Source organism: Alphaproteobacteria bacterium, from assembly GCA_037200005.1.
GTDB lineage: Bacteria > Pseudomonadota > Alphaproteobacteria > UBA9219 > RFNS01 > JBBCGY01.
Genome location: JBBCGY010000001.1, coordinates 616,276 through 731,618 on the forward strand (window position 1 = coordinate 616,276; position 115,343 = coordinate 731,618).

90 protein-coding genes, 1 tRNA gene, 1 other RNA gene and 3 pseudogenes (2 of these 95 only partly in view) are annotated in these 115,343 nt (G+C 61.0%); 50 read left to right on the forward strand and 45 right to left on the reverse strand.

Annotated features, from left to right (window positions below; translation table 11 throughout):
* Positions 1-20,580: the 3' portion of a tail fiber domain-containing protein gene (locus tag WDO70_03235; protein ID MEJ0062223.1), read on the forward strand. 8,796 nt of this gene lie to the left of the window's left edge; the window shows 20,580 of its 29,376 coding nt (coding positions 8,797-29,376); the start codon falls outside the window, past its left edge; it ends in the stop codon at positions 20,578-20,580.
* Positions 20,581-20,626: 46 nt separating this feature from the next.
* Positions 20,627-22,321 carry a long-chain fatty acid--CoA ligase gene (locus tag WDO70_03240; protein MEJ0062224.1) on the forward strand — a complete coding sequence of 565 codons (1,695 nt, stop codon included), beginning with the start codon at positions 20,627-20,629 and terminating at the stop codon, positions 22,319-22,321.
* A gap of 1 nt (position 22,322) precedes the next feature.
* Here the strand turns inward: WDO70_03240 and WDO70_03245 are convergent, their stop codons facing one another.
* From WDO70_03245 to WDO70_03265, 5 genes are all read right to left on the reverse strand, one after another.
* Positions 22,323-22,562 carry a hypothetical protein gene (locus WDO70_03245; GenBank protein ID MEJ0062225.1) on the reverse strand — a complete coding sequence of 80 codons (240 nt, stop codon included), beginning with the start codon at positions 22,560-22,562 and terminating at the stop codon, positions 22,323-22,325.
* A gap of 32 nt (positions 22,563-22,594) precedes the next feature.
* A complete protein-coding gene (locus WDO70_03250; protein MEJ0062226.1) occupies positions 22,595-23,641 on the reverse strand; it encodes a WD40 repeat domain-containing protein in 1,047 nt (348 codons plus the stop codon).
* A gap of 30 nt (positions 23,642-23,671) precedes the next feature.
* Positions 23,672-23,923 (reverse strand): hypothetical protein, encoded by a 252-nt coding sequence (locus WDO70_03255; GenBank protein MEJ0062227.1) that lies wholly within the window; start codon positions 23,921-23,923, stop codon positions 23,672-23,674.
* Positions 23,924-24,143: 220 nt separating this feature from the next.
* Positions 24,144-25,238: a GTP-binding protein gene (locus WDO70_03260; GenBank protein MEJ0062228.1), complete on the reverse strand. Its 1,095-nt coding sequence runs from the start codon at positions 25,236-25,238 to the stop codon at positions 24,144-24,146.
* A 279-nt stretch (positions 25,239-25,517) separates the two neighbouring features.
* On the reverse strand, positions 25,518-25,751 hold the full coding sequence (locus tag WDO70_03265; protein MEJ0062229.1) for a hypothetical protein: 234 nt from the start codon (positions 25,749-25,751) through the stop codon (positions 25,518-25,520).
* A 10-nt stretch (positions 25,752-25,761) separates the two neighbouring features.
* Here WDO70_03265 and WDO70_03270 point away from each other — a divergent pair, with 10 nt between their 5' ends.
* Complete coding sequence (locus WDO70_03270; protein MEJ0062230.1) at positions 25,762-27,384, forward strand: thermonuclease family protein; 1,623 nt, start codon at positions 25,762-25,764, stop codon at positions 27,382-27,384.
* A gap of 30 nt (positions 27,385-27,414) precedes the next feature.
* Complete coding sequence (greB, locus tag WDO70_03275) at positions 27,415-27,978, forward strand: transcription elongation factor GreB (protein ID MEJ0062231.1); 564 nt, start codon at positions 27,415-27,417, stop codon at positions 27,976-27,978.
* 28 nt (positions 27,979-28,006) lie between these two features.
* On the opposite strand, the gene WDO70_03280 is transcribed toward greB, so the two are convergent.
* Entirely contained in the window at positions 28,007-29,014 is a 1,008-nt protein-coding gene (locus tag WDO70_03280; GenBank protein MEJ0062232.1) for a ribonuclease III domain-containing protein, read from the reverse strand.
* Positions 29,015-29,124: 110 nt separating this feature from the next.
* Positions 29,125-29,507, reverse strand: an RNA gene (rnpB, locus tag WDO70_03285) — RNase P RNA component class A.
* A 201-nt stretch (positions 29,508-29,708) separates the two neighbouring features.
* Here rnpB and WDO70_03290 point away from each other — a divergent pair.
* The gene (locus WDO70_03290) at positions 29,709-30,788 is read left to right on the forward strand and encodes an OmpA family protein (GenBank protein ID MEJ0062233.1); all 1,080 of its coding nucleotides are present in this window, start codon (positions 29,709-29,711) and stop codon (positions 30,786-30,788) included.
* Positions 30,789-30,875: 87 nt separating this feature from the next.
* Here WDO70_03290 and pip read toward each other — a convergent pair whose 3' ends face one another.
* On the reverse strand, positions 30,876-31,832 hold the full coding sequence (gene pip, locus WDO70_03295) for a prolyl aminopeptidase (protein MEJ0062234.1): 957 nt from the start codon (positions 31,830-31,832) through the stop codon (positions 30,876-30,878).
* A 160-nt stretch (positions 31,833-31,992) separates the two neighbouring features.
* Between pip and WDO70_03300 the strand changes: the two genes are divergently transcribed.
* From WDO70_03300 to trxA, 10 genes are all read left to right on the forward strand, one after another.
* Positions 31,993-32,427, forward strand: coding sequence for a response regulator (locus WDO70_03300; GenBank protein MEJ0062235.1), 435 nt, complete (start codon positions 31,993-31,995; stop codon positions 32,425-32,427).
* A gap of 8 nt (positions 32,428-32,435) precedes the next feature.
* On the forward strand, positions 32,436-33,806 hold the full coding sequence (locus WDO70_03305; protein MEJ0062236.1) for a PleD family two-component system response regulator: 1,371 nt from the start codon (positions 32,436-32,438) through the stop codon (positions 33,804-33,806).
* Positions 33,807-33,889: 83 nt separating this feature from the next.
* Complete coding sequence (locus tag WDO70_03310) at positions 33,890-34,180, forward strand: hypothetical protein (protein MEJ0062237.1); 291 nt, start codon at positions 33,890-33,892, stop codon at positions 34,178-34,180.
* Between the two features lie 5 nt (positions 34,181-34,185).
* The gene (locus tag WDO70_03315; protein MEJ0062238.1) at positions 34,186-35,781 is read left to right on the forward strand and encodes a peptide chain release factor 3; all 1,596 of its coding nucleotides are present in this window, start codon (positions 34,186-34,188) and stop codon (positions 35,779-35,781) included.
* Between the two features lie 110 nt (positions 35,782-35,891).
* Entirely contained in the window at positions 35,892-38,363 is a 2,472-nt protein-coding gene (locus WDO70_03320) for a PAS-domain containing protein (protein ID MEJ0062239.1), read from the forward strand.
* Positions 38,360-38,830, forward strand: a complete 471-nt coding sequence (gene tsaE / locus WDO70_03325; protein ID MEJ0062240.1) for a tRNA (adenosine(37)-N6)-threonylcarbamoyltransferase complex ATPase subunit type 1 TsaE — start codon at positions 38,360-38,362, stop codon at positions 38,828-38,830. The genes WDO70_03320 and tsaE overlap by 4 nt, the downstream gene beginning before the upstream one ends.
* A 335-nt stretch (positions 38,831-39,165) precedes the next feature.
* Positions 39,166-40,887 (forward strand): phosphotransferase, encoded by a 1,722-nt coding sequence (locus WDO70_03330; protein MEJ0062241.1) that lies wholly within the window; start codon positions 39,166-39,168, stop codon positions 40,885-40,887.
* On the forward strand, positions 40,869-43,838 hold the full coding sequence (gene addB, locus WDO70_03335) for a double-strand break repair protein AddB (protein ID MEJ0062242.1): 2,970 nt from the start codon (positions 40,869-40,871) through the stop codon (positions 43,836-43,838). Before WDO70_03330 ends, addB begins: the two co-directional genes overlap by 19 nt.
* Positions 43,835-47,230, forward strand: a complete 3,396-nt coding sequence (gene addA / locus WDO70_03340) for a double-strand break repair helicase AddA (GenBank protein MEJ0062243.1) — start codon at positions 43,835-43,837, stop codon at positions 47,228-47,230. Before addB ends, addA begins: the two co-directional genes overlap by 4 nt.
* Before the next feature lie 30 nt (positions 47,231-47,260).
* A complete protein-coding gene (trxA, locus tag WDO70_03345; GenBank protein ID MEJ0062244.1) occupies positions 47,261-47,599 on the forward strand; it encodes a thioredoxin TrxA in 339 nt (112 codons plus the stop codon).
* On the opposite strand, the gene WDO70_03350 is transcribed toward trxA, so the two are convergent.
* From WDO70_03350 to WDO70_03365, 4 genes are read right to left on the reverse strand one after another with little or no spacing between them, the layout of a single operon-like run.
* Entirely contained in the window at positions 47,596-48,339 is a 744-nt protein-coding gene (locus tag WDO70_03350) for an ABC transporter permease (protein ID MEJ0062245.1), read from the reverse strand. The genes trxA and WDO70_03350 overlap by 4 nt on opposite strands.
* Positions 48,336-49,100, reverse strand: coding sequence for an ATP-binding cassette domain-containing protein (locus WDO70_03355; protein ID MEJ0062246.1), 765 nt, complete (start codon positions 49,098-49,100; stop codon positions 48,336-48,338). The genes WDO70_03350 and WDO70_03355 overlap by 4 nt, the downstream gene beginning before the upstream one ends.
* A 17-nt stretch (positions 49,101-49,117) precedes the next feature.
* A complete protein-coding gene (locus WDO70_03360; protein MEJ0062247.1) occupies positions 49,118-50,098 on the reverse strand; it encodes an ABC transporter substrate-binding protein in 981 nt (326 codons plus the stop codon).
* A gap of 32 nt (positions 50,099-50,130) precedes the next feature.
* Positions 50,131-50,802: a hypothetical protein gene (locus WDO70_03365; protein ID MEJ0062248.1), complete on the reverse strand. Its 672-nt coding sequence runs from the start codon at positions 50,800-50,802 to the stop codon at positions 50,131-50,133.
* Positions 50,803-51,012: 210 nt separating this feature from the next.
* Here WDO70_03365 and WDO70_03370 point away from each other — a divergent pair, with 210 nt between their 5' ends.
* Complete coding sequence (locus tag WDO70_03370; GenBank protein MEJ0062249.1) at positions 51,013-51,345, forward strand: hypothetical protein; 333 nt, start codon at positions 51,013-51,015, stop codon at positions 51,343-51,345.
* A 3-nt stretch (positions 51,346-51,348) separates the two neighbouring features.
* On the opposite strand, the gene WDO70_03375 is transcribed toward WDO70_03370, so the two are convergent.
* Complete coding sequence (locus tag WDO70_03375) at positions 51,349-51,870, reverse strand: hypothetical protein (protein ID MEJ0062250.1); 522 nt, start codon at positions 51,868-51,870, stop codon at positions 51,349-51,351.
* A gap of 68 nt (positions 51,871-51,938) precedes the next feature.
* Positions 51,939-52,163 (reverse strand): alkylphosphonate utilization protein, encoded by a 225-nt coding sequence (locus tag WDO70_03380; protein MEJ0062251.1) that lies wholly within the window; start codon positions 52,161-52,163, stop codon positions 51,939-51,941.
* 132 nt (positions 52,164-52,295) lie between these two features.
* Between WDO70_03380 and WDO70_03385 the strand changes: the two genes are divergently transcribed.
* The gene (locus WDO70_03385; protein ID MEJ0062252.1) at positions 52,296-52,904 is read left to right on the forward strand and encodes a chalcone isomerase family protein; all 609 of its coding nucleotides are present in this window, start codon (positions 52,296-52,298) and stop codon (positions 52,902-52,904) included.
* 3 nt (positions 52,905-52,907) lie between these two features.
* Here the strand turns inward: WDO70_03385 and WDO70_03390 are convergent, their stop codons facing one another.
* From WDO70_03390 to WDO70_03400, 3 genes are read right to left on the reverse strand one after another with little or no spacing between them, the layout of a single operon-like run.
* Entirely contained in the window at positions 52,908-53,234 is a 327-nt protein-coding gene (locus tag WDO70_03390; protein ID MEJ0062253.1) for a YdbL family protein, read from the reverse strand.
* Positions 53,235-53,252: 18 nt separating this feature from the next.
* Positions 53,253-53,441 (reverse strand): YnbE family lipoprotein, encoded by a 189-nt coding sequence (locus tag WDO70_03395; GenBank protein ID MEJ0062254.1) that lies wholly within the window; start codon positions 53,439-53,441, stop codon positions 53,253-53,255.
* On the reverse strand, positions 53,428-54,462 hold the full coding sequence (locus WDO70_03400) for a YdbH domain-containing protein (GenBank protein MEJ0062255.1): 1,035 nt from the start codon (positions 54,460-54,462) through the stop codon (positions 53,428-53,430). The genes WDO70_03395 and WDO70_03400 overlap by 14 nt, the downstream gene beginning before the upstream one ends.
* A gap of 95 nt (positions 54,463-54,557) precedes the next feature.
* Here WDO70_03400 and WDO70_03405 point away from each other — a divergent pair, with 95 nt between their 5' ends.
* The 6 genes from WDO70_03405 (at position 54,558) to WDO70_03430 (ending at position 60,672) form a co-directional block, all read left to right on the forward strand.
* A complete protein-coding gene (locus tag WDO70_03405; protein ID MEJ0062256.1) occupies positions 54,558-55,640 on the forward strand; it encodes a phosphatidylserine/phosphatidylglycerophosphate/cardiolipin synthase family protein in 1,083 nt (360 codons plus the stop codon).
* Positions 55,640-56,383, forward strand: coding sequence for an endonuclease/exonuclease/phosphatase family protein (locus WDO70_03410; GenBank protein ID MEJ0062257.1), 744 nt, complete (start codon positions 55,640-55,642; stop codon positions 56,381-56,383). The genes WDO70_03405 and WDO70_03410 overlap by 1 nt, the downstream gene beginning before the upstream one ends.
* Positions 56,384-56,421: 38 nt before the next feature.
* Entirely contained in the window at positions 56,422-56,892 is a 471-nt protein-coding gene (gene queF, locus WDO70_03415; GenBank protein ID MEJ0062258.1) for a preQ(1) synthase, read from the forward strand.
* A gap of 113 nt (positions 56,893-57,005) precedes the next feature.
* Positions 57,006-58,448, forward strand: a complete 1,443-nt coding sequence (gene xylB / locus WDO70_03420; protein MEJ0062259.1) for a xylulokinase — start codon at positions 57,006-57,008, stop codon at positions 58,446-58,448.
* An 11-nt stretch (positions 58,449-58,459) separates the two neighbouring features.
* Positions 58,460-59,773 carry a xylose isomerase gene (gene xylA / locus WDO70_03425; protein ID MEJ0062260.1) on the forward strand — a complete coding sequence of 438 codons (1,314 nt, stop codon included), beginning with the start codon at positions 58,460-58,462 and terminating at the stop codon, positions 59,771-59,773.
* Positions 59,743-60,672, forward strand: coding sequence for an aldose 1-epimerase (locus WDO70_03430; GenBank protein MEJ0062261.1), 930 nt, complete (start codon positions 59,743-59,745; stop codon positions 60,670-60,672). The genes xylA and WDO70_03430 overlap by 31 nt, the downstream gene beginning before the upstream one ends.
* Positions 60,673-60,745: 73 nt before the next feature.
* Here WDO70_03430 and WDO70_03435 read toward each other — a convergent pair whose 3' ends face one another.
* The gene (locus WDO70_03435) at positions 60,746-61,078 is read right to left on the reverse strand and encodes a helix-turn-helix domain-containing protein (protein MEJ0062262.1); all 333 of its coding nucleotides are present in this window, start codon (positions 61,076-61,078) and stop codon (positions 60,746-60,748) included.
* A 141-nt stretch (positions 61,079-61,219) separates the two neighbouring features.
* Here WDO70_03435 and WDO70_03440 point away from each other — a divergent pair.
* From WDO70_03440 to WDO70_03450, 3 genes and pseudogenes are all read left to right on the forward strand, one after another.
* Positions 61,220-64,382: pseudogene (locus WDO70_03440) on the forward strand (efflux RND transporter permease subunit).
* A 13-nt stretch (positions 64,383-64,395) separates the two neighbouring features.
* The gene (locus WDO70_03445) at positions 64,396-65,586 is read left to right on the forward strand and encodes an efflux RND transporter periplasmic adaptor subunit (GenBank protein ID MEJ0062263.1); all 1,191 of its coding nucleotides are present in this window, start codon (positions 64,396-64,398) and stop codon (positions 65,584-65,586) included.
* Positions 65,583-67,034, forward strand: coding sequence for an efflux transporter outer membrane subunit (locus tag WDO70_03450; protein MEJ0062264.1), 1,452 nt, complete (start codon positions 65,583-65,585; stop codon positions 67,032-67,034). Before WDO70_03445 ends, WDO70_03450 begins: the two co-directional genes overlap by 4 nt.
* A 49-nt stretch (positions 67,035-67,083) precedes the next feature.
* On the opposite strand, the gene WDO70_03455 is transcribed toward WDO70_03450, so the two are convergent.
* The 6 genes from WDO70_03455 to WDO70_03480 all read right to left on the reverse strand — a co-directional run bounded on the left by WDO70_03455 (position 67,084) and on the right by WDO70_03480 (position 74,294).
* Positions 67,084-67,719 (reverse strand): acetyltransferase, encoded by a 636-nt coding sequence (locus tag WDO70_03455; protein ID MEJ0062265.1) that lies wholly within the window; start codon positions 67,717-67,719, stop codon positions 67,084-67,086.
* Entirely contained in the window at positions 67,719-69,356 is a 1,638-nt protein-coding gene (locus tag WDO70_03460; protein MEJ0062266.1) for a glycosyltransferase, read from the reverse strand. The genes WDO70_03455 and WDO70_03460 overlap by 1 nt, the downstream gene beginning before the upstream one ends.
* Positions 69,347-71,638, reverse strand: a complete 2,292-nt coding sequence (locus WDO70_03465; GenBank protein ID MEJ0062267.1) for a glycosytransferase — start codon at positions 71,636-71,638, stop codon at positions 69,347-69,349. Before WDO70_03465 ends, WDO70_03460 begins: the two co-directional genes overlap by 10 nt.
* Entirely contained in the window at positions 71,635-72,387 is a 753-nt protein-coding gene (locus WDO70_03470) for an ABC transporter ATP-binding protein (GenBank protein MEJ0062268.1), read from the reverse strand. The genes WDO70_03465 and WDO70_03470 overlap by 4 nt, the downstream gene beginning before the upstream one ends.
* Positions 72,384-72,935: an ABC transporter permease gene (locus tag WDO70_03475; GenBank protein MEJ0062269.1), complete on the reverse strand. Its 552-nt coding sequence runs from the start codon at positions 72,933-72,935 to the stop codon at positions 72,384-72,386. The genes WDO70_03470 and WDO70_03475 overlap by 4 nt, the downstream gene beginning before the upstream one ends.
* 228 nt (positions 72,936-73,163) lie before the next feature.
* Positions 73,164-74,294, reverse strand: a complete 1,131-nt coding sequence (locus tag WDO70_03480) for a DegT/DnrJ/EryC1/StrS family aminotransferase (protein ID MEJ0062270.1) — start codon at positions 74,292-74,294, stop codon at positions 73,164-73,166.
* A gap of 326 nt (positions 74,295-74,620) precedes the next feature.
* On the opposite strand from WDO70_03480, the gene WDO70_03485 reads away from it, so the two are divergent.
* Together WDO70_03485 and WDO70_03490 are read left to right on the forward strand one after the other, a co-directional pair.
* Positions 74,621-75,124, forward strand: coding sequence for a hypothetical protein (locus WDO70_03485; protein ID MEJ0062271.1), 504 nt, complete (start codon positions 74,621-74,623; stop codon positions 75,122-75,124).
* Between the two features lie 550 nt (positions 75,125-75,674).
* Positions 75,675-76,490: a hypothetical protein gene (locus tag WDO70_03490; protein ID MEJ0062272.1), complete on the forward strand. Its 816-nt coding sequence runs from the start codon at positions 75,675-75,677 to the stop codon at positions 76,488-76,490.
* A gap of 6 nt (positions 76,491-76,496) precedes the next feature.
* Here WDO70_03490 and WDO70_03495 read toward each other — a convergent pair whose 3' ends face one another.
* The 3 genes from WDO70_03495 to WDO70_03505 form a co-directional block, all read right to left on the reverse strand.
* Complete coding sequence (locus WDO70_03495; protein ID MEJ0062273.1) at positions 76,497-77,075, reverse strand: hypothetical protein; 579 nt, start codon at positions 77,073-77,075, stop codon at positions 76,497-76,499.
* Entirely contained in the window at positions 77,026-77,931 is a 906-nt protein-coding gene (locus WDO70_03500) for a hypothetical protein (protein ID MEJ0062274.1), read from the reverse strand. The genes WDO70_03495 and WDO70_03500 overlap by 50 nt, the downstream gene beginning before the upstream one ends.
* A 73-nt stretch (positions 77,932-78,004) precedes the next feature.
* A complete protein-coding gene (locus WDO70_03505; protein MEJ0062275.1) occupies positions 78,005-79,090 on the reverse strand; it encodes a hypothetical protein in 1,086 nt (361 codons plus the stop codon).
* Positions 79,091-79,660: 570 nt separating this feature from the next.
* Here WDO70_03505 and WDO70_03510 point away from each other — a divergent pair.
* The gene (locus tag WDO70_03510; protein ID MEJ0062276.1) at positions 79,661-80,548 is read left to right on the forward strand and encodes a class I SAM-dependent methyltransferase; all 888 of its coding nucleotides are present in this window, start codon (positions 79,661-79,663) and stop codon (positions 80,546-80,548) included.
* 1 nt (position 80,549) lies between these two features.
* On the forward strand, positions 80,550-81,107 hold the full coding sequence (locus WDO70_03515) for an alpha-ketoglutarate-dependent dioxygenase AlkB (protein ID MEJ0062277.1): 558 nt from the start codon (positions 80,550-80,552) through the stop codon (positions 81,105-81,107).
* 46 nt (positions 81,108-81,153) lie between these two features.
* On the opposite strand, the gene WDO70_03520 is transcribed toward WDO70_03515, so the two are convergent.
* The 5 genes from WDO70_03520 to WDO70_03540 all read right to left on the reverse strand — a co-directional run bounded on the left by WDO70_03520 (position 81,154) and on the right by WDO70_03540 (position 83,852).
* On the reverse strand, positions 81,154-82,173 hold the full coding sequence (locus tag WDO70_03520; protein MEJ0062278.1) for a hypothetical protein: 1,020 nt from the start codon (positions 82,171-82,173) through the stop codon (positions 81,154-81,156).
* 235 nt (positions 82,174-82,408) lie between these two features.
* Positions 82,409-82,485, reverse strand: a tRNA-Arg gene (locus tag WDO70_03525).
* Between the two features lie 46 nt (positions 82,486-82,531).
* Positions 82,532-83,197 carry a hypothetical protein gene (locus tag WDO70_03530; protein MEJ0062279.1) on the reverse strand — a complete coding sequence of 222 codons (666 nt, stop codon included), beginning with the start codon at positions 83,195-83,197 and terminating at the stop codon, positions 82,532-82,534.
* Positions 83,198-83,386: 189 nt separating this feature from the next.
* Complete coding sequence (locus tag WDO70_03535) at positions 83,387-83,572, reverse strand: Flp family type IVb pilin (GenBank protein MEJ0062280.1); 186 nt, start codon at positions 83,570-83,572, stop codon at positions 83,387-83,389.
* A 106-nt stretch (positions 83,573-83,678) separates the two neighbouring features.
* A complete protein-coding gene (locus WDO70_03540; protein ID MEJ0062281.1) occupies positions 83,679-83,852 on the reverse strand; it encodes a Flp family type IVb pilin in 174 nt (57 codons plus the stop codon).
* A 272-nt stretch (positions 83,853-84,124) separates the two neighbouring features.
* Here WDO70_03540 and smpB point away from each other — a divergent pair, with 272 nt between their 5' ends.
* Positions 84,125-84,619 carry an SsrA-binding protein SmpB gene (gene smpB, locus WDO70_03545; GenBank protein ID MEJ0062282.1) on the forward strand — a complete coding sequence of 165 codons (495 nt, stop codon included), beginning with the start codon at positions 84,125-84,127 and terminating at the stop codon, positions 84,617-84,619.
* Between the two features lie 301 nt (positions 84,620-84,920).
* On the opposite strand, the gene WDO70_03550 is transcribed toward smpB, so the two are convergent.
* Complete coding sequence (locus tag WDO70_03550) at positions 84,921-85,580, reverse strand: NYN domain-containing protein (protein MEJ0062283.1); 660 nt, start codon at positions 85,578-85,580, stop codon at positions 84,921-84,923.
* 294 nt (positions 85,581-85,874) lie between these two features.
* Between WDO70_03550 and rpoZ the strand changes: the two genes are divergently transcribed.
* The 10 genes and pseudogenes from rpoZ (at position 85,875) to WDO70_03600 (ending at position 95,672) form a co-directional block, all read left to right on the forward strand.
* Positions 85,875-86,294 (forward strand): DNA-directed RNA polymerase subunit omega, encoded by a 420-nt coding sequence (gene rpoZ, locus WDO70_03555; protein MEJ0062284.1) that lies wholly within the window; start codon positions 85,875-85,877, stop codon positions 86,292-86,294.
* Between the two features lie 89 nt (positions 86,295-86,383).
* Positions 86,384-87,814 (forward strand): hypothetical protein, encoded by a 1,431-nt coding sequence (locus WDO70_03560; protein ID MEJ0062285.1) that lies wholly within the window; start codon positions 86,384-86,386, stop codon positions 87,812-87,814.
* Between the two features lie 67 nt (positions 87,815-87,881).
* The gene (gene rfbG, locus WDO70_03565; GenBank protein ID MEJ0062286.1) at positions 87,882-89,030 is read left to right on the forward strand and encodes a CDP-glucose 4,6-dehydratase; all 1,149 of its coding nucleotides are present in this window, start codon (positions 87,882-87,884) and stop codon (positions 89,028-89,030) included.
* Between the two features lie 35 nt (positions 89,031-89,065).
* Positions 89,066-89,614, forward strand: coding sequence for a dTDP-4-dehydrorhamnose 3,5-epimerase family protein (locus tag WDO70_03570; protein MEJ0062287.1), 549 nt, complete (start codon positions 89,066-89,068; stop codon positions 89,612-89,614).
* Between the two features lie 10 nt (positions 89,615-89,624).
* Positions 89,625-90,548 (forward strand): NAD(P)-dependent oxidoreductase, encoded by a 924-nt coding sequence (locus tag WDO70_03575; protein ID MEJ0062288.1) that lies wholly within the window; start codon positions 89,625-89,627, stop codon positions 90,546-90,548.
* Between the two features lie 19 nt (positions 90,549-90,567).
* Positions 90,568-91,590 carry a glycosyltransferase family 2 protein gene (locus WDO70_03580; protein MEJ0062289.1) on the forward strand — a complete coding sequence of 341 codons (1,023 nt, stop codon included), beginning with the start codon at positions 90,568-90,570 and terminating at the stop codon, positions 91,588-91,590.
* A complete protein-coding gene (gene rfbF / locus WDO70_03585; protein ID MEJ0062290.1) occupies positions 91,587-92,360 on the forward strand; it encodes a glucose-1-phosphate cytidylyltransferase in 774 nt (257 codons plus the stop codon). The genes WDO70_03580 and rfbF overlap by 4 nt, the downstream gene beginning before the upstream one ends.
* Positions 92,361-92,651: 291 nt before the next feature.
* Positions 92,652-93,383, forward strand: a complete 732-nt coding sequence (locus tag WDO70_03590; GenBank protein ID MEJ0062291.1) for a lysylphosphatidylglycerol synthase transmembrane domain-containing protein — start codon at positions 92,652-92,654, stop codon at positions 93,381-93,383.
* Between the two features lie 21 nt (positions 93,384-93,404).
* A pseudogene (locus WDO70_03595) lies at positions 93,405-94,740 on the forward strand (NAD(P)/FAD-dependent oxidoreductase).
* Positions 94,737-95,672 (forward strand): 2-dehydropantoate 2-reductase, encoded by a 936-nt coding sequence (locus WDO70_03600; protein MEJ0062292.1) that lies wholly within the window; start codon positions 94,737-94,739, stop codon positions 95,670-95,672. Before WDO70_03595 ends, WDO70_03600 begins: the two are co-directional and overlap by 4 nt.
* On the opposite strand, the gene WDO70_03605 is transcribed toward WDO70_03600, so the two are convergent.
* Complete coding sequence (locus WDO70_03605) at positions 95,669-96,181, reverse strand: GNAT family N-acetyltransferase (GenBank protein MEJ0062293.1); 513 nt, start codon at positions 96,179-96,181, stop codon at positions 95,669-95,671. The two genes, WDO70_03600 and WDO70_03605, sit on opposite strands and share 4 nt — an antisense overlap.
* Before the next feature lie 168 nt (positions 96,182-96,349).
* Here WDO70_03605 and WDO70_03610 point away from each other — a divergent pair, with 168 nt between their 5' ends.
* The gene (locus tag WDO70_03610) at positions 96,350-98,512 is read left to right on the forward strand and encodes a bifunctional (p)ppGpp synthetase/guanosine-3',5'-bis(diphosphate) 3'-pyrophosphohydrolase (GenBank protein MEJ0062294.1); all 2,163 of its coding nucleotides are present in this window, start codon (positions 96,350-96,352) and stop codon (positions 98,510-98,512) included.
* On the opposite strand, the gene WDO70_03615 is transcribed toward WDO70_03610, so the two are convergent.
* From WDO70_03615 to WDO70_03625, 3 genes are all read right to left on the reverse strand, one after another.
* The gene (locus WDO70_03615) at positions 98,509-99,033 is read right to left on the reverse strand and encodes a carboxymuconolactone decarboxylase family protein (protein ID MEJ0062295.1); all 525 of its coding nucleotides are present in this window, start codon (positions 99,031-99,033) and stop codon (positions 98,509-98,511) included. The two genes, WDO70_03610 and WDO70_03615, sit on opposite strands and share 4 nt — an antisense overlap.
* An 89-nt stretch (positions 99,034-99,122) precedes the next feature.
* Positions 99,123-99,662: a peroxiredoxin gene (locus WDO70_03620; protein ID MEJ0062296.1), complete on the reverse strand. Its 540-nt coding sequence runs from the start codon at positions 99,660-99,662 to the stop codon at positions 99,123-99,125.
* Between the two features lie 151 nt (positions 99,663-99,813).
* Positions 99,814-100,305 (reverse strand): MarR family transcriptional regulator, encoded by a 492-nt coding sequence (locus tag WDO70_03625; protein MEJ0062297.1) that lies wholly within the window; start codon positions 100,303-100,305, stop codon positions 99,814-99,816.
* A 97-nt stretch (positions 100,306-100,402) separates the two neighbouring features.
* Here WDO70_03625 and WDO70_03630 point away from each other — a divergent pair, with 97 nt between their 5' ends.
* Positions 100,403-101,863, forward strand: a complete 1,461-nt coding sequence (locus tag WDO70_03630; GenBank protein MEJ0062298.1) for a tetratricopeptide repeat protein — start codon at positions 100,403-100,405, stop codon at positions 101,861-101,863.
* 3 nt (positions 101,864-101,866) lie between these two features.
* Positions 101,867-102,310: a hypothetical protein gene (locus WDO70_03635; protein ID MEJ0062299.1), complete on the forward strand. Its 444-nt coding sequence runs from the start codon at positions 101,867-101,869 to the stop codon at positions 102,308-102,310.
* Here WDO70_03635 and WDO70_03640 read toward each other — a convergent pair.
* Positions 102,307-102,690 carry a (2Fe-2S) ferredoxin domain-containing protein gene (locus WDO70_03640; GenBank protein MEJ0062300.1) on the reverse strand — a complete coding sequence of 128 codons (384 nt, stop codon included), beginning with the start codon at positions 102,688-102,690 and terminating at the stop codon, positions 102,307-102,309. The genes WDO70_03635 and WDO70_03640 overlap by 4 nt on opposite strands.
* On the opposite strand from WDO70_03640, the gene tsaD reads away from it, so the two are divergent.
* The 3 genes from tsaD to WDO70_03655 are packed head-to-tail and all read left to right on the forward strand — an operon-like array spanning position 102,689 to position 105,140.
* Positions 102,689-103,729, forward strand: coding sequence for a tRNA (adenosine(37)-N6)-threonylcarbamoyltransferase complex transferase subunit TsaD (tsaD, locus tag WDO70_03645; protein MEJ0062301.1), 1,041 nt, complete (start codon positions 102,689-102,691; stop codon positions 103,727-103,729). The two genes, WDO70_03640 and tsaD, sit on opposite strands and share 2 nt — an antisense overlap.
* On the forward strand, positions 103,726-104,727 hold the full coding sequence (locus tag WDO70_03650; GenBank protein ID MEJ0062302.1) for an NAD(P)H-dependent glycerol-3-phosphate dehydrogenase: 1,002 nt from the start codon (positions 103,726-103,728) through the stop codon (positions 104,725-104,727). The genes tsaD and WDO70_03650 overlap by 4 nt, the downstream gene beginning before the upstream one ends.
* 2 nt (positions 104,728-104,729) lie before the next feature.
* Positions 104,730-105,140, forward strand: coding sequence for an EVE domain-containing protein (locus tag WDO70_03655; protein ID MEJ0062303.1), 411 nt, complete (start codon positions 104,730-104,732; stop codon positions 105,138-105,140).
* On the opposite strand, the gene WDO70_03660 is transcribed toward WDO70_03655, so the two are convergent.
* From WDO70_03660 to WDO70_03690, 7 genes and pseudogenes are all read right to left on the reverse strand, one after another.
* Positions 105,137-106,477 carry a hypothetical protein gene (locus WDO70_03660; protein MEJ0062304.1) on the reverse strand — a complete coding sequence of 447 codons (1,341 nt, stop codon included), beginning with the start codon at positions 106,475-106,477 and terminating at the stop codon, positions 105,137-105,139. The genes WDO70_03655 and WDO70_03660 overlap by 4 nt on opposite strands.
* 42 nt (positions 106,478-106,519) lie before the next feature.
* Positions 106,520-107,998: a hypothetical protein gene (locus WDO70_03665; GenBank protein MEJ0062305.1), complete on the reverse strand. Its 1,479-nt coding sequence runs from the start codon at positions 107,996-107,998 to the stop codon at positions 106,520-106,522.
* Positions 107,991-108,986, reverse strand: a complete 996-nt coding sequence (locus tag WDO70_03670) for a DotH/IcmK family type IV secretion protein (protein ID MEJ0062306.1) — start codon at positions 108,984-108,986, stop codon at positions 107,991-107,993. The genes WDO70_03665 and WDO70_03670 overlap by 8 nt, the downstream gene beginning before the upstream one ends.
* A 306-nt stretch (positions 108,987-109,292) precedes the next feature.
* Positions 109,293-110,129: pseudogene (gene rsmA, locus WDO70_03675) on the reverse strand (16S rRNA (adenine(1518)-N(6)/adenine(1519)-N(6))-dimethyltransferase RsmA).
* Positions 110,104-111,369, reverse strand: coding sequence for a peptidylprolyl isomerase (locus WDO70_03680; GenBank protein MEJ0062307.1), 1,266 nt, complete (start codon positions 111,367-111,369; stop codon positions 110,104-110,106). The pseudogene rsmA and the gene WDO70_03680 overlap by 26 nt, the downstream one beginning before the upstream one ends.
* A 52-nt stretch (positions 111,370-111,421) precedes the next feature.
* Positions 111,422-112,513, reverse strand: coding sequence for an LptF/LptG family permease (locus tag WDO70_03685; GenBank protein MEJ0062308.1), 1,092 nt, complete (start codon positions 112,511-112,513; stop codon positions 111,422-111,424).
* A gap of 12 nt (positions 112,514-112,525) precedes the next feature.
* Complete coding sequence (locus tag WDO70_03690; protein MEJ0062309.1) at positions 112,526-113,662, reverse strand: ketoacyl-ACP synthase III; 1,137 nt, start codon at positions 113,660-113,662, stop codon at positions 112,526-112,528.
* Positions 113,663-113,781: 119 nt separating this feature from the next.
* Between WDO70_03690 and WDO70_03695 the strand changes: the two genes are divergently transcribed.
* The 3 genes in view from WDO70_03695 to WDO70_03705 are tightly spaced (at most 29 nt apart) and all read left to right on the forward strand, a layout consistent with a single transcriptional unit that may run on beyond the window.
* Positions 113,782-114,474, forward strand: a complete 693-nt coding sequence (locus WDO70_03695) for a NeuD/PglB/VioB family sugar acetyltransferase (protein ID MEJ0062310.1) — start codon at positions 113,782-113,784, stop codon at positions 114,472-114,474.
* A gap of 29 nt (positions 114,475-114,503) precedes the next feature.
* A complete protein-coding gene (locus tag WDO70_03700; GenBank protein ID MEJ0062311.1) occupies positions 114,504-114,737 on the forward strand; it encodes an acyl carrier protein in 234 nt (77 codons plus the stop codon).
* Positions 114,738-114,746: 9 nt separating this feature from the next.
* A protein-coding gene (locus WDO70_03705) for an SDR family oxidoreductase (GenBank protein ID MEJ0062312.1) crosses the window boundary here: on the forward strand, positions 114,747-115,343 show its 5' portion. 177 nt of this gene lie beyond the right edge of the window; only the first 597 of its 774 coding nucleotides appear in the window; the start codon lies at positions 114,747-114,749; the stop codon falls past the right edge of the window.

Sequence of the window (115,343 nt, forward strand, 5' to 3'; positions counted from 1 at the left end):
ACGGGATCCAATAACAATGCTTTCGGCCATGCAGCGCTCGGCTATAACCAGACAGGCAGCAATAATGTCGCGATTGGCGACGCGGCCCTATCTACGGCAACAGGTCTTTCCAGCACCGTCGCCGTCGGCTTCGAGGCTTTGAAACTGGCGCAAACGACGGCGACGGGCAACGTCGCGGTCGGGCATCAGGCGTCGAAGAATGTATCGACCGGCGCGAACAACACGACGTTCGGTTACCAGGCGGGCAATACGATCACGACGGGAGCGAACAACATCCTGATCGGCTCCGGCGTGACGACCCCCGCCGCCGGGACGAACAACTGGCTCAATATCGGCGGGATGATTTTCGGCAGCACACTGACGGGATCGCAGATTGCCATTGGCAGCAGCATTACGTCGATGGTGCCGGGGATCGCGCTCGACGTGCAGACGACCAACTCCATCCGCATTCCGGTCGGCAACAGCACCACCGATAGACCCGGCACCGGCGCGGCAGGCATGATCCGCTACAATAGTACGAGCGGCTGGCCGGAATATTATGACGGCAGCACATGGAAGGGCTTCGCGTCCGGCGGCAGTTCGTCGGTCACGCTCAATCTCGGCGGATCAGCGGCATCCACCAGCCCGCAGCGTACCGGCGAGGCGGGCACGGGTCTGTTCAGCGTCACGTCGGGCGGCAGCGGCCAGGTGAGCGTAGCGTCGTCCGGCGTTGAAGTGGGGCGGTTTGACGGCAGCGGTCTCAATCTTACCACCGCGACCGGGGCGCTAAAGATCAACAGCGTCAATGCGCTCAAGATGCCTGGAATCGCTAATCTGGCGCTGGGCGAAGCCGCCATGACTTCGATCACGGGCGGTGTCTCCAACGTCGCGGCCGGTTACTATGCGCTCTACAACACCACGACCGGCACGGAGAATATCGCCGTCGGCGTGGGCGCGCTCTATAACAGTGTCAATGGCCAGCATAATGTAGGCGTGGGCTTCGAGGCGCTTCGCGGCGGCACGGGCATGTCGGGGCAGTATAATGCTGCATTCGGTACCCAGGCGCTCTGGAGTCTGACGACGGGCGTGCAGAACACGGCCAATGGATATGTCGCGCTTTATAATACCACCACCGGCAACTACAACAGCGCCCTCGGCGTCGGCGCGATGTATAGCAATGTGAACGGAACCGGTAACGCGGCGGTCGGTTATGAAGCGCTTCGCGGCGCCACGGGCATGTCGGGGAATTATAATGCCGCGTTCGGCCATCAGGCGCTCTACAGCCTTACGACCGGCGGCAACAATTTCGCGGGTGGCTATCAGGCGCTCTACAATAATGCGACCGGCTCGAACAACATCGCTATCGGCACTGCGGCGCTCAATACGGCGACCGGCCTCTCCGAAACCGTCGCCATCGGCTTCGAGGCGCTCAAGCTGGCGCAGACGACAGCGACGGGTAACGTCGCGGTCGGCTATCAGGCGATGGCGGCCACTACGACGGGGATCCGCAACACTGCGTTGGGGTATCAGGCGCTGCAAGTGACGACGACCGGCACGCGAAACACGGCGATTGGCCACATGGCGCTGCAAGCCAACACAGGAGGCGAGCGCAATGTCGCCGTGGGTTATGACGCGCTTCAGTCCAATACAACCGGCATCGGCAATACGGGCATTGGTACCGATGCGCTTTTTCAGGCCACATCGGGCGATCACAATGTCGCTGTCGGACGGCTGGCGTTTCCTGCCATTAGTTTCAGCGGCAGCACCAATATCGGCATTGGCTACAATGTCGGTACGACCTTGCAGACCGGCAGCAATAATATCCTCATCGGTTCCGGCGTGACGACGCCCGCCGCAGGAACGAACAACTGGCTGAATATCGGCGGCATGATTTATGGCAGCACGCTGACGGGATCGCAGGTCGCCATCGGCAGCAGCATTACCTCGATGGTGCCGGGCATCGCGCTCGACGTGCAGACGACAAACTCCATCCGCATTCCGGTGGGCAACAGCACGACGGATCGTCCAGGCACCGGCGCGGCGGGCATGATCCGCTACAATAGTACGAGCGGCTGGCCGGAATATTATGACGGCAGCGCGTGGCAGAGTTTCTCCGCGGGCGGCACCGGCCCGTCGAGCATCAATCTGGGCGCATCAGCGGCGGCGGCGAATCCGCGCCGCAGCGGCGAGGCGGGCACGGGCCTGTTCAGCGTTACGTCAGGCGGCAGCGGGCAAGTCTCCATCGCCTCGCTCGGCGTCGAAGTGGCGCGGTTCTCGGCGACGGGCCTCAACCTGACGACCGCGACCGGCGCGCTGCAGATCAATTCGATGAACGGGCTGCGGCTGACGACGACCGGCAACCCCATCGTCGGCGACACAGCGATGTCCGCCACCCTCGCGCCGCTATCCGTTGGCATCGGCAAGAACGCGTTGGCGGCAGTGACGACGGAAGGCTATAACGTCGCTGTTGGGCATCAGGCGCTGGCGGCGAACACGTCCGGTCATGACAATAGCGCGCTCGGCGAGAGCGCGCTGCGCTCTACGACAACCGGTTTTTCCAACAGCGCAGTCGGCAACGAGGCGCTGCGCGATAATACGACCGGTCAATACAATAGCGCGTTCGGCGCGAGCGCCTTGCAGAGCAACACGACTGGAACCGTGAACAACGCCTTCGGCGAGAGCGCGCTTTATAGCACCACCACGGGCACCGAGAATAATGCTTTCGGCAATAGCGCGCTATACAGCAACACGATCGGCAGGTACAACAATGCCTTCGGCAATCAGGCGCTCTACAGCGCAACGACGGCGACCGGCAACAACGCCTTTGGTCATCAGGCGCTCTACAGCACGACGACCGGCGGCTACAACAACGCCTTCGGTGAAGGCGCGCTTTATAGCAATACCACCGGCACCAGAAACAGCGCCTTTGGCTTTCAGGCGCTGAACACCACGACCACCGGCACCGACAATAATGCTTTCGGCTATCAGGCGCTGAGCGCGAACACGACGGGACTGCGTAATCAGGCTATCGGCGGCTGGGCGCTTCGACTCAGTACGACCGGCAACGATAACATTGCCATCGGCGACGCCGCGCTGACCAATAATACCGTCGGCGGCTTCAACGTTGCTATCGGCACGAGTGCTCTTGCTACGGCGACGGGATTGAGCAGCACGACGGCCATTGGCTATCAGGCTCTCTCTTCGGCGCAGACGAGCGCTGGAGCCAATACCGCGGTGGGCTATCGGGTGCTGGTGTCGACGACGACCGGTGCCAATAACAACGCTTTTGGCTATGAGGCGCTGAGAGATAACACAAACGGCAATTATAATAATGCCTTCGGCCGGTGGGCGCTGAGCCAGAATACGACGGGCGCCAATAATTCCGCATTCGGCGACGGCACAATGGGGTCCAATACTGCCGGCGGGAACAATAGCGCTTTCGGTTCCGGGGCGCTGGCCGGGACGACGACCGGCAGTGAGAACAGCGCCTTCGGTTTTCAGGCCCTGAGAGATAATGGCACTGGCAACCAGAACAGTGCCTTCGGCACATGGGCCGCGAGTCAGACCACGACCGGCACGAACAATGTCGCCATGGGTTATGTCGCGTTTTCCGGCAACAAGGTCGGCCAGTATAACGTCGCCATCGGCTCGAACGCGCTCTACACGTCGACCGGACTCGATAACACTGTCGCCATCGGTTATCAGGCGCTGAATCTGGCGCAAACGACGGCGACGGGGAACACGGCGGTCGGGCATCAGGCGCTGGCGGCGGATACGACGGGCAACAACAATACGGCCATCGGCTATGCGGTGCTTGACGCCAATACCACCGGAATCAACAACACGGCGGTTGGCACGAACGCGATGGGCGCGACGACGACAGGAAGCTGGAACGCCGCGGTGGGGTCGAATGCGCTCGGTAGCAATACCGGCGGCTACGGCAATACCGCGGTCGGTGACGGCGCCGCATCCTTTAACACGACCGGGTTTTTCAATAATGCTTTCGGCGACGACGCGCTTAGGGCCAACACCGTCGGCACCCATAATATCGCCATCGGCAACGCCGCGCTCTATACCGCCACGGGGATGGTCGGCGGCGTCGCTATCGGCCATCACGCCCTCTACCTGGCGCAGACGACGGCGACGGGGAATGTGGCTGTCGGCCACAATGCCTCGGCGGCGATCTCGACCGGCGCGAACAATACCACGCTCGGCTATCAGGCAGGCAATACGATCACGACGGGCGCGAATAATATCCTGGTTGGCTCCGGCATCACGACTCCCGCCGCAGGAACGAATAACTGGCTGAATATCGGCGGGCTGATCTACGGCAGCACGCTGACGGGATCGCAGGTGGCGATTGGTTCCGGTCTCACCTCGATGGTGCCGGGCATCGCGCTCGACGTGCAGACGACGAACTCCATCCGCATTCCGGTCGGCAACAGCACGACGGATCGTCCCGGCACCGGCGCGGCGGGCATGATCCGCTACAATAGTACGAGCGGCTGGCCGGAATATTATGACGGCAGCACATGGAAGGGCTTCGCGTCGGGCGGCAGTTCGTCGGTTACCCTGACGCTCGGCGCTTCTGCGGCGGCGACCAGCCCGTCACGCAGCGGCGAGGTCAATACCGGCCTTTACAGCGCCAACAGCGGCGAAGTTTCGGCGGCGTCGCTCGGCACGCAGATCCTGCGGCTTTCCAGCACCAACTTCGCTTACGGCAGCAGCGCGCTCAACGGGATCACGACCGGCAGCAACAATTTCGCGGCCGGTCCCGGCGTACTCTATAGTACGACGACCGGCACGGACAATGTCGGCATCGGCAACAGCGCGCTCTATTATAATACGGTTGGGCAGCAGAATATCGGCATCGGCTATGCCGCCATGCGCGGCGCAAGCGGCATGACGGGGAGCAGCAATATCGGACTTGGCTCTCAGACGCTCTACAGCCTGACGACGGGCAGCAACAATGTCGCAGGCGGTTCCAGTTCACTCTACAGCACGACGACCGGCACGGACAATGTCGGCATCGGCAGCAGCGCGCTCTATTCCAATACGATTGGACAGCAGAATATCGGCATCGGCTATGCCGCTCTGCGCGGCGCAAGCGGCATGACGGGGAGCAGCAATATCGGACTTGGCTCTCAGACGCTCTACAGCCTGACGACGGGCAGCAACAATGTCGCAGGCGGTTCCGTGGCGCTCTACAGCACGACGACCGGCACGGACAATGTCGGCATCGGCAACAGCGCGCTCTATTCCAATACGATTGGACAGTATAATATCGGCATCGGCTATGCCGCTCTGCGCGGCGCAAGCGGCATGACGGGGAACAACAATATCGGCCTTGGCTATCAGACGCTCTACAGCCTGACGACGGGTACTAACAATTTCGCGGGCGGGACCAGCGCGCTCTACAACACCACCACCGGCGCGGATAACATCGCTATTGGCAACGGCGCACTCTATTACAATACAATCGGGCAGTATAATATCGCCCTGGGCAAGAGCGCGCTCTATACCGCGACAGGGCTGTCGAACACGGTTGCCATCGGGTATCAGGCGCTGAATCTGGCGCAGACGACGGCGACGGGTAACACGGCGGTGGGTTATAACGCTTCCTCGGCGGTATCGACCGGCGCGAACAACACGACGTTCGGTTACCAGGCGGGGAGCACGATCACGACCGGGGCGAATAATATCCTGGTCGGTTCCGGCGTGACGACTCCCGCCGCCGGGACGAACAACTGGCTGAATATCGGCGGGATGATTTTCGGCAGCACGCTGACGGGATCGCAGGTGGCGATCGGCAGCGGCATCACCTCGATGGTGCCGGGCATCGCGTTCGATCTGGGCAGCAACACTAACTCCATGCGCATTCCAATAGGCAACAGCACGACCGACCGGCCCGGCACGGGCGCGACCGGCATGATCCGCTACAACACGACCAGCGCCGTGGTCGAGTATTTCGACGGCAGCATCTGGCAAAGCTTCGCCAACACGTCGGGCAGCACGACCAGCATGGCGCTGGGCGGCAGCGTCGGCGCGCCCAACCCCTACCGCAGCGGCGAGGCGACTACCGGTCTGTTCAGCACCGCGACCGGAGGCGGCGGCCAGGTGAGCGTAGGGTCGGTCGGTGTCGAAGTGGCGCGGTTCTCGGCGACCGGACTCAACCTGACGACCGCGACCGGCGCGCTGCAGATCAACGGCGTGAATGCGCATCGCCAATTCGGCACGGCTAACATCGCCATCGGCGCCAGCGCGCTGAACGCCACCACCACCGGCACCGACAATATCGGCATGGGCAGCTCGGCGCTCGCCGCGAATACGGTCGGGCAATATAACGTCGGTATCGGCACCAGCGCGCTGGCGACGGCGACCGGCCTCTCCAGCGCCGTCGCGGTCGGCTATCAGGCGATGAATCTGGCGCAGACGACGGCGACGGGCAATGCGGCGGTCGGTTATCAGGCGTTGAAGAGTTTATCGATCGGTACATATAATAGCGCTTTCGGCCATCAGGCACTCTATACCAGCACCACTGGCGTTAGGAACAACGCCTTTGGCTTTCAGGCGCTCTACAACACGACCACCGGCACCGACAACAACGCTATCGGCTATCAGGCGCTCTATGGCAATACGGCCGGCGTGCGCAACCAGGCACTCGGCGGCTGGGCGCTCAAGCAGAACACCACCGGCACCGATAATATCGCTATCGGTGACGCCGCGCTGACCGCCAATACGGTAGGACAATATAACGTCGCCATCGGCACCAGCGCGCTGGCGACGGCGACCGGCCTCTCCAGCGCCGTCGCCATCGGCTATCAGGCGCTCAGAGTGGCGCAGACGGGTGCAACGGGGAGCGTTGCGGTCGGACCCTCTGCGCTCGCCAACACCACGACCGGCGCTTACAATAACGCGTTTGGCGGCCTGGCATTGGCGAGCAATATAACGGGCAGCTATAACGTCGCGATTGGCGAAAGCGCCTTGACGATGGCTACGGCGCTGGATGGCACCGTGGCCGTCGGTTATCATGCATTACAGTGGGCGCAGACGACGGCTACCGGCAATACGGCGGTTGGGTATAACGCTTCGGGTGCGCTGACCACCGGGACGAACAATACTGCAGTCGGTTATCAGGTGCTTGCGGCGACGACGACCGGCACGGATAATACAGCCATGGGCACGTCGGCGCTGGCGGCGAATACGGTCGGGCAATATAACGTCGCCATCGGCACCAGCGCGATGGCGACGGCGACGAGCGCGGTAAGCTCAACGGCGGTCGGGTATCAGGCGCTGCAGGCGACGACCACCAGCCATAATTCGGCTTTCGGTTATCAGGCGCTTAAGTCCAACACCACCGGCAATCTGAACTCGGCCTTCGGCGCTAGCGATGCGAGTTTCGGCGGCGCCGGTTCCGCGCTCACCGCCAATACTACCGGTAGCGTCAACAGCGCTTTCGGCGCCGGCGCGCTGGCGAGCGCGACGACGGCGAATTCCAATAATGCCTTCGGCGCCGGCGCTCTACAAAGGACGACAACGGGGTCGAACAACAACGCTTTCGGTTCGAGCGCCGTCAACGAAAGCGCGATGCAGCAAAACACCACGGGCAGCGGCAATAACGCTTTCGGCGGCGACTATGCCAATGTCAATGCGGCTTTGGGCGCCAACACGACAGGAAACTGGAACAGCGCCTTTGGCGACACGGCGCTGTCGCATGCGACGACGGCAAGCGACAATAACGCGTTTGGTTCCGGCGCGCTGCGGAATACGACGACAGGCCACGATAATGCGGGCTTCGGCAGCGTTGCCTTGCTGAGCAATTTGACCGGCAGTCTCAATGTCGCCATCGGCAATTATTCTCTAACCACGTCGACGGGACTCGATAACACGGTTGCCGTAGGTTATGAGGCGCTGAGAAATGCGCAGACCACGGCCACGGGCAATACGGCGGTCGGGTATCAGGCATCGAAGGCCGTATCGACCGGCAAGGCCAACACCACGCTCGGCTATACGGCAGGCACGGCGCTGACCACGGCGACGGGCAACACCGCGCTCGGTTATGGCGCGATGGCGACGGTGACGACGGGCTCGGGCAACGTGGCGATCGGTTCCGGGGCGATCGGCGCGACGGCGAGCGCGTTCGCCCCGGTCAATCTGACGGCGGTCGGCACGAACGCCTTGAACCTCGCGCGCACGACGGCGACGGGCAACGTCGCGGTGGGCTACAACGCCTCGACGGTGCTGACGACCGGCGCGAATAACACCACCGTCGGCTACACGGCGGGCACGGCGCTGACGAGCGGCGCGCAGAATATCGCCATCGGCTCGGGCGCGCTGACGACGATCACGACCGGCACCGACAACGTCGCCATCGGCGTGAACGCCATCGGCTCGACGGCGAGCGCGTTCGCGCCGACCAAGCTGGTTGCCATCGGCACGGACGCGTTGAGCCTGGCGCGGACGACGGCTACGGGCAACGTCGCGGTGGGCTATCAGGCGTTGAAGGTGACTTCGACCGGCAACGACAATACCGCCATGGGTTATCTGGCGCTGACGTCGAATACGGTTGGCCAGTGGAACACTGCCGTCGGCAGCAACGCTTTGGTGGCAACGACGACGGGCCTCAACAATACTGCCGTCGGCGCCTATACCATGATGTCGAACACGTCGGGCCACGACAATAACGCGGTCGGCAGCGGGTCCTTCAGCGCGCTTCAAAACAACACGACCGGTACAAACAACAACGCCTTCGGCAGTAATGCCCTTGGCAACAATACGACCGGCAATTTCAACAGCGCATTCGGTGATTCCGCGCTGTTGACGGCCACGGGCGCGTCAGGATTAACGGCGATGGGCTTCGAAGCGCTGAAATTGGCGCAGACGACGGCGACCGGGAACGTGGCGCTCGGGTATCAGGCGTCGGCGGCGGTATCGACCGGCGCGAATAATACGACGTTCGGTTACCAGGCGGGCAATACGATCACGACCGGCGCGAATAATATCCTGATCGGTTCCGGCGTGACGACGCCCGCGGCCGGAACGAATAACTGGCTGAATATCGGCGGGATGATCTATGGCAGCACGCTGACGGGATCGCAGGTGGCGATCGGTAGCAGCATCACCTCGATGGTCGCGGGGATCGCGCTCGATGTGCGGACGACCAATTCGATCCGCATCCCGGTGGGCAACAGCACGACGGACCGTCCGGGCACGGGCGCGCAAGGCATGATCCGTTACAACACGACCAGCGGCTGGCCGGAATATTACGACGGCAGCGCATGGCAGAGCTTTGCCTCGGGCGGCACCGGCCCGGCAAGCACCAATCTCGGCGGATCGGCGGCGGCGACCAGCCCGCAGCGCAGCGGCGAGGCCAATACCGGTTTGTTCAGCGTCACGTCGGGCGGCAGCGGGTTGGTCAGCGTCGCGTCGCTCGGCGTCGAAGTGGCGCGGTTCTCGGCGACGGGACTCAATCTGACGACCGCGACCGGCGCGCTGCAGATCAATAGCGTGAACGCGATCAAGATGCCCGCGACCGATAATCTGGTCGTCGGCAACACCGGCGCGACGGCGACGACCGGCAGCAACAACGTCGCGGTGGGCAAGAGCGCGCTGAACGCCACGACGACCGGCACCGATAATATCGGCATGGGCAAGAACGCGCTGGCGGCGAATACGGTCGGCCAATATAACGTCGCCGTCGGCACGGATGCTCTCTCCACGGCTACGGGCGCGACCGTCAGTATCGCCATCGGCTACGAGGCGCTGAAATTGGCGAAGACGGGAGCATACGGGAATACGGCGGTCGGACATCAGGCGCTGAAGAGCACGACGACGGGCACGATTAATACGGCGGTCGGTTTTCTGGCGCTGACCTCCATGACGACGGGCAGCTATAATACCGCGCTCGGCGATAATACGATGGTCAACAGTGTAGTCGGCGATGGAAACGTCGCGATCGGCGATTATGCGCTCTATAACAACCAGGTGAGTGGCAATGTCGCGATCGGCGTCGATGCTCTCTGGCAGAATACCACGGGCGGGCACAATACCGCCGTGGGAGCCAATGCGCTCCAGGGGAACAGCACCGGCGAGGGGAACAGCGCTTTTGGGGTGGGCGTGCTCTACAGCACCACGACCGGCAATCAGAATAGCGCCTTCGGCAGCAGCCGCATGGTCAATGGAGCGCTTGCCAGCAATAGCACCGGCAGCAGCAACAGCGCTTTCGGGGCCGGATATTGGGAGGCCGCCCTCGGCTCGAACACCACCGGCAACTACAATAGCGCGTTCGGCGACAGTGCGTTGGCGAAGGCGACGACAGCGGATAGCAACAGCGCGTTCGGCACGTTCGCCATGGTGAACACGACGACCGGCGCGCACAACAGCGCCTTCGGCTATAATGTGTTGCAAGCCAATTTAACCGGCAGCAATAACGTCGCGTTCGGCGAAAACGCGCTCTATACATCGGTCGGTCTCTCCAACACCGTCGCCATCGGCTTCGAAGCGCTGAAGCTGGCCCAGACGACGGCGACCGGGAATGTGGCGCTCGGGTACCAGGCCTCGGCGGCGGTATCGACGGGCGCGAACAATACGACGTTCGGTTACCAGGCCGGCAATACGATCACGACCGGCGCGAACAACATCCTCATCGGTTCCGGTGTGACGACGCCCGCGGCCGGAACGAACAACTGGCTGAATATCGGCGGGATGATCTATGGCAGCACGCTGACGGGATCGCAGGTGGCGATCGGCTCCGGCATCACCTCGATGGTCGCGGGCATCGCGCTTGATCTCGGCAGCAACACCAGCTCGATGCGCACGCCGGTCGGCAACACCGCGCAGCGTCCCGGCACCGGCGCGGCGGGCATGATCCGCTACAATACGCAGACCGGCGCGGGCGTAGTCGAGTATTTCGACGGCACGACGTGGCAGAGCTTCGCCAACACGTCGGGCAGCAGCAGCACGACGGCGCTTGGGGCGAGCGCGGGATCGCCCAGCCCTTACCGCAGCGGCGAGGCGACCACCGGTCTTTACAGCGCCAACAGCGGCGAAGTTTCGGCGGCGTCGCTCGGCACGCAGATGCTGCGGCTCTCGACCACCAACTTCGCTTACGGCAGCGGCGCGCTGAACGCGATCACGACCGGCAGTAACAATTTCGCGGGTGGCGCGAATGCGCTCTATAGCACGACGACCGGCGCGGATAATATCGCTCTGGGCAATACCGCAATGCTCTCGAACGTGAACGGGCAGCGAAATATCGCTATGGGGTCTAATACAATTCGCGGCGGCAGCGGCATGTCGGGCAGCGACAATATCGGACTCGGCGCCCAGGCACTTTACGCTCTTACGACGGGCGGCAATAATTTCGCCAGTGGCTACACGGCGCTCTATAGCACGACGACCGGCACGGATAATATCGCTATAGGCAATACCGCAATGCTCTCGAACGTGAATGGGCAGCGAAATATCGCTATGGGGTCTAATACAATTCGCGGCGGCAGCGGCATGTCGGGCAGCGACAATATCGGACTCGGCGCCCAGGCACTTTACGCTCTTACGACGGGCGGCAATAATTTCGCCAGTGGCTACACGGCGCTCTATAGCACGACGACCGGCACGGATAATATCGCTATAGGCAACAGCGCAATGCTCTCGAACGTGAATGGGCAGCGGAATATCGCCATGGGCTCTAATGCAATTCGCGGCGGCAGCGGCATGTCGGGTACCGACAATATCGGACTCGGCGCCCAGACGCTCTACAGCCTGACGACGGGTACTAACAATTTCGCGAGCGGCTATCAGGCGCTCTACAACACCACCACCGGCGCGGACAATATCGGCATCGGCTATCAGGCCCTGCTCGGCAACACGGTCGGGCAATATAATATCGCGCTGGGCAAGAGCGCGCTCCTCACCGCGACCGGTCTTGCGAATACCGTCGCCATCGGTTACGAGGCGCTGAAGCTGGCCCAGACGACGGCGACGGGCAACGTGGCGCTCGGGTACCAGGCCTCGGCGGCGGTATCGACGGGCGCGAACAATACGACGTTCGGCTATCAGGCCGGCAATACGATCACGACCGGCGCGAATAATATCCTGATCGGCTCCGGCATCACGACCCCCGCCGCCGGAACGAATAACTGGCTGAATATCGGCGGGATGATCTATGGCAGCACGCTGACGGGATCGCAGGTGGCGATTGGTTCCGGCCTTACCTCGATGGTCGCGGGCATCGCGCTCGATCTCGGCAGCAATACCAGCTCCATGCGCACGCCGGTCGGCAACACCGCGCAGCGGCCCGGCACCGGCGCGGCGGGCATGATCCGCTACAACACGCAGACCGGCGCGGGCGTGGTCGAGTATTTCGACGGCACCACATGGCAGAGCTTCGCCAACACGTCGGGCAGCAGCAGCACGACGGCGCTCGGCGGGTCGGCGGCAGCTCCAAGTCCCTACCGCAATGGCGAGGCGACGACGGGCCTGTTCTCGGCAACGACGACCGGCGGCGGGCAGGTGAGCATCGCTTCGGTGGGTGTCGAAGTGGCGCGGTTCTCGGCGACCGGACTCAACCTGACGACCGCGACCGGCGCGTTGCAGATCAACGGCGCGAATGCATTGCGGCAGTTCGGCACGCAGAATGTCGCCGTGGGTCCGCTTGCCCTGAATGCGACGACGACCGGCACGGAAAACACTGCCGTTGGCTATAGTACGCTCAAGAGCATGACGACGGGACAATGGAACACCGCCGTCGGCAGCGGTGCGATGCAGGCGACGACGACAGGCTATGACAATACGGCGGTCGGCGCCGGGGCGATGTATAACAATACCGGCGGCACCGATAATACCGTGGTCGGCGACGATGCGCTCGCCAGCAATACCATGGGCAGTAAAAATGTTGCCTTAGGCCAGGCCGCTCTGGCGACGGCGACCGGTATCTCCAACACCGTTGCCATCGGCTATCAGGCATTGGCCGCCAATCTCAGTGGACCCGGCAACACGGCGGTCGGTTATATGGCGCTCTCCACCTCGACCGGCGGCGGATACAATAACGCGTTCGGATCGAGTGCTCTGAAATCCAATACGACGGGCGCCTCCAACAGTGCATTCGGCGCCGATGCTTTCAGCATTGGCGCACTTGGCAGCAACACGACCGGCGGCTACAACAGCGCGTTCGGCGGCGGCTTCTACAAATCCGCGCTTGGCAGCAACACGACCGGCGCCTACAACAGCGCATTAGGCTCCGAGGCGGCCGGGAATATCATCGATGGCAACCATATTGTTGCTATCGGCGCGGGCGCTCTGGCGACGGCGACTGGCCTCTCCGACACCGTGGCCGTCGGCTACGAAGCGCTGAAGTTGGCGCAGACGACGGCGGTAGGCAACACGGCGGTGGGGTATCAGGCTTCGACGGCGGTATCGACCGGGACGGCTAACACCACGCTTGGCTATACGGCGGGCACGGCCCTGACGACGGCAACGGGCAACACGGCGCTGGGCTATGGCGCGATGGCGACGGTCACGACCGGCTCGGGCAACGTGGCGATCGGTTCCGGCGCGATCGGCGCGACGGCGAGCGCGTTTGCCCCGACTAACCTGACGGCGGTTGGCACGAATGCGCTGAGCCTCGCCCGCACGACGGCGACGGGCAACGTGGCGGTCGGGTACAATGCTTCGACGGCGATCACGACCGGCAATAACAACACCACGCTCGGCTACACGGCGGGCGCAGCGTTGACGAGCGGCGCAGGCAACGTCGCGCTGGGCAGCGGCGCGCTGGCGCCGATCACGACCGGCACGGACAACGTAGCTATCGGCAGGAACGCCATCGGTTCGACGGCGAGCGCGTTCGCACCGACACAGTTGGTCGCCATCGGTGCGGATGCCTTGAGCCTGGCGCGGACGACGGCGACGGGCAATACGGCTGTGGGTTATCAGGCATCGAAGGCGATTACCACCGGCTCGGGCAACACCACGTTCGGCTATCAGGCCGGAACGGCCATGACGACGGCGCAAACCAACGTAGCCATAGGCTACCAAGCGCTGAGCACGGTGACAACCGCGGTAGGCAGCACGGCCGTCGGGTATATGACACTCGCCAGCTCGACGGGCGACAACAATACCGCCGTCGGCTCTTGGTCATTGCGGTCGAACACCAACGGCTACAGCAATACCGCGGTCGGCGAGGCGACGCTCGGCAGTAATACTACCGGTGTTTATAACGTCGCCATAGGCGGCCCGGATATTGCTGGCGATTATTCGCCATTATACTCCAACACCACCGGCAATTATAATACGGCCGTCGGCACCCAGGCTCTCGGTCATGCCACGACAGCCTATAGCAACAGCGCCTTCGGCAGCACGGCGCTTATCAACACGACGACCGGTGTCGAGAACAGCGCCTTTGGCGCCGTCGCGATGACTAGCAATCTGACGGGCAGCAGCAATGTCGCATTCGGCGTCAAGGCGCTCTATACGTCGACCGGTCTCGATAATACCGTTGCCGTTGGTTTCGAGGCGTTAAATCTGGCGCAAACCACGGCGACCGGCAATACGGCGGTCGGATATCAGGCATCGAAGGCCGTATCGACCGGCAAGGCCAACACCACGCTCGGCTATACGGCAGGCACGGCGCTGACAACGGCGACGGGCAACATTGCGATAGGCTATACGGCATTATCCACGGTGACGACCGGCTCGGGCAACGTGGCAATCGGCAACAACACGATCAATCCGGCGAGCTCGGCTACCCCGCTTAACCTGACGGCGGTCGGCACGAACGCCTTGAGCCTCGCCCGCGCGACGGCGACGGGCAACGTGGCGATAGGCTACAACGCTTCGACGGGGATTACGACCGGCGCGAACAATACGACGCTGGGCTACACGGCGGGCGCGGCGCTGACGAGCGGCGCGCAGAATATCGCCATCGGCTCGGGCGCGCTGGCGCCGATCACGACCGGCACCGACAACGTCGCCATCGGCGTGAACGCCATCGGATCGACGGCGAGCGCGTTCGCGCCGACGCAGCTGGTTGCCATCGGCACGGATGCGCTGAGCCTGGCGCGGACGACGGCGACGGGCAACGTGGCGGTGGGCTATCAGGCGTCCAAGGCGATCACGACCGGCGCGAATAATACGACGTTCGGTTACCAGGCCGGCAATACGATCACGACCGGCGCGAACAACGTCCTGATCGGTTCCGGCGTGACGACCCCCGCCGCCGGAACGAACAACTGGCTGAATATCGGCGGGATGATCTATGGCAGCACGCTGACGGGATCGCAGGTGGCGATCGGCAGCGGCATCACCTCGATGGTCGCGGGCATCGCGCTTGATCTCGGCAGCAACACCAGCTCGATGCGCACGCCGGTCGGCAACACGGCGCAGCGTCCCGGCACCGGCGCGGCGGGCATGATCCGCTACAACACGCAGACCGGCGCGGGCGTGGTCGAGTATTTCGACGGCACCACATGGCAGAGCTTCGCCAACACGTCGGGCAGCAGCGTCACCACGACGCTCGGCGCGTCGGCTGCGGCCGCTAGCCCGAACCGCACCGGCGAGGCCAATACCGGCCTGTTCAGCGTAACGTCGGGCGGCAGCGGGCAGGTGAGCGTCGCCTCGCTCGGCACGGAAGTGGCCCGTTTCGACGGCAGCGGACTCAATCTTACCACCGCGACCGGCGCGTACCTGATCAACGGCGCGAACGCGCTGACGATTAAGGCTGGCGATAATCTGATCATCGGCAATACCGGCGCGACGGCGGTGACCGGCGGCCAAAATGTGGCGGCGGGCAAAGGCGCGCTTAACGCCACCGTCACCGGCAGCTATAACAGCGCCTTCGGCACCGATGCGCTATACAATAACCTGACCGGCGACAACAACGTTGCTGTAGGCCAGGCGGCGCTGTATAGCAGCACGACGGGTAGTATCGGCAACGTCGCAGTTGGCGCTAGCGCGCTTAAGAGCTTCCAAAGCGGCTCGGGCAATGTCGCGATCGGCACGACCGCGATGTTCGGCGCCACCGATGGATCGGATAACATCGCCCTCGGCCATGACTCGCTGTGGAGCAACCAGGGCAATGGCAATATCGCTTTCGGCCTAGAAGCTCTGCACGACACTACGACGGGCGATGGCAATATCGGCATCGGCGGTTCCGCGCTCCGGAGTAACGTGACCGGCGGCTACAATATCGCCCTCGGCAACACCGCGATGTTCAATGCCGACGGGGGCAGCCAGAATATCGCTCTCGGCCATGACTCGCTGTGGAACAACCAGGCTGACGAGAATATCGCTCTCGGCCAGAACGCGCTGCACGATACCACGACGGGCGGACACAATATCGGCATCGGCTCGTCGGCGCTTATCAATAATGTGAACGGCGATCACAATATCGGTCTTGGCCAAGAGGCGGTGCGGGGAGACGGCGACGGCATGTCAGGATCGGATAATGTCGGCATCGGCTATCAGACTCTCTACAGCGTGACAGAGGGCAGCGGAAATTTCGCCGGCGGTCTTGCGGCTCTCAACCGCACCACGACGGGCAGCATGAATGTCGCGCTCGGCTCGCAGGCCATGTATAATAACTTGACCGGAAGCTCTAACGTCGCGCTTGGCGAGAATGCAATGCGGGGCAGCGGCGACGGCATATCGGGGTCGAGTAATATCGGCATCGGTAGCGGGACGCTCCATGATCTGTTGGTCGGCACGGATAATATTGCTCTTGGTAATTCGGCGCTATGGCGCACAGGGACGGGCAGCATGAATGTCGCGCTCGGTTCGCTCGCCATGTATAATAACCTAACCGGCAACTCTAACGTTGCGCTCGGCGAGAATGCGATGCGGGGCAGCGGCGACGGCATATCGGGGTCGGGTAATGTCGCCATCGGCTATCAGACGCTCCACGATATAGAATCGGGCGAGCAAAATATCGCTCTCGGCGATTCGGCGCTCAGACGCACATGGACGGGCAGCATGAATGTCGCGCTCGGCTCGCAGGCCATGTATAACAACATAACCGGAAGCTCTAACATCGCGCTCGGCGAGAATGCGATGATGGGCGACGGCGGCGGGATGTCGGGCACCTATAATACGGCTCTTGGATATAGCTCTCTCCACGATCTGTCGACCGGCACCTACAACATCGCCCTCGGCTATCAGGCGGGCAATAGCATCACGACCGGCGAGAAGAATATCCTGATCGGCTATGACGTGGATACGCCCGCTGCCGGAACGAGCAACTGGCTGAATATCGGCGGCGTGATCTTCGGCGCGACGGCGACCGCGACGCCGCAGATCGCTATCGGCAGCGGCATCGCGTCGTTCACGGCGGGCGTGGCTCTGGACGTGCAGACGACGAATTCGATGCGGGTGCCGGTTGGCACGACGGGGCAGCGTCCCGGCACCGGCCTCGCAGGCATGATCCGCTACAACACCACGACCGCCGATGTCGGGCTGGAATATTCCGACGCGGGCGGCGTGTGGCATAATGTCGCCAGCGGCGGCGGTTCGCCGAGCGCGGACCTGGGAACCGGTCCGAGCGCGACCGCGCCGCAGCGCAGCGGCGAGGCGGGCACGGGCCTTTACAGCGCGAACAGCGGCGAGGTCAGCGTGGCGTCGCTCGGCACGCAGATCCTGCGGCTTTCCAGCACCAACTTCGCATATGGCGACGGCGCGTTGAATGCGGTGACATCAGGCATCAACAATTTCGCGGCGGGTTATCAGGCGCTCACCAGCACCACGACCGGCACCGACAATACCGGCATAGGCTATCAGCCGCTCTTCACTCTTACGACGGGCAGCCGCAATTTTGCGGCCGGCAATCAAGCGCAGCTCCAGAACTCGACAGGCGATGATAACACCGGCATCGGCTGGTATGCGCTCCGTAACAATACCACCGGGAACAGAAATATCGGTATCGGCCCTCAGGCGCTGCAAGGCGATCTCGGCGGCATGTCGGGCGACGATAATATCGGCCTCGGCTATCAGACTTTGATGAATTTGACAGAGGGCAGTAACAATTTCGCCGTCGGCGCTGGTGCACTGCTCTTCAATGTGAATGGCGATAGCAATATCGCGCTCGGCGAGCGCGCGGTGCGGGGTGACGTCGGCGGCATGTCGGGCAACGCCAATATCGGCCTCGGCTATGAGACGCTGGCAAACTTGACGGAAGGCTACGAGAATTTCGCCGTTGGCTATCATGCGCTTCTCAATACGACGACGGGCTACAAGAATATCGGCATCGGCACCGACGCGCTGTTCAGCAACGTGAATGGCGATCATAATATTGGGATCGGCGAGCGCGCGGTGGCAGGCGGCGGTGATGGTATATCGGGCGGCGCCAATATCGGCCTCGGCTACGAGACACTATATAAAGTGACAGAGGGTTCCGACAATTTCGCCGTCGGCTATCATGCGCTGATGAACACGACGACGGGCTACAAGAATATCGGCATCGGCGTCGACGCGCTGGTCAATAATGTGAATGGCGATCATAATATCGGACTCGGCGAGCGCGCGGTGATGGGCAATAATATATCGGGCGGCGCCAATATCGGCCTCGGCTATGAGACGCTGGCAAACTTGACGGGGGGCAACGAGAATTTCGCCGCCGGCTATCATGCGCTTCTCAATACCACAACGGGCTACAAGAATATCGGCATCGGCACCGAGGCGCTGGTCAACAATGTGAATGGCGATCATAATATCGGGATCGGCGAGAAAGCGGTGATGGGCAATAATATATCGGGCGGGCATAATATTGGCCTCGGTTATGAGACGCTGGCAAACTTGACGGAGGGCGGAGAGAATTTCGCCGCCGGTATTGGGGCGCTCAACCACACCACGACGGGCAACAGGAACGTCGCGCTCGGCAGGCTCGCCATGTACAACAACTTAACCGGCAGCTCTAACGTCGCGCTCGGCGAGGCTGCGATGCTGGGCAGCGGCGCCGGCATATCGGGAGGGAATAATGTCGCCATCGGCCGCGAGGCGCTCCATGACGTGGACGAGGGTGAAAACAATGTCGCTGTCGGCAACGCGGCGCTCAGCCGCACGACGACAGGCAGCAGGAACGTGGCGCTCGGTTATCTCGCCATGTACAATAATTTTACCGGCAGTGCTAACGTCGCGCTCGGCGAGGGGGCGATGGTGGGTAGCGGCGGTGGTATATCGGGAGGGAATAATGTCGCCATCGGCCGCGAGGCTCTCCATGATGTGGATGAGGGCGAATACAATGTCGCTGTCGGCAATGCGGCGCTCAGCCGCACGACGACGGGCAGCGGGAATGTCGCGCTCGGCAAGCTCGCCATGTACAACAACTTTACCGGCGCCAATAACATCGCGCTCGGCCAGAATGCGATGCTGGGCAGCGGCGGCGGCATGTCGGGAACGGATAATGTTGGCATTGGCCGAGAGGCGCTCAACAATCTGGCGTCGGGCGACCATAATTTCGCCGTCGGTTACCGCGCTATGTATAGCACTACGACCGGCGCGAATAATATCGCCCTCGGCTTCCAGGCCGGGTATAACGTCACGACCGGCCAGAATAATATCCTGATCGGCAACAGCACGGATACGCCCGCCGCCGGGACGAGCAACTGGCTGAATATTGGTGGGATGATCTTCGGCAGCACGACCACCGGATCGCAGGTCGTTGTCGGATCCGGCGTCACGTCGGTGGTCGCGGATATCGCGCTCGATGTGCAGGCGACGAATTCGCTGCGGGTTCCGGTCGGCACGACGGGGCAGCGTCCCGCCACCGGCCTCGCGGGCATGATCCGCTATAACACCACGACCGCCGATGTCGGGCTGGAATATTCCGACGCGGGCGGGACATGGCATAACGTCTCCGGCGGCGGGGGTGGTTCCAGCAATCTCGGCGCATCGGCTTCCGCCACCAGCCCGTCGCGCAGCGGCGAGGCCAATACCGGCCTGTTCAGCGTCACCAGCGGCGGCAGCGGCCAGGTCTCCATCGCTTCGCTCGGCAGCGAGGTCGCGCGCTTCGCCTCATCGACGGTCATCAATTTCCTCGGCTCGACTTCGACGGGGGCGGCGATCACCGTCGGCACCAACTCGACCAACGGCAACGGCGCGCTGCTGACGGCGGCGGGGGTCTGGACCAACGCTTCCGACGCCCGCCTGAAAGAGAATGTCCGGCCGATCCAGTACGGGCTGAACACCGTGATGCAGCTCAACCCGGTCGCCTATGAGATGAAAGGCACGCATGACAAGCAGGTCGGCTTCATCGCGCAGCAGGTCGAGCCGGTCATCCCCGAACTCGTCGTCAAGAACAGCGACGGCCGATATGGCCTGTCCTATGGCAACATGACCGCCGTGACGGTCAAGGCGATCCAGGAACTCAAGGCCGAGAACGATAATCTGCGGCATCAGGTAGCGATGCTGCAGGCGCAGATGGACGGCGGCGCGGGCGGTTCCGGTAAGCTGGGCGACGCGGGCGGCGATGATGGCATCAAGCGCGCGAGCTTCTTCGGCGGCGACGCGGCGCTGTTCTACGGCTTCGGCGGACTGCTGTTCGTCGGCATCGCCGGGGTCGGATTCATGGTCATTCGCCTGCGCCGCGAGTTGCGGGCGATGAAGAAGGCGGCGTAAAACGGCGTTACCCGTATTCGGGAACGGCGCCAAGATTTGGTAATGTATGACCCCGGTTTCCTATCCCTGGCTCACAAAATATCCGCCCGACGTCGACTGGGCGGCGGCGCTGGAGCCGATGCCGGTGACGCGGCTGCTCGACGACGCGGCGGCGAAATACGGCGCGCGGCCCTGCCTCGATTTTCTCGATAAAAAATATAGTTATGCCGAGGTGGCGAAGCTGGTGGATCGCGCGGCGGCGGGATTGCAGAAGCTGGGCGTGGAGAAGGGCGCTCGCGTCGGGCTGTTCCTGCCCAACACGCCCTATTACGTCATCATGTATTTCGCGGTTCTCAAGATCGGCGGCGTGGTCGTCAATTTCAACCCGCTTTACGCCGACCGCGAAATCGAAAAGCAGATCAACGACAGCGGCTGCGCCGTCATGGTCACGCTCGATCTCGATATCATGTATGGCAAGCTTGCGAAAATGTTCGATCGCACATGCCTCAAGCGCATTGTCGTCTGCCGCATGGCCGGTATCCTGCCGCTGCTCAAGGCGCTGCTGTTTCCCATCGTCAAGTGCAAGGAAGTGGCGGACGTGCCTCGCGACGAACGGCATGTCCCGTTTCATCAATTGATCGCCAATAACGGCCATCCCGCGCCGGTCGCCATCGATCCGCGGCGCGATCTCGCGGTGCTGCAATATACCGGCGGCACCACCGGCATTCCCAAGGGGGCGGCGCTGACCCACGCCAATCTTACGATCAACACGCGGCAATCATGCTTGTGGTTTCCCGGATTCCGGCTGGGCGAGGAAAAAATGCTGGCCGTGCTGCCGTTCTTCCATGTCTTCGCGCTGACCGCGGTGCTGAATGTCGGCATCGCCATCGGCGCCGAGATCATCATGCTGCCGCGCTTCGAGCTTCAGCAGGCGGTCAAGACCATCCATCGCAAGCGGCCTACTTTATTCCCGGCCGTGCCGACGATCTACACCGCGATCAACCGCCTTAAGGGCCTTGGCAAATATAATTTGTCCTCGATCCGCTTCTGCATTTCCGGCGGTGCGGGCCTGCCGGTCGAGGTCAAGCGCGAATTCGAGAAATTGACCGGCTGCATTCTCGTCGAAGGCTATGGGCTGAGCGAAACCTCGCCCGTCGCGACCGCCAACCCCATCGCGGGAGAAAACAAGGAAGGCTCGATTGGGTTACCGCTGCCGGGCACGATCGTCGAAATCGTCAGCCTGGAGGATCGCAAAACCGTGCTGCCGGTGGGAGAGCGCGGCGAGCTATGCATTCGCGGGCCGCAGGTGATGGCATATTATTGGCATAACGAGGAAGAAACCGCGCTGGTGATGGAGCAGACGCCGGATGGGCCGCGCCTGCATACCGGCGATGTCGGTTATATGGATGACGAGGGCTATACCTATATCGTCGACCGTATCAAGGATATGATCAGCTGCAGCGGATTCAAGGTCTACCCGCGCCATGTCGAAGAGGCGATTTATCAGCATGACTGCGTCGAGGAATGCATCGTCGCCGGAATTCCCGACGCCTATCGCGGCCAGACGGTCAAGGCCTATATCAAGCTGCGCGAAGGGCGGAGCCTGACCCGGGACGACCTGCTCGATTTCCTCAAGGATAAAATTTCGGCCATAGAAATGCCCAAGCATGTCGAGTTCCGAGACAAGCCGCTGCCCAAGACGCTGATCGGCAAACTGTCGCGGAAATTATTGCTGGAAGAAGAAGCGGCGAAGCAGGCTTGAGCTATTTGTTGTCAAGCATGGCTTCATCCCGGGCAGTTTCCGAAGCCGCCCGGTTCCGCACGGTTTCGATCAATCCCGCGATCCAGCAGCCGGGGCCGCCGCGCATCAGGATGATGGCGGCGGGAAACAACAGCAGCGACGGCCACAGCATGTCGAACCAGTAAATCCCGCCCGCTATCGCCGCCGCGGCCAGCGCGCCGCGCAGCAGATGTTCGGTAATGGAGGCGCTGCATCGCTTCATGGATATCAATCTATCCATTGATCGTGAAGAATTCATTGCTTCACCGCGTTCGCCACGCTGTCGATCGTGAACAGCATCAGATAGCCGCTTTCGAGCGCGGCGAAAAGGCAGGTGCCCGCGCTGTTCCAGGCAAGGCCGGTGACGGCGCTGCCTTGTTCGGCGACGGGGGGATGAATCATGACGGCAGGGCGTCCGTCCGTCGGCGCGAGCTCGATCATGCCGTCCTGAGAGCCGATGGCGACGATATCGTCTTTCGGATGCGGCGCGACCTCGCTGGCCAGCATGCCGCGATCCGTGCCGATCGCGATCGGCGCTTTGCCCCATGGCCCGCCGCCGAAGAACGGCCAGCCTATCGCCTGCGCCGCACCCGAAGTGAACAGATATCTGCCGCGCGGCGAGAAACGCATGGCGCTGATTTTTCCGGCATAGCCCTGCATTCGCATTTCATTCATGTCGGCAAGCCGCCAGCCATGCAGCGCGCTTTCCTGCATCGCGGTCATGACAATTTTGCCGTCGGGATGCCAGGCGACCGCGAGATGCGAGCCTTTCCAGGGCAGGACGACCGGCTTTTGTTCCTTGGCGTTCGTCCACCAGAGACTGACGCCGTTCAGGTGACTCGCCGCCAGGCGCTTGCCGTTGGGGCTGAACGCCATGCCGCCGATGCTGCCGGGATGCAAGAGCGGTGCGCCGAGCGGCTGGCCGCCGCCGTCGAGAAGCTGGATGTTTTTTCCATAGGCCGCGGCGATAATGCCGCCATCGGGATCGGCGGCGGCATGGTCGATCCATTTGCCTTTTTGCCGGAAGAGATTTTTCGGCTCGCTGTCGTTGCCGACGCGCACGACGCTGCCGTCGTCGCCGCCGGAAATAAAATCATCGCCGCAGGCGGCGAGACTCAGGCTGATGCCGTCATGAGCATGGATCAATGAAGGTTCCTGCGGCCCATCATCCGCCGCCAGAAGCGCAAGCCTGCCGTCGCCCAGCGCGGCGGCAAGCCTCGTGCCGGAGGCGTTCGCCGTCAGCGCGTTGACGCGGACGCCGAGATTCCATTGCTGCGCTATAGCGGAGGGGGGATTATGCATGGCGCAGGGGCCGAGTTCGCGAATACCGGATTATGGCGCCAGATGGCAAAAGCCGCGCCGCAATCCCTCGATCATCGTTCCCTTAAGGCGGCCTCCGAAGCATTCGGAATCCCAATCATGAATGACCTCTTCGCTTCCGTCGCCGTACCGGCACGTTACCTTGGTGGCCTGGCCGGTTTCGAGAGCCGCTATTTGCCGTTCAACGGGCTGGTTGTTTAACTGGCGGATATTATCCGCATTTTCGGTATGGCGGTAAGCGCCATAACCAACCAGTGCCGCCACGGTCCCGACGACGGCTAGAGGACGTACCGCCTTCTTTGCGGCAGCGCGAAAGAGCGCATTCTTTAATGTTTTTGAAACGGAAGAGAGTGATGGAGTTTCAATATGGTTCGACATGGAGATATCCTTGATTTATATGGAATGACCGCGCCGAGCCTAGCCGGAAAACCGGAAAAATAAAAGAACGAATTGGCCCGGCTTATTGGCGGTGGCGCAGCCGCTTCTATGCGGCGCAACCCGCGAATCCGCTGCGCAGAGCGGCTTCGTCGAGTTCGCGGCCGATGAAGACCATGCGGCTGGATTTTTTCTCGCCTTCGCGCCATGGCCCGAGCGGGCTGCCGTCGAGCATCATATGTACGCCCTGCATCGCCATGCGGTTGGGATTGTCCTTGAAATGCAGGATGCCTTTATAGCGCAAAAGATCGGGCCCTTTGGAGGCGCGCAGCTCGCCCATCCATTCGTCGAACTTCGCCGCGTCGAGCGGCTTGTCTTCGTTCAGGGAAAGACTGGCGATCTTGCTGTCATGGATCGGATTCGCGTCGTGCTCATGATCGTGATGATGATCGTGCCCGCAATGTTCGTCGTGCACATGGCCATGCGCACAATGCTCGTCATGCACATGGTCGTGGCCGCAATGTTCGTCATGCACGTGATCGTGATCATGATGATGGCCGGATTCGAGAAATTCCGGCATCCGGGCGAGAATGCGCTCGAGGTCGAAGCTTCCCTGGTCGAGAATTTGATCGAGCGGCACCTGGCACCGTTCGGTGCGGATGATCTTGGCAAAGGCGTTGATCCTGCGGATCGCGCTTTCGACGGCTTGGAGCTCGCCGGGCGTCACCAGATCGGTCTTGTTGAGCAAAACGATGTCGGCGAAGGCGATTTGCTCTTCCGCTTCCTGGCTGTCCTTGAGCCGCAGCGGCAGATGGCGCGCGTCGGCGACCGCCACGATGCTGTCGAGCGCGGCGCGCGCGGCGACGTCCGGATCGGCGAAAAAGGTTTGTGCGACGGGCGCGGGAGCGGCAAGACCGGTGGTTTCCAGCAGAATGCCGTCGAATTTCTGCGAACGCTTCATCAGACCGCCGAGAACGCGGATCAAATCGCCGCGCACGGTGCAGCAGACGCAGCCGTTATTCATCTCGAAGATTTCCTCGTCGCTGTCGACGATCAGATCGTTGTCGATGCCGATTTCCCCGAACTCATTGACGATGACGGCGTATTTCTTGCCGTGCTGCTCAGAAAGGATGCGGTTGAGGAGCGTCGTCTTCCCCGCGCCGAGATAGCCGGTCAGAACGGTAACGGGTGTTTTCGCCTGCATATTTCTATCCTTGCTGGTACCTGTCGCGCGGCCGCGCTTATGCAGCCCTTATAGGTTTATCCTGCAAATGCCGCCATGGTTAATATGGTGATGCGATACAGGATTTTAATAGCTCGCCACCGGAAAATCGCGTATTTTGCAAAAAACCATAGGGATCATAACGTGAAATACGCCGTTCGTAAAATCCTGCTTTTGCCGGTCGCGTTACTCTGGATCGCGCCTGCTTTTGCCTTCGTCGATGACGCGCCGTTGCCGAAAAGCGCGCCGCGCATCAAGGTTTTACAGCAGAAGCTTGACGAAGAGGAAGCCCGCGGTAACCGCGTCGTTACCGGAACCGCGAGAATCATCGATGCGGAAAGAATCAAAATCGGCGATACCGAGGTCCGGCTGTTCGGCATCATCATGCCCCAGTTCGGCGCGCCCTATGGCATCGAGGCCCGCGCGGCGCTGGAGCGCGGCATGGCCGGCGGCGGCGTAAGCTGCCAAGTGATGGAGCGCGACCGGAATTTCCATTTACCTCGCCATATGCGGCACCGACAAAACCAGCGATATCGGCCTTTCCCTGTTGCAGCAGGGCGTAGCGACCGTTGCCCGGGGCACGGTGCAGCAGACCGATTACGCCGGCCCTTATCTGGCGGCCGAGAGCAAGGCCAAGGAGCAAAAGGTAGGCATGTGGGCGCCCCCAGCCCCGGCCGCCGAGGCCGAGAAGCCCGCTATGGCCGCTTCTGCCGCCACTGCGTCGGCATCCGCCGCCCAGCCGCCCGCCGAAACGCCGAAAACTTCGGTCGCGAATGTCCCGGCAGCCGCGCCGCCCAAGTCCGAGGTTGCCGCCGCCGACAAAGTCGGCAAAAATGATGTGTCCGACAAAGTCGGCAAAGATGACGCCGCCGACAAGGGAAGCAAAGATGTCGCCAGAGAGGCCAAGGATTCTCATATCAAGGACGGCAAGGACAAGAATGTTCCCGCCGCCGAAGAAGAAGTCATCGCCGATTCGTATATATCCGCCAACGCCGCCGTTTCGCCTCAGGAGCAGAACATGATGATCAGCTTGATGTGGTTTGCCGCTCTGGTTCCGGCCATGGCGATAATTTTGTTCGCGCTGGGGCAGATCGCGCTGCGCCGTTATGAGTATCGCAAGGAACGGCAGATTCTCGCGGCGGCGCTGCGCGGCGAGCTTATGGCCGCCAGGGCGATCTGCGCCACGCGGGCGGACATGATGGGCCAGGATTCCGATCCGGCGGCGGCGAGCGCCAAGATGGCGGCCATGTGGCCGCGCCTGCGCTCGGCGGTCTATCAGGCGCATGTCGGGCGCATCGGCCTGCTCGGCGCCGATCTTGCGCGGAAGCTGACCTCGCTCTACGGCCAGTTTTCCGATTACGCGCAATATCACGCGCCGCGCGCGGAAGGGCAGGGACAAAGAGGCGACGCCGCCAATATGCGGGAAACCTTGTTCACGCTCATCGATCATATCGAGGAAACGCTCGGCAATCTGCAACGCGTGGAAGTGACCGGCGTGGTGCCCCCGATGCTGCAGGGGGCGCGGCGCGTGGGCGCGGCGGCATTCCGCAGGGCGATCATTCCCACCGACAAGGAAATGGAACGCCTGGAATATGTCGAGGTCGAGATCGTCGAGGAGCCGGCGCAGGCGGAAGCGAAATCCGAGCCTGAAAAGCCTCAGCCGGAAAAGCTTCAGAATGCCGGGACGGCTGTTCCTCCCGCCGGACAAACCGCCGCATCGGAAAGCCTGAAATCGCCGGATGGCGCTTCGGACGGAAAAGCAATCGAGGACCAAAAATCGCCGAGCGAAAAGACGGACGAAAAAATCGCCAGCGCCACGGCGGCGCTCGCCAGCGTCATCGAAGACGGCGAAGCTTTGAAGGACGCTTTGAAGACTGGGATCGAGACCGCCGCAAAGGATGAGTCCAAGGCCGAGGGCAAAAACGCCGATATCGTAACGTCCCTGAAGCAGTCCGAGTTGAAGCTGGAAGAAAAAATCAAAGCCGATGCCGTATCGGAAAAATCGGACGCCCCGGTTAAATCAAAATCCGAGGCCAAGCCCGATGCCAAGACGGTTTCCGAGCCGGAGCCGAAGCCGGAATATTACGATTTCCGCAGCCAGGCGGTGAACATCGCCAAGACGGGTTAGCTCGCGGGCGCACCCGCAGAGTGCAGAAAAATGAGCAAAGCCTTCACGAAAGAAAGCGACGCGGGCGACGATGCGGCGGAGCTTGACGAGCCCGACGCGCTTCCCGCCGGCCGCAAGAATTACATGACGCCGCGCGGCTTCGCGGCGATGCAGGACGAATTGCGAATCCTGCTGCGCGAAGAACGTCCGAAGATCGTCGAAATCGTCTCATGGGCGGCGGGCAATGGCGACCGTTCGGAAAACGGCGATTATATATACGGCAAGAAAAGGCTGCGCGAGATCGACCGGCGCGTCCGGCATCTCACCAAAAGGCTGGAGAGCGCCGAGGTCGTCGATCCCCGGATGCAGAAAAACCGCGACCGGGTATTTTTCGGCGCGACCGTAAGCTATGCGCGCGAAAACGGGGAGGAGCGCACGGTCACGCTGACCGGCATGGACGAAGCCGATCTGGCGGCGGGAAAAATCAGCTGGATTTCTCCCGTGGCGCAAGCCCTGCTGAAACGCGGCGTCGGCGATATGGCGACGTTCCGCACCCCCGCGGGCGAAGAGGCCGTCGAAATCCTGTCGATTGAATATGAAGCGGCGGAAGATTGAGTTCGACCGCACTTCCGCAAGAGACGCGTCAGGTCGGCTGGTGCTTGAGAGCCGTTGCCGCGCTTGCCGAGGCGTCAGCGGCGGGGCGTGTTATCTCGGGTGCAGCGGGAGCTATGCTGTTCAATATCGGTTGCCACATGCGGCGGACGCAAGCGTAGGCTTTTTCGGGATCGCTCCGGTAAAGCTGCGCGGCCATCATTGCGAGAAATTTTTGTGTATTGGAGGGATCGTCGGCGATGGCGTCGATTTTTTCCATAAGAGGGTCGTCCGGATCATACGTGCCGGAGCCGATCCTCTTGACCCTTAGCCCGATCTGACTCATGGCGCCTGGGCTTGTGAGGCGTTTTATTTTTTCGTGAAGCTCTGGGGTGGATGCTGCGGGGAAAAGATCGATCAATTTGTCGGTCAACGCAAATGCTATGATTCTTTCACCCAGGAATTCCGATTTCATATATTGGAGGGCCGCCCACCGCTCCCGCGTTATGCCCTGCGATTCAGCCCAGGCAGCCATTAATTCCTCATGATCGGGCAGCCGGGGCAGAGGGCTGTCCTGATTCTTGAATTCCTGCCAATGCATGCGCAGAAAGACCTTGGCCGCGCCCATACCGCCATCGCGATAGAGCGCGCCGATCAAGGCTTCGGCCGCGTCGGCGAACACATGATAGCTGCCGACGTCGGTGTCTGGAGCGTACTGGGATGGGTGGATGTGGTTTCCCACGCTCATCAAGCTGTCGAGCTCAAGATCCAGGGCGATACATTTAAGACGGTAATTGGAGATACAATGCTTGTACTGCTTTTCGAATTTGACGGATGAAAGCCATGGCGAAGTTTCGATTGTCTCGGATGCGACTGCCAGATTGAGAACCCTGTCGCCCAGGAATTCCAACTTCTGGAAAGCCGTACCGTTTTGCCGTGCGCGGTGATGGGAGGAATGAACCAGCGCATCCGCCAAAAGCTGGTGGTCGGCGAAGCGATGGCGGTGATGGACGCCAGCGCTTCGATCTTGTCCTTCGGAAAGACCATCGTCTTCAGCCATAACGGCCTCATATCCATTCGCAATATTATCGGTGCGGCGAAATATCAGCCGCTCCGTCGATCATTGATAATTGGTATCATCTTGAAAAGCAAATAGGTTTATTCCGTAAATTCGTCAGATGGCCTGTAAGCCGGGTTCTGTCCCCGCGCGTCCTGCGCGGGGATAACCATTCATCTGGGACGGCCGTTGCCGGACGCCTCGTGCAGCCTACCCGAGCGGTAATGCGGGAAACATCTGCGGCTTGCGCCGCAAACCGCTCCTATTCGGCCTTGCTTCCGGTGGGGTTTTCCATGCCGCCTCCGTTGCCGGAGGCGCGGTGCGCTCTTACCGCACCATTTCACCCCTTACCTGCCGTTTTAAGGCGGCAGGCGGTTAGATTTCTGTGGCACTATCCGTGGGTCCGCCCCAGCCGGACGTTATCCGGCACCGTTTCCCGTGAAGCCCGGACTTTCCTCCCCGCCGGTTAAGGCAGAGCGGTTATCCGGCCATCTGACGGACACACGCTATCATGTAAATTTACCATAAGCAAAGCCACAATCGTTGCAGAATCGGCACAGTTGGCAAGTTTCCAGATTTTTGGCTGTCCGAAGCGCGGGAATAATATTACTTTTATGCGCAACCGGTGCTATATCCCACACCAGCCCCGACACCGGTTTTTCTATTACTTCAATTATATCTCCAGGGAGTCCACACTATGACCAGTTTGCGCGTTTTCGGCCTTACGGTTTCGGCGCTCGCGCTTCTCGCGGCGCCTGCTCATGCCGCCGCCAAATACATCCATGAAGGCCCCTATGTCGGCCTCGGCGCGGGCGTGACCATTCCGATGGAAGACGAAATCGAGTCGAAGACCGGCTTGCCGCCGCACAAGCTCAGCTTCGATCCCGGCCCCGCAGTTCATGGCCAGGCCGGTTATGCGTGGGGCAACGGCCTGCGCACCGAACTGGAACTCGGCTACAGCATGGCCGATTTCGACAAGAGCACCAATCCCTTCGGCAATCCCGCTTTGGGCGCTTCGGGCGACTACAGCGTGTTCAACGCCATGGCGAATTTGTTCTATGACATGGACATCAACTGGTTCCTTACGCCCTATGTCGGCCTTGGCGTCGGCTATGGCCATATCTGGGGCAACGGTCTGACCGTCGCAGGCAGCCCGACGACTTCCGTCGGCGCGACCGATGGCGACGCCGGAAATTTCGCCTATCAGGCGATTGGCGGTTTCTCGTATGAATTCGCCGGACATTGGGCCGCGACGCTCGATTACCGCTATCTTTCGACGCTCAATGTCGATTTCGGCAACATGAAGTCGGAATACAGCTCGCACAATATCCTGGCCGGGATCCGCTATCATTTCGATGCGCCCACGCCGCCAGCCCCGCCGCCGGCTCCGGCTCCCGTAGCCCCGGTTCCCGTCGCTCAGCCGATAGCTCCGGCAATCGCGAACACGTACATGGTGTTCTTCGATTTCGACAAATCGACGCTGACGCCGGAAGCCAAGAACATCCTGGCCTCGGTCGCCGCCGACTATAAGAAGGGCAAGCATGTCAGCGTCAACGTGACCGGCCATGCCGATCGCGCGGGCAAGGACACCTATAACCAGAAGCTTTCCGAGCGCCGCGCCAAGTCGGTGAAGGCCGAGCTGATCCGTCTCGGCTTGCCGACCGGCGGCATCGCGACCAAGGGGCTGGGTGAAACCACGCCGCTGGTGCAGACCGCCGATGGCGTTCGCGAAGCTCAGAACCGCCGCGCCGAAATCGTTCTCGACGCCGGTCAATAATTCGCCGCGAAAAACGGTATAATAATATCAGCCCCTCTTTCCGCGATAGCGGGAAGAGGGGTTTTTATTTTTATAGGGGGGCGTTTTCTATTCCCGGATATTCTTGAACCGTTCCGTCGCGGCGACCAAGGCGCGGCGGATGCCGGGCTCCAAGGCTGAATGACCCGCGTCGGGAATAATACGAAAATCGGCCTCCGGCCAGGCGCGATGCAGATCATGGGCGGTCGCCGCAGGGCATATGACGTCATAGCGGCCCTGCACGATCACGCCGGGAATTTTCCTGATTTTGCTGATGCCGTCCAGCAGCTTCGCAGGCGGCGCAAATTGATTATGCGCGAAATAATGCGCTTCGATGCGGGCGATGGCGAGATCATGGGGGTCGTCGGTTCCGCCGCGCTGCGCAGCGGTTTCGTCGGGCATCAGGCAGGCGCAGGCGCGTTCGTAGCGCGCCCATATCCGCGCCGCCGGGTGATGCGCCGCCGGATCGGGATGGTTGAGCAGTTCAAGATAGGCCGCGAGAAGATCATGCCGCCGCGCCGGCGGAATATGAGCCGCGAATTTCTCCCATTGATCGGGAAAAATATTGCGGATGCCGTAAAGAAACCAATCGATCTCGGCGGGCCGCATCAAAAATATGCCGCGCAGAATCAGCCCCAGGCAACGGTCGGGATGGGCCTGGGCGTAAGCAAGGGCCAGCGTGCTGCCCCATGAGCCGCCGAACAGGTGCCAGCGCGCGACGCCTCGATGCGCGCGCAGCTTTTCCATGTCGCCGACCAGAAGCTCCGTGGTATTTTGCCGCGTCTCGGCCAGCGGTCGCGAGCGTCCCGCGCCGCGCTGATCGAACAGGATAATCCGGAAAGCCTGGGGATCGAAAAAGCGCCGGTGCCCTTCGCGCGCGCCCGCGCCGGGACCGCCATGCAAAAATACCACCGGGACGCCTCGCGGATTGCCGCATTCCTCCCAATACAGGGTATGCAGATCATCGACGGGCAAAAAGCCCGTGGCATAGGGGGCGAGCGGGGGAAACAAATCTCGGCTGGTCATAAGCGATGGCTTTTACCACGGACGGAACGGGTAAGGCACTATAATATAATGGTTTTGCGGCGCGCCCGGCAGGCAGCCGCCGGGCCAGACTCTAACTAATTCTTAACCGCCCTGCGCGATGTTAGGAAAGTACCCAATAACAGAAAATTTTCCTGATTCCATGGCAGAACACGGCGATCAAAATTCCGGGCAAAGCTTCGGAGAAAATTCCGGCGCGGCAACTGACGCGCCCCCAAAATGCATCCTGATTGTCGAGGACAACGAGCTTAATATCAAGCTGTTCCGCGACCTTCTGCAGGCGCATGGCTATCAGACCATGCAGACCAAGGACGGGCTCGAGGCGCTGCAAATGGCGCGGGCCAGAAGGCCCGATCTCATCCTGATGGATATCCAATTGCCGGAAGTCTCCGGCCTCGAAGTTACGCGCTGGCTCAAGCAGGACGACGAGCTCAAGTCGATTCCGGTCATCGCGCTTACGGCCTTCGCCATGCGGGGCGACGAGGAAAAAATCCTTGCCGGCGGATGCGACGGCTATCTTCCCAAGCCGATTTCGGTCGGCAAATTGCTCGCCACCGTCAAGCAGTTTCTGTCATAGGCTAGAGCATGTCGGGACGCATCCTGGTCGTCGATGACAATCCGCTGAATGTCAAGCTGCTCGCCGCGCGCCTGACCCGCGAATACTACGCCGTCGTGACGGCGGGCTGCGGCGCGGACGCGCTCGCGCTCGCCTTCAAGGAGCCGCCGGACCTTGTTCTGCTCGATGTCATGATGCCGGATATCGACGGCTATGAAGTCTGCCGCCGGCTGCGCGCCGACGCCCGCACCCGCCATGTGCCGGTGATTATGGTCACGGCGCTTTCGGATATCGAAGACCGCATTAAAGGGCTCGAAGCGGGCGGCCAGGATTTTTTGACCAAGCCGATCCAGGACACCGCACTGCTCGCCAGGGTGCGGTCGCTGCTTCGGCTCAAGATGGTCATGGATGAGTGGCGCTTGCGCCAGAATACCAGCAACAGTTTGGGGGTGGAGGCGGGGAAATTCGACGAAGACGTCGATATAAGCGCGCCAAGCGTGCTGGCCGTCATCGACGACATGCTCGAACTCGATCAGGTGCGCGCGGCGCTTGCGCCGCTTGGCGCGCATCTGACTCAGGTCGCCACGACGGCCGAAGCCGCCAAGGAGGCGGCGCTTAAACAGAACTACGATCTCGCGATCTGCTCGCTGACCTTGCGCCAGGATGACGGGCTTCGCATCTGCCCCGAATTGCGGGGGCAGGAGAAAACCCGCTATCTGCCTATCCTTTTGCTCGGAGATCAGGCCGACCAGGAGCGCGTGGCGCGCGGCCTCGATCTCGGCGCCAACGATTACCTGCTGCGCCCGATCGAAAGCGTGGAGCTGGCGGCGCGGGTCGGCAATCAGGTGCGCTTCCGGCGCTCCTATGAGCGGCTGAAGCAGAGTTATGAGCAAAGCCTGTCCCTTGCGCTGACCGATCCGCTGACCGGCGTGTTTAACCGGCGCTATTTCGATTATCACTTGCCGCAGCTTCTGCGGCGCTGTTTCGAAGTCAACAAAACCCTGGGGCTGCTCGTGATCGACGCGGATCATTTCAAAAGCGTCAATGACCGTTTCGGCCACGACGCCGGCGACAAAGTGCTGCAAGAGCTGGCGCTGCGGCTGCTTAACAATCTCCGGCCTTCGGATTTCGTGGCCCGTTACGGGGGCGAGGAATTCGTCGTCGTGCTTCCCGAGACCGATTCTCCCACGGCGCAGAGCATCGGCGAGAGATTATGCGAGGCCGTCGGGAAGGTTCCTTTTGTTTTGCCCGACCCGCATGGCGAGCAGATCGTCACGATCAGCATCGGCGGGGCGATCATGCGCGCCAACGAAACGCCCGCCGATCTGTTCAAGCGCGCCGACCGGGCGGCCTATGGCGCCAAGCAGGCGGGGCGCGACCGGGTGGTCTTCTCGCCATGAATTTTTCATGCTATAAAACGCGCATGATCATTTGTCTGCCAGCACTCGTTCTTTTGCTCTGGGCCCCGGCGGCGCAGGCTCAAATGCCTCTGCCGCCGCCGGCAGACGGCTATTACGATACCTATGGCCGCGATCCGGATGAAGGAAGGAGGCCGGAGGCCGACATGGTCAGCAAGCATGAGGCCGACCTCACGCGCCCGTATGTGCCGAGCGACAATGGCCATCCCGAATTCATGATGCCGCCCGACGCGCCTCCGCCCTTGCGGTCCGATATGATCGAAAAGTCGAACGACTATTACGGCGACGACATGGTGCCCCCGGTTCGCGAGGGGAAGAAGCCGCCGATGTATAAGCATTTTGAAGAACCGAAATAGCCACGATGACCAGCGGCCTTTCGCCTATCATCGCCCGGCGGCGCACGTTCGCCATCATCGCGCATCCCGACGCGGGCAAGACCACGCTGACTGAAAAACTGCTGCTGTTCGGCGGCGCGATCCAGCTGGCGGGTGCGGTCAAAGCGCGCGGCGAGCAGCGCCGGGCGCGCTCCGACTGGATGAAGGTCGAGCGCGAGCGCGGCATTTCCGTCTCCGCCTCGGTCATGAGCTTCGATTACGCCGATTGCAGCTTCAACCTCGTCGATACGCCAGGCCACGAGGATTTTTCCGAGGATACCTATCGCACGCTGACCGCCGTCGATAGCGCGGTCATGGTAATCGACGCCGCCAAGGGCATCGAGACCCAGACGCGAAAACTGTTCGAGGTCTGCCGGTTGCGCGACGTGCCGATCATGACTTTCGTCAACAAGATGGACCGCGAGGCGCGCGATCCGTTCGATCTGATGAGCGAGATCGAGCAGACTCTGGCGCTCGACGTCACGCCCGCGAGCTGGCCGATCGGCATGGGGCGCGATTTTCGCGGCTGCTACGACCTGATCAACGACCGGCTGATCCTGATGTCCCGCAGCAGCGGCAGCCGCGTCGACGAAGGCATCGCCTGCCACGGCCTGAACGATCCCAAGATCGACGAATTGCTCGGCGCCGAGATCGCGCGGAAACTGCGCGACGACGTGGAAATGGCGCGCGGCTTATGCAAGCCGTTCGACCGGGAAAGCTATCTCGAAGGCCATATGACGCCGGTTTATTTCGGCTCGGCGGTCAATAATTTCGGCGTGCGCGAGCTTTTGGGCGGACTTGCCGCCTATGCGCCGCCGCCGCGCCCGCAGCCCGCCGACAAGCGCACCGTGGCGCCTGACGAAGCGAAGCTCACCGGTTTTGTGTTCAAGGTGCAGGCCAATATGGACCCGCAGCACCGCGACCGGATCGCTTTCGTGCGGCTGTGTTCCGGCCATTTCAAGCGCGGCATGAAGCTGACGCATGTGCGCGCGGGCAAGCAGATGGCGGTCAACAACGCCGTGCTGTTCCTGGCGCGGGAGCGCGAACTCGCCGAGGACGCCTATGCGGGCGACATTATCGGCATTCCCAATCATGGCGCGCTGCGTATCGGCGACAGTCTGACGGAAGGCGAGGCGCTGCGTTTCACCGGCGTGCCGAGCTTCGCGCCGGAACTGATGCAGCGGGCGCATATCGGCGATCCGCTGAAGATGAAGCATCTGCGCCGCGCGCTGGAGCATTTCGCCGAGGAGGGCGCGAGCCAGGTCTTCAAGCCGATGACCGGCGCCGAATGGGTGGTGGGCGTCGTCGGGCCTTTGCAGTTCGAGGTGCTGGCGGCGCGCATCGCCGCTGAATACGGGCTTCCGGCGCGGTTCGAGAGCGCCGGAGTCGAGGCCGCGCGCTGGGTCGGCGCGGACGATCCGGTTTTGCTCAAGGATTTCGCCGAGAAACAGCGCGGCAGCCTCGCCGAAGACCATGACGGCGCGTTGGTCTTCCTGGCGCGCAATGCCTGGCATCTCAACAAAACGGTCGAGGAAAATCCCGGCATCCGCTTCGCCAAGACGCGAGAGCAGTTTACGGCCTAAAACAGGCCCTTGGACATGGAAATAGTCGCGTATGGCCGCCCTATTAACCAAACCATAACTAAACCGTCGTTATTTGGATGATCCGCTTTTTATAAGCTATTGTATCTCCTATGATGCCTTTCGTTTCCCATCATATCGCCCGGCTTGGGGTCATGGCGCTGGTGCTCGCGATCCTGGTTGCGATCGGCGCGGCTGCCGGCGCGTGGGGCGCCACCGCGGCGGCGATTTTCGCCCTTCTGACGACCGGGGGAGTGACGTTTCTTCTGCTTTTCCTGCATCGCGATTTTAGCCGCCAAAAAACCGCTGTCGCCGTCGCGCGGGATACATTAAGCCGCCATGACGCGATTTTCTCCACCCTCGACGCCGGCTGGTGCCTGTTCGATGCCGATGGCCTGCTGCTGGCGTCGCAGGGATTCGAGACGCTGGTGCCGGGACGGCAATTAAAGCATTTCGACGATCTGGTCGCGGCCATCGATCATACCGGCAGCCTAGTCGAGCAGTTCCGCAAGCTGCAGCAGACCGGACGCGGCTTCGAGTTGACCCTATGCACGATGGACGATCACAAGACTTTCATCCTGCGCGGGCGCCGCCATCCGGAGCAGGGCGCGGGGGCGCTTTACAATATCATCCATATGCGCGACGTCACCGCCGCCGCCGTCGCGGAAAATGCCGCGGAGACGCGCCAGCGGGCGGAAGCCGCGCGCACCGAAGCTTTGCATAGCGCTCTTGACGCGCTGGATTTCCCGCTCTGGATTCGCGACAGAGAACTGCGTCTTTCCTGGTGCAACGCGGCTTACGCCCGATGGTGCGACGCGCCGCGCGACGCCGTGCTGGCGAAGCAGATCGAACTGATGCCGCAACAAGGTGCGCGCGGCGGCGGCAGGGATCTTGCCATGCGCGCGGCGGTCGCTCCCGCCGCCGTTCGGGAACGGCGGCATATGGTGGTCGACGGCGCGCGGCACCTTATCGAATGCGCCGAGCGCCGGACCGGCGATGCGGCGGGCGATTTTCATATGCTCGGCGCGGCGCAGGATGTGACGGCTGTCGAGGAGAAGGAAGGCGAACTCGCGCGGCATGTCGCCGCCCAGCACGAGGTTCTGGAGAGTCTGGGCACGCCGATCGTGATCTATGACGCCGATCAGCGCTTGGCCTTTTATAACCGCGCCTATGTCCGGCTGTGGGACATCGACGAGAGTTTTCTGGCGCTCAAGCCGACTTTCGGAGAAATCCTGGAGGATTTGCGCGCCCGCCGCCGCATGCCGGAGCAAGTCGATTTCCCGCGCTATAAGCGCGACCGGATGTCGCTCTTCACGTCGCTGATCGAGCCGCGCGAGGACATGCTGCATCTGCCCGACGGCATGACGCTGCGCGTCGTGGCGGTGCCGCATCCGCTGGGTGGCCTCATGTTCATGCATGAAGACGTGACCGACAAGCTGGCGCTCGAATCATCGTATAACACGCTGATCGCCGTGCAGCGCGAGACGCTCGACAATCTTGCCGAGGGCATCGCCGTGTTCGGCGCCGACGGCAGGCTGAAACTGTTCAATCCCGCCTTCGAGCGCATCTGGCAGCTGTTGCCGGAAGAGCTTCGCGACGAGCCGCATGTCAACGAGCTGGTCGAGAAGATGAAGAAGATGGCCAGCGCCGAGCGCTGGGCGGAGTTCCGCCGCGACATGATCGGCTTCGCGTTGGAGCGCGCGCCGCGCAGCGGACGGATGCAGCGCGCCGACGAAACGATCATCGCCTTCAACACCGTGCCGCTGCCCGACGGCGCCATGCTCAACAGCTTCATCGACGTGACGGATTCGACCCGCGTGGAACAGGCGCTGCGCGCCAGCAACGCGGCGCTCGCCGCGGCGGACCGGCTGAAATCGGAATTCGTCGCCAACGTCTCCTATCAGCTTCGTACGCCGCTCAACACCATCATGGGTTTCGCCGAGATTCTCGCGAACCAGTATTTCGGTACGCTCAACGAGCGGCAGCTCGAATACGCCAAGACCATGATGGAATCGAGTAAGCGGCTCAAGCTGCTGATCGACGACGTGATCGATCTCGCCATCATCGACGCCGGACGCATGACGCTGACCCGCCGCCGCTCCGAGATCGTGCCGCTGCTTCAGTCGGTCGCCGGAATGCTGGGCGAATGGGCGCGGCAGCAGTCCTTGGAGCTCGTCATCGACGCCGAGCCGGGTATCGGCTATTTCGACGTGGACGAGAAGCGCATCAAGCAGGTTCTCTTTAATCTCGTCAGCAACGCCATTCAATACACCCCGCCGGGCGGGCGCATCACCCTCATGGCGCGGCGCGACGGCGTCCGCATCGATCTCAGCGTCGCCGATACCGGCATCGGCATTCCGCAGCAGGATCAGGACCGCATCTGGCTCAAATTCGAGCGCAGCAACGCCCAGGCGCGGCAAAGCGGGGTCGGGCTTGGCCTTTCGCTGGTCAGGAATTTCATCGAGTTGCATGGCGGCGAAGTCAGGATCGAAAGCCAAATTAATCAAGGCACCAAGGTCAGCTGCATGATTCCGATTCATGCGCCTGTGTCCTCCCAGGCCGCCGTGGCGCAGGCCGGTGAATGACGGCGGCGGCGATATGGCGCGCGCACCGGCCGCTGCCTGACATCCAGGCGACGGAGGCGCTGGGCGAGACGCTGGCGCGTCACTTGCTTCCAGGGGACGTCATCGGCTTGTCCGGCGAATTAGGCGCGGGAAAATCCGTGCTGGCCAGGGCCGTCATTCGCGCTTTGGCGGGCGCAGACGAGATCATACCCAGCCCCAGTTTCACCCTGGCTCAGCACTACCAATCCCCCTGGGGCGTGATCACGCATTTCGATTTATACCGCCTGACGAATCCCGGAGAAATTTTCGAGCTTGGTTTTGAAGATGCCGGAGACGGCATTACTCTTGTCGAATGGCCGGAGCGGGCCGGGCCTTATCTGCCGCCTGCCATGCTGACGATTCACCTTCATGAGACGGACGAAACCGGTCGCGGCGCGGTCATTTCCGGCGCGGCCTTCTGGGGCGAGAGGCTTGGCGGGATTTTGTAGTCTTATATCCCTAGCCATCGGCGCAGACGCAGGAGGGCCAGAGGGAGGCGTTTCGGCGCTTTCTTTGGGAGAGCGTATTTCGGCGTGGCCAGAATTTGTTTCTCCCGTATCTGGGCGCTTCTAAGGGCTCTCGCCTTGGCTATTTCCAGAGTATTCTCGGCCATGATCCGACCCTCAAAAATCGATTCTCAAAATATCTCCTATTATGAGGGCATAATTATTTAGAACTAAATAAAGCGATAAATTTCCCTGTATTTGGCAAACATTCTATTTACCAAATTAGAGGCGAAGGCGGCAGTAGCGGAGCCGGACGCGATCCGCTATCTTCACGGATCATGAACCAAAACATAGCTGCTTTTCTCGCTGAACATGGTTGGCCGGAAGCCCAGGCGCGGCCTTTTCCCGCCGATTGGTCGGCGCGGCGTTACGCGCGCTTGACCCGCGCCGGACAGGAGCTTGCAAGCGCGGTTTTGATGCAGGCCGAGCCGAATGCGGATTTTTTTGGCTTTATCCGCGTCGCAGGAATTTTGCGGGGTCTCGGCGCTTCGGCGCCGGAGATTTATGCCGCCGATACCGCGCAGGGGTTTCTTCTGCTGGAAGATTTCGGCGAACGTAATTTCGGGCGCATGATCGACGGCGGCGCGGACGCCGTGCCTTTGCTGCGGCGCGGGGTAGAGGCGCTGGCGGAAGTGCAGCGGCGCTTCGCGGTTCCCGAAAACGCCGGAGATTTGCCGCGCTACGATACCGCGCGCTTCATCGATCTTTTGTCGCCGCTGATCGAGAATTTCCCCCATGCCGATCCCGCCGCCGCGCGCGCCGCTCTGGCCGAAGCATGGACGAAGATTCTCGCGCCTGTCGGGGCGCAGCCGCAAAGCCTGATGCTGCGTGATTTCATCGCCGACAATCTGATGGATTTGCCGTCCCGCGCGGGATGGAAATCGGTCGGCTTGCTCGATTTCGAGCTGGCGGGCATCGGTCCTATCGCTTATGACGTCGCGTCCCTGACCGAACAGGTGCGCCGCGATCTTCCCGAGGAAGCGCGGAACAAGATTGTCGCGCATTATCTTGCGCTCCGTCCGGAACTGGACAAGGAAGAATTCATGGCCTCGGTCGCGGTCATGAGCGCCCAGCGCCATGCGAGGATTTTCGCCCGCTTGTACAAGATGAACAAGCCGGAATTTCTCGAACGCTCGCATAGCCATTTGCGCCGGCTGCTGGCGCTGCCGGAACTCGCCCCGGCGCGCGGCTGGTTCAAAAATTTTCTGCCGGATTATTTTCCGCCGCTCGCGCCGAAATTTGCGACGCCCTCCAAAAAGCAAATTCCCCATACTGCCATCGTGCTGGCGGCGGGCTATGGCAGGAGAATGATGCCCCTGACGGCGACGACGCCGAAGCCTCTGCTGACGGTCGGCGGCAAGGCCATGCTCGATCACGCCATCGACCGGCTGCGGCAGGCGGGGGTAGAGCGCATCGTCGTCAATGCAGGTTATCTTGGCGAGCAGATCGCCGAACATCTGGCGCGCCGCGATCCCGATATCATCGTTTCGCGAGAGGCCGAACCGCTGGAAACCGGCGGCGGCGTGAAGCACGCGCTGCCATATCTCGGCAGCGATCCGGTCTATGTCGTCAACGCCGATCTGCCGTGGCAGGATTCGGCGCTGCCCGCGCTCGAAAATCTGCGGCTGTATTGGGACGCCGCCAAGCAGGATATCCTGCTGCTGGTCATGCAAAAGGAGCGCGCGCTCGGCTTCGGCGGGCCAGGATTGGAAGTCCGGGGCGATTTCGATGTCATGCCGGACGGCCAATTGCGGCGGCATCATCATGAGCCTCCCTACAGCCATGTTTTTATCGGCGCGCAGATCGTGAAGCCGCAGCTTTATCAGGCGGTGGAAGCCGAGATTTTCTCCAACAATATCCTGTTCGACCGCGCCGAGGCGTCGGGGCGGCTCCACGGCTGCGTTCATGACGGCGGCTGCTATCACGTCGGCACGCCGGAGGATTTGCGCCGGGCCAATGAGTTGCTGAGTTCGGGACAAGGATGGGTCCTGAAACCTTGACCGGGATTTTTACCATTCCTTCCGGAGCGGATTTCGCGGCCAGCCTGGCGGGCGGGCTGCTGGCGGATTCGCAGGCGCGGCGCGTTCCGCTGGCCGATTATCTTATCCTGCTGCCGACCCGCAGGGCGGGACGCACGCTGCGCGAGGCGTTCATCGCGGAAAATAACGGCGCGGCCATGCTGCTGCCGCGCTTGCAGCCGCTCGGCGATCTCGATCCCGAAGAGCTCACATTCGCCGAAACGGCGGCGAATATCGGCGGCCAGGATATTCCGCCCGCCGTCGCGCCGCTGCGCCGTCAGTTTCTTTTGGCGGGAGAGCTGCGGCGTCACGACGCCGCGCTTTCCGCCGACGGCGCATGGCTGCTCGCGGGATCGCTCGCCGCGCTGCTTGACGAAGCGCAGACGCATGGGCTCGATTTCGCGGGCTTGGATAAAATCGTGCCGGACGAGCTTGCGGAACATTGGCAGGACGTGCTGCGCTTTCTACATGTCGTGACCGAGCGCTGGCCCGCGATGCTGGCGGCGACGGGCATGATCGACCCCGTCGTGCGGCGCAATCTTTTGCTCGAACGGCAGGCGGCGCTGTGGGAGGCGCATCCGCCGGATTTTCCGGTGATCGCGGCGGGATCGACCGGGTCTATTCCCGCCACGGCTGAACTGTTGCGCGTCGTCGCGCATATGCCGCCGGGCGCGGTCGTTCTCCCCGGCCTCGATGTGGAATGCGATGCCGAAAGCTGGGATGCCGTAACGGCGGCGCATCCGCAGCACGGCATGAAATCGTTGCTCGAAAAAATCAGCGTCGAAAGGCGGCATGTCGAAATATGGTCCGGCGGCAGTATCCATAACGCGGCGCGCGCCGGGTTGTTGCAGGCCGCGCTCGCGCCCGCCGAAAGTTCATCAAGCTGGCGGCAGTCCGGCCACAAACCAATATCTTCCGATGCGTTCGGCGGACTGGCGTTATGCGAATGCGAAACCACCGAGGAAGAGGCACGCACGATCGCGCTGATGCTGCGTGCGGCTTTGGAGACGCCGAAGCGCACCGCGGCGCTGGTGACGCGCGACCGCCTTCTTGCCGAGCGCGTCGCGGCGCAGATGCGCCGCTGGGATATCGAGATCAACGATTCCTCGGGACGGAGCCTGGCGGCGACTGCTTGCGGCGGTTTTATGTCCTTGATACGGGCGGCGGCGGAACCGGATGCCAGCGGCGTGGATTTTCTCGCCTTGCTTAAACATCCTTTGGCGGCGCTCGGCTACGATACGATGGCATGCCGCGATCTGGCGCGCCTCGCCGAACACCGGCTGTGGCGCGGCAGGCGGCTGCGCGGCGCGCCGGAGATTCACGCGCGGACGCTGGAGGAATTGAACTGGAAAGGCGATGCCGGAGAACGCCAGGCCATCGCCGAAATACTGGGCAGGCTCGACCGCGCCTTGCATCCCCTGACAGCGCTGCTGCGCGGCGAATCCGCTCCGCTTGCCGAATTGCTGGGGGCGCATATCGGCGCGGCGGAAGCCGTTGCCGCCGACGCCCATGAGAGCGGCGCGGCGCGCTTATGGAAGCATGACGACGGCGATGCCGCCGCAGCGCTATTGCATGAGCTCGCGGTATCCGCCGGGGACTTTACGCTGCCGGGCGGCGATTACGCCGCGCTGTTCGATATGATGCTGGCGGCGCAAAGCGTGAGGCCGAAATACAGCCTGCATCCGCGCCTCAGCATTCTCGGTCCGCTGGAGGCGCGCATGATCCGCGCCGATCTCGTGATCCTCGGCGGCATGAATGAGGATTCCTGGCCTGGCGCCGCCGCCGTCGATCCCTTCATGTCGCGCCCGATGCGCCGCCAATTCGGCCTGCCGGAGCCGGAAGCGCATGTGGGGCAGGCCGCGCATGATTTCGTCCAGCTTGCCAGCCAGGGCGAGATCGTCGTCACCCGCGCCCGCCGCGCGGGCGGGCAACCCGCCGCGCCGTCGCGCTTTCTGCTGCGGCTCGAAACCCTGCTGAAGGCGCTCGGGCATGAGTCCGTGCCGCCGCCGCGCGAGCCATGGATCGATTGGGCGCGCAAAATGGACAGGCCGCAAGCGGTGGCGGCGATGAATCCGCCTTGCCCGAAACCGCCCGCCGGACTGCGCCCGAAAAGATTTTCCGTCACCGAAATCGGTAATTGGCGGCGCAATCCCTATGGTTTTTACGCCAGGCGGGTTTTGCGGCTCAAGCCGCTCGGCGACCTCGATCCGGATTTCGGCGGCGCGGATCACGGGATCGTCATTCACGGCTTGCTGCAACAATTCATCGCCGATCATATGCGGGATTTTCCCCCACCTGAGGAAGCGGCGACGGAACTGATGCGGCGAGGCGAGGGCGCTTTCGCGCTGCTGCGCGATCAGCCTGCCGCTTTCGCCCTGTGGTGGGCGAGATTCGAGAATTCCGCCCGCTGGTTCGCCGAGACGGAATATCGCCGCCGCGCGGACGCGAAACCTCTCGCCACCGAAGCCGAAGGCGTCATGCGCTGGACTCTGGACGGGGCGGGTTACGAGCTGACCGGGCGCGCCGACCGGATCGATCTGCAAAGCGGCGGCTCGTCGATCATCGACTATAAAACCGGGCGCGTGCCGTCCGGCAGGGAAATCGAAGCAGGCTATGAGCCGCAATTGCCGTTGCTGGCGGCGATGGCGGCGAATGGCGCGTTTCCTGATATTCAAACGCGCCATGTCGCCGCGCTCGCTTACTGGAAACTGACGGGGCGCGAATCCGGCGGCGAGATTGCGCTGCTCAAAGCGCCGGAGGAGCTTATGGCGCGGGCGCGCGCGATGCTGGACGATACGGTGCGAAGCTTCGCCGATGCCGCGATGCCGTATCTCGTCACGCCGCAGCCGCGCTATGTGCCGGGCCATGACGATTACCGCGATCTCGGGCGGATCGACGAATGGGGCCTGGCCGCGGGGGATGGCGAAGCATGAGCAATAGCGCGGAACAACTGGCGGCGCTGGCGACGAAGCGCCAGATCGAGGCTTCCGATCCCGATGTTTCCGTCTGGGTCTCGGCGTCGGCGGGATCGGGCAAGACCAAGGTGCTGATCGACCGTTTCGTGCGGCTGCTGCTGGCCGGAAACGGGCCGCAGCATATTCTCTGCCTGACCTATACCCGCGCGGCGGCGGCGGAAATGGCGGAGCGGGTGATGCGGCTGCTCGGCGACTGGACGATCTGCGGCGAGGAGGAATTGGTTCAGGCGCTTGGCGCGCTGACCGGCGATACCGACGAGGCGGCCATCGACCGGCTGATCCCGCGCGCGCGCCGCCTGTTCGCCGCCGCGCTCGATTGTCCCGGCGGCTTAAGGATCAAGACGTTCCACGCTTTCGCGCAGGAAGTGCTGGCGCGCTTTCCGATCGAGGCGGGAATCGCGCCGCACTTTAAGCTGCTGGAAGAAGGCGACGCGGCGGCGATGCGCGACGCGTCGCTGGAGCAGGTGCTGGCCAACATGCCGCAAGACGAGATGCTGCATCAGGCGTGGCGCACATTGGTCGGCGCGTTCGATAGCGAGGCGATCACCGACTTGCTGCGCCATGCGCTGCATGAGCGCGGCAAGCTCGACGCCGCCATGCGGCGCTACGGCAATATCGACGGCTTGCAGCAGGCACTACGCGGCCAGCTGCGCCTGCCGCCGGAACAGACGGCCGACGATGTCTTACGTGAGGCTTGCGGCGGCGAAACCGCGCCGCTTGCGCTGCTGAAGCGCGTCATCGGGTTATATCGCGAGAATGGCGGCAAAACCGCCCTGGACATGGCGGCGCGGCTGGAAGAGTGGTTCGGCTTGCCGCCGCAGGAACGCGCCGCGAATTTCGAAGTCTATTGTTCTTTTTTCTTCACCGACAAGGGTGAGATCAGAAAAAAACTTCTTCCCGGCAAGCTGGCGGAAAACCATGGCGATATTCAGGAAGCTCTCGTCATCGAAGCGGAACGCATTCACGTTGCGCGGCAAAGGCTCCAGTCGCTGCGCCGCATCGAGCTGACGGGCGCGATCCTGACACTCGGCGGCGCGCTACTCGCGGAGTACAGGCGGCGCAAAGACCGCGCCGCCGCGCTGGATTTCGACGACGTGATCGACAAGACCGCCGCGCTGCTGCATGCGCCCGGCAAGGCGGAATGGGTGCTGTGGAAGCTCGATGGCGGCATCGATCACATCATGATCGACGAAGCGCAGGACACCAGCCCGGCGCAATGGGCGATCATCAAGGCGCTGACCGAGGAATTTTTCGCGGGCAAGGGCGCGAAGGATAAAAAACGCACCTTGTTCGTCGTCGGCGACGAGAAACAATCGATCTATAGTTTTCAGCATGCCGATCCCGCCATGTTCCAGGCGATGCGATATTATTTCTCGCAGCGCGCCGCGCTCCGGGAAATCGCGCTGAATGTCTCGTTCCGTTCCGCGCCCGCCATTCTTCGCGCCGTCGACCGGGTGTTTTCCGGGCAGGCGGCAGCGGGGGTGAGCGCCGAAGCTGTCCAGCATTTCGCCGAGCGTCAGGAAGCGTCCGGCCATGTCGAATTATGGCCGGTGCTGGCGGCGGCGAAGAGCGGCGATGATGACGAGGCGTGGACGCCGCGCACGGCGTATGAATTTGCCGAGGATTCGCATGTCGAACTCGCGGGCAGGATTGCCGCGCGGATCGGCGAATGGAAGGCGCAGGGCGTTCCTCCGGGCGATATTCTGATTCTGGTGCGGCGGCGCAACGAATTGGTATGGGCGCTGGTGCGCGCGCTCAAGGAACGCGCGATCCCCGTTTCTGGTCTCGATCGCATGAAACTTCTAGAACAGATCGGCGTGCGCGATCTGCTCGCGGTCATGCAGTTCGCGCTCGCGCCGGAGGACGATCTCAATCTCGCCTGCGTGCTGCGCGGGCCGCTGACCGGCATGGATGAAGCGACGCTGGAATCCTTGTGCCATGGGCGCGAGGGCAGCCTGTGGCAGGCGCTGCGCGCCGCCGCGCCGGAAAACCCCAAGATTCAAAGCTATGCCGCGTGGCTGGCCGAATGTTTGGGCCTCGCGGACTGGATCACGCCTTACGCCTTTCTGGCGCGGATTCTGCAGATGCCTTGTCCGGCGGCGCTTTCCGGGCATATGGCGCTGGCCGCGCGGCTTGGCGCGGATGTTCTCGATCCCATCGATGAACTGCTCAACCGGGCGCAGGATTTCAGCCATGAACATGCGCCGTCGCTGCAGAATTTCCTGCAGCGGATGCGGCGCGACGAAAGCGAGATCAAGCGCGAACTCGGCCGTGGCGCGGGAGAGGTGCGGATCATGACCGTCCATGCCGCAAAGGGGCTGGAAGCGCCGATCGTGATCCTGCCGGATAGCTGCGCGCCGCCGCGCACGCTGGATGCCGCGAAATTGCAATGGGATGCCGAGACCAAGCTTCCTTATTATATCGGCGGCGCGCAGGCCGAGCGCGACGATCATGCCGAAGAGCTTCTCGCCCGCGCTCATGGCGCGGCGATGGCGGAATACAGGCGGCTGCTTTACGTCGCGCTGACCCGCGCGCGCGACCGGCTTTATATTTTCGGTCATCGCGGCAAGAAGGCTTCGCCGGGCGGCAACTGGCATGAATTGATCCGGGGCGCGCTTGCGCCCGATGCGGCGGAAACGCCCGATGCGCCGCTGGTGGTCATGGACGATCCGAACGCGGCGGCGGAAGAAGACCGGCAAAAGATCGCCGCGAAAATCGAAGCGCCACCCTTGCCCGAATGGCTGCGCCGCGCCGCGCCGGCTGAATCTTTGCCGCGCCATTTAAGCCCGTCGCGGCTGGGAGCCGATGACAGCGCGGCGGCCAGTCCGGCGCGCGGCGCGCAGGGCGGCGCTTTCGCGCGCGGACGGATTTTGCACCGGCTGCTGCAATATCTTCCGGCCATGCCGGAAGCGGCGCGGGAATCGGCGGCGGAAAGATTCCTGGATCGGCAATGCGGCATCATCGATCCGGCGGATCGCGCCGCGCATCTTGCCGAGGTCATGCGGATCATCGGCGATCCCGCTTATGCGCCATTATTCGCCGAGGGCAGTTACGCCGAAGTGCCTATCGCCGGAATGATCGACGATGCAACCGTGAGTGGGCAAATCGACCGGCTCGCTCTTGCGGGGGACGAAATATGGATCGTCGATTATAAAACCAATCGCCCGCCGCCCGCCGACGAATCCGGCATTCCCATGCCCTACCGGCGGCAGATGGCGGCCTATAGAACGCTGGTGCAGCAAATTTATCCCGGAAAAAAAACGCGCTGTTTCCTGCTCTGGACTTATCAGGCGAGGATCATGGAAGTGCCCGAAGATGCCATGGCGCAGCTTGACCTGGAAGCGGCATAAGCTGCATAATCACATAGTCACTTTTCTTTCATGGAGAGCGCCTTGAGCCAGTCAACCAAGACCATTACCGACGCCAGTTTCGATCAGGACGTGCTGAAATCCGGCGAGCCGGTGCTGGTGGATTTCTGGGCGGAATGGTGCGGCCCATGCAAGCAGATCGGCCCAGTTCTCGAAGAACTCGCCGCCGACATGAAGGGCAAGATCACGGTCGCCAAGCTGAATGTCGATGACAACCCCATGACCGCCAGCAAATTCGGCATCCGCAGCATCCCGACGCTGATGCTGTTCAAGGGCGGCGAGCTTGCCGCCACCAAGGTCGGCGGCATGCCCAAGGCGCAATTGCAGCAGTGGGTCGAGTCGGTGGTTTAGCTTTTGCGTTTGAAGCGCAGCAGCCGCGCGCAGCCCGTCATCGCCATCGCCAGTAGAGCGAGAAGCAGAATCCCGAACATCACGCGCGGCATGTCGTAGAGCGCGGTGGCTTTGAGGATATAGTGGCCGAGCCCGGCCTCGGAGCTGACGAACTCGCCGATAAAAGCTCCCATCAGCGCGAAACCCGCATTCATTTTATAGCCCGCCGCGACCCAGCCGATCGCGCCGGGAATGATGATCTTTGCCGCGATGCGGCCATTGCCCGCGCCGATGCTTCTGGCGAAATCGAGATGATCCTTGGCGACTGCGTGCGCGCCCTCGTAGGCTTGCAGCATGGATACGAAAAAAACCGCGAAGCCAGCCATCACCGCTTTCGACAGAAGGCCGATCCCGAACCATAGAATAGTGATCGGCGCGAGCGCGAAGATCGGGATCGCGCCGATGAAGGCGAGATAGGGCCGGGTGATGAAATCGATCTTGCCGTTGCCCCACAGCAAAAGGCCCGCTCCCGTGCCGAGGACGGTGCCGAACAGCAGCCCCAGCGCCGCTTCGCCGAACGTCGTCAAAATATGCCGCCAGATTTCCGCATGGCCGAGTTCTTCGATGGCGATATCCAGGATGGCGGCGGGCGAAGCGAACAGGAACTGCAGCCGGTTGTCGTCCGCGACCGCGCCTTGCCACAGGCCGAGGAACAGTGCGGCGGGCAACAGCAGGACGATGATATTCCGAAGCCGGTTCATGCGGCGCTCCCGGCAATATTTCCAAGCGCCTGCCACAATCCGTGCATGATTTCGTCCATCGCTTCGTTGCGGTCGAGCGCGCCGTTGCCGCCGCTATCCGCCAGGCGCAATTCCTTGAACAGGCGCGCGGGCTGGCGCGTCATCAGCAGAATCCGGTCGGCCAGGAAACACGCCTCCTCGACCGAGTGCGTGACGACCAGCGCGCTGGCTTTGTTCGCGCGCACATAGGTTTTGACGAGATCGGCAAGCTCGCGCCGCGCCAGCACGTCGAGATTGCTCATCGGCTCGTCGAGCAGCAGCAGGCGCGGCTGCAGCGCCAGCATGCGCGCCAGCAGCACACGCTGCCGCATGCCGCCCGAAAGCTGCGCCGGAGAATGACCGGCATAATCGCTAAGGCCGACTTGCGCAAGGGCGGCTGTGGCAGTCTCATGGGCTTCGCGTTTGCCGCGGCCCAGAAGTTCCGGCCCAAGCGCGACATTGGCGGCGGCGGAACGCCAGGGCAGAAGGCGCGCGTTCTGCGCCAGATAGCCGAGCGCGGTGCCGGGCCGGGCGATTTCGGCCTCGATTGTTCCGCCGTCCGCCTTTTCTTGTCCCGCGAGGATGCGAAGCAAGGTGGTTTTGCCGCTGCCGCTCGCGCCGAGCAGACAGACGATTTCGCCAGGATTCAATGCAAGGGTGATGGAGTCGAGGATGGCCGCGGCTTGGCCGTCATGCGCGCGGAATGTTTTGCTTATGTTTTTTGCGTGCAGTAACGGCGGCATGGAGATGGGGGCGAAAACTATTTTTGCGCCTTGAGCGCGAAGCTGTTATCGACCGCGACTTCGGTGGCTTGCGGTTTCTTCAGTTCGCCGCTGTCGAGACGGGTTTTCAGCGACCGCTGCCAGAGGTCGCCAGCCACGGAAACCGAGCGCGGATAGATATCCATCGCCAACATTCTGTCCACGGCGGCCTTGATGACTTTCTCCGAAAGATTCGGATAAAGCTTTTTGCCGACATCATATGAAGTCTGTGGGCTGCTATATATCAGGTCGACGGCCTGCTGCAGGCTGGCGACGACCTTCTGCACCGTCTCGGGATGAGATTTGATGTAATCCTCCGTCGTCGTGACGCCGGTGATGGCCTGCGGATCTGCCCAATCCGCGAGGTTCGCCACGACGCGATAGCCTTTGTCTTCGGTGACGGAGACGGTAGGCTCGATGTCGAAGGCAATATCGACCTTGTCCGTTTCCAAAAGCGGAATCTGGCCGCCGAACGGCGCCTGAACGATGGACAAATCCAGATTATGCGTGCGCTTAAGCTCGGTCAGGATCGTGTAAGTCGTCGAGGGTTCGGGAAAGGAGCTGACCCGCAGGCCGCCCAAATCTTCCGGTTTATCGATGCGCGGCACTTTGTCCTTGTTGGTCACGCCGCCAAGCGGAAGCTTGGTGATCATCATCGCGACGACTTTGCCGGGGCCGCCCTTGTCGTGGGAGATCGCGGTGAAGACCGGATCGCCCATGCCGAACTGCGCCGAGCCGCCGATGACGGCGGCGAAAATCTGGTCGTCATTGCCGGCGAACTTCAAATCGACGTCGAGGCCGTTCTTGGCGAAGATGCCTTCTTCCATCGCCACATAGAGCGGCATGTAGAGCAGGAATTTTTCCTTGCCGAATTGGGCGACGGTGATTTTTTCGAGCGGCGCGTCCGCGGCATGGGCTGGCGGCAGACTTAAGGGGAGAATAATAATCAGCAAAAAGACAAGCTGGCGAAGCGCGCGCATAGTCAAACTCCCCTAAAAGAACGAGATTGCTGTTACCCAAACTCGCCCGGCGGCGGGTCGATGGGGATGTTGAGGTCTTCGAGCAGAAGCTCCTCGTTGGTCAGCTTCATCTGGCCGATGGTGAAATGCTCGTTCTCGTCGAGTTCCTGGTCGAACACGTCCATTTCCATCGGCGCGATCTTGATGTCGGTGCGGAACAGCGCGTTCTTGAACACCACGGTTCCGGTCAGCGTGAAAAGATTGTCGCGTCCGATGCCTTTATAAGTCACGGGCAGGAGCTTCTCGTTGACCTTCTGCTTTTCCTCGTCGGTGGCGTTCGGCAGCCACGAGACTTCCTCCGGCTTCTCGACGATGATGAAGCGGCCGAGCTGGCCGCGAACATAATGGAAAAAGAACTTGGCGTAGGGGATAACGGTCTTGCGGTCGAGCTTGATCGGCGCCTTGTCGTTCACGCGGTAGAGCGGCTCGTTGGTCCAGTTCATCAGATTGATGTCGTCCGGCTTATAGAGCATGTAGCGCTCGTTCGGCTCGGGCAATGTGGTGTCGGCCATGCCATAGAGCTTATAGTCCTCGTAGCAAGACATGCTGGCGGCGCGAACCCTGGTTTTTCCAACCGGCAGCTGATAGGGCGCGGCGGCGTTTACTTCGGCCACGATGCGGTTCGCCTCGGCGGCGTCGAATTCAAGCCAGTCCATATAGATCATTGTGCTTCTCCCATTTCTTTTATCCATAAACACTTCCGAGGGATTTGTCTAAGGCGTTTTTGCGTTGCGAAAGAGAGAGTTTTTCCGGTTTTCCGTAACGCTTCCTTAAATCCGGGCGGGTTATAGTCAAGCAAGGAGGCGTGCGAGTCGGCCATGAAAAGAGGCTGGTTCAAAAGATGTAATGCGAGGCCGTTACTGGGCATCACGGCCATGGTTCTGCTTACGTTTGGCGCCGCCCATGCTTCCACGGGTGACGTGCGCATCGAGCAACAATTCAGTGGTATTCCCGTTTTCGCTTTGGTCGATAAATTATGCGTTCATGCCGTCACGGTGTGCGGCCGCGAACTGCAGCCCCTCGGCGTCGAGGTGGGGGGCACCTTCACCGTCAGGATCGAAAATCACTATAAATCGACATATGAGTGCGCCATGATCGACGGCGTCGCGACCTGGGTTCCGACCACGGTCGAGGGGACGTGCAATTCGCCTCCCGTCGTCACTTTGCCCGCCAAATATGATGAAACCGACGCGTGGAATGTCGGCTGATATCTATAGGCCGTAGGATTGATTATAGCAGTAAGATACCACGCTCAATTCCCGTTCCTGCGGCGAATTGGGAATCGGCGTCTGTGATTGAGGCCATCCGGCGCGGTACCAGGTTCCATAATAGATGTCATAGCATTCGACCGGCGCGACGCATGTGCCGGAGACGTCATTCGGCGAAGCGCATATGAAATTAAGTCCGGTCGGCCTCGTGCAGGCTGCCTTCTGGTCATTGACGCCGTAGATATTGACGTCATAAGAATTCGCGCATGCCACAAACTCCCTGCCGATATTCTTGCAGGTCAGGGAATCATAACTGACGCACGTCGCGCCGAAGGGTTCGGCTTGCCGGAAGAGGGATGTTCCATATATCGTGCCCGTGCCAGCCGGTATGCCTGGTCCGCTCGGTACGCCTGTGCTTCCCGACGGTCCCTGCTGGATGCCGCCACGGGTGTCACGGGTATCAATTCCGCAGGCGCTAAGCGCCAGAACGGCGGCGGCGGCGAAAGAGGCATTTATGGGCTTCATATCTATTTTCCTGAATCGTGGAGCGTTCCGAATATCTGTGGAACTGCCGTCTATCGATCCATTTAACTCTATATTTTCTTCAGAAAGCAAGCCTTAAGCACCAGGTTTTTTACTTTCTCCGTACGGCATTCAACTTCTTCATCATTGGATGTGAGGCGAATATTCTTGATAACCGTTCCTCTTTTGAGGGTCACGGAAGAGCCTTTTACGTTTAAATCCTTGATAAGCTGGACGGAGTCTCCCGTTTCAAGCTTGGTTCCGTTGCTATCTTTTACATCGATAGTGTCATTCATAATTTATTTCCCAAGCATGGCGAATTGTGATGCTCTATTCGTAGGGGTTCATGTGGTTCTTAACAATAGAAACTTTATGCCAATCACTTCGGATTCCTTCCTGAAACATCTTATCAAGCGATGTGCCCCGCCATGACCATGCCCCTTCAAAAAGCCATTGCCCGGAAAGTTGCCGACGGCGCGACGTTTCTTTCCGCATTAACCATGCTCGCTCTTGTGGGCATGATAAGCCTATGGTTGGTTATGCCGGTGATGGCTGAAAATCCCGACAACGATAATCTGCCCGCCGCGATCAATGCGCAGGCTGGCGTTCCCTTGGCGAAAGTAGGAAGCGGCACCTACCGCAAATTCGGATTCTCCGTTTACCGGGCTTCGTTATGGGCCCCCGGCGGTTCCTGGGACGCCGCCAAGCCCTATGCTCTGCGGCTGTCCTATGCGCGCAGCCTTTCTCGCGATACGCTGGTCGACGGGGTCATGGACGGCATCCGCGAGCAGAAAACCGCCAGCGAAGCCATGCTGGTTCGCTGGACGCAATCGATGAACCAGACTTTGCCTGCCGTCAGCGACGGCGACGAGATCATCGGCCTGGCGCTTCCCGGCAAGGACTCCCTGCTATTCTACAATGGCAAGCAGATCATGCGGATCGAGGATAGCGATCTCAGCGCGGCTTTTTTCCGGGTATGGCTGGGCGAGCAAGCCGATGAATCGCTGCGCGATAAACTGCTGGGCCGCGATCAGTAGTCGTTATCGCGTTTTCCAGCTGCCGTCGGAGCCTTGGTAGCGCGTGCCCGGCTCCAGCCCTTTGATAACCTGCACGGCGGCAAGTTTGGCGACGACATCGGCGGGCTGGCCGTTGTCCTTGGAAATGCGCTCATATTCCTGCCGTCTTTTGGCGTTGACTTCGGCGGCCAGCGCATTGACTTCCGGGTCTTGCTTTAAGGCCGCGACATAGCCGTCGGCTTTCTCGCCGATCAGGCCGGTGCTGCGCGCTTGATGCAGATCGAGGGCGAAAGCGGGAGACGCCGCCAGCAAGCCGATCATGACCAGGAAAATCGAAAGCTGTTTTTGCATGGAAGCCTCGCGCTAAAACTAAAAGATGTCTTTGTTCTTGGTGATCGTCGCCTGCACGTCTTTTTCGATCTCCACTTTGATGTGATGCTCGATATTGATGTTCAGATTGATTTCGATCGGCTTTTCCGGCGCTTGCAATTGCACGGTCGGCGTGCAGGCCGCCGCCGCGAACATGGCGAGAAGAAGACAGGCGCTATGGTTTCGCATTTCGACCCTGCTGCATGAGTTTTCCGGGATCAGACAAAGGGATCAGGCTTTGCTGGACGAAACTTAGCACATCGCCGGTCAAATGCACGTTCAATTTCACGGCCCGTCCGTTATCGACGGCGGGGTTGCTGCCTTCCACCGTCAGCAATGCCGAAAGCTTGCCCTCTTTGTCGCTGTTCATGCCGATGGTCAGATACGAATAATGCAGATCCTTGAGCACGTCGCGCACCAGCGCGATTTGCTCGTTGTCGCCCGGTATGACCTCGGGGGCAATAGCGATGGTTCCCGGCTGGATCGCTTGCAGTTTTCCTTCATCGACCAGGATCGCGCCATCGGCTTTCAAGGTGACCGGCAGCGCGCCGGAAACCAGACCTTGGGCGGAAGCCCGGTTGCCGGTCAATTGCTGGAGCAGCGCGTCGAGCGATATTTTCTCGACCTGAAGATCGATCGTCAGGTCGCGCTTCTGGCCGCCGAGCGGCAGCGCCACGTCATGCGCCGACACTTTGCCGCCATTCCATGGCATGGCCGCCCGGACGATGTTCAGGCGGGACTTTTCGGGCGCGGCGAATATTTGATCGACATTGAATTCCGCCTGCCATGCATGGTCGGCGCTCGCCAGTTTTCCGTCCAGCGCGAGGCGCTCGGCGTCCGCCGTCAATGTCCCGCCGCCATTTAAGACCGCGATGGGCAATCCCAACCCTTCGATAACGATATCGGCGATCCGCCACTTTCCGCGCCACTGCCTGTAATCCGCGCCGGGCGCCCCCTCCAGCGCCAGATCGCGCGCCGCGACGGCGATGCCCTGCGCTCCGAAGGCGATATCTTTGAGAGCGATGCCCGTCAGGCCCATGTCCGTCACGGTGAGCCGGGGATTCTGCAAGCCTCCGGCCTGAAGCATGGCCGCGAGCCTGCCGCCGACGAACGGCTTCCATGGCCATAGCATCGCCAGCGCGAGCAGCAGCGTGACCGCAACCGCGCAGACGATTAACAGGCGTTTGGCGAATTTAAGAAACCTCATCATGGAATTTTCTATCATCAAAACCTTATGTTTTCCCATCTTTAATCTTGCATTTTATGCGCCCGCCATATGATCTGCGGTCGGAGGGCGGCGCGCTTATGATCCGGGACAAAGACACCCATCTCGAATTTTATCTGACGTCCGGGGATGCCTGGGCGGCGATGGAGCGCGACTGCCTGGCCGCCGGGGAGTCGATCGAACTCGAACAATACATCCTGGCGAATGACGCGCTCGGTAATAGGTTTCTCGAAATTTTCGCCGAAAAAGCGAAGGCGGGGGTCAAGGTTTCACTGATGCTGGACACGGTGGGCAGCCGCGGCGTGCTGAATTCTCCCATCATAGAATCCATCCGCCGCCATGGCGGCAGGGTATTTTTCTACAATCCCATCGCCTGGTGGAATATTTTCATGCCTTCGACCTGGTATCCCCGCAACCATACGAAAACCATGCTCATCGACTCGAAGGCCGCTTATACGGGCGGCGTATGTCTTGCGGAATTCATGAGGCCGTGGCGCGATACGCAGGTTCGTTTCACCGGACGGCTCGTCGATGACGTCAAGCGGGACTTTGCCTGCCTGTGGGACTGGGCGGCGAAGGGAAAGAGCTTGGTTCGTAAATGCGCCTCGCAGGGCAAGGGCTTGCTGCGCTATGGCGTGGGCGAGCCGCATTTGGGAATGAATCCGGTTTACCGGGAATTGCTGTCGGAAATTCGAAGAGCGGAGCGCCAAATCAGTCTGGTGACGCCATATTTCTTCCCGCCGTTGCGGCTGCGTAGAAGGCTGGGGGCGGCGGCGAGGCGAGGGGTGCAGGTTACGGTGATCATGGCGGAGGAAACCGACATATCTTTCGCCGGCCATATCGCTCAATCATATATTCCGTATTTTCTGCGGCGCGGAATTCGCATCCTGCTTTATACTAAAAGCACGCTCCATGCCAAATATGCCGTCATCGACGACCGCTGGGCGACGGTCGGCAGCACCAATCTCGATTATTTAAGCCTCCTTCATAATCGCGAGGCCAATATCGTCGCCACCGACGCGATTTTCATTGGCGAGCTGGCCCGGCATTTTCAAAACGATAGGGATGGCTGCGTCGAGGCGACGTGGGAATATCTGCGCCGCAAGCCATTGTGGCATCGCATCATCGGCCGTCTCGGGCGTCCGTTCAGAAAGCTGCTGTGATGAAAATCCTGTTCAGCAATATCGGCTATGCCAAAGGGATCGGCGGGACTCTGCTGGAGCATCTCACGCGGCTGGACCGGCATATATACACCGCGCCCATCGTTCAGAAGCATGCGCTGGCGCAGCTGAAGACGATCATCGACGGCGAAAATCCCGATCTGTGCTGTTTCGTGGAGATCGACAAGGGGTCGTTCCATTCCGGCTATTTCAACCAGATCGCGCCTCTGATGGATGAGGATTACCGTTTTCACGATATCGCCGACAAATACGGCGCGAGCAGCCTATTGGGGCGGATGCCGCTGCATGCCGGAAAATGCAATGCCTTCCTGGCGAAAACGTCTTTTCCCTATGAGCGGCTTTATTTCACGCACGGCAATAAGCGGCTGATCTACCGGATCGCATTGCCCGGCGATATCACGCTGTTTTTCGCCCATTTTTCGCTGCAGCGCAAAGTCCGGGAGAAGCAGTTCCGCGAAATCAACCGATTGCTCAAGGAAACCGCCGGCGAGATTATCATCATGGCGGATTTTAACATCCTCAACGGATTTTCGGAATTGTCGCCGCTGCTCGGCGGCACCGATCTGCATGTGCTGAATCTCGAAACCGAGCATACGTTCACATTCCACCGCAGCAAACTGGTTCTCGATCTTTGCCTGTGTTCGGCGAGCCTAGCCCGCCGCGCTACGCTCAAGGTCATTCAGCAGCCTTTTTCCGATCACGCCGCCTTGCTGCTGGATTATTAACCATTGCCGCATGCCCGGTTAGGCGATAAATTCCTCCCATGAAAAACGGAAAGAAACCGGCGGGAAAAACCACGTTGCTGGGCCGCACGTCGGCGATCCCCCATGCGCCCGAGGCCGCGCTGCTTGAGCGCGTGCCGAACCCTCATGCCGATACAAATTATGTCGCGCGCTTCATCGCGCCGGAATTCACCTCGCTGTGCCCCGTGACCGGACAGCCGGATTTCGCGCATCTGGTCATCGATTATGTGCCCGCGAAATGGCTGCTGGAGAGCAAATCGCTCAAGTTTTATCTGGCCTCATTCCGCAGCCACGGCGCGTTCCACGAGGATTGCACTGTGAGCATCGGCAAGCGTATCATGGTGCTCGTGAAGCCGCGCTGGATCAGGGTCGGCGGCTATTGGTATCCGCGCGGCGGCATTCCGATCGATGTCTTCTGGCAGTCGGCAGCGCCGCCCAAGGGTATCTGGCTGCCGGAACAGGGCGTCGCGTCCTATCGGGGCCGGGGATAAGCTCGCGCCCTACCTGGACAATGATCGACTTTTTTAAGGCAGGGGCTTCCCAAATCCCCCGCAGAGAGATAACGTCCGTTTCCAGTATATATAATTATTAAGAGTGGTTCGTCATGTTTCTCGGAATCGATATCGGAACGTCGGGTGTTAAGGCGGTCATAGTGTCCGCTACGGGGGCGGTGCTTGGGCAGGCGACTGTGCCTCTGTCCGTTTCGCGCCCGCAGGAGTTGTGGTCGGAGCAGGATGCCGGGGATTGGTGGACGGCGACCGAAGCCGCGGTTCTGGCCATCGCGCCCGAATTGCGCGCTACCGTCAAGGGCGTCGGCCTGGCCGGCCAGATGCATGGCGCGACCCTGCTCGGCGATGACGACAAACCGCTGCGTCCGGCGATCCTGTGGAATGACGGGCGCAGCTTTGCGGAATGCGAGGAGCTGGAACGGCTGGCGCCGCAGTCGCGCGCGATCACCGGCAATATTGCCATGCCCGGCTTTACCGCACCGAAGCTGTTATGGGTGCGCGCGCACGAACCCGCTATTTTCGCGCGTATCCGCAGCGTCCTTCTGCCCAAGGATTATGTGCGCCTATGCATGACGGGCGACAAGGCCTCGGACATGGCCGACAGCGCGGGAACGCTGTGGCTGGACGTCGCCGGGCGGCGCTGGAGCAAAACGATGCTTGACGCCTGCTGCCTGACCGAGGCGCATATGCCCTCTTTGCATGAAGGCACCGCCATCACCGGCACGCTCCGGCCTGAGATTGCCGCGCGTTGGGGGATGCAGCAGGTTCCGGTCGCGGCGGGTGGCGGCGACAATGCCGCCGGCGCAGCGGGGACCGGCGTCATCAGCGATGGCGATGCGGCGCTTTCGCTCGGCACGTCAGGAGTCATTTTTGTCGCTACGAAAGATTTCAGACCCAATCCAGCGCGCGCGGTTCACGCTTTTTGTCACTCCCTGCCGAATATGTGGCACCAGATGTCGGTCCATCTTTCCGCTGCCTGCTGCCTGCACTGGGCGGCGCGGCAGATGGGGCTAGACGGGCACGTCCCCCTGCTCGCTTTGGCCGAGCAATGCGGCCCCGCCGCCGGGCCGGAATTGTTCCTGCCCTATCTCTCCGGCGAACGCACCCCCCATAACGACCCGCATGTGCGCGGCGCGTTCCTTGGCCTGAGCCATGAGACCGACCCCGCCCGCCTCGCCACCGCTGTGCTGGAAGGCGTCGCCTTCGCCCATGCGGACGGGCTGGATGCGCTGCGCGAGGCCGGAACGCGGGTCGAGACGCTGTCCGTCATCGGCGGCGGCGCTCGCTCGCTCCATTGGGGCAAGATTTTCGCCGCCGCGCTCGGCGTGCCGCTTGTCTATCTTGAAGGCGGCGATGTCGGCCCGGCGCTGGGCGCCGCGCGGCTCGCGCAGATAGCTGTCACCGGCGACAGCGCGGCCACGGTCTGCGCCCGCCCGCCCGTCAGTCATGTCATAGAGCCTGATCCCGTCCTCGCGGAACAGCTCGCCCCGAAACGTAACCGGTTCCGCTCCGCTTATGCCGCTATTCGTCAACTCTGAAAGGAAAGTCTATGTCTGCTGACTATTTCGCCTCGTTCGACACCATCCGCTATCAGGGGCCGGACGCGAAGGAAGACCTCGCCTATCGCTGGTACGACAAGGATAAGATCGTGCTCGGCAAGAGCATGGAAGATCACCTGCGCTTCGCGGTATGCTTCTGGCATACATTCTGCTGGCCGGGCAGCGACGTCTTCGGCGGCGGAACCTTCAACCGTCCATGGCACGCGGGGCCCAATGACGCCGAGAGCGCCAAGGCCAAGCGCGAGGCCGCGCTGGCCTTCATCGAAAAACTCGATCTGCCTTTCTATTGCTTCCACGATGTCGACGTAATGGCCGACGCGAATGACGTGGCCGCGTTCCGCCGCAGCTTTGCCGAAGCGGTCGATCATCTGGAAGCTCTGCAATCCAAGCATCGCCGCAAACTGCTGTGGGGCACGGCCAATCTGTTCAGCCATCCGCGCTATATGGCGGGCGCGTCGACCAATCCCGATCCGGAAGTCTTCGCCTGGGCGGCGATGCAGGTGCGCGACTGTATCGAGGCCACGCACCGCCTCGGCGGCGCGAATTACGTGCTGTGGGGCGGACGCGAGGGATATGACACGCTTCTCAACACCGAGCTTGCCATCGAGCAGGAGAATTTCGGGCGGTTCCTCTCGCTGGTGGTCGAGCACAAGCACAAGATCGGCTTCAAGGGCATGATCCTGATCGAGCCGAAACCCCATGAGCCGACGAAGCATCAGTACGATTTCGACACCCAGACGGTTTATGGCTTCCTCAAGCGCTTCGGACTGGAAAAAGAGGTCAAGGTCAATATCGAAGCCAATCACGCCACGCTGTCGGGCCATACGTTCGAACATGAGATCGCCATGGCGCGCACGCTTGGCATCTTCGGCTCGATCGACGCCAACCGGGGCGACCCTCAGAACGGCTGGGACACCGACCAGTTTCCCAATTCGGTCGAGGAATTGACCCTCGCCATGCTGGAAATCATCCGCGCGGGCGGTTTCACCAGCGGCGGCTTCAACTTCGACGCCAAAGTCAGGCGTCAAAGCATTGACGCAGCTGACTTATTTCACGGCCATATCGGCGGCGTCGACATCATCGCGAAAGCCCTGCTGAAAGCGGCGGCGATCATCGAGGACGGGCGTCTCGACGCCTTCCGCAAGGAACGCTATGCGGGCTGGGGCGGCAAGCTCGGCCAGACGATCCGCGCTCCCGGAACGTCGCTCGCCGAGATCGCGGATACCGCCGTGAAAGGCAGCCTCGCGCCGAAGCCGGTTTCCGGCCGCCAGGAATGGCTGGAAAATCTGGTCAACCGGTTCTGATGCTCGAACTGGAAGCGGGCGAGTACCGGCTGGTTCTGGATCCGGAGCGCGGCGGCTCGGTCGCCCGCTTCGACTGGCGCGGCGAAGCGCTGATGCGTCCGACATGCGGCCCTTCGATCGTTGATACGGCCTGTTTTCCGCTGGTTCCGTTCTCCAACCGGATCGCACATGGACGGTTCGCGGCAAGCGGACGCCAAGTCGGGATCGCGCCCAACATGCCGGACAGTGATCATCCTCACCCGCTGCATGGATTCGGCTGGCTGACGGAATGGCAAGTCGTATCCCAGGATGCCTGCTCCGCCGCGCTGGAGCATGTCTATCCCGGCGGCGAATGGCCGTGGCCCTACCGGGCCGTCCAGTCTTTCAGCCTGCGGCCCGCGGGACTGACGATGACGCTCGCGCTCCAGAATCTGGCTGAATCGCCGATGCCCGCAGGTCTTGGTTTTCATCCTTATTTTCTCCGCGCGCCCGGCACGCTCTATCGCGGCCTCCATCGTGGCGAATGGCAGAACAGCGACGACTGCCTGCCGTTAGCGCTGGAGGAAAAAGCGCATCCCGCCGATTGGTGGGACGGACAGGCCATCGGCAGCCGCGCGGTGGATACGGTCTATACGGGCCGCGAGGGCGGGCTTCGGATCGAATGGCCCCGGCGCGGCATCGCCCTTGCTATCGAGCCGTCGGAAAATCTCGGCTTTACGGTCGTTTTCACGCCCCCCGGCGCGGAATATTTCTGCGTCGAGCCGGTGAGCCATATGACGGATGCCGTCAACAGCAGCCGCGGCGACAGCGGGCTGGCATGGCTCGAACCTTCCGCGTCCATGATCGCGCATATGACGCTGAGAGCGGAAGAGATAGATGGCGGCACCAAAAACCAGATGAATGCAGCGCCGGCTTTATAATATGCGCGCTATCTCGTAAGGCGTTTTTTTTGGCGGCATCCAGAACGGCGTACAAAGCGAACGACATACCCGCTTAGGCTTTTTTCTTTTTCGGGCGCGCCGCCTTGTGATGCTGAAAGATGCTGTGCAGCAGGCCGGGAAAGCGCCGCTCGATGTCGGCCTTGCGGACGATGCTGATGACTTCGACACCCTTTTTCCTAGAACGGATAAGTCCCGCTTCGCGCAATACGCGATAATGGAAAGACAAGGTCGAGGCCGGAAGCTCGTCGCAGGCCGTGCCGCAATTCATGCCCGCGCAGCCCGCGAGCCGGAACAGAATCTTGCGCCGCATCGGGTCGGCCAGGGCATGCAGCACCTGGTCGAGCGTGATGTCCTTCATAGCGGGGTGATGCAACGCTTTGGCCATGGCCGCATGCTAGCACGATAAAGCCATCTTAACACAATAAAACCATATTTCAAGATTATTGAAATTTTAGACGCCTGCGCTATCATGCGGCGCAAGACGGCGAAGCCTCGTTGTTCCCTCCCCGTTCCCCGGAAGTGCTCCATGTGGATCGTGCGCGTAGCCTTGCAGCGGCCTTATACTTTCGTGGTATTGGCGCTGCTTCTCCTTATTGCCGGGCCGCTGACGATCCTGCGGACGCCGGTGGATATTTTCCCCAATATCGGCATTCCGGTGGTCGCCACCATATGGAGCTTCACCGGCCTGCCGCCCGATCAGATGGCGAACCGCATCACCGGCTCCTATGAGCGGGTGCTGACCATTACCGTCAACGATATCGAGCATATAGAATCGCAATCGCTGGCCGGAATCGCGGTGGTCAAAACCTTCTTCCAGCCTACGGTGAAGATCGACATGGCTGTGGCGCAGACCACCGCCATCGCGCAGACCCTGCTGCGCTCGCTTCCGCCCGGCACCCACGCCGCCCTTCATTATGAGCTATAACGCCTCGAGCGTGCCGATCATGCAATTGGCGCTGTCGAGCGATACATTGTCGGAGCAGGAATTATTCGACGCCGGAAACAATATCATCCGCACCCAGCTCGCCACGGTGCAGGGCGCGGCGCTGCCTTACCCTTATGGCGGCAAGCAGCGCCAGATTCAGGTCGATCTCGACCAGCAGAAACTGCAGGCTTTCGGCCTTTCGGCTCAGGACGTCAATGAAGCCATCGGCAGGCAAAATCTCATTCTGCCCGCCGGCACGCAGAAAATCGGCGCCTATGAATATAACGTGAAGCTGAACGCCAGCCCGGCGCTGGCGGACGAATTGAACGATCTGCCGATCAAGGCCGTGAACGGCACCCTCGTCTATGTCCGGGACGTCGCGCATGTGCGCGACGGATTCTCGCCGCAGACCAATATCGTGCGCGTCGACGGCAGACGGGCGGTGCTGATGACGGTGCTGAAGACGGGCGATTCCTCGACGCTCGATATCATCAACCGCGTCAAGGGCAAGCTCGAGCAGGTCAAGGCGAGCCTGCCGCCCGGACTCAATCTCGATATCATCGGCGACCAGTCGGTCTTCGTCAGCGCCGCCATCAGCGGCGTGATGCGTGAAGGCGCGATCGCGGCGGCCCTGACCGGCCTTATGATCCTGCTGTTCCTCGGCAGCTGGCGCAGCACCTTGATCATCACGGTGTCGATCCCGCTGTCGGTGCTGGCGTCGATCATGGCGCTTTCCGCGCTCGGCGAGACCATCAACATCATGACGCTGGGCGGGCTTGCCTTGGCGGTCGGCATTCTGGTCGATGACGCGACCGTGGCCATCGAAAACATCAACTGGCATCTCGAGCAAGGCAAGAAAGTCGAAGAGGCGATCCTGGACGGCGCGCATCAAATCGCGATTCCGGCGCTGGTCTCCACCTTATGCATCTGCATCGTTTTCATCCCGATGTTTTTCCTGACCGGCGTCGCGCGCTATCTGTTCGTGCCGATGGCCGAGGCCGTCGTGTTCGCGATGCTGGCCTCGTATGTGCTGTCGCGGACCCTCGTGCCGACGATGGCGAAATATCTTCTGCGCGAGCATGAGGGCGAGCACGGCCAGGCGGCGAAGGAGAACGGCCATCTGCTGACCCGCTGGCAGCTTGCCTTCGAGCGCGGATTCGAGCGGATGCGCAGCGGCTACAGGGATATTCTCAGCGCCATCCTGTCGCATGGCGGCGCTTTCATCATCGTCTTCCTCGGCTTTATTTTGCTTTCTCTGGCGGTGCTCGGCCCATGGCTCGGCTCGAATTTCTTTCCCTCCGTCGATGCCGGGCAGATCAAACTGCATCTGCGCGCCCATACCGGCACGCGTGTCGAGGAAACCGCGGCGCTGTGCGACCATGTCGACACGGTCATCCGGCGCGTGATTCCGGCGCGCGACCTGGACAGCATCACGCACAATGTCGGCCTGCCCTATAGCGGCATCAACCTGACCTACAGCAATTCCGCGCCGATCGGCCCGGCGGACGCCGATCTTTATATTTCCCTGAAGCCAGGCCACAAGCCGACGGAGGACTATATCCATGATCTGCGCGTCGAGCTGGCGGAAAGCATGCCCGGCGTGACGTTCGTGTTCCTGCCCGCCGATATCGTCAGCCAGATTCTCAATTTCGGCCTGCCGTCGCCCATCGATGTGCAGATAACCGGCGCGAACGGAGCGGCCAATCTCGACTACGCGGCGAAGCTGCTCGACAAGATCAAGCGCGTGCCCGGCATCGTCGACAGCCGCATCCAGCAGGCGGTCGACGCGCCGGAATTCCGCGTCAAGGTCGACCGCAGCCGCGCCGAAGAGCTTGGCGTCGCGCAGCGCGACGTGGCGACCAATCTGCTGATCTCGCTGAGCGGCAGCTTCCAGACGTCGCCGACCTTCTGGCTCGATCCGAAGAGCGGCGTTCCCTATTCCATCGTCACCCAGACCCCGCAATACGATCTGTCCTCGCTGGACGATCTGCGCAATGTGCCGATCAGCGGCGGCGGCAAGCCGCAGATTCTAGGCGCTTTGGCGACCATCGAGCGGGGACAGGGACCCGCCGTGGTGTCGCATTACAACGCCCAGCCGGTCGTGGACATTTTCGCCTCGGTTCAGGGGCGCGATCTCGGCGGCATCGCCAAAGACGTGCGCGCGATCTTCAAGGACATGAAAGACGGCCTGCCGAAGGGCTCGAGGATCATGGCGCGGGGCCAGATGCAGACCATGGATGAATCATTCGCCGGTCTTTTCGCCGGACTTCTGGGCGCCATCGTGCTGGTTTATTTCCTCATCGTCGTGAATTTCCAGTCATGGCTCGACCCGTTCATCATCATCACCGCTCTGCCCGGCGCGATTGCCGGCATCGTATGGATGCTGTTCCTGACGCATACCTCGCTGTCGGTTCCGGCGTTGACCGGCGCAATCATGTGCATGGGCGTGGCGACGGCGAACAGCATCCTGATCGTCAGCTTCGCGCGCGAGCGCATGACGCATGGCGACGACGCGCTGGCTGCCGCGCTGGAGGCCGGGTTTACCCGGCTGCGCCCGGTTTTGATGACGGCGCTGGCCATGATCATCGGCATGGTGCCGATGGCGCTGGGCCTCGGCGAAGGTGGCGAGCAGAACGCGCCGCTCGGTCGCGCCGTGATCGGCGGGCTGCTTTTCGCCACGGTCGCCACGCTGTTTTTCGTGCCCGCCGTTTTCAATCTGATCCATGGCCGCCGCCAGCGCGCCGCCAATCTTTCCCCACTCTGAGCCGGAGATCGCCATGAACAAATTTCCCGCGCAGGATTTCGAGCCACGCTCTCGCAAGCCCGGCTATCGCGCCGTGATCGCCGCGGCTGCCGCGATCCTGCTGATCGCCGGGATCGGCATCTTCATGCGCGTGCGCGAATCCGCCGCGCTCGACGACGAGACGCAGAAAGCCGCCATTCCCGCCGTCACCGTCATCAAGGCGCCGCGCGGCCCGGTGACGGAGGACATCGTTCTCCCTGGCAATGTTCAGGCATGGCATGAAGCGCCGATTTTCGCCCGCACCAACGGCTACCTGAAAAGCTGGACCGCCGATATCGGCCGTTCAGTGAAAGAAGGCGATATCCTGGCCGAAATCGACACGCCCGAAGTCGACGCGCAGCTGCGCCAGGTCGAGGCCGATCTTGCCACGGCCCAGGCCAATGACAAGCTCGCGCAAAGCACGGCGCGGCGCTGGAACGATTTGCTCAAGGCGAACGCGGTCTCCAAGCAGGACGCGGACGACAAGATCGGCGCAGCCGCCGCGAGCGCGGCGGCGCTGAATGCCGCCCAGGCCAATCTCGACCGCCTGCGGCAGCTGGAATCCTTTAAGCGCATCGTCGCGCCTTTCGACGGCGTCATCACCGCGCGCAACACCGACACGGGTGCGCTGATCAATGCGGGCGCGGGGCAGGAGCTTTTCCATATCGTCGAAACCGACAAGCTGCGCGTCTATGTCTCGATGCCGCAGCTTTACGTATCCTTCGTGACGCCCGACCTGACGGCGGAACTGCGTTTCGCCGAGCATCCCGGAAAAATCTATGCCGCAAAACTCGCCCGCACCGCCGAAGCGCTCGATCCCGCCACGCGCACCCTTCTGGTGCAGTTGGAGGTCGACAATAAGGACGGTGAGCTTTTGCCCGGCGGCTATACGGAGGTGCATTTCAAATTGCCCTCGTCGAGCGAGACCGTGCGCCTGCCGGTGAACACCTTGCTGTTCCGGGGGGAGGGCATGCAGGTGGCGACGGTGGATCAGGATAATAAGGCCCTGCTCAAATCCATCGATATCGGGCGCGATTACGGCAAGGAAGTCGAAGTGAAGTCGGGCATTAGTCCCGACGAGCGGATCATCGTCAATCCCCCCGACTCTCTTGTCACCGGCCAGCCGGTGCGCATCGTGCAGCCGCAACAGCCGAAGCCGCCCGAACAGAATGGCGGCAAGCCATGAGCGTCGCGAGCGCGGGCCTTGGGATTCTCTGCATGGGTGTGGGCATGGCGCTGGCGTCGTGCACGCTCGCGCCGGATTACGAGCCGCCGGCGATGCCCGCTCCCGCCGCCTATCGCGAGGCCGGCGACTGGATGCCCGCGCGGCCCGCCGACGAGACGCCGCGCGGGGCTTGGTGGCGCGCCTTCAACGATCCGGCGCTCGACGCGCTGCAGGATAAATCCGCGACGGCCAATCAAAGCCTGAAGGCCGCGCTGGCCCGTTACGACGGCGCGCGCGCCGCGGCGCAAGCGGCGCAATCCGCCTTCTTCCCTCTGATCGCCGGCAGCGCCGGGGCGTCGCGGCAGAAGCAATCCGGAAACACCGCCAATCGTCCGGGCGTCAAGATATTCAATGACTTCTCTGTGGACGCTAATCTTTCTTATGAAGTCGATTTGTGGGGACGGATTCGCAATGCCGTGGCGGCGGCCGAAGGCGAGGCAGAGGCGAGCAAGGCTGATCTCGCGGTCGCCACGCTCGATTTGCAGGCCGAGCTGGCGATGAATTACTTCACCCTGCGCGGCGATGACGCGCTCCTTGAAATTCTCGACAAGACGGTCGATGTCGACGCCAAGTCGCTCGATCTGCTGCAAAGGCGCCTCAAGGGCGGCATCACGACGCAGGCCGATGTCGATCAGGCGGAAACCTTGCTCGAAAACGCCAAGGCGCAAGCCGCTGAATTCCGCCTGCATCGGGCGCAGACCGAACATGCCATCGCGGTGCTGATCGGCGAGATGCCGGGGGGCTTCAGCCATCCCGTCGCGCCGCTTGCCGGAGAGGCGGTTCCGGCCATCGATCCCGGCCTGCCCTCGACGTTGCTGGAGCGGCGGCCCGATATCGCCGCGGCGGAACGCCGGATGATGGCGGCCAACGCGGAAATCGGCGTGGCCCGCGCCGCCTGGTTCCCCGCCTTCGATCTGGGAGCCGCCTTCGGCGCGGCCAGCGCGGCGGCGGGCAACTGGCTCAGCGCGCCGAGCACTTTCTGGTCGCTCGGCCCCTCCGCCGCGATGACGCTGTTCGATGGCGGGCATATCGCCGCGCTGACGGATGAAGCGCGCGCGGCCTATGACGAAGCCGCTGCCGATTACCGCCAGACCGTTCTGATCGCCTATCGCGAAGTGGAGGATAATCTCGCCGCGCTGCGCCAGCTTGATATAGAAAGCCGCAGCCAGGAAGCCGCCAAGAATGCGGCGGAACGCCTATTGGCCCAGGAAAACAGCCTCTATCTCGGCGGCGCGGCGACGTATATCGATGTCGCCGTCGCGCAGAACGCCGCGCTGCAGGCGGAGATCGCTTTCGTCAATGTTCGCGTCCGCCGCCTCGCCGCCGCCATTCAGCTCGTCCGCGCCCTCGGCGGAGGATGGCAGGAGGAAAAATCGGCGCTTCCCATAGCCAGTCCCGGCAAGGATTAGGGAAGCGATTGCGGCCATGCTGGATTCTGAAAGACCCTCAGGGCTGCTTTCAAGATGACGCGGCCTTGCTCAGAAGCCGCGCGGGAATGCCGACATAAATCCCTGGCGCGGCTATGTCGTAAGGCGCGACGCCGCCCGCGCCGAGCGTGATGCCGTCCGCTAGCGTCACGCGGTCAATCACCGTCGCGCCTGCGCCGATGAAATTATAGGCGCCGATTTGCGCGCGGCCCGCGACCGTGGCGCGGACGGAGATATGGCTGAAAGCGCCGATGCGCGCCTCATGTTCGACGGCGGCGCCGGTATTGACGATGCAGCCCTCGGCCACGGCGGCCATGGGGCCGATATGGGCGTGCTGCGCCACGAAGCAGCCCTCGGCCACCGTAGCGCCCACCCCGACGGTCGCGGTCGGCGCGATCAGCGTGGCGATGCGCCGTCCGCGCTGCCGGGCTTCGGCCATTTGCGCGGCGCGGCGCTGGCCGTCGCCGGAGGCAGGCATGGCGCGCCAGTCTCCGAAGCCGTCCCCTTCGGGCCACGCCGCTTGCACGGGATGGCCGAGAAAATTCTCCCCGGGCCGCGCCCGCGGGTCGACAAACAACAGCGCGCCGAATCCGCAAGCCAGCGCGACATCCGCCACCGAGCGCGCATGGCCGCCGAACCCGATGATGATAAGACCAGGCAAAGACATCACGCCGCTCCTTTTGTTTCCGTTGCCGAGATCCTGTCCAGGATTTCGATATGGCTGTCGACGACATCGGTCCATCCGCGCCGCGCCAGTCTCTCGTAAACCGGTTTTTGCGCCGCCAGAAGCGCCTGCCTGTTCTTCAGCCCGGCTTCGATGCGATTCGCCATGTCACGCCAGTCATAAGGATCGAAGAATGTTCCGGCGGCTTCCAGCGCGGGATCGTCCAGCATTTCCAGCGTCACGGGGATGCGCGCCATCACCGCCGGCGTATCGACGGATAAGGCTTCGGTGAAGGTGAAGGGGCAGCCGCCTTCGCTCAGGCTGGGATTGACCGCGAGCTCGGCAAGCCTGTAGCAGGCGGCAAGCTCGGGCACGGTCAGGTCGTGCAAGCAGAGCACGTCGTTTTCGAGATGACGGTCGTGGATGAAGGCCGCGACCTCGGGCATGCTGTATGGATTGCCGGTCAGGATGAGCTTATGGCCGATATAGCGCCTGCGCAGCAGGTGCTCATAGGCGCGCAGCAGCGAGAATATGTTTTTGTTGGGCCGGAATTGGCTTGCGTAGAATATAAAGCTGACCGAGCCGTTGCCGAAGTTCCGCGCATAGGCCGCGTTATTCGATTTGCGCATGGCTTGCAGCAGCCGCGCCTCGCAATAATTGCGGCTGGCGGCGGCGGCATCCGGCAGCCCCGTGACGGTTATCCATGAATCAAGCGTGAAGGGCGCGTGGGGCACGACATGGACTTTGGCCGGGTCTACATAATAATGCTCCACCAGCGTGCTCCATTTCACGGTCTCGCTATAGGTCGTAAAATGACTGCCGCCGCGGATGGCGGCTTCGATGTTGCGCACGCTTTCAAGAAAGCTGTCGCCGGTGGCATGGGCGAAGCCGACCGCGAAATCCGCCGTCACCACGTCGGGCACGCAGATCAGGCGCGGCGCCGCGATCGTGTTGAAGGCGGGCCAGAAGGCGGCCGGGCAGTACCAGGCCTTCACATGCCCAAGGCGGTTCGCCCGCGCCGCGAGCAGCGCGATCTCGGAATTGAGCGCGGCCTGGAACAGCCTGGGCGCTCCAGGCAGGTTTGGCATTCTGCCCAGAAATGAATGCAGGATCTGCTTGATGGGAGGCGGCTGGAATCGTCCGCGCGCGAGGCGAATCGCGGCCAGCGCGATCACGGACGCCAGGCCGATGAGCGCCGCCACCGCGAGCGCGAGGGCCAGCAAAGGAGACAGCGCCAGCAAAAGCGCCAGGAGCGCCGGCCAATGACGAATGCGGGCCAGGCCGTGCGCCGCCGCCCCGGAGGGCGCGAAGCCTTTCGGCCTGAAGCCCAACTTGCGGCGGAGTTTCGATGCCGCGTCGATGAGGGTGCGCGGCCCATGGCGTAGCGCCGTTATGAGATCGAGCAGAACCGGCCTGCCCGCTGGTGTCACGATGACGAATCTGTCGGGATCGATCCCCTCGCTTTCGCAAAGGTGCCGCAGTTTCTTTTTCAGCCATAGGGGGCAGGCCACCGTCCACTGGATGTCCTCATGCTTCTCCGCCGCGCGCAGAAATGCGGCAAGATGCCGGGCGAGGCCTTCGCTCCGCAGATCGGCGAGGGGGCTATAGCCCAGGAAAATGCCGTAATGTCTCACAGGCATGCGCGCACCGCCTTCCAGTAATGCCCGGCGAGACGCGTGACGCTTTGCATGTCGAGCGTCTCTTTGGCGGGTAGCCCGGCCCTCAGGCCGTTCGCCTCCCGCTCCATGCGTTTGAGCGCGCGCGCCATGCCGCGCGGATCGTGCGCGTCCATCCAGCCGAGATTGAGGCCGAACTGCGCGTCGATTTCGCGCATGGGCGGATAGTCGCTGGACAAGGAGGGCACGCCGAGATGCGCGGCCTCGATCACGCTGAACGTGCCGTTGTCGATCCGGGCGGGATGCCACAGAAACGCCGCGCCCGCCAGCATCCGCCGGTAGTGCCCGTCGGGCAGCTCGCCCATCCAGTGCAGCCGCTCGTCCAGGGTGGCGCAGCCGCGCGCAGCCGCCGCGGCTTGTTTCAGATGCGGCACGTCCATCTGCAGCAGCCTGTGCGTATTGACGCCGGTGACGCGGCAGTCGAGCTGTCCGTCCAGGACTTCATAATATTCCGCAAGGGCCAGCAGCGCATTCAGATGGTTCTTATGCGGCGCGGCATTCGTGGTCCACAGAAAATAGGGCCGCTCCGCCTGTTTCGCCGCCGTCGCTGGGCTGGCGTCGAAGGACGGCGCCAGTATCGGCACGCGCCGCAGCCTGAAAGGTTCGATGCCGGCATAGTTCAACGCGTCGCTTTCCGTGAAGCGGGTGGTGACCAGCACGCGCGCCGCCGCGCGCGCCGCGTTCAGATAAGGCTGGTCCGCGCCATGGGGCAGGATCGTCTCATAACGCTGAAGATAATCGTAGATCATGCAGATATGGGGGCGCAGGGGCAGCAGGGGATATTGCAGCCTGTCGCTGATCGTGATCCACAGATCGCAATCGGCGAATTGCCGCATGCCGTCTTCGGGCACGATATAGCCGTCATGCGCCGCCGTTCCGTCATATCCGGCATAACACATGGCGCGCCGGGCGGCGGCGGCGTTCAAGTGACGCCATGTATAGGCGCGGCGCGAGATTCCGGGATGCAGATCCTTCCATTCATCGGCGGCGTAAATCGTGTCGTCGTCCAGATGCGCCAGAACGATGTCCGCATCCTCGCCGGCCTGGCGGCTGCCTTCATGCAGCGCCTGCGCCAGCAGCTTGGCGCCGCGCAGGCTGCCGCCGCGATAGCCAACGGGCACGATCACCGCGATGCGCTTGCGGCGCGCGCCGGCATACGGCGCGGCTTTGGCAAGCTCCAGCCCAGCCATGATACGCGCGAAGCCGTCGCGCCAAGCCGGTTCGCAGTTTTCCGCCTTCATCATTTCCAGCATGTGCGGCTGAGTCCGGCGGATGGCCTCGCTCAGTTTCTTGTCGCCCTTCAGTATGCGTTCGATCTTGCGCCGGGCCTCGGCGATATCGGCGCAGCGCCCCGGCTGGCCCATGCCGCCCAGGCGGTCGAGCATGCCGCCCGCCAGGAAAACCAGCGGCATGCCCGCGCGGACGGCCTCGAAAGGATGGTAATGAATGTGGTTCGGCTCGGTCGAATGGTAATACATCACGGCGGCATCGCGCATATTCGCCTCATGCGCCGCGCGCGGCACGAAGCCCATGACCTTGGGATCGGGCACCGGTACCGGCTGCGCGCCGCCGATGATGCAATCCATTCCCTGGAAATCCTCGACGAAGCGATCATAGATCGCCTTGTAATAGGGCGACGTTCCGATGCGCGGGCAGACGAAGAGAATCTTCTTTTTTTCGCCCGTCCAGCCGTCCCGCACGGCCGCGCCGCCGCCCAATCCCAAGGGCAGGAAGCAGAGCCTGGACTTCAGGAACGGCCCCTCGACTTCGGCCAGATGCTCATAGCTGGCGCCGAACCAGAATCTTCCGCCCAGCCGCTTCAGCGCTTCCATCGCATGAGGGCCGGTTGCGTCGGCAAGCGCCTGGGTATAGGAATGGCCCTTGGCGAGGCCGAAAGCGCGCAGGACCACGCTGCCCTCGAAGAAGCGCGCCGCCGCCATCAGCTGTCTCGGGAAAAAACCCATGATCGCGATCTGGAAATGGCGGTTGGCGATATCCCAGGCTTCTTGCGACGGTTCCCCGTACCAGTCTTGCGCGTTCAGCAAAGCGAGGTCCTGCGCCGGGATCGTCAGGGTTCGATCCGTCGCATGGTCGACGGTGGCCGAAAGATTGCCTTCGTCGTAAAGGAAGCTCTTCGGCGTGAAGACTTCCGTGACGCCAAGGGCGGCGAGCTGCTCGAGATCGAATTCGCGCAGCGTCGTATGGTTGAGCAGCCACATCGCGCGCGGCATTTTTCCGGAAGTCATGGCGGCAGCCCGTTCGCCGTCTTATAGGCCGCGATCGCCTGCTCCACCGGCCCGTCGAAAATCAGGCTGCCGTGATGGAAGACCAGGCCGCGCGTGCAGAGCGATGCCAGCGTGGCGAGATCGTGCGAAGCCAGCACCAGGATGTCGGACCGGGCGATCAGCTCGGCGATGCGCGCCTTGGCCTTCGCCATGAAACTCGCATCGCCCGCGCCGATCACTTCGTCCAGCAGCAGAATGTCGCCGCCGACGGCAGTGGAGATGGCGAAGGCCAGCCGTACCTGCATGCCGGCCGAGTAGGTCTTCATCGGATAGTCGATAAATTCGCCAAGGCCCGCGAAATCCACGATCTCGGCCTCGCGCGCGCGCATATAGGCGGGCGTGTGGCCCAGCAGCAGGCCGCGGAACAGGATGTTCTCCCGCCCTGTCGCTTCCGGCTCGAAGCCGAGGCCGAGATCGAATAGCGCGCTGATCTTGCCGCTGACCTCCAGCCGCCCGCCGGAAATGGGATACAGGCCGGCGACAGTTTTGAGGAAGGTGCTTTTGCCGGAGCCGTTATGCCCCATCAGGCCGACGCGCGCGCCCTGGCCGATCTCAAGGGTGATGTCCTTCAGCGCGTGAATGTCGGCGATCCGGGGCGCCCGCCGTTTGCGGATCAGCCCGAGCATCAGGGACTTGATCGACCGCTCGCGGTAGGCGGTCGCGGCATAATGCAGATCGACGTTGCGGAGCTGGATGCGATTGGGATTCATATGTAGAAAATGACCCTTCTTTCCGCTCTCGCGCCGACCGCGATGGCCAGAAGCGCCAGAATGCCCGCCGAAGCGATCACGAACGCGTAATTCTCCGGCGCCGGCCACATGCCGCTCAGCAAGGGCGCCCGGATGATTTGCAGAAGGTGATAGACCGGGTTGAAATCCACCAGGGCGTCCATGCCGCCGCCGCGAAACAGCTTTGCCTCGAAATAAACCGGCGAAACAAACCATACGGCCTGCAGCACGAGGGTCAGGGCATGCGGCACGTCGCGGAATCTCGCGCCGAGATAGGCCAGCAAGGTCGCGAGGGGCCAGATCAGGATGGCGATGAGAGGATAGATCGCGAACGCGGCAAGCCAGCAAAGGCCGACATTCTGAGGCATCACGATCGCCGCCCAGGCGAACAGCGGCGCGCTGGCGAAAAGCAGAACGATCATGGCGGCGGTCACGGTCCGCAGGGTATAGATCGCCAGCGGATGCCTGCATTGCTTGATGTAGGCGTCGGCCATGACGAAGCTGGAGGCGCCGCCGATCGTCGAGGTCACGATGAAATCCCACACGACGATCCCGGACAGGATGTAGGGGCGCGTAAAGCGTGATGTCGGTTTTGAACAGCCGGCTGAAGACGAAGGCAAGCAACAGGGTCATGCCCAGCGGCTGCAGCAGCGACCAGAAAATGCCGATGAAGGAGCGCCGCCAGCGCGCGCGCAGATCCGCCAGCGCCAGATGCAGCCAGAAATGACGCGCGGCCCAAACGCCTTTGAAATATTCGGTCATGCGCAGGCCGCCAGGCTCTTTTGCGCGACGTCCTGGCGTAGCTGGTCGGCGAAGTAGCCGCGCACCGCGTCGCAGACGGTGTCGATATCCTTCTCCGTCAGCGCGGGATAGCTCGGCAGGTTCAGGCCATGCGCCGCGATCTTCTCGGCCACGGGGAAAGACTGGCCTGTCGCGCAATGCGGAAGGGTATGGGCCGGATGGAATACCGGACGCGTCTCCACGCCTTCCGCCTCCAGCCGTGCGCGCAAGCCGTCGCGATCCTGCGGCGTCCGCGCGGCGATCGAGCACATCCAGAAAGAATGGCGCGTATCCGGCAACTCGTCGTGGAAGGCGACGGGCAATCCCGCGAGCTTCTTGCGATAGCTGTTTGCGATGACGCGCTTTTTCTCCAGGATCGCATCCGCCTGTTCCAGCTGCGCCAGGCCGATCGCGGCGCATATATTGGTCATGCGGTAATTATAGGCGACGATATCGTGCCAGTATTCGCGCTGCGGCGAGACGCCCTGCGTCTTTAAGTGATAAGCGCGCGCCGCCGCCGTTTCGTCGCGCATCACCACCATGCCGCCCTCGCCGGTGGTGATGGTCTTGTTGCCGAAGAAGCTGAACGTCGCGGCATCGCCGAATGTTCCGACATGGCGCCCTTTGTAGAGTGTGCCGAAAGCTTCCGCGCAATCCTCGATCAGAAGCAGTTTGCGCCGGTTGCAGATATCGACGATCGCATCCATGTCGCAAGGCAAGCCGTAGAGCGGCACCGCCATGACGGCCTTCGTCCGGGGCGTGATCTTGCGCTCGATATCGGCGGGATCGATGTTCCAGCTGCTTTCCATGGACTCCGCGAAAACCGGCGTCGCGCCCGTCTGCATGATGGTGTTGACCGAGGCGATATAGGTCAGCGTGGGAACGATCACCTCGTCTCCAGCCTTGATCCCCAGCGCGAGCATCGCAAGATGTAAGGCGGCGGTTCCGTTGACCACGCTCGTGGCATGGGGCGCGCCGATATAATCGGCAAACCGGCGCTCAAATTTTCCTATGAATTCGCCGCGCGAGGAAATCCATGTCGAATCCAGGCATTGCAATACATATTCTTTTTCACGGCCTGTGAGATAGGGCTGATAAACAGGGATCATTGCAGCAGTCTTTGTAATAACGAGAGATCTCTGCGCGTGCCTTGCCCGCAAGTCAGGATCGGACAAATGTATGGCGGTGCGCGCAGTTTTGAGCGAACCGTCATCTGCCACGGTACCCAGCTATCAGGGAAAAATACAGGGAAATTTGGAGAAATTGGCCGCCATTCCGGCATGGGGCTACGGGGATTATATATGCTATATATGTTTGCGCCTCGCATAATACCTCGCCGTCCGCTGTATTTTCCGCTTTACGGTAAGCGAGGCTGGCCTTAGGCTGGCGGCAGGCAAGGGTTTTCCTGCCCATGCCGAGTTCTTAAGGCTTCTGAATGTTTCCAGATGTATTCTCTCCCAAGATCGCAGGCGTCTTGTCTCTGGTCGCCGTTTGTCTGGCGTTTACCCTTCTTGGCCCTATAGATGCATCGGCTGCACCGACAATTAAGCGCAGCGATACGGGCTCCGTGCAGAAGACATCCAAGCTGGAAGACCTGCTGTGCAATACTAATTTTGTCGTAGAGCTTCCAGCAGGCGAATCTTTACCCGTCTTCGATATCCCCCTTTCGGCGGCTGAGAACGCTGCGTTCCATATTTCGGTATCTTCGGAAGCAATAACGGTCGCGGTTTTGTCCGGCCGCGTCAGCAGCGGCGATGCCGCCGCCGGCGTCGGCGAGGCGTTGAGCTGGCCCATCGATTCTGCGACGCCGCGTACCGTCAGGTTCGATGTCGGACGTCTTATGGCTTCAAGCACGCCCGCGATTGACCAGCCCTCTGCGCATGAATCTTGCTCCCGTCGTTGCGGCGCAAGAATCCGATATGTTTTGGGGATTGGTTGAACCGGTGGGGATTAATCTTCAAGCGCCTCTATCGCCGGCGATGGAATCGGCGCGTCGTGACATCTATGCAGTCCGGCCCTTATTCGCGCCCGCCGCGAAGCGCAGGGGGACACCGTCAATCTGGAAAAAATATTGCCAACGCTTTCCTGACTTCCTTATCCGCTCGCGATACCCGCACGGTCGGCGATCTTCTGGATCCGCCCATGTTTGCTAAGAAGGGCGCGAGAATGATTGGCAGGCTCTGCGTGGCCGCTTCGCGCAGCGTTTGACGCAAGGCAAATTGCCTGCTCGGCTTCGCGGCTATGATCTGGGGCCCGGTGCTGAGCATGCCTGGACGGTGACCGGCGGAAAATATCGCTTCATCTTGCGGATGAGCGGCCGAGATGGCGGCGTTCCCTTCGTGCAAAGCCTGGAGCAGCAGTGATGCCTAAAAATATGAGAGCCGCTTCACGGCATGCCGGAGTTTCTCGTTTTCTCTTCATGTTCATCGGCGGCTTGTGCGCCATGGCGGCCACGGCTCACGCTGCGGACAATAATATCGCGGAGCGCATTGAGCAGGCGCGCTCCCCTCAATGCGCTCGACCTGACGCCGGAAGAATCCATGCTGACCGGCCATGACGATCTTGTTGTGCTCCAAAAGCGCAAACTGTTTCAGATTAGCGCCAATACGCGCGAGACGTACACCACCAACGCTTTTCTCTCCGACGAACTCAAGCATGACGATTTCGTTTTCGACGGCAATGTCGCGGCGCGCGCGGGCACGCGCATTGCTCAGCGCGTAGATGTGTTCGCTGAAACCAACCTCTTTACCTCTCAATACGCTAAAAATCATCAATTGAGCTACAATGGATATGGTGGAGGCGTGGGCGCCGCGACCAGTGCAGGAAAATTCCAGTTTGGCCTTAACTATAGCGCGGCGAGCGTTTATGACTCTCACGGTTTCGATAAGCATAGCGTGACGCTGCACACTGTCACGCTGGGCGTCAGCCGCCCTTATGCTGTTTCTGCCAATGCCGCGATCGTGCCGCAACTGGCGGTCGAACGGACGATGAGCGATCCTTCGGCCTATGCGACATGGACCCAACGCGCGGCGCTGCTCGGGGTCTACGGCTTCACGCCGGAGTTGACGGGGTCGGTAGGAACGGAATTGGCCTATCGCAATTATGATGATTATTTCGAAAGCGTGACCGGGGAAGCCCGCGAGGATATCGGTGTGCGAATAGCGGGCGCGGTGCGCTGGCAGCCGGTCAACTATGTCCAGCTTGCCGCCGAGATCGGTTTCGGCGCCAACGGCTCAACAATAAGCAGCAGCCGCTACACGGGCTTTACCGCATCGCCGGGCGTAAGCCTCAACATTCGCTTCTAACGTCAGCTATGGCGGGCCGGCTATGATCACCATCACGCCGGTCTCTCCGGTATGGAGATTGAACTGCTGCGTAGTGGCGCCAGACGTGACGGTCGAGAGAATATCGATCTGTCCGGTGTTCGGCGTAAGACTGCCTTCGTTATTGGCATGAACGCTGAGTGTGATCTGTCCGGGATTGACCGCTGGAGCCAGAACCACGCCCGCATTCGTCAGGTTAAACGTATCCGTGTAGCGAAGCCCCGTATTGTCCGTAATGTTCAAGGTGATATTGTCGCCGTCCTGGACGCCGAAGTCGAAAATCCTGAACAACAGCGGCAGAATAAGCGTAACATTCGAGAAGCCGCCGCTCGAAACGCCGGGTGGGACGGGTTGCTGGTTGGGGCTGTGAAGAATATTAAACGCCATGCCATTGAGGATTGCCATTCGAATGGCCGGGTCGACATACGCAAGTTGCAAGTTTCCGTCGTCAATTCCGTTAAATGCGCCGGCGCGGCTTAGCATGGCCGCCATCTGCTGCGCGTTGGGCGAATTGAACTCACGGCCTCGCGAATAGATATCCGACATCAGCGGATAAAGCCCGCCCATCGAGCCTTCTAGGCCCGCCGAACTGAGGCCATTGCCGCGCCGCGATACATTGGGCGCCGCATCGTAGCCGCTTGTTCCCGCACGGGCTGGCGTCCGGCCCTTGCGGCGCGTAATGCCATATCATCGAATCTTGATGCGTCGAGGTATAAACGAACACCGGCATATCAAGATATTCTTCGTAGGTAAAAAGCGGGCCGTTATAGGGCGGTTCGGGGGAATCTTCCAGGTTGCCGTCCTGGGCGGCGGCGGCGGCGCGCGCTTCCTCATAACCCGCATAGGCATCGGCCCTATCGATAGAATCGTTGGTTCGAATCCCTAAAACCTTCCTTTTAAAACTGGCCTGGTTCTCTTCTCTCAGGGCCTTGCTTTTATCGAGCATGCCCTGAAATGGCTTGATGAGAGCGGATTTTTCTTTTTGATCGATGGTCTTGACGGTGCCGGAAATTTCCGAATCTCCGGACGCCTCCAGCCCTGCCGGATCGAAACTTTCGTCCACATCAGAATCCGTGCCGCCGCCCGCGCCTTCAGCGCTGCCGCCCGAAGCGCCGCCGCCGCGGATGAACTTTATTTGCCTCTCCTCATCGACAGATCTAGCGGCATGTCTGTGCGCATTCGCTGTAACGTCCTGCTGAACCTGAAAAACCTGGATCTGCATTTCCTGCTGGATCCGTCGCCGTTCGGCCTGTTGTTGCTGTTGTTGTCGGACCATGCCGTCGAAGATCGTCTGTGGCGTTGTGCCGCTGGCTGAAGCGGCGTTGGAATTCGCGCCCGCTCCCGTTGCTCCCGGAACGGGGGGAAGAGGATCCGTGGGAACCGGAAGGTTCGGGTTATATTGCGCCCATCCCGCTGTCGGCATGACGAAGAGCCCGAAGGCCAAAACTATTGCGAGGCTCAGGAAACCAGCGTGAGGATTGCGGGTGCGCATGGGATCAATAACTCCGGCTGAGTTTTGCATAATCGCTGATGACGATGTCGCTAAAGGGCGGGCTGTCTTTCTGCCCATCGGATGGCATGCGCAGCACTGTCAACAGACGGCTTGCGCCCGCCGTCGCCATCACAACCTCGACCCCTTTGCCCTGCTTGTAGGCCGCCACAGGCTCAAACCCGCGCCGCAATTGCTGCGGGATGGCCGCGATCCACTCCGGAGGCACCGCCGTGCCGGGAGGGAAAAGCGCCCGCAATCCTTCGACATCACCTGCCGACGCTGCATGCTGGAACGCCCCGATTTTGTCCGCATAATACTCATGCTGCATCATCTGCTTCGTGGCCTGCTCCAAGGCGTCCGCACGCGCCAGAATTTTCGCCGCATCCTCGAGTGGCGCCTGATCAAAGGCCCATGGCTGGGAGTTCCGGCTTTCGGGTGGATATAGTTTGGCGAACGCTTGGCTGGTCTGCTGGTAATACGCCATTAATGCCACGGGAAATTCCGACGATGCCAGCTTCTCTTGCTTGGCAAGCTTGCGAAGCGTCTGTCCGGACAATAGCGTAAAATGCTCGGGGATATTATTGCCGTCGGCCTGCGTTTTAAGGCCGAGCAGAGCGACGCCATCGACGAGAGGATTGTAGAACGCGACAATCGGCTGGGTTGACAAGCCATTGCCGACGAGGATGACGGCATGATCGAAGAACAGTCGCCATAAAGCTTCGGACTTGCCTTCGAAAGCCAAGGGCTTCAATCCATCGATAAATTTATCGCCAAGTTCCTTGCGCAGGCCCGCCGCGCCCTCTTGTCCCGCCATGCGGACTTGCAGGGCATACGCAGCCACAACAGCAAATTTACTCGCTGCCGTATCCTTGGCCTCAAGCGTTCCCGCCTGCTTCGCTACGAAGTCTTCGACAGCCTTCGGATTGAATTCGTTGAGCTCATCGACCGACGGCTTGCGCTTGCCGTGTTCCGCCGCTCCGGCGGGTATAGCCGTTAAAAGAACAAGAAGTGCGAAAGCGATCAGTTCCACGCCTGCCAAACGCCAGCCGGAAAACCCACCGGAAAGCCAGCTGTGCAATTTATGGATCATGATGTTCGCTCCGTTTTTACGCGCAAGTTTGATGGCAATAGTAATACCGTCTTTTGATGAGATACACTGGGATAAGGCGTGGCCTGTCTTATTGGATAATTTACGATTAAGCGCCAAGGCGAAATCCTATTATACGCTAGTGATACATCAGGCTTCTACATATATGGCAAGCACTCGCCAGATTATCTACGTTGGGCTGTAAGTGTCTAAAATTTAAAGAAGCCCGATATGTTTCAGATGTAACACAGAGGGGATAGTTCTAAAAAACTATCCCCTTGATAACTAAGTGGCGGTGCGCGCAGTTCCGCGCGAACCGTCATCAGCCACAATACCCTGCTAACAGGGAAAATACAGGGAATTTTTTGGCAGGAACAGTGAACAGAATCATGCATGCAAGGAATGTCCTGGCCAAATGGGATATAAAACAGCAAAGTTTTCTCTGCAAGGGAAATTTCCTTGACATCGCGAGGCAGATGAATTATTGACAATCTTTAGAAGCCGCGCGCTCGGAAGTCCGGGCGGCGGCTTTTTTGTGCCCAAATCAACTCTCAGACATACAAGGAACATGGCATGCAGCAGCACATTTATGGTGCAGGGCGTGATAATACTCGCCTGCGCAGAACTCGGTCTGATATCGTTCCGGGCCGCAAATACGCCGAACCGTTATACCCTTCGCAATCAGAAAAGATTTCGAATCCTCTGAAGAAAGTGCGCAGTTTGCTGCAACTCAGGCGCCCGCTTCCTGCGCCACGCTGCCCCATATTCTGGTCGTATTATTCTCCGAGAGCGAAGCACCTCTACTTGCAGAAAATGGCCAGGGCGGCTCTTCAAACCAATGAGCCATGGTTATTGCGCCATAAGGCAGAGAAATTTGATTTTATTGGGCAGATCGCGGCCGGGAAAACATTGCTCGTCGGCGAGGGCAATCTCAGTTTCACGCTGAGTCTGGCTAAAGATGCCCGCATCAATCCGCTGCGCCTGACGTCCAGCACTTATGAAGTGTCCTCGGAGTTGTCGGACGAGGCGAAGGAGAATGCAAAGAGGCTTCGCAGCCTTGGCGCCCTGGTTCTTCATCACGTCGATGCAACGAGATTGTCGTCCATCTTCGAAGGATCGAAATTCGACAGCATTATTTTCCAGTTTCCTCATACGGGAAGCAGAGAGCCGGCCGAAGGGCATAACCCGAACTTTATTCTGGTGAGAGATTTCCTCAGGAGTGCTGCGCGGCAATTGGAAAAGAGAGGGAAAGTCCTAATTTCGGCAGTTGATAGCCCGCATTACCGCGGCGCTTTCCAATTCGAAGAGGCGGCAAAGCTTTCCGGGTTTCTGCCGCCAGAATCCTATGCGTTTGATCCGGATAACTTCCAAGGCTATCATCACACTATGACACATCAGCCCGGCAGCGCTCTGGACGACCATGACGAATTTGCAACCTGGGTTTTTAGGCCGAAAGCCTGACGTGATTCCCGGCCTTTCACATTTGCCGGATTTCATCACCGGCGCGGAAGAGGCGGCCCTGCTGGATTCCGTCGATGCGCAGCCCTGGCTTAGCGATCTGAAGCGCAGGGTGCAGCATTACGGCTATCGGTACGACTACAAGGCGCGGGCCGTGACGCAAGACCTGTATCTCGGCCCGCTGCCGGACTGGCTGGCGGATTATGCCGCGCGCCTTCACCGTAACGGTACTTTCCCGACGGTTCCGGATCAGGTCATTGTGAACGAATACCAGCCCGGCCAAGGCATCGCGCCGCATATCGATTGTGTGCCCTGCTTTGCAGAAACGATCACCTCTTTGAGTCTCGGCAGCCCGTGTGTGATGAATTTTGCCCGGTCCGACACAGGCCAAAAAACATCCCTGCTATTGGAGCCGCGAAGCCTGCTCATCCTTTCCGGCGAGGCCCGCTATCGCTGGACCCATGCCATAGCCGCCCGCAAGAGTGACAAATGGAACGGTGCCTTCTTCGCGCGCGGACGGCGTGTGTCACTGACGTTCAGGAAGGTTTTGGCGGGGGCATGAGTGGCGGTGCGCGCAGTTCCGAGCGAACCATTATTAGTCATTGCTTCTAAGGCCAATAATAAAAATTGAGCCCGGGTTCCTTGGTTGGTTGTTTGGCAATTAACTCAATCTGGAAATTCTGGGGTACATTCTGCATTGGTGTATTCTGAGTAGGCGGAATAAATGTCATTTTCCCGCCATCTGCTTTTTCTTCATTTGAGAGCTTTCTGATATTATCGAGTATGGTTATAGAAATAAGCGTTTCTGGCTTAATGCCAATTCTCATTCCTTGGATCGGCGTTTTTGTACTTACCCCAAGAAGACGTTTATAATTTCCTACATCGGTTAGGGTCCAGTCTCCCAGTGGTCGAATTTCAAAGGGGCCAGACGTTATGGGCCTAGGCTCTGTACGCTTAACGCGCAGGTTCTTTATTACGGCGTAATTACGGCCAGGAGATATGGGGGCGCTCTCAGCTTTAAGCTTGTTGATCGAACTGTCTTGGAGAACGCCGTGTTGTTCCATGACAGCATCGAAGCCATGAGCAGTAATTTCATCAACATCAAATGAGGTCTCTGCCCCCTCTTCAATATGAATCACAGAACTTTTCTGCTTTCGCAATATACCGGACGGACGCTCGAAAGGAGATATTGGATTAGGGGGCGCTGGCAGAGCAGGGGCTATAGGAAGAGGTTGTTTATATACTTTTGCTCCTTCAAAATTCGTATTCTCTGATTTGCCCCCGAAATAAGCACCCTTATTGTATCCGTATATTTCTGCGTTGGGCGCCTGAAAATTTTTGGTTTCGCTGCCGGGCGCAAAATAGAAAGCCGCATCTTCAGGGCTGGAATTATTAATAGGCTGAGTATCTATATCTTTCTTTTCTGATGAGGTCCCCGATATATGCTGAGGCCCTTTTGTCAACTGCTCTACGAGAATTGAAACGCCGGGCCGTTCCCGAATATCAGGCCAGTTCCACCACCCCAACAGTAGCAGAACTACACAGATTATCGCTATTCCAGGAGCAGACCGCATGTGGTAAGTCGCCCACGTCCACCATTTAGACGCTTGCTGCAATTCATCAGGCATCTCGAGCATATGCGACGGCAATGACGACATATTATGAGTTATAGTGTAAATTGAAGCACATGCCAATTTCTTCAAAACTGCGGACTCCCAAAACCGCCCGCAGAGAGAATCCGGCCTTCCGGCGCCAGGAAAGCCCATACCCCTCTCTCTGCAGTCCCTGCTTTTCAGAAAAACGCCGCGGATAGGCGGCGAAATCGGGGTGATTTCGGCAAACCGGCATGAGATGAGAACTGAGTGGCGGACCCGAGAAGATTCGAACTTCCGACCTCTGCCTTCGGAGGGCAGCGCTCTATCCAGCTGAGCTACGGGTCCCGCAGGCGGGAGACTAAGGGATTGCCGCTATTTTGACCAGCGGCTTTTAGAGGTGATGTTTTTTTGGTTTGCGCGCGGATTTATTGGCGCTCGGCGGCCTGGGCGAGGGCTGCTGTTCGGGATATTTGGCGGCAAAGGCGGCGCGGGCTTCCTTGACGCTCTGAAAGAGTCCGATGTCGGTGGAGATATAATCTTCCACGCGCATTTTTCGCGGCAGGCGCTTGATCTGCGTCCCCCGGATGTCGAGAGAGCCGTCCACGCTTAAATAATCTCTGGGCAGATCGGTAACGCGGTGGCATCTGAAGAGATCGAGCGAGTCCGGGACGGTCATCCGGGGCGGCGGGTGAAGCGCGTCGTAATTCTTGCCGCCGCGACGGGGATCGGTGACGGAAATAATTTCGCAATGCTGGGCCGCGATACCGACGAACCAGTCATGCTGCTGGATAAGAGCCTTGATAGAGGGGACATGGTCCCGCCCCGGATAGCGCTTATCGTTGCGGCCGTAGCATTCCGCGAGGCCATGGTCGCGCACTTCGACGATGACATGGGGCGTGCCGGATTTGTCTCGAAGCGAGAAATACTGCGCCGGGCTGGCGCCGTCGTCGTTTTGGGTGACGGCGGTGTTCATGGCCCGTTGCTCGGCGTCGAGAGCCCCCTTGTCCGCGAGGACGATCCAGGAATAGCCGCCTTCGCTCGCCAAATTTGGCGGCATGGCCGGCCGCCTGGTAAGGCTCGCTCCCGCTTTGCGCATTCTTTTCTTCGCTGCCATGGTGATGCTTGCGGGATGGAGGAAAGAAGGACTGAAACAGAAGGGCCTGAAACAGTTCCCCACCCGCCGCAGGACGGCGAGTGGGGTTCTGGCGCGCCGCCACCATAGGCGGCGGGCGAGAAGAGGTAGCGGTTACGGCGCCTTCGCGTTGGCCGTCGCCAGATTGCCTGAGACTTTCGTGAAGGTCGTCGACAATTCCGGACCAAGGGTCAGCAGCACGGCGACAATCGCGACCGCGATCAGCGCCGCGATCAGGCCGTATTCAATCGCCGTTGCGCCTTCCTCGTCATGCATAAAACGTTTGATCAGCGTATTCATGTTTTCCCCCTACTTTTAGATTTCCCCACCCGCCGCAGGACGGCGGGTGGGGTTCTGGCGCCCGCCGCCATAAGCAGCGGGCGAGAAGAGATAGTAGACGAAACTCTTACGGCGCCTTGGCGTTGGCCGTCGCGAGATTGGTTGAGACTTTCGTGAAGGTCGTCGACAATTGCGGGCCGAGGGTCAGCAGCACGGCGACAATCGCCACCGCGATCAAGGCCGCGATCAGGCCGTATTCGATCGCCGTTGCGCCGTCTTCATTGCGCATAAAACGATTCATAATGTTACGCATTTAATCCTCCATGTTTAAAATAGGAACTCATCGCTCCACTAACGACATTACCCGACAGCCCTTAACGACAGGTAAATGAACGGGTCTTTTTGCCAATGAAAACAATAGGTTGTTTCCAAAGTAGTGTTGAACTGGAATGGTTCGAATTTCGAAATATCTCGCTCTAAATGTATGTAAGACATGATTTTTCATTGTGTTATATAGCGTGGAAGCGATGCCCAAAAAGCAAATGGGGCGGATATGAGCAGGGGCTGAAGAAGATGAGCGGCAGCAAGGCCGAAAGGTTAAAAGCCCAGAAAAGCGTGGCGCAGAATCGGCGCGCTTTGCATGAGTATGAGATTCTGGCGCGTTACGAGGCCGGGATCGTGCTGACCGGCACCGAGGTCAAATCGCTGCGACTCGGCCAGGCCAGCATTCAGGAGGCTTTCGCGGGCGACAAGGGCGGAGAAATCCACCTTTTCAACGCCTACATACCTGAGTATGCGCAGGCGGGACTGCATCTCCAGCACGAAACCCGCCGTCCCCGCCTTTTATTGTTGCATCAACGCGAGATCGACAAGCTTCTCGGCGGGGTGCGCAGGGAAGGCATGACCATCGTGCCGCTGGCGCTTTTCTTCAACGCGCGCGGCAAGGCCAAAGTCGAGTTGGGGCTGGCCAAGGGACGGAATAAGGGCGACAAGCGCGCCGCGCTCAAGGAAAAAGATTGGGAGCGGGATAAGGCCCGGCTGCGCCGGGGACAGAAGTCGGAAATCTGAATCAGGACGGCGAGGGGTTGTTCTCGTGGCATGGTATTAGCTTGAGAGGCATGGGCGGCATACGACGCGGCGCGAACAGCGGCGGGCCGAGCGGAAACCGCTCCATCACCACATCCCGCAGTGGTTTATATGAACAGGCTGTGATCGCAATGGCAGCACTTGCCGCGAAAGCTATGATCCTATGTCCTTGCATGGCAATTCAGTCATCGGAAGCATTGTGAACGGGCGGCCAGACTCGAAAATCATGGCCGGATGACAAGAAACATCCCTGTCATCCGACATCTGACATCCGTCTTCTGCCTTAAGCGACTTCTTCTTCCATTTCCTGGCGCGCGGTGGCCAGATTTTGTGCCACTTCCTTGAGCGGCGGGCCTGACGGCGCTGAAGAAGGCTGTTGCTGCTGTTGCGGCGGGCTTCCTTGCTGGCCTGCGTCGCGGCTGCGCGAAATCATCGCCGCGAGATCCTGCAATTCGATGAAGTTGTCGGCCTGGCGGCGCAATTCGTCGGCGACCATCGGCGGCTGCGAGCGCATCGTGCTGACGACGCTGACCCGGACGCCCTTGCGCTGCACTGCTTCGACCAGGCGGCGGAAATCGCCGTCGCCGGAGAAGATGACGATATGCTCGACCCGGTCGGACATTTCCATGACATCGATGGCAAGCTCGATATCCATGTTGCCCTTGATCTTGCGGCGGCCGAAGGCATCGGTGAATTCCTTGGTGGGCTTGGTCACCATCGTGTAACCATTATAATCCAGCCAATCCACGAGCGGACGGATCGGCGAGTATTCTTCGTTTTCGACCAGCGCGGTGTAATAGAAGGCGCGCACCAGACGGCCCTTGTTGGCGAAAAGTTCGAGCAAGCGACGATAGTCGATGTCGAAGCCAAGACCGCGTGCGGCAGCATAAAGGTTGGCGCCGTCGATAAAGACCGCCATCCGTTCTTCTTTATAGAAAATCATAAGACCTCTCGTAATCAATGACACGGACTAGAATACCAATTCCATCCAAGTCGAATCAAAATATCCAATTCGGATGGAACAAGCAAGCGACTCGTACCCAAAACATGCAGGCGAAACAATCGCCGAATTCTTCCATGTCGGAATAATCGGCTTTTTGAAAGCGCATGAGTCAAAAAAGCTTTACATTTTTCCTGCATTCCGGCTAGCATGTCCGCTTGTGCAAAAACTTCAATGGTTAAGAAGTTTGTCCTATTTGGTTCTCCCTCGTCAGCGATTTCACCAGAGGTTTAGATTATGGCGCGCGTTACTGTCGAAGATTGCATCGTGCAAGTCCCCAACCGTTTCGACCTTGTCATGGTAGCAGGCGAGCGCGCTCGCGCCATTGCTTCGGGCGCGGTGCTGCAGGTCGATCGCGACCGCGATAAAAATCCGGTGGTTGCTTTGCGCGAGATCGCAGAGCGGAAGCTCGATCTTGATGGCCTGCAGGAATCCCTGGTCAAGGGCTTGCAGCGGCGCATCGAACCGGATCGTCCGGAAGAAGAAGTGGTCGAACTCATGGTCGGCGAACAGCAGCAGTGGGTTACCGGCAAGGACGAAGACGAAGCCGCCGAGGAATTCGGTGAATTCGACGAGGAAGCGGAAGGCGAAGTTGAAGCCGCCAAAGCAGCCGAAGGCGACGCCGCTTTTGAAGACGCCAATACGGACGGCGTATAATCAACCGGTTGTTTGTATGAGGAAGCATGCCGCGGGATTCGGCGCGATATAAGAAAAAAACGGCAAGTCCTGGACAGGGTATGTGACCAATGTCCGGCCGGGAAGAATCTCACGCTTATCCTTTCCGCTCCGATCCGCTTCACCCTTACTTTCCCCACGCGGCAATTCTTGAAATTACCGGTCTGAGCGGCGGCGCATCCGTGGGCCGGTTATTTGACGTTTGCCGGGATCAAGGCGCCGATCTTGAATTGGTGCGCGCCGCGGCGCGTCTTGCTTCTGAAATGTTCGACGCGGGACATCGGAGCGACGCGCTGCCGGTTCATCCGCGGGAGATCGCCATCGGCGTGGCCGCGCTCGATCTCGATCCCCGCACGCCGACGCGGGCCGAAAGCACGGTTGCCGCGCTGTTCGAGCAAATCGTCGCCCGCAGGCCGGAAACGGCGGATGAAATCGGACGGCGGCTTCGCGCGAATCTGACGGCGGCTGCAGGCGGCTTATCCCTTGAACGGTCGGATGCCATCGATACGGCGCTCGATATTGCCGGACAGGTTGCGCGCGCGGGGCAACTTTCACGCCAGACTGCCGGAAATGAAGTTTCGCTCCTTCTATTAAGGAATATACAGGAAACGGTTTTGTCCCTGCCGAGCGAGAGCGTGGCGCCGATCAGAATTGCCGCGACCATGCGGCGTCTCCAAATACTTCCCCGCGCGGGAAGCGCGGAACAAGAGGCTCTTTTGACTGCCGCCGAGAGGCTCGATATGCCGCTTGCCGCGGATATCGGCTGGTCTCAGGCTCATGATGCGATCCAGGATTCTATCTTCCAGCGGCGCGCCCCGAACGCCCGGCATGAAATCATCCAGCAGGTTGAGGCGCGCATGGGATCCGGCTTTTATGAAAATGGAGAGCGGATTATCAGCGAGGGGACCCAGTATATCGAAAAGCTTATCAGGGAAGGCGCCGGACCGGATGTCGAAGTGCAGGGACGGCTCAAGCAGCCGGGCGCCATTGCCGGGAAAATGACGCGCAAGGCAATTCCTATCGAAAAAATGACCGATTTTCTCGGTTTTCGCATCATCGTGCCCGGCAACGATCCGGCGGATTGCCGCCTGATCGCAGAAATTTTGAAGCAGCGCTTTATTTTTGATGACGAGCATACCCGGAACTATTTCAAGAAAGACGATCCCAGGACATCCAAGCCTTACCAGGCGCTGCATCATGTCGGCACGCCATGCGAAACGGCGGATGGCGTGGAGCCGCCAGCGAGCCTGCGCGGAAAAATGATGGAATTCCAGATCAGGACCGAAACCACGCATTATAACGCCGAAGTCGGCAATGCCTCTCATCGCGGCTATAAGGAGGATCTCCCTTTGCCGGCTTCGCTGCGCCGGAGGATCGAAAGCATTCGCGAATCTCTGGCGTTGCGGACTGTGGATGCGGGCTTCGAATCCGGCATCATGCCCATACGACCCGCTTCGGACGGAGCTGTATCGCGGCCGCCGGCCCTGCGTTACGGATCGTAAAAAAACGGCTGACCGGCGCGCTGGCCGGTGATAGAAGGAGGGGTACAACCCTTTTGCTGGATTTGTAATGCCGCTTTTTCCGTCTTTGCTTGATTTCGAACGCCCGCTGGCCGGGCGGAGAATATTTGTCACCGGACATACCGGTTTTACCGGCGGCTGGGCGTGCCTATGGCTGAAATCGATCGGCGCGGAGGTTGCAGGGCTGGCATTGCGGCCTGCGACAAATCCTGCCCTTTATGACGCGCTCGGACTAAGTGAAGGCATGCAGTCCGTCATGGGCGATATCTGCGATGCCGGTCTTGTCGCCAAGACGATGGGTGATTTTCAGCCGGAAATCGTTTTGCATCTGGCGGCGCAGCCTCTGGTGCGCCGATCTTACCGCGAGCCGGTCGCGACGTTTCTCGTCAACGCCATCGGCACGGCCCATGTTCTGGAAGCGGCGCGATTGACACCTTCGGTCAAGGCTGCCGTCTGCATCACGACGGATAAGGTCTACAAAAATAATGAAGAGTCGAAATCTTTTCGGGAGAGCGATCCTTTAGGCGGTAAGGATCCCTACAGCGCCTCCAAGGCTGCGGCGGAAATGGTCATCGACAGCTATGCCGCCTCGTTCGGCAAGACGGACGGATCGGGTCTTGCGATCGCCACCGCGCGCGGCGGCAATATCATCGGTGGCGGCGACTGGTCCGAAGACCGGCTCATACCCGATTATGTGCGCGCCGTGATTAATGACGGCAAATTGACCCTGCGTTATCCGCAAGCGACGCGCCCTTGGCAGCATGTGCTTGCGCTGGTGCAGGGCTATATCATGCTGATGGCGGGATTGCTGCAAGCGCCGGAGCGCCATGCAAGAGCTTGGAATCTTGGGCCGCTCGATCCGCAGGCTTATAGCGTTCGCCAAGTTCTGGAGATTATCGGACAAATATGGAAGGCTCCGAAGCTTGAATTCATGGAAAATCCTCTGGCCGAGGCGCAAACGCTGGCTCTCGACAGTTCCCTTGCTCGCGAGGTTCTGGGATGGAATCCGGCATGGGACACGCGCCGGATGATTGCCGAAACCGCCGCATGGTATAAGGGTTATTATAAAGACCCGAAAAGCACTCACGATCTTACCCTCGGCCAAATCGAAACATGGCGCGCCGGTTTAATGCAAGGCGTGCCCGCGCCGGCCGGAATCGCGGATCCTATAGCGGAGGGCGTTCGGAAGATCGGATAGATGCGTTAGGGCCAAGGGACTCCGGGAGGGTCGTCATGAAAATTCATTCTCATGCGCTGAAAGATGCGAAACTTATCGAGTGCAGGGGGTTTTCCGACAACCGCGGGCAATTCACGCGCATTTTCTGCAGCGATACGATGATGCAAGAGATGGGGCTGTCCAAGCCGCTTAAGCATATCAATCATTCTTTTACGGCGCGTCAAGGCACGATAAGAGGGCTTCGTTATCAAACGGCCCCCGCGCTGGAGGCGAAAGTGGTGCGCTGTATCCGGGGCCGTGTTTTCGACGTGATGATCGATCTGCGCAAAGGTTCGGAAACTTTCCTCAAGACGCAGACGACGGAAATCTCGCGCGCAAACAATCTCGCGGTCTATGTGCCGGAAGGTTTCGCCCATGGGTTCCAGTCGCTCGAAGACGAGACCGAGGTTATTTACATGACAACGGCGGCGTATAATAAAGAATGCGAGAGATCGGTGCGCTACAGCGATCCGCTTTTTTCCATTCAATGGCCGTTGCCGGTCGCGGAAATATCGGAGCATGACGATGCTATTCCCTTTTTAAGCGAGAATTTCGAAGGGATATAGAGGTAAAGCTTTGCGGATTCTTTTGACCGGCGCGCGCGGCTTTATCGGCTCGCGATTTCTGCTCTTGCTGAAACGGCAAGGCGTGGAATCTATTCTGGCGCTTGGCCGTCATCCTGTCGATGCGGACCGGGGTGTCGAGAATATCATCCTGCCGGATCTCACGCTTGAATCCGTTGGCGCGGCCCTGAAGGATAAGCGGTTCGACGGCGTGGTTCATCTGGCGGCGGCGGGCGTGCATCCCGCCGACCGCAATCCCGAAACCCTGACGGCGATCAATAGCGTGCTGCCGGGTTCCCTGGTTTCTATCGCCGCGTCCTGTGGCTCCAGGGCTTTCGTGATGGCGGGAAGCAGCGCCGAATATCGCCAGCTTGCCGAGCCGCGAGGGCTTCGGGAAGACGATCCTCTGGAGACCTCCAAGCTGTACGGCGCGACGAAAGCGGCGGGGGGTATTCTCGCGCTCGCGCATGGCGCGACGGCGGGAATCGGCGTCGGCGTGCTGCGGCTTTTTAACGCCTTCGGTCCCGGCGAAGCGCCGCACCGGCTGTTGCCTGCGCTTTTCCGGCATTTGTCGTCCGGTAATCGAGTGCCGCTTTCGCCGGGCGCCCAAATCCGGGATTTCGTGTATGTGGACGATATTTGCGCGGCGCTATGGGCGGCGCTTGAGGCTTTAGCCGAACAGCGCATGCCCAGCGGCGCGTATAATGTCGCGACGGGGCGGGAATGCAGCGTGGCCGATTTCTCCCGCCTGGTCGCCAGGAGCCTGGGGATGGGAGAGGAAATGCTAGATTTTGGCGCTATGCCGATGCGGCCCGATGATTTACCCTATCTAGTCGGTGATTCCTCCGCTCTTGAGAAGCATTGCGGCTGGAAACCGGCATGGACGCTGGAGCGCGGCATTGACGAGGCCGTTGCGGCATTGAAAAGGAAAGGCTAAGACGAGTATGCCCATGCCGATGAAAGATATTCTTGCCCCCTATCAAGCCGCTGATCTGCCGTCTCCGGTGTCGAATTCCGTTCCCGCCGAACTGCCGCTGATTTCCATAACGATTCCCGTTCTTAACGAAGCGGATAATCTCGACGCGCTATATGACAGGCTGGTCAAGCTGTCGGAAAAGATGGCCGACCGCTGCCGCCTGGAATTCATTTTTACCGACAACCATTCGGATGACGCGACGTGGCAGAAGCTCGGCGCGCTGGCGGTTGACGATGCCCGTGTCCGGGCGATACGTTTTTCAAAGAATTTCGGGTTCCAGCGCTCGATCCTGGCGAATTACTTCCATACGTCCGGCAGCGCGGTCATGCAGATTGATGCCGACCTTCAGGACCCTCCGGAAATGCTGGAGAAGTTTTTCGACCTTTGGCGGCAGGGCTATCATGTCGTCTATGGGGTGCGCCGCAAGCGCCGGGAGGGGCGCGCCTTAACCGCCCTTCGGAAAATCGGCTACTGGATTATCGACAAGATCGGCGAATATCCCATTCCCCAGGACGCGGGCGACTTCCGGCTGATCGACCGCAAGGTTATCGAGGCGCTCAAAAAATACCGTTCGTCCAATCCCTATCTGCGCGGCATGATCGCGGGCATGGGCTTCCGGCAGACCGGCGTGCCCTATGAGCGCAGCGCCCGCGTGGCGGGACAAAGCAAATTCAGCCTTTTCCAGCTGGTGAGCCTGGGGCTGGCCGGGGTTTTCAATCATTCCGTCGTGCCTTTGCGGCTCGCGACTTACGCCGGAGCGTTTCTGGTGAGCTTAAGCGTGCTCGGCACGCTTTATTACGTGGTGCTGAAGATGCTGGAGCCCGATTTGCCGCAGGGACTTGCCAGCATTCATATTCTGATGCTGTTCGGGATCGGATTCCAGTCGCTGCTGCTGGGCATTCTCGGCGAGTATCTTCTCCGCATATACGTTATCTTGCGCGCCGAGCCGGTGGCCATCATCGAGCAAAGCCTCAATTTCCAGCCCGAAGAACTGAAACTATGAAAGCAGTCATACTCGCAGGCGGTCTCGGCACGCGCATCGCCGAGGAATCCGACCAGAGGCCCAAGCCCATGGTCGAGGTCGGCGGCAGGCCGCTGCTGTGGCACATCATGAAAAGCTATAGCCATCACGGCATCAAGGATTTCGTGATCTGCCTCGGCTATAAAGGTTATGTCATCAAGGAATTCTTTTTTAATTACTATCGCCATACAGCCGACCTCGCGATCGATCTGAAATCCGGCGAGCATCGCGTCATCAATTCCCAGGCCGAAGACTGGACGGTCACGCTGATCGATACCGGCGAGGAAACCATGACCGGCGGGCGGCTGAAGCGGGCGGCGGCGCATCTCGGCAAGGAAACTTTCTGCCTGACCTACGGCGACGGGCTGTCCGACATCGACATTACCGCGGAGATCGCGTTCCACAAAAAACACGGTAGATCGGCGACCGTCGCCGCCGTGCAGCCGCCGGGGCGTTTCGGCGTGCTCAATATCGACCCCAGCAACCATGTGATGAGTTTCGAGGAGAAGCCCAGCAACGAGATCGGCTGGATCAATGGCGGATTTTTCGTCCTTGAGCCCGATGTCATCAATTATATCGAGGGCGACCGCACATCCTGGGAGCAGGAACCGCTGGCCAGGCTGGCCAAGGACGGCAAGCTCGCGGCATTCCATCATCGCGGCTTCTGGCAGCCCTGCGACACGCTGCGCGACAAGCGCGCGCTCGAAAAACTATGGGAAAAAGGCGATGCGCCCTGGTGCGTCTGGAAATGACCGGCGTTCCAGGAACCGATAAGAGGCGGCGCGGACGCTGGCTTCAGCAATCCGTCGGCATCGCCATCTCCATTGGCTGCCTTGCTTTTATTTTTTACCGCATAGACCTGAATGAGCTTAAGAGCGCGCTTCTGCAATTCAGGTGGCAGTTTCTGTTTCTCGGCCTGGCGGCGCTGGCTTTCGACTATGGCATGCGCGTCCGGCGCTGGACGCTGATGCTGCGCGCGGGCGGCGCGGATATCGCGACCGGGCAATGCGCCGCGCCGTTTCTCGGCTCGATTGCGCTCAATAATGTGCTGCCGTTCCGCGCCGGGGGACGTCATCCGCGCGCTTGTCTTCCCGCTGGCCATCGGGGTGCGCCGCACGACCGCCACCGCCAGCATGATGCTGGAGCGGCTGATCGATCTCGTCAGTCTGCTGGTATGCCTCGGCCTTGGCATGGCCTTAAGCCCGGAGCTTCATCTGCCGGACTGGCTGAAGGAAACGCTTCCGCCGCTTGCCATTCTCGCGGGAATGTCGATAGCGGGCATCGTGATTTTTCATCGCCCCGTCGCTTCGCTGATCGCGCGCCTGTCCCTGATGGCGTCCGCCCGCGAGCAGGCTCGTATAGCGAAAGCGCTCGATGTCGGCCAGGAAATCATCGAGGGGTTGGGCGCGATGTCCCATCCGCGCTCGCTGGCGCAGGTCTTGCTGTTGTCCTTGCTGGTCTGGGCAGGCGAGGCCGGGCTCTTTTACGCCTTGATGGTGGGACTCAATCTCGACGCAGGCCCGGTTGCCGCGCTGATGATCATGGCGATCACGACCCTGTCGACTTTGGTGCCATCGTCGCCCGGCTATGTCGGCCCTTTCCATCTTGCCGCCTTTTCCGGAATCGCGATGATCGGAGGCAGTTCCGCGCAGGGCGCGAGCTTTGCCATCCTGGCGCATTTAAGTTTGTGGGTGCCGACGACGCTGGCGGGCGCGGCGGCGATTCTTACCCATCCGCAATTGTTCAAACGCGCGCCCGCTCCCGTTGGCGCCTAATTCCAGCATCGTGATAGAAGCATGACATCCCAAACAGACATTCAGAATGTTTTCGACGCCGTGATCGTGGGCGCGGGCTTTACCGGCCTTACGGCGGCGCTGCGCCTCGCGCGCGCCGGAAAGAAGGTGCTGGTTCTCGAAAAGGACGCGACGCCGGGCGGCCTCGCGGGCACGTTCCAGTTCCGCAACGGCGTGACGATCGAGAAATTCTATCACCACTGGTTCAACAACGACGAATATGTGCCGAGCCTCGCCAGGGAGCTGGGCGTCGAGGATCAGATCGTCACGCTGCCCTCGCGCACCGGGATGTATTTCAACAAGCGCCACTGGAAGCTCTCGACGCCGCTCGATCTGCTGCGCTTTACGCCGCTGCCTTTCATCGACCGCATCCGCCTCGGCCTGCTGGTGTTCCTGGTGCGCATGGTGAAGGACTGGAAAAACCATCGAGCATCTCAGCATCCGCGAATGGCTGGAGCCGCTATGCGGAAAGAATGTCTATAAGGTGGTATGGCAGCCGCTGATCGACGCCAAATTCTCGGTCTACGCCGAAGCCATCAACGCCGTCTGGTTTTGGAAGAAGCTGGTTTTGCGCGGCAGCACGCGCGACAAAAAGGGCGGCGAGCAGCTGGCTTATTTCAAAGGCGGCTTCGGGAAACTGGCCGATGCGATGGCCGAGGAGGTCGTCAAGGCGGGCGGCGAGATACGCTATAACGCGCCGGTGACGGGCGTCGAGGCGCAGGCCCGCCAAATTGTCTCGCTTGCGACGCCGCAGGGCGCGGCGCGAGGCAGGCAATTCCTGTTCACGCCGGCTTTTCCGATCATTGCCGACATGTTTGAAGGTGTGGCCGATCCGGCATGGCTGCAAAAACTGCGCCGGGTGAAATATCTCGGGAACATCTGTCTCGTGCTCCAGTTGAAGAAGAGCCTGTCCGAGACTTACTGGCTGAATGTCAATGATCCCGGCTTTCCGTTCGTCGGCGTGATCGAGCACACCAATTTCGATCTGCCGGAAAATTACGGCGGTAACCGGATCGTCTTTATTTCGCGCTATATCGCCGTCGAGGACCCGATCTGGAATTACGATGACGAAAAATATCTCTCCATGGCGCTCGAGCATCTGCAGCGCATGTTCCCCGATCTCGACCGTTCCTGGATCGTCGATTTCCATATCTGGCGCGCCGAATATGCCCAGCCAGTGACCGAGCGGAACTACTCGGCCTATGTGCCGGGCCAGGATACGCCCTTCGACAACGTGCAAATCTATACGATGGCGCAAATCTATCCCGAAGACCGCGGCACCAACTACGCCATCCGCGAGGGCCGCGTGGCGGCGGAGAGCATTTTGAAGCGGCTATGAAGCGGTTAAAAGACAGCACCATCGGCATCATCGGCGCCGGAGCCATCGGCGGCTTTTATGCGGGCCAATTCCACCGGGTCGCGCCGGATTCGGTGCGCATGCTGGCGCGGGGCGAGCGGCTTGCCCGGTTGCGCGGGCATGGGCTTGATGTCAACGGTCGGCACTATGAATTCAAAACCATCGATACGGACTCCGCTGGCGAAGCTGTCGATCTTTTGATCGTGGCGGTCAAGGACCGGCATCTGGACGATGCGATACAAGAGATGGGATCGGCGCTCGGCCCGGAGACGATCATTCTTTCCCTTATGAATGGCGTCGATAGCGAGGAAAGAATTCGCGCGGTTTATCCGAGTCATCATGTTCTTTATGGAATCTGCGTCGGGATTAGCGCGGTTCGCGCCGGACATTCCATTACGGCGCAGATAACCGGCAAGCTTATGTTCGGCGAAGCCAGAAACATTCCTGAGTCCGAACAGGTTGGGTTCGTCAGGGGTCTGTTCTCGGAGGCGGGCATCGCCCACGAAGTTCCGGAAGATATGATCAAGACGATATGGTGGAAATTCATGGTCAATGTCGGCATCAATCCGCTGTCGGCGATCCTGCGCGCGCCCTATGGCGTGTTTCAGCGGCCTGGAGAAGCGCGGACGCTGATGCTTGATGGAATGCGCGAAGTCGTCGGCATTGCGAGGGCAAAAGGCATTCCTCTTGACGATGCCAATATTGATGAGTGGTGCAGGCTCCTGGATGGCATTTCATCGCCCACAGGCAAAACCTCGATGTATCAGGATGTCGAGGCCGGGCGGGAGACCGAGATCGGGATGCTGAGCGGCAAAGTACAGGCGCTGGGCCGGGAATCGAATATCCCCACGCCCATCAACGACATGTATTTGAGGCTTATCCGGTGCCTGGAACCCGCAGGCCGCGATCTCTAGGGTCTGTAGACCAGTTTGATCCGGTTCGGGCGATGGCCGGGTTTGGGCGCGGCGCGGAAGCCGGATTTTTCCAGAACGCGCAAGGAGGCATGGTTGCCGGGCAGGCATTCCGCGATGATCGTATGATCCGGCAGGGCGTCCGCAAGCATTCCTGTCACGGCGGCTACGGCCCGGCTCGCGGCTCCCCGGCCCCAGAAAGCGGTTCCGATCCAATAGCCGATTTCGATCTCTTCGGGATCGGCGGTCAGATGGACGCCCAATTGCCCCATCAGAACATCGCCGGAAAAAATGCCGTAAACGCGGTCTTGATCGCCCGCGTTTCTTCCGATCCAATCATCGATGACCCGCCGTTCGACCGGATAGGAAAGGAAAGAGATGATACCGGCAATGGCCGGGTCGTTGGTCAGCGCATGGAGGGCGGGCGCGTTCTGCTCCTGCAGCAGCGCGAGCCGTATAGGGGCCGCCGGAATGCTGGCCGGACATTTGAGCAACGGCGCGTCGGGGTTCATGAAGGGGTCCGGCTATCAATAATTGTAAAGGATTTTGCCATTATGATGTATAATCTCCGGCAAATAAACATCGACCCATGACCCATGCCTCCTGACGACCACACCGCCGCGCCGCCTGCCGTAACGGAAGAGGTGCATCCCGCCGCCAAGCCGAAGCGTCCCGCGCGCTTGATGCGGCAGTATGAGCTGGTCGAGCGGGTCAAGGCTTACGACCCGAAAATCGACGAGGATTTGCTCAACCGCGCTTACGTCTTCGCGATGAAGGCGCATGGCACGCAGACCAGGGCTTCGGGCGATCCGTATTTCTCCCACCCGCTCGAAGTCGCGGGCATCCTCACCGACATGAAGATGGACACGGCGACGATCGCCACCGCGCTGCTCCACGACACGGTGGAAGACACGCTGGCCTCGCTCGAAGAAATCCAGAAAAAATTCGGCCCCGAGATCGCCAAGCTGGTCGACGGCGTGACCAAGCTGTCGCGCATCGAGTTCCAGAACGATCAGGCCAAGCAGGCGGAGAATTTCCGCAAGCTGGTTCTCGCGATGTCGGAAGATATCCGCGTGCTGCTGGTCAAGCTTGCCGACCGGCTGCACAATATGCGGACGCTGCATCATCTGCCCGATCCGGAAAAGCGCCGCCGCATCGCGCGCGAGACGATGGAAATCTACGCGCCGCTCGCCGAGCGCATCGGCATCGAGCAGATGCAGGACGAGCTCGAGGATCTGGCCTTCGCCGAACTGAACACCGACGCCCGCGCCGGGATCATCGCACGGCTCGGCTATCTGCGCAGCGAGGGCGGCGACGTCGTCAGCAAGATCATCGCCGAACTGAAATCGGCGCTCAAGCAGGGCGGCATCCAGGCGTCGATCTCCGGGCGCGAGAAAACCCCTTACTCGATCTGGCGCAAGATGCAGCGCAAGAACGTCACCTTCGAGCAGCTTTCCGACATCATGGCGTTCCGCGTCGTCGTCGAGAATGTCGAGCAGTGCTATCAGTCGCTGGGCGTGATCCACAGCCGCTATCCGGTGGTGCCGGGGCGTTTCAAGGATTATATCTCGACGCCCAAGCCCAACCATTATCAAAGCCTGCATACCAGCATCATCGGCCCCGAGCGCCAGCGCATCGAGGTGCAGATCAGGACGCAGCAGATGCATGAGGTCGCCGAACTCGGCGTCGCCGCCCACTGGGCCTACAAATCCGACGCCCAGCGCAACGAAGGCAAGCAGTATCGCTGGCTGCGCGAGCTGGTCGATATTCTCGAACAGGCGCAGAAGCCCGAAGAATTTCTCGAACACACCAAGCTCGAACTGTTCCGCGACCAGGTTTTCTGCTTCTCGCCCAAGGGCGATTTGATCGCGCTGCCGCGCGGCGCGACGCCGGTCGATTTCGCCTATGCGGTGCATAGCCAGCTCGGCGATACCTGCGTCGGGTCCAAGGTCAATGGCCGCATGGTGCCGCTGCGCACCGCGCTGCATAACGGCGATCAGGTCGATATCGTCACGCAAAAGGGTTCATTGCCGTCGCCGCAATGGGAGCGGTTCGTCGTCACCGGCAAGGCGCGGGCGCGGATCAGGAAATTCGTCCGTACCCAGCAGCGCACGGAATATGTCGCGCTCGGCAAGGGCATGATCGAGCGCGCCTTCAAGCAGGAGGGGCTGGATTTCAGCGAAAAGCTGCTCGATCCCATTCTCAAGAAATTCCAGGCGCAGACCGTCGAAGATCTCTACGCCAATGTCGGCGCGTCGCTGCAGCCGGTGCGCGACATTCTGACTTCGGCAGTGCCGGGCCACAAGGCGAAACAGCAGGCCGAGCGCGCCGATCCCATCAGGGTCGCGTCGCGCACGAAATGGAAGGATGCCAGAGCCCATGGCGACCAGCCGCTGACATTGCGCGGCCTGATCCCCGGCATGGCGGTGCATTATGCGGGCTGCTGCCATCCGATACCGGGCGATCCCATCGTCGGCATCGTCACCACCGGCAAGGGCGTGACGGTTCATACCTCCGACTGCGAGACATTGGAAAGCTTCGCGGGCATGCCGGAACGTTGGATCGACGTGGCGTGGGACGACGGTCACGGCAAGGAAGCGCAGATGGTCGGGCGGCTCACGGTGGTGATCTTCAACCAGCCGAACAGCCTGAGCGCGATGACCACGATCATCGGCAAGGCGGGCGGCAATATCATCAATTTCAAGATCGTCAACCGCACGGTGGATTTCTTCGACATCCTGGTCGATGTCGAAGTGCGCGACGTGAAGCACCTGACGCTCATCATCGCGGCCTTGCGCGCCAGCGCGGCGATCAGTTCGGTGGATCGGGCTAAGGGACGCTAAATCTGCTCAATCTCCAGCGTCACCGCCGCGGCATGCATGATGGCGGCGATGCGGACGGCGTCCTGCACCATTTCGGCGCTGGCACCCTTGCCTAGAACTTCACGCTCATGCGCTTCCATGCACATGCCGCAGCCATTGATCGCCGAGACCGCGAGCGCCCATAACTCGAAATCGAGCTTGTCGACGCCGGGATTGGCGATGCCGCTCATGCGCAGGCGGGCGGGCATGGTGCGGTAGGTTTCGTTGCCGACCAGATGCGTGAAGCGGTAATAGATATTGTTCATGCCCATGATCGAGGCGGCGAGCTTGGCCGCCGTGACGGCTTCCGCCGAAAGGTGCGGCGCGGCTTCGGCGATGACGGCTTGCAAAAGCTGGGCGTTGCGGCAGGCCGCCGCGCTCGCCACCGCCGTGCCCCATAATTGCTGCGGCGTCAGGCTGGTGATCGTGCCGAACGAGCCGAGATTGAGCCGCGTATCCTTGGCGTAATCCGGGAGAAGCGATTTGATGGTTTCGATGGACATGGGACTCAAGCGACAGAAGGCAGGGGAGGGAAGGCGGGGAAGGCAACGGGGGACAAAGAGCTTCTTCATCCCCCGCCTTGTTTTCTGAATCAGGCCGCGTTGAGCGTGTCCTGGCCCTTCTGCCAGTTGCAGGGGCAAAGCTCGTCGGTTTGCAGCGCGTCGAGAACGCGCAGCACTTCCTGGGTGTTGCGGCCGACGCTGAGGTCGGTCACGTCGACGAAGCGGATGATGCCGTCCGGATCGACGATGAAGGTCGCGCGCATCGACACGCCGACATTCTTGTCGAGAACGCCGAGTTCCGCGCTCAGTTCACGCTTGATGTCCGACAGCATCGGGAAGGTCAGGTTCTTGAGATCGGGATGGTTGTTGCGCCAGGCGAGATGCACGAATTCGCTGTCCACCGAGATGCCGAGCAGCTGCGCGCCGCGGTCGGTGAAATCCTTGTCGAGCTTGCCGAAGGCGGCGATCTCGGTCGGGCAGACGAAAGTGAAATCCTTCGGCCAGAAGAAGGCGACCAGCCACTTGCCCTTATAGCTGTCGTTGGTCACGTCCTTGAAGGCGGTTTTGGGATCGGTGCTGATCACCGAGGTCATATTGAAGGAAGGAAATTTGTCGCCGATCGTCAACATGAAGAAGCTCCTGCTATAGGCCATGCCGCCTGATTGCGGCGCAGCATGGTTATAGGCCAGGAAAGGATATTTGCCAAGAAGTTTTTAGAATGGTTCTAATCGTGGCCTGATCGTTCGAGCGCAGCGAGAACGTGAATCAGCCCGCCAAAAATTAATCTAATCCTTCGTCCTGCTCGCCGGTATAGCGGATCGCGTCGGTCCATCGGCGCTCCAGCTTGCGCAGTAGGCGGTAGGATGACTCGAATTCGGTCAAATCCACCCCGGCGCGCAGCATGGGTTCGGCCAGCGATGCGTCGAATTTCTGCAGATGCTCCAAGACCCGCTTGCCCTTGTCGGAAAGCTTGAGCCTCGCCAGCCGTTTATCGCGGGTGGCGGCCTGGCGCGCGACATAGCCGCATTCGACCAGCTGCTTGAGGTTATAGGAGGCGTTGGAGCCGAGATAATAGCCGCGCTCGATCAGGTCGCGCACCGATATTTCCTCAAGTCCGATATTGCTGAGCATCATCACCTGAACAGGTGAGATGTCATGCACGTCGATTCGCGCCATTTCCAGGCGCACGACGTCGAGATAACGCCGGTGCATCCGCTCAATGAGGCGCGGCAAATCATGGGGGCTGATAGAGGCGGGATGGGATTCGGTCACGCCCCCTAGAAGAGCAGAAAATAGGCTAAGGAATTGTTAATGTATCGATCCTCAGTTATGATTGATTCCGGTTTTTCTCCTTTACAGGACGATCATCATGCGCCGATCCTTATGCTCCGCCTTGCTTGTTGCCGCGCTGCTCGGCGGATGCGTCCAGGGGGAGCAGCAGTCCCAGGCGCAAGAGGAGGTTCCGCTTGACCGCGGCGCCGTCGTGCGCCTCGCCGACAAAATGCGCGAGCAGGGCGATTTGGGGATGGCGGCGGAATTTTACCAGCGCGCTATCGCTTTGTCGCCCGGCGACGCGAAAGCTTATATAGGCATGGCCTCGCTTTACGAGCAAAAAGGCATGACCGAAGAAGCCGACCGGTATTATCTTGAAGCCATCAAAAACAGCGGCAGCGACATGGAAGCGCGGCGCGGCTACGCGCGCCTCTTGATGGCGCAGAAGCAATATTCGACGGCTATCGAGCAGTATCGCGCGATTTTATCGCGCGACGGCGGCGATGCAAAAGCCTTGAACGGACTCGGCGTCGCGCTCGACCAGACCGGCGAGCATAAGGCGGCGCAGGAACAATATCGCCGCGCATTGCAGCGCGACTCCGGCAATATGATGGCGCTCAATAATCTGGGGCTGTCGCTGATCATGACCGGGGATTATCAGGCGGCCATCGCGCAGCTTTCTCCCGCGGCAGACGCGCTCAAGGCGACGCCTAATCTCCGGCAAAATCTCGCTCTCGCTTATGTCATGACCGGACAGGACGGCAAGGCTTCGGCGCTGCTGCGCCGCGATCTCGGCCCGGCCGAAGCCGAGCGCATCATGGCCGAACTCCGCCAGAAACAGCGGATTGTCCGGGCCGCTCCCGTCCCGGCGGCGCGTCCGGCTCCCGCGCCCGCTCCAGCCCCCGTTTCCGCCGCCTCCATCCCACCAGCGCAGCAGGAGGACGATGAAGAGGAAGAGGACGAAAAACCCGTGCCGCCGCCGAAATCCGTTTCCCAGGGCACGTCGGTTTCTAATCTTGGAAAACATGCCGTTCCCGCGCCAGTCAAAACTGCCGCCGCGCCTAAATCTCTTCCTGCTCCCGAACCGAAACCCGCGCCCGTAGTTCCCGTCATCGCAGCGGTTCCGCCGCCGCCACCTCTTGTGGCCGCGGCAATTTTGCCCGCGCCTTCCCGAACGGTAGACATTCCCCCGCCGCCGACCCCTTCCGCGCTGAAAACCGTCCTTGCCGCGCCTGCGGCAGCCGTCGCTCCGGTTGCTCCAGCGGTGCCAGCTGCTCCCCCGGCTGCGCCGTCCATCGCCAAGTCGCCGCCGCCAGTGCTGCGTGCCGTGCTCGGCCCTTATCCGACCGGAATCATGGCATCGGCTTCCGCGGCTTCGATGCAGGAAAGACTGTCCCGCTATCTGCCTCGTCGCCCGATCGTCAATGCCGCGACCGAATTGACGGATAGCGATTTGCCGCAATTCGTCGTCTATGTTTACGGCTTCAAGGATCAGGACGAGGCGAAGGATTTCTGCTCCGGCGCCAAGCGCAAAGACTATAAATGCGAGGTGAGGTAGATCATGCAAAATTGGATTGCCGTCGAATTCGAGCCGGGTGTAACGATTCTGGATTCCAGAAGGGCCATGGAAAAAGCTCTTGAGCCGTTGCGCGGCAAGCTTGCCGGCCTCAGCATCGAAACAATCACTGATGGGGGCGATATTGAACCGTCGTTTTTCATCGTTGGCTTCGACGCCGATGCGGACGCTGCCCGGACGGTCAAAGCGAGATTGAACGCTCTGCCATCCGCGCCGGATGTGTCGGAAACTTCAGGCCCGGCCTCCGGGGCGGATGCCGCGGCGTCAAAAGCCGGGCGCGCTATAGAGGCCGAGATGCGCCGGGCGGCTGGGCTGGATGTGGCAAGAGCGGAGAAAGCGGGCATTCCCGTCGCGACCCAGCATGCGGTAAGGCTTGCGGCGGCGCTTCGCCGTTCCGATAAAAGGACGGATTTGAAGAACGAGCCTTAGGTCTTAGGGCTATCCTCAGGCTTCAGCATCAGCCGTTCGACGCGCCCGCCGCGGCGGACATGGACATCGAGGATTTCGTCGATATCGGCTTCGGTCTTGGGGCTGTACCAGACGCCTTCGGGATACAGCACGATGCAGGGGCCAAGCTCGCAGCGGTCGAGGCAGCCCGCGCCGTTGACCCGGATGCCCTTAAGGCCGAGTTCCTTGGCGCGGGATTTCATATAATTGCGTAGCTTCTCCGCGCCCTTGTCGGCGCAGCAGCCGCGCTTATGGCCGGGCGGGCGCTGATTGGTGCAGCAGAAGATATGGGTGCGGAAATAAAGATCGGTCATGAATCGATTATAGACGGCATGGCGGATTTTCGGTAGTGGCTTGAGCATGATCATCCTCGGTATTGAAACCAGTTGCGACGAGACGGCGGTCGGCATCGTTTCCGAAGATCGCCGCATTCTGGCGAACAGGATCGCGAGCCAGGCGGCGACGCATCAGGCCTATGGCGGCGTGGTGCCGGAGATCGCGGCGCGGGCGCATTTGCAGCATCTCGATCATGTCGTTCTCGGCGCGCTGGATGATGCCGGTCTCGGCTGGAGCGATATCGGCGGCATCGCCGCGACCTGCGGCCCCGGCCTGATCGGCGGCGTGATGGTCGGCGCGATGTTCGGCAAGGCCGTCGCGGCGGCGCGCAAGCTCCCCTTCGCCGCCGTCAATCATCTCGAAGCGCATGCCTTGACGGCCCGTCTGACCGACGATGTTCCATTCCCTTATGTGCTGCTGCTGGTGTCCGGCGGCCATTGCCAGTTGCTGCTGGTGCGCGGCGTGGGCGATTACCGGCTGCTCGGCGGCACGATCGACGACGCGGCGGGCGAGTGCTTCGACAAGGCGGCGAAACTGCTGGGCCTGCCTTATCCCGGCGGTCCGGCTATCGCGGCGCTGGCCGAGCAGGGCGATCCGCGCCGCTTTGCGCTGCCGCGGCCCTTGATGGATCAAGACAATTGCGATTTCTCCTTTTCCGGGCTGAAAACCGCCGTGCGGCGGCTGGTCGAACGCGAAGACAAGCCGGAGGGAACGAATTTTCGAGCCGACGTGGCCGCGAGCCTGCAGGAAACCATCGCGCATATCCTGGCCGGCAAGACCGCCCGCGCCCTTGCGCTCGCCGCGCATGAAAAGCCAACCACGCTGGTGGCGGCGGGCGGCGTCGCGGCGAACAAGGTTTTGCGCCTGGCGCTGGCGAAGACCGCCGCGCAATCTTCGCTGCCGCTTGTCGTGCCGCCGCCCGCGCTATGCACCGATAACGGCGTCATGATCGCCTGGACGGGTGTCGAGCGGTTGCGGCTCGGCCTGAGCGACGGTTTCGACGCCCCCGCCCGCCCGCGATGGCCGCTTGCCGAATTGGTGAAAGTTGCTAAGACTTCAGCATGACTGAATCGTCCTACAATCATTTCGGTATCGTCGGCGGCGGCGCGTGGGGCGTGGCGCTCGGCATCGCGCTGTTGCGCGCCGGGCGGCACGTCACGCTGTGGGCGCGTTCGGAAGAAGTCGTGGCCGTCATCAACACGCGGCACGAAAATCCGGCCTATCTGCCGGGCATTCCGCTCGATCACGCGCTGTTCGCCACCACCGACCGCGCGGCGCTGCAGGAATGCGACGTTTTGCTGCTGACGCCTCCGGCGCAGCATCTGCGCGGCGTGACGGCGAGCCTTTTCCCGCGTCCGGAAACGCCGCTGATTATCGGCAGCAAGGGGATCGAGCAGGGCACCCTTATGCTGATGAGCGAGGTGGTCGCCGCCGTCCTGCCGCAGCACCCCATCGGCGTGCTGTCGGGGCCGACTTTCGCCGCCGAAGTGGCGCGGGGCTTGCCCGCCGCCGTGACGCTGGCGATGCGGGATCAGGATATCGGCAAGCAGTTGATTCAGGCGATGGGCAGCCGTTCATTGAGGCCTTATCTTTCCGACGACATTGCCGGAACCCAGATCGGCGGCGCGGTCAAGAACGTCCTCGCCATCGCCTGCGGCATCGTCGAGGGCCGGGGTTTCGGCGACAATGCCCGCGCCGCCATCATGACCAGGGGATTGAGCGAGCTTACGCGCCTGGGCCGCGCCCTGGGCGGCAAGATGGAAACCTTCATGGGGCTGTCGGGGATGGGCGATCTGGTCCTGACCTGCGCCGGCGCGCAATCGCGCAACATGTCGCTCGGCTACGCGCTGGGGCAGGGGCGCGCGCTCGATGATATTCTGGCCGAGCGCAGAAGCGTGGCCGAAGGCGTCTCCACCGCTTCCGCCGCCGTGGCGCGCGCGGCGGCTCACGGCGTCGAACTGCCGATTTGCGCGGCGGTCGACCGGATTCTCAATCAGGGCGCGGCGATCGAGGATGAAATCAGCGCTTTGCTCACGCGGCCTTTAAGGAATGAAGGCGCTTGAATATGGCTTTCTGGCTGATGAAATCGGAGCCTTCCGCCTATTCCTGGCCGCAATTCGTCAAGGATAAGCGCACAGCCTGGAGCGGCGTGCGCAACCATCAGGCGGCGAATAATCTTCGCGCCATGAAAGCCGGAGACCAGGCTTTATTCTACCATTCCAACGAGGGCGTGGAGATCGTCGGGCTGATGCGGATCGTCAAGACCGCTTATCCGGATCCATCTGACGCAAGCGGCAAATTCGTCATGGTGGATGTCGCGCCGGTGCGGGCGCTTAAAAAGCCCGTCACGCTCGTGGCGATCAAGGCTGATCCCATCCTCAAATCCATGGCGATGGTGAAGCAATCGCGCCTTTCGGTTTCTCCGGTTACGGAGAAAGAATGGCGGAGAGTGCAGGAACTGGCCGGGGCGGATTAGCGCACCTGCGCCTTGCTTCCCTCGACCACCCAGGCGCCATCGACATTGGTGATGGATTTGATCTTGCCAAGGCCGGGCACGGTCTCGCCGACTTGAACCTGCCTGAATTCGGCGCTGGTATCGGAGCTGGCAAGCCATGCGCTGTCAGGCGTCGCGGCGCGCAATACCCAGCCTGAAGCCACGAGCTTCTTGGTGGCGGGCTTGGCAATCGGGCTGGCCTGGACAACCTTCTTTTCCGCGCTGGCGGGTTCTTTATGCGCCGTCTTTTTTGTCACATGCATTTTTTCCGGTTTTGCAGCGGTGGCATGTTTTTTGGCAACGGGTTTGACGGCCGGTTTGGCGGCTACGGCGGCGTCCGGATTAAGCACGAGCCCGGCCACGACGCTCTCTTCCTTAGGAACGACGGCAGCCGGCACGACGGCGGATTTTTTCTTCAGTGTCGCAATTTTTTCGTTGAGCGACGCGACTTCCTGCTTCAGTCCGGCAACCTGTTTTTCAAGCGCTTGCTTTTCCAGGGCCGCCTCGGCCAGCGCCGGATCGGGCTTGTGAGACGTCGGAACGGGCGCGGCCAGCGCCATGGCCTCGACTTCGGGGCGGGGCGCGGCGACCGGCACGGAAGGCGCGGTATCCGGGGCTATTGGCGCCGGCATGGCGACAATCGGTGCGGGGGGAACCGCGGACGGCAATTGAACGTCCTCGATCACCGGAGCAACATGCGCGGGCGCTGCGGGAGGGATGTGCCCAAGGTCGGCAATCGCTACGGGAACCGGAGCGGGTACCGTCGCCGCAGGCGGCTCGGGTATGACTGCCGGAGCCGAGGGTAAAGCTTCTTGAGCTTGCTGCGAAGCCGCGCCGATCGGCGGTACGGCGGCAGATGCCGTAACGTCAGGCATGGGAGCTTCGGGAATTGCAGGTTTAACCGGCAATTGATCGATTGGCGCAGGCGCTGCGGGAGGAATTGCCGGTATGGCGGCGGCCGTTGTCACCGCTTCCTCACTCGCCGCGGCAGTTTCGGAGGTTTGTTGCGGTTCTGTCTGGGGCGCCGTCAACGACATGCCGTTCATGCCGAATTGCCAATAGGCGAAGCCGCCGCCGCCCGCCAGCACGAAGAGAAGCAAGACCGGAAGAATCCAGCCGCCGCGGCTTTTTTTCGCCGCCGGCTGATCTTCCTCTTCCGCCTCTGCTGCCGTCTCTACCGGCGGGTCTTCAAAATCGTCGGTCGGCGCGGCCTGGTCTTCCCAGTTTTGACCGCCCGCCTCGCCATAAGAAGCGCCGCCGTGTTCGCCCTGAGGCGCATAATCGGCTTCGTGCGTTTCATAGTCGCGCTGATCATTCATCTCAGTCAAACTCCATTATTGATGGCCGGAAAAGACTCTACGCTACCGGTATCCATAACCAGGCGTAGTCGGTCGACCGGTGGGGGCATAAGACGCCGGAGGAATAAAACCTGCGCCGACTGTTCCCTGGCTGCCGCCGGTTTGGGCCGTGACAGGGTATAAGGGCGCCTGGGACCTTGTATCCGCCGATTCCGGCATGCCCCCGCCCGGCCTCGGCGCGTTCCCGCCGGCAAAGGTAGGGCGGCCGCCGTCTTCCTTGACCGAAGTCGTGAAGAATAATCCCATGGGCGTGCCTACTTCGACGCGCACGAGAACCTTGGTGGCATTGGCTTCGCTCTTTAAGAAACTGGCGACGCTTTCTCCTGCCGCTCCCATGCCGGCATAAAGGCCGTCTTTAATGCCGGTCCTGGCCTGATCGACGACAATGCCGTTCTGGGTGACGGTCGTCGAGGTCGGCTTCTGGCCAAGCGATTGGCCGAGTTCGGCAATGAAAGCGCCTGCCGCCGGCAAGGCGACGCGCGCGATATAGCGATGATCGACTTCGGTCGCGAGGGCCCCGAGAGTCGTGTCGGGATCAAGCGCGAGCGTGCTGATCGAATAATCCTTACCCTTCAGCGTAGCCAGATTAAAGGTCAGCACCAGATAATCATCCACCACTTTGAAGCTGCCGATCGCCCGCGCTCCTGATAGCGGTCCCGACAATATTTGAGCCAAAATGGGCCCCGGAACGTCGGAATTGGCTTCGGTGAGAAGCTGGGCGTAAGCAACTGCCCCCGCCGAGATGAACGCCTTGGGCGTTACGGTAGCGGTCATAGCTGGAGAAGCCTGGGATGCAGAGCCCGCTGGGGCATAAAAATTACCGCCGCCGCCGTCACCACCTGCCGCGCCTCCGGGGCCGGTCTTCTTGTCTTTATCTTCTTTTCCGGAGATCGTGGACATGCCCTTGGGTTTCCACAGTTCGATCATCTGGCCCATCTGCGCCGACATGGCCGTGCTGATTCTTTCCAGGCGCTGCTGATCTTGTTGCACGCTGACCTGCTGGTTTTGCGTCTGCTGCTGCTGCAAGACCTGGATTTGCCTGCGTTGCTCCTCTTTCTGCTTTTCAAGTTCGGCGCGGAACTGGATAAGCGGATCGTTCTCCTTATGGCTCTCAACCGTAATGCCGCTGGGCAGAGGGGTCGGAATAGCGCTGCCGCCGATCTGTGCCTGTTCCTTGATGCGCTGTTGGTTGGCCTGGGCTTGGGCTTCGATGAAAGCCGGCGAAGCCTTGCCGCCGGGAGCTTCTTTAAGCTCCGGCACCGCGGCAACTCTGGAAGCGCCGATTTCGGGGGTGGGGGTAAAAAAGCCTATTAATCCGGCAACGATAGCGCCTACGCCGATCATCAGCACCAGAAGCTTGAACAACGGCTTCGTGCGCCACGCTTCGGCGATATTGGAGGCGAACTGTCCGCGTTTCTGATCCGGCTCGCCTAAATCTTCGAATTCGGGCGGCTGGTCGAAATGGTCGTTGTCATCAATCATTGTCTTCTTCCTTGGCAAGCCGCGCCCGCACCATAACCCCGGCATCCGACATCAGCAGCACGGGCGCGCTGCCGACTTGATAAACCGTCATCCCGTCAGACGAAGACACGCTCGCATCCCAAGCTGGCGAAAGCAGGCTCAGAGGGGTGCGGACGTAAACTTTATTATCATACTGCCAAGCCGTCGTGCGGCGATCGACGCCGACGACATGCATTTTTTTCGCGCCCGGCGGCGGTGAATTGTCCAGGAACATCATGCTTCTTTCATCGCCCGCCGATAGAACCGCGGTTTGGTTGATGATAGGCATTTTTGCGTTAGGGCCATATTTCGGCACCCGGGCGTCATAGCGCCAATGCAAGCTTGCGGTGCCGCTGGACAAGCGGAAAATGATCGGTGTCGACAGGCCGACGAGCACGACCGACAGATTGCCGTAGCCATAACGCGTCATGGGGACAATGCGCGCTATATGAGACCCTTTGTCGGTCGTCTGTATTTCGTAGCTGCCGGCAATGCCCATGTCGGCGATGGGCCAGGGCATTCCCGTGGAATCCACGAAAGTGAGGGTCGAGACATAGCCGACGGCAAGGTCGATTTGCGGAGGCTCTATCCCGGGGTCGAGCGACAATGTATAGGTCTTGATCTCGCCCTTGGGCAGCCCCGCCGCCGGCGGCAACGATGCCTCCTGGATGACTTCCAGGCGACGCATGAACTCCCTGATCTGATCGGGGGTCAGCGGCATCATGCCGGCCATGATATTCTCGAATATCTGTTGTTTCATTTGCGCGGCTTCCGCAGCCTTGGCTTCATCGGCCTGGGCTTGCGCTGACGCCCGCACGGCGGCTTCGTTCGCGGCATTCATAAGCTCGGACGGATCTTCAAGCGCCGCAGGCGACGGCGGCGGCGGCACGTTGCTCGCGGGACCAGCTGCCCAGACGGGCGCTCCCATAAGCAAGGTCAGGCCGACCGACAGGAATAATCGCATGAACATGTTGACTCCGTGACCCGGACCATAACCAGCTTACTTTATTGATCGAGCGAATTTACGGTCACCGATAGCATCATGAGGGGATGCTATTTGATCGCGCTATGCTCTAAAGGCACCATAAACGGAATATGTAAAGTCTTTCCGAATCGCCCTCATTACACTTTTATAGTCGTCGCCTTTAAAGGAGTTAAGCTTTTTACGCCGTCTTCGGCAATAAAAAACTGTGGGTGATGCAAGCAAACTCATATAGCGCGGCCAAAGGTTAAGAGTTGTAAACCTTATTGATGCCTTGCGGACGGTTTTTTCGGGCAGCGCCGCCGCCAATTCCAGGAATTTGGCGACCGGCACCATTTCCGCGCGCACGGTAGGGTCGATGCCGGTTTTAGCGAGTGCAGCCACGCCAGTCTCGCCGAGGGCGCTTTTCAGCATTTTGCGGCGCTGGCCGAAAGCGAGCGCGGTGACGCGCTCAAGAGATTCCAGAAGTCCGTCATCGGGAGCGTCCGGCCTCGGCTGGAAATGCAGCACCGACGAAGCGACCTTGGGAGGGGGTGTAAAGGCTCGCGGGGGCAAATCCATAAGTTTCTGCACTTTGCAGCACGCTTGCGCGATGACCGACAGGCGTCCGTAGGTTTTGCCGCCCGGCGCGGCGGTAATGCGATCCGCGACCTCGCGCTGGAACATAAGCGTCATATGCTCATAGGCGCGATGGTTGCGCAGCCAGCCGATCAATAATTCGGTTCCGATGTTATAGGGCAGATTGGCGATGATGGCGCGCGGCGCGGGAGCAAGCGCGGCAGTGTCGGTTTTCAGGGCGTCGCCCTCGATTATGCGCAATCTTCCGGCCGAAGCCGCCGCCAGCTCTTCAAGCGCCGCTATGCAGCGCCGGTCGCGCTCGATCGCCGTGACGCTCGCGGCCTCGCTTTCCAGAATGGCGCGGGTCAGGCCGCCCGGCCCCGGCCCGATTTCCACGACATGAACGCCGTCGAGATTGCCCGCCAGCCGCACGATTTTCCGGGTGATATTGAGGTCGAGCAGGAAATGCTGCCCCAGCCCTTTTTTAGCCGCCAGCCCATGCCGCGCGATGATTTCTCGAAGCGGAGGAAGGGGTTGCGGCTGGTTTTTAGATTCGGATGTCAATATAGGCATTCCGCTTCAAATCGCGGAGCAAACGGCGGGCGAGATTTTCCAGACGTTCGGTGCCGATGCTGTTGACGATGGTCGAGCGCCCGGTGTCGCCCTGTTCGGTGCGTTCGCATACGACGAACAAGCCCGCCGCCGTGCCGGTGGGGACGGGCTGTCCGGCCTCGCCCACTTTCTGGGTTCTGGCGATTTCGGCCAGCCAGGGCGGCATGTCGGCGACCGGCTTATCCTCCAGTTCCTGGTAGCGCCAGCCGTTCGAGCCGTCGAAACGCTTCGCCAGCTCGCCGCAGCCGTGAATCGTATCGCGCATTTTTTCCGCTTCGGCCAAGGCGGCGGCGCGATCCCGCGTCGCCGTGACCGGCAGCGTGAGTTGCGCGATCTTGACCTTGGCGGCGGGATCGCCGCCGCCCTCGATCCGCCGCTCGTCGCGGACGGCGATGATATGGTAGCCTTTCGCGCTTTTAATCGGCCCCAGGAGATCGCCTTTCTTGCCTTCGCCGAGCGCGCGATCGATTTCGGGCGCCAGCATGCCTTGCCTTACCCAGCCGATTTCGCCGCCCTGCATCGCTCCCGGGCCTTGCGAAAACTGCCGCGCGATGGCGCCGAAAGCGCCGCTCTGCCTGATTTGCGCGAAAAGCTTGTCCGCGAAATCGCGCACCGCGCTCTCCTGCTCCGGATCGTCGACGGGGAGAAAAATCTCGTTGACGAAATATTCCTGCTTTCCGGCGTTGGCGCGGATGCGCCCCAGCGCTTCCTCGACCTCGTCGTCGCCGACCTCGACGCGCGGACGCAGCTGCCGCTGCACCAACTTGATCCAGCCGATATTGGCGCGCGCCTGATTTTCTATCGTCTCGGGCGGCACACCCCGCGCGGCGAGGAATGCCCGCATGTCGCCGCCGGGGACGTTGTTGCTCGCGGCGATATTGCTGAGCGCCTGATCGATATCCTGCTGGCTGACGGAAATCTGCTGCCGCCGCGTTTCCTGGAGCTGAATTTGCTCGTCGATCAGGTTGCGCATGACCTGAGGCATGATGCGATTGCGGTTTTCCGGACTATCGGCCATGCCTGAAGATATAAGCGCCAGCAGATAACGCGCGCGGATGTCGCTGGTCGTGATGGCGGAGTCATTGACGACGACGGCGATTTTTTCTTCATCGGCGGCGGCGGCCGCGGCAGGCGCCGCCGGTTCCGCGGCAAGCGCGGGAAAAGCGAGCAGAAGAAGAAGCGCAGGCAGGGCAAATTTCATGGCAATTCCAGGTCGCGGGTTGGCGGCATGATAAGCGGCGGCTGCGCCGGTATCAACCATCTTCAAGATAAAGCAGGGCCGCCGCCCCGGAAGCCAGGCAAATGAGCGGCGTGGCCCAGGCGGCCAGGGCGACCGGCAGGGTCTGCGTGGTGCCGAGCGCCACGAGAACGCTGTTAAGGGCGAAGGCGAAGCTGCCGACCGTCACGCCCGCAAAAGCGAGCGCGAGCGTTCCGCCGCGCCGGACGAGCCGCAGGGAAAACGCCGCCGCGAAGAAAGCCATCGCCATGAGCATCCAGGGCTGGGCGAGAAGTCCCTGAAACTCCATCTGGTGGCGCAGGGCGGGCAGGCCGATGGCTTGCAGCGCGTTGATGAATTGCGGCAACTGCCAGAAGGAGATGGTGTTGGGCGCGGCCATGCTTTCCTGAATCTTCTGCAGCGTCAGATCGGTCGGAATCCGGAATTCCGGCAAAAGCTGCGCCTGCTCGTGGTTCTGGTTGAACCAGGCATTCTCGATAATCCACGAATTGTCCTTCAGCACCGCGTTGGCGGCGTCGATCCGGCCGATATAGCTGTTGTCCTTGTCATAGACGATGACCATCAGCGGGCGCAGCGTCAGCGGTTCCAGCGTCACGTAGTCCGCATGGAGCAGATATTCATAAGTCGTGGATTTCTGCCGCAGCCACAGCCCGGCGCCCGTCAGCTCCAATGTGGGCAGGCGGTACAGATAACTCGATTCCATTTCCCAGTAGCGGGCGATCATCCGCGCGCCGATGGGATTGACGATGGTGACGTTCACTGCGCTGAGCGCGAGCGTCGTCAGCATGACCGGCATGAGGAATTGCCAGACAGAAACGCCGCTCGCGCGCACGACGACCAGTTCCTGGCTGCGCGTCAGCCGCCAGAAAGTGAACATGCCCGAGAACAGCACGACGAAAGGCAAAACCTTCTCGATGGTTTCCGGCAATTTGAAAAAAGCCATCTGCAGGACGATGGGCACCGTCGCCGAAGGCACGTCGGCGGCGCGGCGCAGAAGCTCGGCGACCTCGAACAGGAGGATAACCCCGGCGAGGCCGAACAGAAACGCCCCGAACCAGGTCAGGAACTGCAGCGCGATATAGCGGAAAATGGTCCAGCCGACGATCATGGGAGCCGCGTGTCAGCTCTCATGGATTTCATCGTCATAATTACCCTTAAGAACCGGCATTTTCAGCGGCGCCGACTCGCACGGATAATCGTCGGGGATTTCATAGACTTCGGCGACCGCGAGCGGCCCCATATCGAGAACCGCCGCCGCCCAGGACCAGCCGACGCCGAATCCGGCCAGACATATCTTCTTCTTTTCGCCGCCAAGGATGCCGCCCAGCTTGTTGCATAAGGTGAGCGGGATGGAGGCGGAGCTGGTATTGCCCCATTTTTCGAGATCGATCGGCGAGCGGCCCTCGGGCAGCTTCATCTTGCGCGCCAGATGCTCGAGGATGAATTTGTTGGCCTGATGGAAGACGTAATAATCGACATCCTCCTTGCCGATTCCGGCCAGCGCCAGCGTTTCGTCGATCAGCTTCGGCACCACGCGCAGCGTGAAGGCGAACACTTCGCCGCCATTGAGGTGAACCTTGCTGTTTTGCTTCATGACTTCGTAATCTTCGTCCAGCATCGGCTTGTTCAGGATCGGGATCGTGCGGCGCACCGCCCCGACCTTGACGTTCAGATGCACCGCGCCGCGCCCGTCGGTTCCGGTGACCATATAGATCGGATTGTCTTCGGTCGTGCGCTCGATGGCCGTCGCCGAGCCGGCGTCGCCGAACAGCGAAACCGTGCCGCGATCGCCGGGGCGCAGCCCGCCGGTCGAGCGGTCGCCGACCAGCAGCAGCGCGCGCCCGTTTTTAGATCCCGCCAGGAGCTGGCTCGCCATCCACATGCCATACACATAGCCCGAGCAGCCGAGATTGACGTCATAGGCGGCGCAGCCGGTCGACAGGCCGAGGCGGTGCTGCAGCAGGCAGGCGGTGGCGGGCAGCGGCACGTCCGGCCCCTGCGTGACGAACACCAGGAGATCGATGCTCGATCGCTCCCATCCCAACTGGTCCATCAGCCGCTCGGCGGCGGCGGCGCACATATCGGACGGCAGCATGTTGGCCGGCGCGGCGCGAATTTCGGCGATGCCGGTGGTGGCGTAGATGCGCTCGATTTCCTCGCGCGCGAACATGCCCGCCGTCTCGAAGAAATTGACCTTGCGGCTGGGCACCGCCGTGCATACGCCGGCGATGCGGGTGTTTTTGATGACGGACTGCATAACAAACCCCAGAGTCTTTCTTCTTTGATAAGAACCATGCTAATGAATCAAGCGAATTCGCGCTGAGACAGTATCATCCGCGCCTTCGCCATGTCCATCCCTTCGCCAGGCCTGCCGCTATGTCCGAAACCACCCGTGATCTGATCGTCTATGGCGCCGGAGGCTTCGGCCGCGAAATTGCCGCCATGGCGGAAGACGGCTGCCATGCGGGCCACGGCACGCCGAAATGGCGCGTGATCGGTTTCGCCGACGACACGCCTGCGTTGCGCGGCGAAACCGTCCACGGCTTGCCCTGCCTCGGCTCGCTGGCGGAAGCGTCGGCGGTGCGCGGCAACGCCGAGACCTGGTGCTGCGTCGCCTTTGGCGACAACGCCGCGCGCCGCGAGGCCGCCGCGCGCATCGAGGCCGCGGGCTGGAAGGCGGCGACCGTCATCCATCCTTCGGCTTTCGTTTCCTGGCAGATCAAGCTGGGGGAGGGCTGCATCGTCAATCCCATGACGACGATATCGCCGAATGTGTCGATCGGCCGCCACGCGCTGATCGGCACGCGCGCTTCCATCGGCCATGACGCCGCGCTCGGCGATTTTTCATGGGTCGCGGCGGGAGCCTCGGTTCTCGGTCACGCCCGGATCGGCAATGGCGCGATGATCGGGACCAACGCCGTGGTGCTGCCGCATATTACGGTCGGAGACTGGGCCACCGTCGGCGCATGCGTTCCCGCCATGGTTCCGGTCAAGCCCGGCCATACGATTTGTTTGCCTTTGGCGCGCACCATCTTTAAGCTGGATCGTCTTCCCGACGACGAGTCATAACCCCACGCGATCTTTACAGAGGCATACTGATGGACAAGGCCGAATTTTTCCTGGCGCTCGACGAATTGCTCGAATTGAAGCCCGGCACCATAACGGGACCGGAAAAGCTGTCGTCTTTCGACAATTGGGATTCCCTCGCCGTCATCAGCCTGATCGCGCTGGCGGACGAAAAATTCAACATCGTGCTCGGCAGCGACGCCATCGCCGAAGCGCAGACCTTCGATGAACTGCTGACCATCGTGTCGCAAAACAACGCCGACTGACCGATCTCCATGGCTGACGCCGTTTCCCTTCCCGCCGCAGAATTCTCGGGCCGCCGTATTTTGATCACCGGCGCCGCCGGTTCGATAGGAAGCGCTACCGCCCGCTTGCTGGCCGAAGCGGGCGCGGAGCTTATCCTGTCGGGACGCGACGCGGCCAGACTGGAAAAGGTCGCCGCCGATTTGCCGGGAGGTTCCGCGACCATCGCCGTCTTCGATCTCGCCGCCGCCGACGCCATTCCGGGCTGGATACGGGAGCTTGCGGAAAAAGGCGGCCCCCTCGCGGGCATCGCCCATACTGCGGGCATCCAGATCAACCGCGCCCTGAAGATGATGACCGCCGAATTTTCCGATGCGATGCTGCACGCCAACGTCACCAGCGCCATCATGCTGGCCAAGGGGCTGCGTCAGCGCGACTGCCATGCGGAGGGCGCGTCGCTGGTGCTGCTAAGCTCGGCTGCCGCCCGCATCGGCGGCGCGGGCAATGTCGCCTATGCGTCCAGCAAGGGCGCGATCATCGCGGCGGCAAGTTCGATCGCGCATGAATTGCTGCGCGACAAAATCCGCGTCAATTGCGTGGTGCCCGGCTTGGTGGAAAGCGACATGGCC

Bases quoted from the DNA above. Each gene is read 5' to 3' on its own strand.
- WDO70_03240 (MEJ0062224.1), top strand. From the start codon at position 20,627: ATGACCCCGGTTTCCTATCCCTGGCTCACAAAATATCCGCCCGACGTC.
- WDO70_03245 (MEJ0062225.1), bottom strand. From the start codon at position 22,562: ATGAAGCGATGCAGCGCCTCCATTACCGAACATCTGCTGCGCGGCGCG.
- WDO70_03250 (MEJ0062226.1), bottom strand. From the start codon at position 23,641: ATGCATAATCCCCCCTCCGCTATAGCGCAGCAATGGAATCTCGGCGTC.
- WDO70_03260 (MEJ0062228.1), bottom strand. From the start codon at position 25,238: ATGCAGGCGAAAACACCCGTTACCGTTCTGACCGGCTATCTCGGCGCG.
- WDO70_03265 (MEJ0062229.1), bottom strand. From the start codon at position 25,751: ATGGAAATTCCGGTCGCGCTCCATCACTTGGCAGCTTACGCCGCCGCC.
- greB (MEJ0062231.1), top strand. From the start codon at position 27,415: ATGAGCAAAGCCTTCACGAAAGAAAGCGACGCGGGCGACGATGCGGCG.
- WDO70_03280 (MEJ0062232.1), bottom strand. From the start codon at position 29,014: ATGGCTGAAGACGATGGTCTTTCCGAAGGACAAGATCGAAGCGCTGGC.
- WDO70_03290 (MEJ0062233.1), top strand. From the start codon at position 29,709: ATGACCAGTTTGCGCGTTTTCGGCCTTACGGTTTCGGCGCTCGCGCTT.
- pip (MEJ0062234.1), bottom strand. From the start codon at position 31,832: ATGACCAGCCGAGATTTGTTTCCCCCGCTCGCCCCCTATGCCACGGGC.
- WDO70_03300 (MEJ0062235.1), top strand. From the start codon at position 31,993: ATGGCAGAACACGGCGATCAAAATTCCGGGCAAAGCTTCGGAGAAAAT.
- WDO70_03305 (MEJ0062236.1), top strand. From the start codon at position 32,436: ATGTCGGGACGCATCCTGGTCGTCGATGACAATCCGCTGAATGTCAAG.
- WDO70_03310 (MEJ0062237.1), top strand. From the start codon at position 33,890: ATGCCTCTGCCGCCGCCGGCAGACGGCTATTACGATACCTATGGCCGC.
- WDO70_03315 (MEJ0062238.1), top strand. From the start codon at position 34,186: ATGACCAGCGGCCTTTCGCCTATCATCGCCCGGCGGCGCACGTTCGCC.
- WDO70_03320 (MEJ0062239.1), top strand. From the start codon at position 35,892: ATGATGCCTTTCGTTTCCCATCATATCGCCCGGCTTGGGGTCATGGCG.
- tsaE (MEJ0062240.1), top strand. From the start codon at position 38,360: ATGACGGCGGCGGCGATATGGCGCGCGCACCGGCCGCTGCCTGACATC.
- WDO70_03330 (MEJ0062241.1), top strand. From the start codon at position 39,166: ATGAACCAAAACATAGCTGCTTTTCTCGCTGAACATGGTTGGCCGGAA.
- addB (MEJ0062242.1), top strand. From the start codon at position 40,869: ATGGGTCCTGAAACCTTGACCGGGATTTTTACCATTCCTTCCGGAGCG.
- addA (MEJ0062243.1), top strand. From the start codon at position 43,835: ATGAGCAATAGCGCGGAACAACTGGCGGCGCTGGCGACGAAGCGCCAG.
- trxA (MEJ0062244.1), top strand. From the start codon at position 47,261: ATGGAGAGCGCCTTGAGCCAGTCAACCAAGACCATTACCGACGCCAGT.
- WDO70_03350 (MEJ0062245.1), bottom strand. From the start codon at position 48,339: ATGAACCGGCTTCGGAATATCATCGTCCTGCTGTTGCCCGCCGCACTG.
- WDO70_03355 (MEJ0062246.1), bottom strand. From the start codon at position 49,100: ATGCCGCCGTTACTGCACGCAAAAAACATAAGCAAAACATTCCGCGCG.
- WDO70_03360 (MEJ0062247.1), bottom strand. From the start codon at position 50,098: ATGCGCGCGCTTCGCCAGCTTGTCTTTTTGCTGATTATTATTCTCCCC.
- WDO70_03365 (MEJ0062248.1), bottom strand. From the start codon at position 50,802: ATGATCTATATGGACTGGCTTGAATTCGACGCCGCCGAGGCGAACCGC.
- WDO70_03370 (MEJ0062249.1), top strand. From the start codon at position 51,013: ATGGTTCTGCTTACGTTTGGCGCCGCCCATGCTTCCACGGGTGACGTG.
- WDO70_03375 (MEJ0062250.1), bottom strand. From the start codon at position 51,870: ATGAAGCCCATAAATGCCTCTTTCGCCGCCGCCGCCGTTCTGGCGCTT.
- WDO70_03380 (MEJ0062251.1), bottom strand. From the start codon at position 52,163: ATGAATGACACTATCGATGTAAAAGATAGCAACGGAACCAAGCTTGAA.
- WDO70_03385 (MEJ0062252.1), top strand. From the start codon at position 52,296: ATGACCATGCCCCTTCAAAAAGCCATTGCCCGGAAAGTTGCCGACGGC.
- WDO70_03390 (MEJ0062253.1), bottom strand. From the start codon at position 53,234: ATGCAAAAACAGCTTTCGATTTTCCTGGTCATGATCGGCTTGCTGGCG.
- WDO70_03395 (MEJ0062254.1), bottom strand. From the start codon at position 53,441: ATGCGAAACCATAGCGCCTGTCTTCTTCTCGCCATGTTCGCGGCGGCG.
- WDO70_03400 (MEJ0062255.1), bottom strand. From the start codon at position 54,462: ATGATGAGGTTTCTTAAATTCGCCAAACGCCTGTTAATCGTCTGCGCG.
- WDO70_03405 (MEJ0062256.1), top strand. From the start codon at position 54,558: ATGATCCGGGACAAAGACACCCATCTCGAATTTTATCTGACGTCCGGG.
- WDO70_03410 (MEJ0062257.1), top strand. From the start codon at position 55,640: ATGAAAATCCTGTTCAGCAATATCGGCTATGCCAAAGGGATCGGCGGG.
- queF (MEJ0062258.1), top strand. From the start codon at position 56,422: ATGAAAAACGGAAAGAAACCGGCGGGAAAAACCACGTTGCTGGGCCGC.
- xylB (MEJ0062259.1), top strand. From the start codon at position 57,006: ATGTTTCTCGGAATCGATATCGGAACGTCGGGTGTTAAGGCGGTCATA.
- xylA (MEJ0062260.1), top strand. From the start codon at position 58,460: ATGTCTGCTGACTATTTCGCCTCGTTCGACACCATCCGCTATCAGGGG.
- WDO70_03430 (MEJ0062261.1), top strand. From the start codon at position 59,743: ATGGCTGGAAAATCTGGTCAACCGGTTCTGATGCTCGAACTGGAAGCG.
- WDO70_03435 (MEJ0062262.1), bottom strand. From the start codon at position 61,078: ATGGCCAAAGCGTTGCATCACCCCGCTATGAAGGACATCACGCTCGAC.
- WDO70_03445 (MEJ0062263.1), top strand. From the start codon at position 64,396: ATGAACAAATTTCCCGCGCAGGATTTCGAGCCACGCTCTCGCAAGCCC.
- WDO70_03450 (MEJ0062264.1), top strand. From the start codon at position 65,583: ATGAGCGTCGCGAGCGCGGGCCTTGGGATTCTCTGCATGGGTGTGGGC.
- WDO70_03455 (MEJ0062265.1), bottom strand. From the start codon at position 67,719: ATGTCTTTGCCTGGTCTTATCATCATCGGGTTCGGCGGCCATGCGCGC.
- WDO70_03460 (MEJ0062266.1), bottom strand. From the start codon at position 69,356: ATGCCTGTGAGACATTACGGCATTTTCCTGGGCTATAGCCCCCTCGCC.
- WDO70_03465 (MEJ0062267.1), bottom strand. From the start codon at position 71,638: ATGACTTCCGGAAAAATGCCGCGCGCGATGTGGCTGCTCAACCATACG.
- WDO70_03470 (MEJ0062268.1), bottom strand. From the start codon at position 72,387: ATGAATCCCAATCGCATCCAGCTCCGCAACGTCGATCTGCATTATGCC.
- WDO70_03480 (MEJ0062270.1), bottom strand. From the start codon at position 74,294: ATGATCCCTGTTTATCAGCCCTATCTCACAGGCCGTGAAAAAGAATAT.
- WDO70_03485 (MEJ0062271.1), top strand. From the start codon at position 74,621: ATGTTTCCAGATGTATTCTCTCCCAAGATCGCAGGCGTCTTGTCTCTG.
- WDO70_03495 (MEJ0062273.1), bottom strand. From the start codon at position 77,075: ATGGGCGGGCTTTATCCGCTGATGTCGGATATCTATTCGCGAGGCCGT.
- WDO70_03500 (MEJ0062274.1), bottom strand. From the start codon at position 77,931: ATGCCGACAGCGGGATGGGCGCAATATAACCCGAACCTTCCGGTTCCC.
- WDO70_03505 (MEJ0062275.1), bottom strand. From the start codon at position 79,090: ATGATCCATAAATTGCACAGCTGGCTTTCCGGTGGGTTTTCCGGCTGG.
- WDO70_03510 (MEJ0062276.1), top strand. From the start codon at position 79,661: ATGCAGCAGCACATTTATGGTGCAGGGCGTGATAATACTCGCCTGCGC.
- WDO70_03520 (MEJ0062278.1), bottom strand. From the start codon at position 82,173: ATGCCTGATGAATTGCAGCAAGCGTCTAAATGGTGGACGTGGGCGACT.
- WDO70_03530 (MEJ0062279.1), bottom strand. From the start codon at position 83,197: ATGCCGCCAAATTTGGCGAGCGAAGGCGGCTATTCCTGGATCGTCCTC.
- WDO70_03535 (MEJ0062280.1), bottom strand. From the start codon at position 83,572: ATGAATACGCTGATCAAACGTTTTATGCATGACGAGGAAGGCGCAACG.
- WDO70_03540 (MEJ0062281.1), bottom strand. From the start codon at position 83,852: ATGAATCGTTTTATGCGCAATGAAGACGGCGCAACGGCGATCGAATAC.
- smpB (MEJ0062282.1), top strand. From the start codon at position 84,125: ATGAGCGGCAGCAAGGCCGAAAGGTTAAAAGCCCAGAAAAGCGTGGCG.
- WDO70_03550 (MEJ0062283.1), bottom strand. From the start codon at position 85,580: ATGATTTTCTATAAAGAAGAACGGATGGCGGTCTTTATCGACGGCGCC.
- rpoZ (MEJ0062284.1), top strand. From the start codon at position 85,875: ATGGCGCGCGTTACTGTCGAAGATTGCATCGTGCAAGTCCCCAACCGT.
- WDO70_03560 (MEJ0062285.1), top strand. From the start codon at position 86,384: ATGTCCGGCCGGGAAGAATCTCACGCTTATCCTTTCCGCTCCGATCCG.
- rfbG (MEJ0062286.1), top strand. From the start codon at position 87,882: ATGCCGCTTTTTCCGTCTTTGCTTGATTTCGAACGCCCGCTGGCCGGG.
- WDO70_03570 (MEJ0062287.1), top strand. From the start codon at position 89,066: ATGAAAATTCATTCTCATGCGCTGAAAGATGCGAAACTTATCGAGTGC.
- WDO70_03580 (MEJ0062289.1), top strand. From the start codon at position 90,568: ATGAAAGATATTCTTGCCCCCTATCAAGCCGCTGATCTGCCGTCTCCG.
- rfbF (MEJ0062290.1), top strand. From the start codon at position 91,587: ATGAAAGCAGTCATACTCGCAGGCGGTCTCGGCACGCGCATCGCCGAG.
- WDO70_03590 (MEJ0062291.1), top strand. From the start codon at position 92,652: ATGTGCTGCCGTTCCGCGCCGGGGGACGTCATCCGCGCGCTTGTCTTC.
- WDO70_03600 (MEJ0062292.1), top strand. From the start codon at position 94,737: ATGAAGCGGTTAAAAGACAGCACCATCGGCATCATCGGCGCCGGAGCC.
- WDO70_03605 (MEJ0062293.1), bottom strand. From the start codon at position 96,181: ATGAACCCCGACGCGCCGTTGCTCAAATGTCCGGCCAGCATTCCGGCG.
- WDO70_03615 (MEJ0062295.1), bottom strand. From the start codon at position 99,033: ATGTCCATCGAAACCATCAAATCGCTTCTCCCGGATTACGCCAAGGAT.
- WDO70_03620 (MEJ0062296.1), bottom strand. From the start codon at position 99,662: ATGTTGACGATCGGCGACAAATTTCCTTCCTTCAATATGACCTCGGTG.
- WDO70_03630 (MEJ0062298.1), top strand. From the start codon at position 100,403: ATGCGCCGATCCTTATGCTCCGCCTTGCTTGTTGCCGCGCTGCTCGGC.
- WDO70_03635 (MEJ0062299.1), top strand. From the start codon at position 101,867: ATGCAAAATTGGATTGCCGTCGAATTCGAGCCGGGTGTAACGATTCTG.
- tsaD (MEJ0062301.1), top strand. From the start codon at position 102,689: ATGATCATCCTCGGTATTGAAACCAGTTGCGACGAGACGGCGGTCGGC.
- WDO70_03640 (MEJ0062300.1), bottom strand. From the start codon at position 102,690: ATGCTCAAGCCACTACCGAAAATCCGCCATGCCGTCTATAATCGATTC.
- WDO70_03650 (MEJ0062302.1), top strand. From the start codon at position 103,726: ATGACTGAATCGTCCTACAATCATTTCGGTATCGTCGGCGGCGGCGCG.
- WDO70_03655 (MEJ0062303.1), top strand. From the start codon at position 104,730: ATGGCTTTCTGGCTGATGAAATCGGAGCCTTCCGCCTATTCCTGGCCG.
- WDO70_03660 (MEJ0062304.1), bottom strand. From the start codon at position 106,477: ATGAATGATCAGCGCGACTATGAAACGCACGAAGCCGATTATGCGCCT.
- WDO70_03665 (MEJ0062305.1), bottom strand. From the start codon at position 107,998: ATGATTGATGACAACGACCATTTCGACCAGCCGCCCGAATTCGAAGAT.
- WDO70_03670 (MEJ0062306.1), bottom strand. From the start codon at position 108,986: ATGTTCATGCGATTATTCCTGTCGGTCGGCCTGACCTTGCTTATGGGA.
- WDO70_03680 (MEJ0062307.1), bottom strand. From the start codon at position 111,369: ATGAAATTTGCCCTGCCTGCGCTTCTTCTTCTGCTCGCTTTTCCCGCG.
- WDO70_03685 (MEJ0062308.1), bottom strand. From the start codon at position 112,513: ATGATCGTCGGCTGGACCATTTTCCGCTATATCGCGCTGCAGTTCCTG.
- WDO70_03690 (MEJ0062309.1), bottom strand. From the start codon at position 113,662: ATGCAGTCCGTCATCAAAAACACCCGCATCGCCGGCGTATGCACGGCG.
- WDO70_03695 (MEJ0062310.1), top strand. From the start codon at position 113,782: ATGTCCGAAACCACCCGTGATCTGATCGTCTATGGCGCCGGAGGCTTC.
- WDO70_03700 (MEJ0062311.1), top strand. From the start codon at position 114,504: ATGGACAAGGCCGAATTTTTCCTGGCGCTCGACGAATTGCTCGAATTG.